Here is a 110,958-nt window from a genome sequence, read left to right on the forward strand (position 1 = left end):
CGAGATGACGAGCGCCACACCGGTGACGATGCGGACGACCCGTACGCACCCGAACCGAGTTCAGCGCCGGTCGAATCCGGCGATCCGTCCCTCGAACACATCATCTTCGTCGCGCTCGGTGCGGTGGCGACGATTCTCGTTCTCGCTCGCGTCGTGTTGGTTACGTTCTAGCGCCCGCCGTCCGGACTCTGGGCCCCTATACTTCCGTGCGTTCCTGCACTCGTTCGAGACCCGTCGTCGCCTCCGCTTTCGTCGTTTCGAGCGGCTCAACGACCTCGTCCGGCAGATTCATTCGATCCGCGAGTGCGAGCAGCGTCTCTAGCTTCGTGATCTCGAGTCGCTCGATCGACCGCCCGAGTTCAGCGTCGACGAGGTCGCCGAGGACCGGGTCCTGAACGTCTCCGACCAGGTCGTCGCGCTCGCTCCGGAGCGTATCAAGCATCTCGCTCTCGATGACGCCCGGATCGGCCTCGATCGCGTCGAAGATCGGTTCGATGCGGCCGAGTTGCTCCGTTGTCGTCTCGCTGTGGGCCATGTAGAACTCCTCGAGTTCTTCGTCGGTGGCGGCGTCGGCCAGTTCCGACTGGAGGTCCTCGAGTTCGCGTTCGATGTGATAGAACTCGCGCAGCGTCCGGATGAACAGATCGTGTTCGTTCTCGATCATACCAAAGACGGCAGTGCCGACTCGCAAAGGGATTGGGCCGTCGTGTGAAACCCGGCGCTTGCGGTCACGCCGTGACGCCGGTCATCTCAGTTAGTCTACCGAACGCCTATGTGATCGCAGCGTGACCGTCGAGGTGACGACACCAATACGTCGCCTCGCCACCGCCCTCCTCGTCGCGCTGCTCGTGACGGCTGCGGGCTGTAGCGCGTTCGAATCGTCGCCGGACGCCGAGGAACGGGAGCCACTCACCGTCGACGACGAACTCGCTCCCGGCCTTAGCGAGAGCGGGATCACCGACACTGTTGCGCTTTCGACCGCTCACCGCAGTGAACTCGAGAACGCCACCTTCGAACGGACACAGACGACGTATCGGTACGACGAACACGAAACCCTCAGCAACGTCGCGAACACGACACAGACCGTCACCGACGACGCAGCGTACTCCGTCCGAGAGAACGATCCCGAGTATATCGAAGCGAACGAAACACAGCACCCCATCCGCCGCCAAGAGTGGCGCTCAGCCGACGACGACCTCGGTCGCGTCACCGACGCGACTGGGGAGACGCACGTACTCTCTCAGACGGCCGGACCCGACTCGCCGAGTCTTCCAGTATCGATCCACAGATTCGACGAAGTCGAGCACTCGGTTGCCGTCGAACAGACCGCCGGAGGGGCCGAGCGCTACCGACTCACAGGAGCCGGAAATCTATCCGATGGGACGTTCATGGCGTTTAATACAACCATTACACCATCCGGAGTTATCGAAACCTACGAGATCAGCCTCCGATGGACGGTCGACGGTAACCAGCAGACACGAACAACCGTCGGCGAGTTCACCCGCGGCGACGACATCGAACTCGAAGAACCGGCGTGGGTCGACGACGCGCGGGCCGCACTCGAAGCCGAAACACAGTCGTTCGAGAGCGAAAGAGAGGGCGAGAGAGAGGGCGAGAGAGAAAGCGAAATGACCGACAGCGACCCATGACCTACTACGACCTTAGCCACTCGATTCGGTCCGGTATGCCCGTCTTCCCCGGCGATCCGCCGGTCGACATCACGCCGGCGGCAACGGTCGAAGATGACGGCTATCACGTTGCCGCACTCCACTGTGGCAGCCACACCGGGACACACATCGACGCGCCGAGCCACGTCTTCCGCGACGGATCTGCACTCGACTCGATTGCCGTCGACGAGTTCGTCTTCGACGCCCGACTCGTCGACTGTACCGGGAAATCGCCACGGGAATCGATCGAGGCGGCCGACTTACCCGCCCCGGACGGCACCGCGGATCTCCTGCTCTGTCACACCGGCTGGGACGAGTACTGGGGCACGGATCGGTACTTCGATCACCCGTACCTGACGCCGGGGGCCGCCGAACACTGTCGTGAGGCAGGCTGGAGCGTCGGTCTGGACACGCTTAATCCGGACCCGACGCCGACCGAGAACGCGACGGATTCGGAGCCGGCAGGCTTTCAAGCCCATCACACGCTGCTCGGGGACGGATCGTACGTCATCGAGAACCTGACCGGCCTCGAATCGCTGCCAGCGGAGGAGTCGATTGTCACGCTCGTCGCCTTTCCCCTCCCAATTACGGAGGCCGATGGGGCACCGATTCGAGCCGTCGCGATCGACTCGGACGACCAATTGGACGACGGTCCGTTCTGACGACGACTCGGTGCAGATTACGCGAGTTCAGCGTTCAGTATCCGTATCGTTCCACGCGTCCCGTCCCAGTCGGTCTCGTACTCGAGGTCGATCCGCCGATCCATATGCGGCCCGTCGACGACCAGCGTCTCGAACTCGCCGCCCTCGCCGAGAACGTGGACGCCGTACTCCTCGTTGAGCGTCTCGAGTTCGACGATGGCTTCGCGGTCGAGCGTACGCCCGAGCCACGACTCGTCGAGTCCGTAGGCCGCGGTTTGAATGATCTTGATCTCGAAGCCAGCGTCGAGCATCGCCTCGGCGAGCGCTCGCGGGTCTTCCTGCCACAGCGGTGCGAACAGCTCACAGTCGAGTCGATCGCACATCGCTTCGATGCGGTTCGTCTGGAACTCGCTCTCGACCGCACCAGCCGTGACGCCTGCGATGCCCCCGTCGAGATCCGCGTCCAGTTCCTCGAGGGCCGCTTCGAGCGGTTCGAGTTCGGCGTCGCCCTGGGCGCTCGAGTCGCGGGCGGTGTCGGCTTCGAGATCCGCGGGGTCGACATCGACGAGGTCGATGCCGATGCTCTCGGCCGCCAGCGCGGTGAGGTCGGTCGCGGGGACGTGGTACATATAGGAGTCCTCGGAGGGATGGACCGTGACGAGTCGGTCCACGTCGAGGCCGTTTTCGAGGGCTCGATACAGCGCCCACGACGAGTCCTTGCCACCGGAAAAGAGGCTCACCCACGCGCCGTCTGCGTCGCTGTCGCTCATAGCAGAGGGTGGGAGCGGGGGAGTAAATGCGTGACGAGTCGCGGGTGATTAGCGGTCTTCGGCATCGGGTTCGGACGCGTCCGTCTGGGTGTGCTCGCGGCCATCGTCAGATTCGTCCCCGCCCTCGGACTCGAGTTCCGGGTCGGCGTTCGAACCGGTGCGGGTATCTGCACTGCCAGCCCTAGCGTGCTGTCCAGTTTCGGTTTCAGTTTCGGTTTCACCGTCGCTGAACTCGGTGCTGTCGGCGTCGGTTACAACCTCGACGTCGGCTGACGGCGGTGTCGTCGACGCGGGTTGGTTTGATCCCGGTCCGCCGTCCGTGAGTTCTGATTGAGGACGGGTTCTCGGGTTCCCGTCACCGGTTCCTGAACCTGGTCCTGATCCTGACCCTGGGGACGAGCCGTCGTCCGAACTGCTCACTGCGGTTGCGATCCAGGCTCCGATCAGGCTCACCAGAATCGCGCTGATGACGAAGACGGCGAGCCGTTCGCCCGGCGCAAGCGAGAATCCCTCGACGGTCAGCGGCCCGAGTTCGGTCTCCACGATCGTAATCGAGGAGAGTAACTGCTGTTGTTCGAGGAAGTACGCGGAGAAGCCGCGGATGACGAGACCGACGGCGACGGCGATAAACGGGAGGTTGAGGTAGGATCGCCGAACCGGGTCTTCGCCGATGATCTCGTCTAACAGTCGCCCGGCGCTCGCGGTAAGGCCGGCCATCGTCAACCAGGGAACGCTGTCGAACGCGAACTGTACCGCAGGAATGCCGATTCCGGTGGAACCATCGAGATTCGAAACGCCGAGTGCGCCGACGAAGAAGCCAACGAGCGTGAGCCCCGCTGCAACGACGTAGGTGACGACCGAGACCTGTCCGGAGTAAAGCGACTCGCGCACCTGGTGTGCGAACCCGGTTATGATTTCGTCGATGCTGAACCCCTTGTAGAGCAAGAACAGGCCGATAACGGTCGTAATCGCGGCGGCCCCCTCTGCTGGGGCGACGACCATCGCAAGAATCGGGAAGACGAGCAACGTCAGTCCGAGTGGAACCAGAATCGTCTGTCGGAGTTCTTCGTCGGCGAGAAATTGCTTGAGCAGGTAGTACGTCGACTCGATATCCCGGGCCTGCCGAACGACGACCCGATCGACCGAGTCGACCTGAACGCGACTTTCGACGATCGGAACCAGCCGTTCGTCCTCGCCGCTGTCGATGACGACGACCGCCGAATCGGGGTCGTGCTGTGCAATGAGGTCGTCGAGCTGGCGGGCGACCGCCCTGTCCGCCGAGACCATCGACTCTCGGTCACCGGAGACGACCGCGACGATCGCCTCCTCGTTCTCGTCGCGGAGGTTCTGGCCGACCCGCAGCGTCTCGAGAAGCGTATTGACTCCCGAGTCCTCCGGGTCGGCAAGTCCGATATCGGTAACGAGAGCCCGAACAGCCTCCCAGCCGACGATCGGCGACTGAAGCCCGGTCTTCCGACCGACGTCGTCGGTCCGGTCGAGACAGACGACCAGCGTTGTCACGGTTATCCGTGCATTCCGTACGACGATAAAACCATTTATCGCAACGTGCCTGCGGGCTGCTCGCGGGCATACCCCCGTCCGCCGCAGTACTATGCATCACGCAAGTACCACGCGGTGGGCACCACTCCGAGTGGCGAGCAGCAAGCACCGACTCAGTTTCGCAACCGAAGCCGGAACTCGTGGTCGTCTGCGATCCCGGCAACCCCGGCCCCAAACGCGTATGCAACCCGCTGTGCTCCCGCTCCGAGGCGTGTCATCAACGGCCGTTCCGGCTCGAACTCTTCGACCGTCACCTCGTCCGTCCGAAGTCGCTCCGCCAACTCGTCTTCGAGTTCGCGTCGCGTCCCGAGCGTATCGACGAGCCCCAGTTCGTGGGCCTGCTCGCCGAGGTAGATCCGGGCTTCCGTCTCGCGGACGAACTCGGGTTCCAGATCGCGGCCGTCGCTGACCCGGTCGACGAACGTCTCGTAGTAATCGTCGATCAGTCCCTGGAGGTAGGCGCGTTCGTCCTCGTCGAGTTCTTTCAGCGGCGTGCCGGCGTCCTTGAACTCGCCGGCGGCAAAGCGCTCGTAGGAGAGGCCGACTTTTTCGGCGAACTCGCTGGCGTTGACCCGCGAGCCGATGACGCCGATCGAGCCGACGATCGAGCCGTCGCGCGCCCAGAGTTCGTCGCAGCCACTTGCGATCCAGTAGCCGCCGCTTGCACAGACGTCAGTCGTGTAGGCGATGGTCGGGCCGTCGAAGCGCTCGGCTGCGAGGCGAATGTCCTCGCTCGGAACGACCTCGCCGCCGGGCGTGTTCAGCTTCAGGAGGAGCGCGTCGACGTGGTCGTCCTCGTCGGCCCGGTCGATCTGATCGACGATGTCATCGGCCGGCGTCGACTGCGGGCGTGACGGGAGCGGTCCGCCACCGCCGTCGCGGGTGATCGGCCCGTCGATCGCAACCTCGGCGACGTCGTAGTCGGGAAACAGCGATGCTGCGATCGTCCCCGCAAACCGGATCCCGACGAGGATCACGCCGAGCGCGATCACGACGCCGAAGAGTTCGGCGAGCGTGGTGGGATAGACGAGGAATAGCCACAGACTGGCGATTACAACGACGACGGTCCCCGCGACGATGACGGCGAGTCGATTAGCTCGTTGCGCCTCGACCAACGGCTCCACCTCGGTTCATACTGCTCTGTCTGTGTGCTGTCCTGTTAATCGTTGCCGTCCACAGGCGACGCTCGTGCCGTGTCTAGGGTGCTCTAGGTAACTGCACGCAAGCGACGCTCGCAGCCGAGACCACGGTCGAACGCAGAACGCGAAACGTGGACGCGGGACGTGAAACGCGAAATACGAAACGCAAAACATGCCATACTCGACCGTGAGACGAATCGAGCGAGCGCAGACGACCTTAGAGCAGCCCCGTCTTCTGGAGCTTCATCAGGTCCTCGGTATCGAGGGTTTCGCCTTCCTTGAACTTCTGATAGATTTCCTCGGCTTCTTCTTTGGCTTCCTCTTTCTTCTTGTCGCGTTCGGACTTGCGCTCTTCTTCTTCCTGCTTGTCGAGTTCGCGCAGGCGCTTTTGGACGCGAACGAAGTCCTCGTGGTGCTGGTCGGCCGCTTCCTGGGCCTCGACGAACTTCTCGTGCATCTCGTCGGCTTCGTCACGGATGTCGTCGGCCTCGCGGTAGGCCTCGATCATCTGGTTGTGATGTTCCTGGGCCTTGTCCGCAAGCTCCGTGACCTTCTGGTGGTGCTGGGAGGCTTCAGAGCGAACTTCCTCGGCTTCCTCGACGAGTTCTTCGAGATCCTCGTTCTGCTCGAGTTTCCCCTTGCGCTCTTCGTACTCCTCGCGCTTGTTCTCGATCTTCTCGATGAGTTCCTGCTCTTCCTCGCTCGAGAGGACTTCGGTCTGCTGTTTGAACTCGAGTTTCTCGATTTCTTCTTCGAGTTCTTCGAGGTCCTTGCCCTCGTCGAGTTCCATGTCCGACTTGAGCTTCTCGACCTTGTCGAAGAGTTCGTTGGCCTCGGCGTTGAGTTCGTTGCGGCTCTCCTTGTGTTCCTGAACCTTCTCGTTCAGTTCGTCGCGTTTTTCGCGGTGTTCCTGGGCTTCGTCGACCTTTTCGCGCGTCTTGGCGTTTAGGTCGTCGCGGCTGGAAGCCCGTTCGGAGGCCATCTGGTTCAGATCGTTTCGCCGGTCTCGAAGCTGGCCGGCCATCTTGATGAGCTGTCCTTTGGAGTTGTTTTCGAGGTCGTCGTCTGTCAGTTCGATGTTTTTCGATTCGTCTACCATGTGTTAGTCAAACCTCTGTGCCATACCCGCACCGGAGTAGCGACGGTCGAAGCGAGGTGACAGTGTGTCGCCACGCCTCCGATCGTAGTCCTGTATACAGCGATCGCTCACAATCTGCGAAATCCCGGTGAATAAGATTTCCTGTCATCGATCGTCGAGCGATACGCGCCCCGGTGGCGTTCTGGTAACGGTGTCTACTGGTGCTTGCAATTTAAATGTACCGGTCGTAGACCCCGTGAAAACCGTTATCAGGGGTCGTATTCCGCCCGCGCTCGTTCGTGTTTCGCGATCGGCGCGGCCTATAAATGGCCGCCGAGTCCGCAGGGTGGCGGCGGAGTTAAAAGAGGTTCTCGAGCCGATCGTCGGTGAACTGCTCGACGTGGTCGGTTTCCTCGCGTTCCTGTTCGCGCTTTGCCTCGCGTGCGCGCTCCATGAACTCCCGAATGCGAGCGGAGCGTTCGGCCCCGCCGAGGAGGACGAGCGCGCCGAGACGATCGCTTTCGAGCGGGAAGTCCCCGCCTCGAACCTGCATACTGCCGGTTTCGTCCTCGAGCCAGCGCCGTGACTTCTCGACGCCTTTCCGCGGGATCTTCTCGGGATCGCCGGCGATGACGAGCAGGGCGGAGTCGGCCGTCGTCGCGTCCGGCAGACTCGTTCCGGTCAACAGCGCCTGGCGTGAGACCGTCATCGCCGTTCTGATGTTCTCGGCGCTATCGTCGCTCGCGATTTCGCTCGCGTAGCCGAGCGTTGCGATGCCGCCGCTTCGGAGCGTGTTGATGACTTCGCTCGAGTCCACGACGCTTTCACCGACGCCTTCGACGGCCTCGCCGGAGGCGAACAGCAGGCCGACTCGGCGGGCGATCTTCTCGTTGATCGTCTCGAAGGCACCCTCGACGCTTTCGCCCTGCTCGTGCCAGGCGTCGTTGTCGATCAGGAGCGTCGCGTCGGCTTCGCGCACGATGGTCTTTAACGAGCGGCCGGCGTTGGCCTGGTAGAGCGCGCCTTCGTTGCGCCCCGGCAGGACGCCGAGGGCGTATACCGGGACGTCGTAGACTCGCTGGAGGTGATGGACCAGGACCGGCGCTCCGCCGCTACCGGTTCCGCCACCGAGCCCGGCGACGACGAAGATACCCTCGGCGCTCGAGGTCACGCGGCCGTCCAAGGACCCGAGTACCTGCTGGATGTCCGACTGCATGATCTCGGTTCCGAGTTCGTTATCGCCGCCGACGCCGTGGCCGTTGACGCGGTCTGCACCGATCAGTTGCGTGTCGACGACCTGGAGGGACTGGAGGTCGGGTTTCGCGGAGTTGACTGCCAGTGCACCACGGACGGCACCAAAGCCCATGTCCGCATCGAATCGAGCGAGCCGTTCCGTGACCTTCCCACCGGCCTGACCGACTCCGATCAGGGCAACTTTCATACAGATATCGTATAAGTGCACCGTGTTGAACGTTCCGGTGTACGCACCTGTTTACGGGCCCAGTGCCGTTCAGCGCCGCCGCTCACGACGGTCGCCGCAGAACGCTCGAATGGCAATCCACTTGTGCCAGCCCACAGTCACACCCGGTATGTTCCACGAACAGCGGATGACGGCCCCCGACACGCCCGCCGATCTGCGCGCCGAGTACGCCGCCGATCTCGCCTCGATCGTCGACCGACACGGCGCGGACGAACTCGCCGACGAGACGGATCTCGACCGCGAGACGCTCGCGAATCTCGGTCACGAGACGGTCGGCTCCCTCTCACTCGAGGACGCCGCCGAGATCCAGGCCCGCGCCGAATCCGCTCCCGATGCCGACACCGTCGTCACGATGGCCTGCGAACACCTGCTGCTCGGCATGTCCACCGCCGTCCTCGACGTGGACGCCGTCGAGAGCGAACTCGAACTCGAGTTAGATGCAAAGGAGATCCAACAGAAACTCGAACGGCGTGCGCCAATGTCGTTCGAGGAGTACGTTCACCTTCAGTTCGTGATCGTGGACGCTGCCCCCTGATACGAACTTCTAACAGTCAGTGCCGGCACAGCCGTGACGCCGCAGAACGGTCGCAGCTGTGCCGGAAACTCGGGACAGCAGACCGGGTGAGTCCCGCTCCCGCGGTGACTCGCATCGAGTGCAGTCACGCTCACGGCCACGATTACAGACACAACCTCAGTTACAGTCCCAATCACGATCACAAACACAGCCCCAGTCACAGTCATTATATCTCCGCACCCGCGAGTTCATCGCATGACCGCAATGCGCGTTGGGCTGCTTGGCTGTGGCTACGTCGGGCTCGAACTCGGCCGACAACTCGCGGCCGGCGGCCACGACGTGATCGGCGTGCGACGCTCCGACGCGAGACTCGACGCCATCGAGGCCGCCGGCTTCGAGGCCGTCCAGGCGGACGTGACCGACCGCGCTGAACTCGAGGCGGTCCCGGACGTTGATGCGATCGTCTTCGCGGCGAGCAGCGGCGGCAGGGGGGCTGACGCGGCGCGCGAAATCTACGTCGACGGGCTTCGGACGGCGATCGAAGCCTTCGGGGAGCGCGAGACGCCGCCGGACCGGCTCGTCTACACCTCCTCGACGGGCGTTCACGGCGATCACGACGGGGACTGGGTCGGCTCGGACACGCCGATCGAGCCGACGACGCCGAAAACCGAAGTGCTCGCCGAGGCGGAGCAGATTGCACTCGAGTATCCCGCCGAGTTCGGTATCGACGGGACGGTCGTTCGCTATGCGGGGCTGTACGGGCCCGACCGGTACCGCCTCGAGCGGTACCTCGAAGGGCCGGTTACGGCGGGGTACCTGAACATGGTTCATCGGGACGATGCCGCTGGTGCGGTTCGCGTTCTCCTCGATGCGGATCTCGCTCGCGGCGAGGTCGTCCAGGTCGTCGACGACGAACCCGTCGACAAGTGGACGTTCGCCGACTGGCTGGCCGACGCCTGCGACCAGGAGTATCCGCCGAAACGGACGAAGGCGGAGCGACTCGAGGCGGGCGACCTCTCGGAACCGGCGCGTCGTCGGATTCTGACGAGCAAGCGTTGCGGAAACGACCGGCTCCGAGAGTTGGGGTACGAGTTCAGCTATCCGACGTTCCGGGAGGGGTATCGGGAGGCGGTCGAGGCGGTTCGGTAGGCAACGTGCTGGCAAGGGCGATCAACCGGCAGCGTGTTCGAGTAGTGGAGCTGTTGACCGGTCGATAGCGATCCGAGCGACGATACCCGGATCAAAAACCGTCACGAATGGGGGAAATTTCTTGGTTGTTGAATTTGAGTGTCCGGTATGGACTTCCAGGACGCCTCGGCGGACGTGGCGTTCGTCGAGGCGGAGCCGCTGGTCGCGGCCGTCGAGCGCGCCATCGACTCGGCACAGGCGCTCGACCCCCTCGTTCTCTCGCTCGTCGTCCTCGTAGCCGTCGGACTCGTCCTCGGTGGCTGGTGGTTCGTCCGCTGGGTTCGCCGTCCACCGGGCGCTCGATTCCAGTCCGTTCTTGCGGAGTACGACGACGTAACCGTCCTGATGCATCCGAACCCCGATCCGGACGCGATGGCGTGTGCGATGGCCGTCGATGCCATCGCCGACGCGGTCGACACGGACACGACGTTGCAGTTCCCCGGGGAGATCCGCCATCAGGAAAACCGCGCGTTCCGAACCGTTCTCGGCCTCGATCTCGATCAGATCGCCTCGAGTTCAGCGCTCGCGAGCGAGGCGGTCGTTCTCGTCGATCACAACACGGCGCGTGGCTTTACGGGTGCACAAACGGTCGAACCGGTCGCTGTCGTCGATCACCACCCCGGCAACGGGACCGGGACGAATTTTACCGACGTTCGAACGGACTACGGTGCCGCTGCGACCCTGCTGGTCGAGTATCTCGACGATCTCGGCGCTGGCACGGACGACGACACCGATCCCGACTTCTCGGCCGAACTCGCAACCGGACTCCTCTACGGCATCCAGTCCGATACGAACCACCTGACGAACGGCTGCTCGCGCGCCGAGTTCGAGGCCTGTGGAACCTTGTTCGGCGAACTCGACGAGGATCTGCTCGAACGGATCGCAAACCCGCAGGTGAGCGATGACGTGTTACAGATCAAGGCGACGGCAATCACCGAAAAGCGCGTCGAGGGTTCGTTTGCGGTCTGCGATGTCGGAGCGGTCTCGAACACCGACGCGATCCCGCAGGCGGCGGACGAACTCATGCAACTCGAAGGGGTTACTGCCGTCGTCGTCTACGGCGAGAACGACGGGACGATCCATCTCTCCGGGCGCTCGCGGGACGACCGCGTGCACATGGGTGAGACGTTACGCTACGCGGTCAGCGACATTCCGATGGCCAACGCGGGCGGCCACGCGCGGATGGGCGGCGGCCAGCTCTCGGTCGAGCACATGCGCGGGCTTGGCCCGGCTGACGGCATCGACAAAACCGAATTTGAGGAACAGCTCTTTTCGGCGCTGTCCGGCGAGCGGTAGCTCGTCCTTGCGGACGCAGCCGCGGTCAGTTACTGTCTCTCGCGATCCGCGAGAAACGCGCGGAGCGCACCCGGCGTCGCCGTTTCTGCAGTCGCCACGAAGTGTGCAGCGCAGGCGTTGGCGAGTGCAAGCGCGAGTTCAGTCGACCAGCCGCGCGCCAGCGCACAGGCCAATGCGCCGGAGAAGCGGTCGCCCGCACCGGTCGTCCGTTTCGTCGTCACCGTCTCGAGCATGTCGACGGAGACGACGCCGTCCGGCGTCGCCGCACGGGCTGCCTCGGGACCGTGGACGACGATGGTGTGAACGCCGAGTGCAGTTCGCGCCGCGGCGAGTCGATCGAGGTGTGACCGGTCGTCGTCGATATCGAGAACCGCAGCGACGCGGTCGAACTCCGCCGGATTGACGCTGCAAACGATATCGAGCGGGTCGACCGCGTCCGTCTCCGAGAGCGTTCGAAAGAACGCTGCAACGGCCGCCTCGTCGTGGACGCCGATCGCGCCGGGATCGACGACGATCGGGAAGGAGTCGGTCGCGGGCGGGGTCGACGCGAGTCGGTCGAAGACATCGGTGAGACCGCGGACTGAGACCCAGTTGACACAACAGAACGCGTCTGCGCGAATCAGGTCGGGCCAGTCGACGACGGCGTCGAGAGCGGCTATCGTCCAGTCGTCTGCCGGACCCGGCTCCGGAAGCAACACGTCGCCATCGCTGAACTCGAGAACGTTGATCGTCGCCGGCGTTCCCATCGAGTACGTTTCGAATCCGAGGTCGTCGAAGACGGGATGATCGAGGTGGCCGACGAGCGTCGCCCGCTCGCCGAGTTCGTGGATTTGCATCGCTGCGTTGGTCGCCTGGCCGCCGGGTCGGGTATCGGTCGGCGTGAGCGGGAACGTCGTCTCGCCGTCGGTGAGCCGCCGACCGAACGCGGCGGGCGTGTCGAGTCGTCTTCCCTGCGAGTCCTCGACGCTGTAGAAGTAGTCGACGCTGCCATCGGGGAGCGAAACGACGTGGACGCCGCTTTCGTCGCTCCCTCCACCATCGTCCTCGCTGTCGAAGGCGACCGAGAGTCGCTCGGAGAGTGCATCGTAGCTCACGCTACACCGTACCCCCGTTGACGACGAACGGCCCTAAAAGCAGTTTCCCGGCAGTCGCTCGCGCGCGATCACCGCTAGCGACGGCGAACGGAACCCGCCGGAAGTCGAGAGAGTCGTGGTCGAAATCGGACTCCACAGCGACACCGAACTGATCCGGGAACGGGAACGGGACTGGGACCGGAACCGAAATCAACTCCACCGAGACTGCACCGAACATCCCGAACTGCGACAGAACCGACCCAGTAGCTACCGGATTTCTTTCCACTCCGTATCACAATCTGGACAGATTCGAACCGTCTTGATCTGATCCGGATCGTTCTCGGTCTTCAACGGTTTCTCGCAATCGGCACAGACGAGCCGATCGTACGTGTCTTTGTCGAGTTTACCCTCGCGCAGCGCCTTCCGGACAGATTTCATGTTCACTACGTAGGAAGGTCTAGAAGAAAAAGACCAGGGCTTTGCGGGACCGTATCGAACGCCGTGAGTGGGGTAGTGGCCCGAGCTTCTGTAAACTCGAAAACATGATTGCTGAGAGCAGGTCTCAGCGAGAGTCGTGGACGTTTTATCGATTCGGCCGAACACCCTACCGATGGAGTACGTCCAGGAGCGGATCGCGACGCTCCACGATTTCCGCACCCAACCCACCCAGCGGCCCCAGCGCACCCGTCGGGGACAGCGTGCGGAGACAGCGCGCGAGTCTGGGGAGACCGCTCCCGCTGGTGAGCGCGAGTACGAGCGCGAACACGACCGGCAACCCGAGTTCCCCACGGACGACCGCCTGCGCGAGACCGCCATCGTCGTCCCCATGGCCGGGCGCGAACACGACAGCCCCGCCGCCGCCCGCGTCCTGGCCGAACTCGAGCGTCTCGACCCCGCGCCCGCCGCCGTCTTCGTGCCCGTCCGTGCCGACCCCGATCGGATCGAGCCGTTTCGCGAGTGGCTCGCCTCGTTTTCGCTGCCGATTCGGGTTCTCTGGTGTAACGCCCCCGCCGTCGAAGCCGTGCTCGCCGACGCCGGCCTCCCGAACGGCGAGGGAACGGGCAAGGGCCGCGACGTGTGGCTCGCACTCGGACCCGCAACCGAATCCGCGGAGTTCATCGTCGTCCACGACGCTGATGCCCGGAGCTACGAGGCGACCCACGTCCGCCGGCTGATCGCGCCGCTGGCGATGGACCAGGAGTTCGAGTTCACCAAGGGCTACTACGCGCGCATCGAGCAGAACCGCCTCTACGGGCGGCTGTTTCGACTGTTTTATCGCCCGTTGCTTCGCGCAGTGCGCGACGAACACGACGCGGATGTGCTCTCGTACCTCGACTCGTTCCGGTACGCGCTGGCCGGCGAGTTCGCGATGACTGCCGACCTTGCGCGTCGTCTCCGCGCGCCGCAGGCCTGGGGACTCGAAGTCGGTATTCTCGGTGACGCGTTCGAACACGCCGGCTTCGAGGGGAGCGCACAGGTCGACCTCGGGCGACACGTCCACGATCACCGTGCCGTCGCGGGTGATACCGGACTCGAGGGGATGAGCCGCGAGGTCGCGGCGACGCTCTGTCGCGTCCTCGAGGAGGGTGGCGTCGAACTGAACTACGAGACGCTTCCCGAGCGCTACCTGGCCGCCGGCCGGCGACTGATCGACCAGTACCGCGCCGACGCCGCGTTCAATGAACTCGCGTACGATCCGGCGGCCGAACGGGACCAACTCGAGCGTTACGCCGACTCGATCAGACCGCCCGGCCTCGACAAGCGACTGCCGGAGTGGACGGATGCACCGGTCGAACCGGCATCCGTTCTCGCCGCGTCCCGGCCCTGGCTCGACGACGCGACGCGGCTCGAGACGAGCGCGGACGATTAGGGCGATCAATCACAATCGATCACGAGCGACTCAGACGCCGCGCTGTGAGCGACTGGCGGCTATCAATCTTTATCAGCGAACCGCCCGTTACACCGCGTATGGATGCGACCGCCGACGAACTGGCCGGCGTCGTCGACCTCTTCGGCGGGTTGACGAGGACAGAACTCGACCGCGCCCTCTCGGAGGCCGCCTTCCGTGCGGACGGCCAGTCCGTCAACGAGACGGCACTCGAGGAGACGATCGACGGTGCACTCGCGTCGTTCGCACTCGTTCGCTCCCCGCCGACCGCCGTCACCGCTCCCTCGGAACCGACGGCACCCCTCCTGGTTGCCGGCCCGACGGCGTTTCCAACCGTTCCGGACCACGCCGAGGACGTTCCCCACATCCTCGACGTCGAGCGACGAGAACTCGACCGAACTGCACTCGGCGAGAGCGCCCGCGAACGGTTCGACGATGCAGTCGCGGAAGCCACCGAATCGGCCGACGAGGAGCGACTGTCACACCTGCTCGACGTGAGCTACGATCTCGAAGCCTGGGCACCGCTCGATTTAGCGCCCGCGCGCCGGACCATTTCGGAGGCGCTCGAGTGAGATGAGCCGGCGGCTCACCCTCGAACCGGTCGCCGCTCACGAACCCGTCGGGATCGACGACCAGCAGTTCAACGCCGCGGTACTCGCGCCGATTATCGACCGCAACGACGAGGACCACCTCCTGTTCACCCGCCGCGCCGACCACCTCGGCGACCACCCCGGGCAGATGAGCTTTCCCGGCGGCGGGGCCGAGCCGATCGACGACTCCATTCTCGATACCGCACTCCGCGAAGCCAACGAAGAGATCGGCCTCGACCCCACCGAAGCCGAACTCGTCGGCCAACTCGACGACATCCGCACGGTCAGCGAGTACGCGGTCACGCCGTTCGTCGCCCGCGTTCCGGACAGAGAGTACGAACGCGACGACAACGAAGTCGCCGAAATCGTGCTCCTGTCGCTGTCCGACCTGCTCGATCCGGATAACTACGAGTTCGAGCGACGCGATCACCCCTACTACGGCGATATCGTGGTCCACTACTTCCGCGTCGACGGCTACACCGTCTGGGGGGCCACGGGTCGGATTCTCGTCCAGTTACTCGAGTTGGCGACGCCGTTCGACGGGGCGTCGGACACCTGAGCGGCCCGCCGGTTCTCGAAAAATCCGCATCGAGCGTCAGGTTTTTGCACGCGCCGGACCCAGAACTCCTATGGTCGCACAGACGATGGGTCGAGTTCCGCACGGGCGATAACGACACCGGTTCCACGGGCAGTCGTCATCGCCGCCGTCGCCTGGCCCGATTTCGATCCGATCGCGTTCAGTTGTACTGTTCTTGCCGTTTCCGAGACGAAGTACCCACTACCAACTCCATGCGAGGTGTCCGTCGATGCTAACAACGAGTACAGTTGCCCGCGCCGGCCTGGACGCGGTCGCGCTCAAACCGGCCGAGTGTGACGTCGAGCAAGCGGCGTCGCTGCCGGTCGAGACGATCGCGATCGATTACGAGGGGCACGATCACGTCCCGGACCGGCGGACGATAGAAGCGCTTTCGGCCGACGCGACGGTTCGGCTGACGACCCCCGTTCGTGCCGACGGATTCGACCCGCTCGGTGACGATTCGCTCGCCGCCGAACTCCCGTCGGGCGTCGAGCGCATCCTCGTCGCCGGCCACCCCGCTTACCTCACCGACGACGAGCAGGACCGCGCCGTCGCGCCCCGGTTGGGTGCGGCACTCGAAACGGCCCCCGACTCCTGGGTCGGCACCGAGAGCGTCGAACGAATCGCGATGGCAACGGGCGCAACACAGTACGACCTGCTCTCGCGAACGACGATGCGCGAGTTGCGGGCGCTTCGTGCTGCGACCTTCGACGGCGACATCGCAGTCTACGCACCGACAGTGCTCACGGCCGACGAAGACGCGATCCTCGACGCCGTCGGGGACTACGTCGCTCGCCGGCGACCGGTCGCCGCGGCGCTCCCGGACGACGGGGACGAAGACGGAGACAGAACCGTCACCGATTCGCGCGCGACGGGCCGAACTCGTGAAATCCTGCTCGCCGCCGCCGAGGACTACGCGCTCGTCGGCACCGAAGCCGCGGTCCGCGAACGGACCGACGCGCTCCGCGAGGCCGGCGCGACGACCGTCGTCGGCTACCCCGCTCGCGAACTCGAGGCCTTCCTCGAGTAGGACCACCATTTCTTCGAAACGAACGGCAGACGATATAAGTCACTCCGGCAACCAGAGGGTGGCATGACACTGCTCGCCGAACGCACGACGACCGACGCTGCCGACGAACTCGGGCCAGCCGAGGTCGCCGTGCTACCGACTGGGAGCACCGAACAGCACGGGCCGGCGTTACCGCTCGGGATGGACTTCATGGCCGCCGAGGCGTTCGCCCGTTCCGCAACCGATCGCGAGGATACCGTGGTCCTCCCGACGATTCCGGTCGGCGTCAGCGGCCACCACCGACAGTTCGACGGCACGCTGTCCGTCTCCGCACCGACGTTCGAACGCTACGTCGAGGAAACGATCGCGAGCCTCGCCGACCACGGCGTTCACAAAGCCGTCGTGGTCAATGGCCACGGTGGCAACACGGACGCGCTCCGACGGGTCGCACGGACCCTGCGCAACGAGGAAACCGCGTTCGCACCCCCCTGGAACTGGTGGGACAGCGTCGACGACCTCGCGGCCGACCTGTTCGACGAGGACGGCGGTCACGCCGACGCGATGGAGTCGAGTCTGCTCTGGCACCTCCGCGAGGACCTCGTTCGGCCGGACGAGTTCGCGGCCGCCGAAGCGGGGGCGAGCGACTCCTGGGGCGAGTTCAGCCACGGCGCGCCGGTCGGCTTCGATACGATCGACTTCTCGGAGAGCGGGGCGGTCGGCCGGCCGACCCAGGCCGACCCCGAGAAGGGTGCGGCGTTGTTCGAGGCCGGGCGCGATCACCTCGACGCGCTGCTCGACTGGCTCGCGGCGCGACCGCTCGCGGACTGCTGGCCGCGTGATCACAAATGAGCGACGAAACCGAACTCGCCGTCGGTGCCGATGCCTTCACCGACCGGGGTGCAGGGCGCTCCGTCGCCGTCGTCGGTGCGGGAGCCGTCGGTGCGACCGCAGCCTACGATCTGGCGCGCGAGGGCGCGGACGTAACGCTGTACGACCGCGGCGGCGTCGCACACGGCTCGAGCGGCCGCGCGGCCGGCATCTGTTATGACGCCTTCGCGGACTCGCTCGACGCCGAAATCGCGAGCGATGCGATCGAACGCTTCCGGGCGCTCTCGGGCGACGACACGTTTCCCTTCGTCGAGTGTCCCTACGTCTGGCTCGCTCGGGAGGGAGACGACCGGCGTGCCGACGCCATCCGCGACCAGGTCGAACGGATGCAAGCACAGGGCGTCGTCGCCGTCGAAATGGACGGCGCTGAACTCGCGGACCGGTTCCCGACCGTGCGGGCCGACGACGTGGCCGTCGCGGGCGTCGCCGGCGGCGCGGGGTACACGGATCCCGGCCAGTACACCGCCTGTCTCGCCGCCGCAGCAACTGGGGCGGGCGCGACGCTCGAGACCGACACGCCCGTCAGCGTCCGAACTGACCCGTCCCAAATCGTCCGCGAAGACGGGACCGTCGACGAGTTCGACGCGGTCCTCGTGACCGCCGGCGCGCACACGAAGCGACTCCTCGCGGATGCCGGCATCTCGATCGCCGTGAAACCCTACCGCGTCCAGGCGCTCGTCGCGAACTGTGACCACCCGGAACCGACGTGTTACGACGCTAGCGACGGGTTCTACCTCCGCCCGCACCCGGAGGGGCTGCTCGCGGGCGACGGCACCGAGGAGTGGGAGGCCGACCCGGACGACTACGATCGGGACGCAAACCCCGAGTTCGCGACGGACCTGCTCGAACGCGTGCGCCATCGGTTGCCCAATGCCGACGTTGAACTCGAGCGGGCCTGGGCCGGACTCTGTACGGCGACGCCGGACCGCGATCCGCTGGTCGGGCAACTAACGGACGGACTGTACGTCGCAACCGGCTTCCAGGGTCACGGCTTTATGCGCGCGCCGGCGATCGGCCAGCGACTCGCCCGACAGGTGCTCGGCGACGACGGTGGCGACGGCATCGACGCCTTCGATCCGACTCGATTCGACGGCGACGAAGCGTTCGACGTGGTCGAGGGGATGACCGTCCCGGACGAGTTCGACTGACGCCCGTGCCGTCCGGTGAGGCAAAGGCTTTAGTCGTGCGGGAGTGTACCACACCGGCGAACGATGGTCCACGCGTTTATCATGGTCAAGACGGCGGCCGGCAAGTCGGAGGGGCTGCTCTCACAGGTGACCGCGCTCGAGTCGGTCGCGAACGCCCACATCGTCGCGGGCAACTACGACATTATCGTCGAGATCGATGCCCCGGAAGTCTACGACGTTCTCAAGGCCGTCTCCTCGGATATTCAGGGTCTCGAGGGCGTGACCGACACGAAGACCTACATCGCGATGGACCGGAACGACGGGTAACGCTGCCCTGGTACTGCTCTGATACTACCCTGACCCTGCACTCGGCTACCGATCGGCGCGCTTCTGTTTCCGAACTCGACGCCGGCTGTCCGAGCGGTTGTGAATCGGCCGGGTGTACTGTGAGTTCAGGGTTTAGTACTCAGTGTTCGCGTTCAGCGCTCAGCGTTCAGCGGTCAACGGTCAACGGTGGCCGCGAGTACGTCCCGCACGTCTTCGAGAACCGCGGCTGGTGATTGGGCGGCGTCGATGCGGACGAACCGGTCGTCGTATCGCTCGCACAGCCGTTCGTAGTTCTCCCGGACCGCGGTGAGGTAGTCGACGCGTTCGAACTTGTTCGTCGAGCCGGCGCGTCGGGCGGCCGTCTCGGGATCGAGGTCGAGATAGAGTGTCAGGTCGGGTTCGACCGAGAACGCGTCGTGGATGTCGATAACGTACTCGAGGGGGTTCTCGACGCGCTCGGTCTCCGCGAGCGTCGCTCCCTGGTAGGCGAATCGGGAGTCGGCGTAGCGATCGGAGACGACGAGTTCGTCGCGCTCGAGGGCCGGTTCGATCTTTCGGGAGAGGTGGTCGGCGTGATCGGCGGTGTAGAGGAAGAGTTCGGCGAGCGAGTCGGCGTCGTCGTCTTCGATCGATCGGTAGACGGCGTCGCCGTACCAGGAGTCGTTGGTGGGTTCGCGGGTGAAGACGGCGTCGGGGTGGGATTTCTGCAGGGCCTCCCAGACCGTCGTTTTGCCGCTCCCGTCGAGTCCCTCGAGCGTGACGAGCATGCTCGCACGTCGTCGGGTGAGGTATTACAATCTGTCGAGTGGCCGTTGTCGACCGCGCGAGCGGTGACGCCGTTCGTGTTTACTATCACGAGTGAATGGGGCCACGTACCTGCTGTCACGAGTAGCTAGCTTTCTCGTACCGACGGCCACGGTGACTCTCCGCGGCAACTACTTATTTGGGGAATCGAGTGCATGTCTCACCTATGCAGGTCCTCGTCGCCGGCGGCACCGGCTTCATCGGCACGCACCTCTGTACCGAACTCGCCGAACGCGGCCACGAGGTCACTGCGCTGTCTCGAAACCCGACGGCCGAAGACGCCGACGAATTCCCCGACGAGGTCGACCTGTCGACGGGCGACGTGAGCGCCTACGATTCGATCGTCGACGCCGTCGCGGACCACGACGCCATCGTCAATCTCGTCGCCCTCTCCCCGCTCTACCAGCCCCCCGGCGGGACCGACCACGAGACGGTCCACCTCGGCGGCACGGAAAACCTGGTTCGAGCGGCCGAGGAACACGGCGTCGATCGATTCCTCCAACTCAGTGCCCTCGGCGCCGATCCCGACGGGCCGACGGCGTATATTCGCACCAAGGGCCGCGCCGAGTCGATCGTCCGCGAAGCGGCACTGAGTTGGACGATCGTCCGTCCCGCAGTCGTCTTCGGCGACGGCGGCGAGTTCCTCTCCTTCGCAAAACGACTCACGACGCCGTACCTGACCGGCCTGCCCGGCGGCGGGAAGACGCGCTTTCAGCCGATCTGGGTCGGCGACTTCGTCCCGATCCTCGCCGACGCGCTCGAGGACTCCCACGTCGGCCGAACGTACGAGATCGGCGGCCCCCAAGTCGTCACCCTGGCCGACGCAACCGAACTCGTCTACGAGGCGGACGGTCGACCGGTGACGATCCTCCCGATACCGATGGCGCTCACGAAGTTCGGACTCATCGCCGTCGATCCGCTGCCGTTCGTCCCGTTCGGAACAGACCAGGCGCGCTCGCTCGAGTTCGATAACACCGTCGCGGAGAACGACGTGCAGGCGTTCGGCGTCGAACCAGCTGATCTGTTGACGCTCGGTGCGTATCTTGGCGTGCGAGATGGGACGCCGCGCGAGAGGAGTCGACCGCTCGCCTAATCGGCCGCCGTCTATATCTCAAGTTACCGACTTATATCTATTGGCTGTTGAGTAGATGTTTCTTCAAACCCGCCTCAGTCTATCGATTTATGGCGATATAGAATTACGCAAGAAATTCACTTCATAGAAAGACTTATAGTCCTAATCGCTCTGGTCCAAATCAACGGAGCCCCCTGACAAAGTATGAAGCTGGCGATGATCGGATTTGGACAGGCCGGTGGCAAAATCGTCGATCGATTCCTCGATTACGACGATCGGACTAACAGCGGTATCGTCCGTGCGGCGATCGCTGTAAACTCCGCGAAGGCGGATCTGATGGGTCTCGAACGGATTCCACAGGACAATCGCGTTCTCATCGGTCAGGCCCGTGTCAAGGGCCACGGCGTTGGAGCGGACAACGAACTCGGCGCGGAAATCGCCGAAGAAGACATCGACGAAGTGCAAAACGCGATCGACTCGATTCCGACCCACGAGGTCGACGCGTTCCTGATCGTCTCCGGCATGGGTGGTGGGACCGGCTCTGGCGGTGCGCCAGTTCTTGCGAAGCATCTCCAGCGGATCTATACGATTCCCGTCTACGGTCTCGGCGTTCTCCCCGGCACGGACGAGGGCGGCATCTACACGCTCAACGCGGCGCGCTCGTTCCAGACCTTCGTTCGCGAGGTCGACAACCTGCTCGTCTTCGACAACGACTCCTGGCGACAGACCGGCGAGTCCGTCGAAGGCGGCTACGAACAGATCAACGAGGAGATCGTCCGCCGGTTCGGGCTGCTCTTCGGTGCCGGCGAAGTCGCCGGCGATCAGGAAGTCGCAGAGAGCGTCGTCGACTCCTCCGAGATCATCAACACGCTCTCGGGCGGGGGCGTCTCTACCGTCGGCTTCGCGAGCGAGGAGGTCGAACTCAACACCAGCGGCGGACTGCTCTCCCGGTTCACCGGCGACGGAGCCAGCGACGAGGGACTCGACGCCGCAAACACGACCAACCGGATCACCAGTCTCGTTCGCAAGGCCGCCCTCGGTCGACTCACACTCCCCTGTGAGATCGAGGGCACCGAACGCGCGCTACTCGTCCTCGGCGGCCCCTCGGAGTACTTAAACCGAAAAGGCATCGAGCGCGGGCGCAAGTGGCTCGAAGAAGAAACCGGCAGCATGGAAGTCCGCGGTGGCGACTACCCGCGCGAAAAACCGGAAGTCGCCGCAGCGATCCTGCTCTCGGGCGTCACGAACGTCCCCCGGATCAAGCGTCTCCAGCAGGTCGCAATCGAGGCCCAGGACAACATGGACGACATCCAGGCCGAAAGCGAAGAGAACCTCGAAGAACTCGTCGAGGACGACGAGGACGAACTCGAGCCGTTGTTCTGACGGACCGAGTTCACCGACGCGCTACCGAACTGAACTCGCGAGGACCGGTTCGGAACCGCAGCTGGTTCGACTACTCGCAACGAATGCACGTGCTGTAGCGCCTCTCTCGTGTCGTTTCCGGGTGTTCGTGACGGGGGCCACGAACGAAACGGACGAACGAGTCCCCAAGTGGCATGGGGTATGATCCCAACCCGGGAGTTCGACGTGTTTTTGGATGCCTGTTTCTAACCACTGATAAATGCAGGTCGTCGTCCCGTTCGCTGCCGAGACGCCGAAGACGCGTCTCGGTACGGTACTCGCTCCCGCCGAGCGACGCAGTGTGGCCAGAGCCATGCTCGCGGACGTTCTCGATGCACTCGTCGAGGCCGATCCGGAACTCGAGCCGCTGATCCTGTCGACGGCACCGATCGAACTCGACGAGTGCGACGAGTTCACCGACCGTGCACCACGCCCTGCCGTCGCGGTCGACGACCGGCCGTTAACCGAGGCAGTGAACGCCCACCTCGCGGCGACGGCGGAGCCCCTCGCGATCGTTATGGCGGATCTGGCGCTTGCAACCCCCGAAGCGATTACGGACGTCGTCGAGACGCCGGGAGATGTCGTCATCGCGCCCGGGCGGGGCGGCGGAACGAACGCGCTCGTGGTTCGCCACCCCGCGTTCAGAGTGGACTATCACGGAGCCTCGTATCGCGACCACCGAGCGCGCGCCCGGGAAGTCGGCGCGACGATCGAGACGGTCGACTCGTTTCGGCTGGGAACGGATATCGACGAACCGGCGGATCTGGCCGAGGTATTGCTCCACGGTCGCGGACGGACAGCGACGGCGCTCCGGGAGTGGGGATTCGAACTCGAGACGAGCGACGGGCGGGTCGGCGTCGACCGCTCGGCTGCCGGTTCGGCGTCCGATTCCTGCGAAAACTGACCGCGGATCGACCGCAACCGACTGCGGATTGCCCGAGGCGGATCGACGAGGATACCGCTCGAAGTGAAACGCTTTAGGGCGGCGCAACGACACACCGAGGTAATGATTCCCGGGGCGGCGGAGTACGATATCGAACTCACGATCGACGAGGCGGCGATCACCGACCTGCTGGCTGTCGAACCCGATCACGTCGGACCGCCGTCGGAGCTGAGTTTCTCGCGGAACGTCTTCGTCCCGCTGACGACGGCGTGTCGGTACACCTGCACCTATTGTACGTACTTCGATCCGCCGGGACAGGCCTCCCTGCTCTCGCTCGAGGAGGTTCGGGACATCTGCAAACGGGGAGCCGACGCCGGCTGTACCGAGGCGCTGTTCACCTTCGGCGACGATCCCGACGACCGCTACACCGAGATCCACGACCAGCTCGATGCATGGGGCTACGACTCGATTCACACCTACCTGCGAGCGGCCTGCGAGGTCGCCCTGGAGGAGGGACTGCTCCCGCACGCGAATCCCGGCGACCAGACCCGCGAGCAGCTGGCGACGGTCGCCGACGTCAACGCCAGTATGGGCGTGATGCTCGAAACGACCGCCGACGTCGACGCCCACGGCGGCCCCCGACAGAAGGAACCGGGTCAACGCCTGCGGACGATCGCGAACGCAGGCGAACTCGACGTGGCGTTTACAACCGGCATCCTCGTCGGCATCGGCGAGGACTGGCGCGACCGCGCCGAGAGCCTGCTCGCCATCCGCGAGCTTCACGAGCGGTACGATCACATTCAAGAGGTCATCGTCCAACCCGTCGTGAGCAACGAGCGCTGGCGCGACGGCTCCCCCGACCTCGAAACGATGCGCCGCGTCACGGCGATGGCGCGGGTCGCCCTCCCCGAGGAGATCTCCGTGCAGGTCCCGCCGAACCTCACGGCCGCCCGCGAACTCGTCGACTGCGGCGTCGACGACCTCGGCGGCGTCTCTCCCGTCACCGACGACCACATCAACCCCGACTACACCTGGCCGGCGCTCCGAGAACTCGAGGACATCGCCGCCGACGCCGGCCTTCCACTTTGCGAACGGCTCCCGGTATACGAGCGATTCCTGCCGTCCGACCTGCGCACCGACGAGTTCAGCGGCGTGCCAGCAGCGGGAACCGGCGGGGATGGGGCCGGCACCGAAGCGGAGACGCGCGAGTGGCTTTCACCGCAGATTCGGGCGGCGCTGACGGCGGACGATGCCGGCGGACGACGGTATCGGTCGGTGCTTCGGGGTGAGGCGACGATTTCGACGGCGACGGACGACTGATTCTACCGGAAGAACCCGTTACACACAGATCGAACTCGAGCGGCCGTCGTCACGAGCGATGATCTGTGAGACGCGACCGAGAAGTCAGTGACTGCTGTCCGGCAAGATGAGTGTCTGTGACTAAAAACGCGAAGGGGAGTGACGTATTCAGGGCGTGATCATCGTGCCGTCAGTCTGTCCCGTTCCGGTCTGCCCGCCGGCCGCTCCCTGTCCGCCGGTTGCGCCGTCGGGGACGCTCGGCTCGCCCGGCGTCTTCTCGCCGCCGACGAGGAATTCCAGAAGGTTTCCGATGAAGACTTCGTTATCCGCGATGGTGGCAGTCTCCGAGGACATGAAACCCGTGTCGCCGACCGCGACCGCGTTATCGCTTCGGACGGCGACGCCGAACTCGCCCGAGTGGCGGCTCTCCTCGTGTTCGGCCGTTTCGCTCGTTGTCAAGAGCGTCTCTCCATCGGAGACGACCGCCGTCGGGCTATCGAGAACGACCCGGTCGACGCCGTCCGTCAGGGCCGTCTCCGACGCCGGCGTCACATCGATCGTCCGATAGTTCGAGCCGACGGACTCCATATCGTAGAGGGAGCTGGTATCGTAGGCGATCCCGAGCGGCGACGTGACCGCGGCGAACTCGCCCTGGCCGGCTTCGGCACCACTGGCATCGCCGAGCAGGTCGCCGACGGCAGTGCTCGCGTCACCGCCGCTCGGTCCGGCAGCGAACATGACGCGGCCGCCGGCGTCGGCGAATTCCGTGACGGCGTCGGCCTCTCCTGCCGTGTATCGCTGGGTCGGTTCCGCGACGATGAACGCGTCCGCATCCTGTAAGTCACTCCTGAGCGCAGCATCCGGGCTGTCGGCGAACTGACCGGCACCCTCGTGGTACGTGACGGTGTGGCCGGCCGCAGTCAGCGCCGAGACGACCGGCTGCAAATCCGCTTCCGAGACGCCGTTTCCGTGAGCTACGTCGATCAGCACCGTCTTCGACCCGGTCGAACTGAACTCGATCTCGCCGCTCTGGTCGAGTTCATCGACGGCGGTCGCGTTCGGCTGGAAATGGGGCTGGTCGACGGTCGGTTTCGCCGTCTGTCCCTGGTCGGTCACGACGCCGGCGGCGGTGACGGCGGCGACGGTGAGGAGGACGACGGTGACGAACAGCGCGAGTCGCGAGCGGAGCGGGCCTGCACTCATGGCGAGGCACCTCCCTGTGGGGCCTCCAGTGATGGTGTCGGTCCTGCCGCGTCGGATGCGGTGCGTTCGCCACCGGTCTCGGCGATGACGGTCTCGCCGTCGACGCTCCCCCAGAGCGCGAGGAACGCGGGTGTGGACACGTCGCCGTACTGGCCGAACGTCTGCGGGTGGTGGTGCGGCCCGGTTGCGGCGGTTTCGCCGCCGCTGTCGTCGCCCTCGAGGAGGATCCCGGTGCCGAGAGACGAACTCCGTTCCATCTCGACGACCTCGTAGTCGCCGAGTCCGGCACGATCCGCGGCCTCGCCCACCGCGACTTCGGTATCGCCGATTTCGTCTGCGAGCCCGTTGTCGACGGCCTCGGTACCGGTGTAGACCTTCGCGTAGGAGAGTTCGGTTTCGGAAAGCGAGAGGTCGTCGCCGCGGTGTTCGAGGACCGAGCCGAGGAACGTCTGTTTCATCAGTTCGGTCTGTTCTTTGACCTGCGTCTCGCTCATTGTACCCTTGTCGGGACCGGTCCTGATCTCGTTCGTGGCTGAGCTATCGGTGTAGGTTGCGCGGACGCCGATGCTGCCGACGGTCGAACTCGGGGAGACGTAGATGTCGTCCGTCGGGGCGCTCATGTAGTACGCGCCGGAGGCACCCATCGATTGGATGCTGGCGATGACGGGCATCTCCGCAGCGGTGCGCTCGACGGCGAGATAGAGGCGTTCACTCGCGGTGACGCCGCCACCGGGACTATCGATTTCGAGAACGACCGCATCGATGGAACTGTTCTCGCGGGCCGTCTCGAGATCGGCTGCGATTTCGTCGGCGGATGCCTCGGTAATCGACTGGTCGACTTCGATGACCGCAACGGAGCCATCCGGGCCGCTCGTGGCCCCCCAGGCGATCGGCGCGACCGCAGCACCGACGAGGAGGGCAGCGACGACGACGGTCACGTACGACCGTGCGATCGTCCCGAGTAGCTCTCGGACGGCAGTGAGCTTTCCTGTCATTTCAGTGTGAGTGACTCTCGTTACTGGATATATAAAAATTCCTTGATTTATCTACAGTATTTTATAGACAGAGGCGCTGCTATCGGCGAGAGTGACCGTCCGACGGCCACCACACCGGTTCCGTCACGACTGCCGATCCGACTCCCCCAGTCGTCGCTGGCAGCTAGTCCGTCGAACGATAGTATAAAAGACCCCGCCGAGCGTTTTCCGCCCCTGAAACTCCACCGTTCGACCGTCCGCCAGAAACCTACCACTCAATCGGCTGCCAGAAACCCGCCGCTCAGCCGTCCGTTAGAAATCCACCGCTCAATCGTCCGCCGAAACCGGTCGCTCTCCGCCGGCAAGCAACGGCGTTCCGTCGGCCTTCGGCCCGAGTTCAGGACCGAACGACGAGGCGGCCGGATCAACCACTCGCCGCGTCTCGTAGTCCGTCGACCGCTCGACCGGCACCCGTCCGATCGAAGAGATCAACTCGACGTAGTCGGCGACCGATCTGAACTCGCCGAACTCGCCGCCGGCCCGCTTCGTGATCTCCTCGGAGAGGATCGTCCCCATGAAGTCGTCCGCGCCGCAGTGAAGCATCTTGAGTCCGGCCTCGTCCCCGTACTTGACCCACGAGGACTGGATGTGGTCGATGTTATCGAGGAAGAGCCGCGAGACGGCGATCATGAGTTCGTCTTCGGCCTGGGAGGCACCACTGTCGACCACGTCGTGTTCGAACAGCGGCGTGTTCTGGTGGATAAACGAGAGCGGGACGAACTCCGTGATCGCGCCGTCGACGCGCTCCTGGAGTTCGCGAACTCGCTTGAGGTGCATCGCACGGTGGGCCTCGTTCTCGACGTGGCCGTACATGATCGTCGCCGTGAGGCCGAGGCCGACGTTCGCCGCGGCCTCCATCGCTTCGAGCCAGCCGTCGGTGGTGATCTTTCCCGGGCAGATCACGTCGCGCACTTCGTCGACGAGGATTTCGGCGGCGGTCCCGGGCACGGTGTCGAGGCCGGCCTCGGCGAGTCGGCCGTACACGTCCTCGTAGGACCAGTCCGTTCCGCGCTTGGCGTGGTATCCCTCTTCCGGCGTCATCGAGTGGACGTGGACGCCGTCGACGCTCATCGCCTCGAGTTGCGCCGCGTAGGTTCCGGGATCGGTGTCGTAGCGCTCGGGCGGCTTGTAGTTGATTTCCTTGGGATTCGGATGGGCGTCGAGAATCTCGCGGTGTTCCTCGTCGAGCGCGAACGCCGGGTGAAGCCCGGAGACGGACGTGACCTCGTAGATCCCGCGCGAAACGGCGTCTGCGACGATCTCCCGCGATTCTTCGGGCGTCTTCGTAAAGCCCGCCGTCTGGACCGCCGTCTCGCGTTCGAACGTGTGTGCGGCGTCCTTGAAGTTACAGAACAGACAGCCCACGTTACAGGCCGTCGTGACGTTGTTGTTCAGATTCGCGACGAAGGTTACTTCCTCGCCGACGACGTCCGCTCGACGGTGATCTGCCGCCTCGAGCACCCGTTCCTTGCGCGCGTCGTCGATACCGTCGGTATCCGTCCCTGTCGTGAGCAACTCGATCGCGTCGTCGACCGTCAGTCGCTCACCTGTCCGTGCCTTCTCGAGTGCGTTCTCGAACGCCTGGTCGGTCTCGGGAACGTGCTCGAACGTGAGATCAGCCTCGGTCACCGGGCGCTCCATCGAGGTAACGATACGCACACAGCGAGAAAAACGTGGTGGAACCGGTCAACCCGCCGCCGAACTGATCGCCTTCCTCCGTCATTCGACGCCTCTCGCCGCTTTTCGCCTCGGACGGCTGGCAAGCGATATTGAAACCTTCTTGACCCACCGTCCCGGCAACTGAGGTATGGACGACGGTGACCGGCTCCATGCCCGTACGAGGTGGCGAGCGTGACGAGCGTTAAAGAGTTCCAGATCGACGACGCGGCAACCGATACCGAACTCGGCCGCGGGTCGTTCGTCTTCACCGACGACTACTCCGTCTTCGACTGGGGGAAGATGCCCGATCAAATCCCCGAAAAGGGCGCGAGTCTCTGTACGATGGGCGCGTTTAACTTCGAGCTGCTCGAATCCGAGGGCGTCCCGACGCACTACCGCGGTGTTGTCGAGAACGGCGAGGTCGTCTCGCTCGAGGACGCCTCTCGCCCGCCCTGGCAGATGGCCATCGACCTCACCCAGGTTCCCGACCTCCCGAACGACGGTCGCAAATACGACTACGACCACTACCACGACGCCGCCGGCACGAACTACCTCATCCCGCTCGAAATCGTCTTCCGCAACGAGGTCCCGGTCGGCTCCAGCCTTCGCAGCCGTACCGAGCCATCCGATCACGGCCTCGCGTTCGACACCTGGCCCGACGACCCCGTCGACCTCGACGACCCGATCGTCGAGTTCTCCACGAAGTACGAGGAGAGCGACCGCTACCTCGACCGCGCGGAAGCCGACGCCATCGCCGGCCGCGCCGACATCGACGCGCTCGCCGAACTCGCACGCGAGGTCAACCGGATCATCACCGACCAGGCTGACTCGGCCGGACTCGACCACCAGGACGGCAAGATCGAGTGTCTCTACTACGACGGAGAGATTCGCGTCGCAGACGTCGTCGGCACGTTCGACGAGAACCGGTTCAGCTACGAGGGTACGCAACTTTCGAAGGAAGTGCTCCGCCAGTACCACAAGCGCACCCAGCCGGAGTGGGTGCAGGCCGTCGAGACTGCAAAGGCCGAGGCAAAACGGGACGGCGTCGCCGACTGGAAGGCACTGTGCACTCGTGAGCCGGAATCGCTCGACGACGATGTTCTCGAAACTGCCCGGGACATGTACTGTGCAGGCGCAAACACCTACACTGGACTGGAACTCTTCGATGTCCCGCCGCTCTCGTCGGCAATCGGTGCCGTCCGCCGGCTGTAACTTGCTGCGATCAACATCCCGGTACAGAAAGTAACGCTCATATTCGACGGGTCCCGAGTGTAGCACGACCTCACATGACGGTTCCCACGAGTATCGTTTCGAGTATCGTCCCGTTTGACCCTGTTATCGGGTTCACTATCGTCGCTGGCGTTATGCTGACCGTCTTCGTCGCGACCATGGTCGTCCTCGCGTTGGCTCCGGTCGTCTCCAATTCGTGGACGGATCGAGTCGTCTCGTCCGCACAGGGCGGACCCTCCATCGAGCCGACGGACGCAGATTGAGCCTCTCGGAGTCCGGGCGTCTCGGTAGTTGTTTTTCGTTAGCGGTGTCGCAGTCGCAGTCGCTGTCGTCGATAGTGTCGTAGTTATAAGTAAAATCGTTTCACAGCCGCTGTCTGTGATCTCGAGTTCAGTCAGCAAACGCCGGACCCGGCAACGTCAGAGCGAGTGTCGGTCGTCGTTCAAATGACCCTATCGCCACGCCTCGAGCGGTTCGGCGTCGGGTTCAGCGATCGAGAGCCAGGCTTCATCCCGCGAAATATCGGCGATGATGTAGTGTGGCTCGCCGTCGAACTCGTCGATTGCGGCGACGACATCGCAATCGAGAGCCCGTTGCCGGCCGACCGGCTCCGTTCCGGGAGACATAGTATCAAATCCGTCCGTCGAGTAGATGAACGTTTCGGAAAGTAGGTGAGCGGACTCGAATTCGGAAACTAGAATTCAAAATTACCGAACGATCCGCTACTGCGTGTCGATCAGGATTCGTGGGTACCGGAGCGGTCGTCTGCGACTGCGCTGCCGATGCCGTCGACGGGGCGGTCGGGGGTGACATCGTCGATTTTCGATGGCAGGCCCAGCTGGTACCCGGTTCCGTTCTCGCGGACCGTCGTTCGGCCGCGGTGGACGGAGACGTCGCCGTTGAGGTGGAGTTTGACCGCTTCGAGGAGGGCGTCGGCTTCGAGCGGCTGGCCGCGCCGTTTCATCTCCTCGATGTCGGCGTCGTCGGGCACGTCGAAGGCGCGCTGGGTGATGATCGGTCCCTGATCGAGGTCCGTCGTGACGTAGTGGGCGGTCACACCGGCGACGCGGACGCCCTCTTCGACGGCCTGACGGTAGGCCTCTGCACCGGGGAACGCGGGCAGCAACGAGGGGTGGACGTTGATGATCCGGTCCTCGTAGCGGAAGACGACGTTCGGACTCAGGATGCGCATGTAGCGCGCCAGAACGATGAGGTCGGCGTCGTACTCCGCGAGGAGGTCGATGAGTTGCTCCTCGTTTTGCTGGCCCTTCTCGTCGCCGATGTCGTGGAACGGGACCCCGTAGTGCTCGGCGAGCGGCTGGAGATCGTCGTGATTGCCGATGACGACCCCGATGTCGGCACCGAGTTCGTCGTTGGCCCAGGCTTCGAACAGGGCCTCGAGACAGTGGCTCTCCTTCGTCCCGAGGACGGCGATCTCCTGGGTCTCGCGGTCCGCGGGGAAGCGTACCTGCACGTCGAGGCCGAGGTCGTCGCCGAGGTCGTGAAGATCATCCCGAAGCGTCGCCTCCGTACAGACCATCTCGCTCGTATCGACGGCGAGGGACATCCGGAAGACGCCGTCTCGAACCGCCTGATCGAGGTCCTCGATGTTGATCCCGCGCTCGAACAGAAGGCTCGTCACCCGGGCGACGAGCCCGGTGTCGTCGTCTCCGATCACCGTAATTTCGGTCACGTCGGTCGTCATCGTGGCCACCTCCGCTCGAGCGTACGTCGGGACATCAGTATCAGTACGCATCTCAGTCCACGGGCGGCTAAAAGTCCTGCTTTCCGTGCCTGTCTCTGCGAGAGATTCGATACCACCATTGCGGTCTCACGAGGGAGGGACCGATAGCGGCGTCACTCGATCGACCGGTCGGGGTCACGGTCGCCAGTAGCGTCGATCCCGTCCTCCCGGGCGGTGCCACCATCGCGTTCGGCCGCAGAATCGAACGGGAGGTTGCCGCGATCGCCTTGCCGGGACTGATCAGCGAGGTACCGAGCGGCATCGGTCTCGGTCTCCGTCTCGACGAGAGTCTCGAGTTTCCGCTCGAACTCGGCGTCCGAGAGGTCGCCGCTTGCGTACCGCGCTCGCAGCGTTTCGAGGGAATCGGCAGCCGTGTCGTTCGGTTTCGCCCCGTCGGCTGAACTCGTCACTTCGTCGGCCAGTGCCGTCGTGATCTGTCCGAGCAGGTTGCCGCCGAAAATGAACGCAAAGATAATGACGACGATCGCGAGGCCGACATCGATCACGGCCAGTGTAAGCAAGCCCAGGGAAAGCACCAGTGAGGCGAGGGTGAACGCAAGCGTGGAAACGTGGATCACCGGCCGATCCGAGGTCATACGTTTGTCTTCCCCCTTCCAAACAAAAAAGATAGGCGTTTCAACACGATAGCGATTTCTCGTTCCTCTCCCAGAAGCCAGACTCGCTGTGACTGCTCGGCACCTTCGCTACAATACCTATCCACAAACGTGGATTACGTAGCAAAGCCGAAAGCGTTTTTGAGCACGGTTACGGGGTTTCAGGTGATGACCGCCTACACCGCCACGGTGACGGTTCGACTCAAACACGGCGTCCTCGATCCCGAGGCCGAAACCACCAAACAGGCCCTCGAACGGCTCGGTTTCGAACTCGAAGCGCTGCGCTCGGCCGATCGCTTCGAAGTCGATCTCGAAGCCGACTCAACCGCGGCCGCCCGCGAACGCGCGGAGGACATGGCGGAACGACTGCTCGCGAACCCGACCATCCACGATTACGACGTGGAGGTCGACGAACGGTAGATGTCCGTCCCAATCACGCTGATCGAATCCGTCGATCGCACCACCTCGGGGTGGCGACTGTGACGGTTTCGATCATCCGCTTTGGCGGTTCGAACTGCGATCGCGACGCCGAGCGCGCGCTCACGCACCTCGGTATCGACGCCGAAATCGTCTGGCACGAGGACGGCCTCCCTGCGGACACGTCGGGTATCGTCCTCCCCGGCGGCTTCTCCTACGGCGACTACCTCCGCGCCGGCGCGATGGCCGCCCGCTCCCCGATCGTGTCCGCGGTCCGCGAGGCCGCCGCCGACGGCACGCCCGTCCTCGGCGTCTGCAACGGCGCGCAGATCGGCTGCGAGACCGGACTCACCGACGGCGCGTTCACGACCAACGAGAGCGCCCGCTTCCAGTGTGAACACGTCCACCTCCGCGTCGAACGCGACGACACCCCCTGGACCGCCGCCTACGACGAGGGCGACGTCATCGAGATCCCCATCGCCCACGGCGAAGGCCGCTACGAGATCAGCGAGCAGCGACTGACTGAACTCGAGAACGACGGCCGCGTGCTCTTTCGGTACTGCGACGAAAACGGCGAGTCGAGCGCCGACGCGAATCCGAACGGGTCGAAGCACAACATCGCGGGCATCCTCGGCGAGCGCGAAACGGTCGCCGTCTTGATGCCACATCCGGAGCGCGCGACGTTGCCCGATGTCGGCCCGACGGACGGACAGGGTGTGCTGCGCGGCTTCGAGACTGCATAGAAAGGGAACGATCAGACGTAATTTCAGTACGTAGCACTTAGCGCGTTAGCGGCTGGTTGAAACTCCGCTCGCGTTCCATCACGACTTCCCAGGTCCGCTCACACTCACAGGAGACCTGCTCGAAGACGGCGGGGTCCTGTCGTAGATCGAAGTCCTTGATCGCTTTCTGTACGAGGTCATCACACTCCTGGCAGTTGTGTGGCCCGCGATCGGAGCCGTGACCGACCGGATCCGAGACGACGATGGCGTCGACATCGGCGGTTTCCTCGAGCACGTGTGCGACCGACCAGAGCCACGGCGGCCGGTAGCCGTCGTCGAAGTAGAGTTCGTCGACCATCGTGTAGCGCTGGACGTTACAAGGGTTCATCGAGACGGTGTGACAGCCCTCGACGGCGGCGCAGCGTTCGATGGAGGAAATCATATCCGCGGCGGCTTCGGATTCGGTGAGAAACGGCGGCTTCATCAGGAGATAGGCTTTGATGCCGGCGTCTGCCTTGCCGTCTGCGTCCTCATCGGCGAGGGCGGCTTCTGCACAGGCGTCCTCGAAGTCCGCGAAGTCGAAGTACTTGTTCACGCAGTCGTGGCGCACGCGATCGGTCGCCGTCTCGAGTCCGATCGCAACGTCGGTGTCGATGCCGTGCTGGGTGAACTCGCCGATCTTCTCGCGGTCGACGAAGTCCGGGAGCGATTCGACGACGATCCGTTCACGGTCGGCGAAGGTGTCGGCGATGGCGCGGCGCGTCTTTGCACCCACCTCGCGCTCGTCGAGGAAGGATCCGGAGGTGTAGATCTTGATGAGTTGGGCCGGTTCGTCCCCGTTTTCTTGCTCGTGCTCGAGACAGACGTCGATCTGGTTCATCAGCGCCTCGTGGCTGACGCTGCCGCCGTCGACGCTCTCGGCGACGTAGCCGCACATGGTACAGCCGCCGGCGCGCGCCCAGCGACAGCCGCCGGTGTTGAGAATGATGGTCAGGCTCTGTTTGACGCCGTCGGGCGTGTTGTCCTCGTCGAGCCAGACGCGGGTCGGTTCGTGGGGGTCGTAGCTCGCCTCCTTGCGCGAGCGGATCTCCCGCATTACCTGGTTGTGGGCGTCCATGCCCTTTCCCTGCTCGTAGACCTCGGGCGTGGGTTGACTCATTGGGCGGACAAAGCGGGCCAGCGCCTAAAGCGCCTTCGTCTGGGCCATCCAGTCTGCGTGTCCCATCTCAACACTTCCGTTATAAACGGACCTCGTTCGCTCTAGCTAAGCCGCATTTCCCGCGTTTCAACGGCCTTACAGGCCGGACAGACGAATTGATACTGCACGCGATCACCAGATGAACTGACCCGCCACCCACCACTTTCGTCGTGGTATCCACAGTGGCGACACGTGAGTTCAGTTTCGTCGAACTTCGCCCGCAGCCGGTCGAACGGGGAACGATAGGTAGACATATGTTACCATATAACTTGTCCACACTTAATCGTTTGGGAAGAGACACCGAGGGACAGTATGTCGGACGAGTTCACCGGAACCCGGGATAGGTCGCCGTGACCGGCCCGTGAACGGGTATCGAGGACAGTGCGCGATGATCGATAGCGCGTAGGGTGTGACCACGAAACGGGAAGGAGTCCTTACTGTGCTGTAGCCTGTCGTTAGCGGGGCAAACAGTGAGAGACAGTCGGTGGCGTTTATGTGAGATGCAGGCGGAGGCGGACTATGTTCGAGTTCACACCGCCGCTCCAGCTCGCCGGTGATGGCTTTCTGTACTGGGCGATCGTCTTTTTCGTCCTCGCGATCGTCGCGGCTGCAGTCGGTGCTCGGGGTGTCGCCGGCATCTCGATGGAGATCGCACGGATTTTCGTGCTAGTCTTCATCGTGCTGGCGATCGTTGCACTCCTGTTGTGACTGGCTGCGACGTTCGAGGACCCACTGAATCGCGCTCACTCTGAACTCGATCGTGCAGGCGGGCAGTTCGAGACACTGGTATCACTGGCCGTAACCGAAACCCGTTACCCGAGGGTGTGAACAACTAACACTCTGGCGGCCTTAATAAACGATGAGGGATTACCATGACTGAACTCGGTGGTTTCCAGGACCGGCTCGCTCGTATCGATCTGTCGGAGGGAACGATCGACTACGAGTCGATCGACGAGGAGGATGCGCAGAAGTATATCGGTGCACGCGGGCTCGGAGTAAAGCACGTCTTCGACCAGGGGCCGGACGTCGATCCGCTCGGACCGGACAACCTGCTCGCGTTCATGAACGGGCCGCTGTCGGGCACGCAGGTAACGATGAGCGGGCGGATCGCCGTCTGTACGAAATCGCCGCTGACCGGCACGGTCACCGACAGCCACCACGGCGGCTGGTCCGGCGCTCGCCTGAAGTGGGCCGGCTTCGACGGCCTGCTCGTTGAAGGACAAGCGGATGACCCCGTCTACGCCTACGTCGAGGACGGCGAGGTCGAACTCCGCGACGCCTCCCACCTCTGGGGGGACGGCGTCCACGAAACCCGCGACCGACTCGAGGAGGAAGTCGACGGCTCCTACGGGAAGAACCTCTCGTTGATGGCGATCGGCCCCGGCGGCGAAAACGAGGTCAAGTACGCCTGCATCGTGAACGAGGACGACCGGGCCTCGGGCCGCGGCGGAACCGGCTGTGTGATGGGGTCGAAAAACCTCAAAGCGATCGTCATCAAATCGAGCACGAAGATGCCCCAGCCGGCGGACCAGGAGACGTTCCGCGAGGGTCACCAGCAGGCCATGCAGGCGATCACGGAATCCGAGGTTACCGCGCCGAACGAGGGCGGTCTCTCGCAGTACGGGACGAACGTCCTGATGAACATCGGCGAGGAGATGGACGGCCTCCCCACCAAGAACGGGCGCTACACCTCGACCGAGAGCATGCGCGAGTCCGAGGGCGTCGATATCGACGCCGAGCGCGTCTCCGGCGAGAACGTCCGCGAGAACATTCTCGTCGACGAACCGACCTGCCACTCCTGTCCGGTCGCCTGCAAGAAGGAAGTCGAAGTGCAAGCGATGCACAAGGGCGAGGAGATGAACGTCCGAATGGAGTCCTACGAGTACGAATCCGCCTACTCGCTCGGACCGAACTCGGGACACACCGACCGCGACGCCATCGCGCTCATGATCGACCGCTGTAACGACATGGGCGTCGACACCATCGACACGGGGAACATGATGGCGATGGCCATGGAGATGACCGAAGAAGGCAAACTCGAGGACGAGGGCGGACTCGACTGGGGCGACCACGAGACCATGGTCGACATGATCGAGCGCATCGCCCGCCGCGAGGACGACCTCGCGGACCTGCTGGCCGAGGGCCCGCGCCGCGTCGCGGACCGCAAGGAGGCCCACGACAACTCGCTTGCGGTGAAGGGACAGACGATCGCCGCCTACGACCCACGCTGCCTGAAAGGCATGGGGATCGGCTACGCCACTTCGAACCGCGGGGCGTGCCACCTGCGCGGCTACACGCCGGCCGCCGAAATCCTGGGCATCCCAGAGAAGGTCGACCCCTACGAATACGAAGGCAAGGGCGAACTCACCGCCCAGTTCCAGGATCTCCACGCCATCAGCGACTCCTTCGACATCTGCAAGTTCAACGCCTTCGCGGAAGGCATCGAGGAGTACGTCCTCCAGTACAACGGCATGACCGGCCGCGACGTCACCGAGGACGAACTACTGCAAGCCGGCGAACGCGTCTACAACCTGGAGCGCTACTACAACAACCTCCTCGGCTTCGACGGCGACGACGACTCGCTCCCCGAGCGCTTCCTCGAAGACGGCATCCGCGGTCAGGGCGCAAGCGAGGGCGAGTTCTGCGAACTCGACGAAATGAAAGACGAGTACTACGACTACCGCGGCTGGGTCGACGGCGTCGTCCCCGATGAGAAACTCGACGAACTCGAAATCGATGTCGGGCCTGGAACGGGCGTCTCGGCCGACGATTCGGCGGCTCCGGCCGACGACTGATCCGCGGTCCCAACCCTCGCTGTCCGCTTCCGATCCGATCCGTTTTGCCTCGTATTCAGTAGTTCCCGGCTAGAAACCCTTCGTGACCGCCGCTGCATCCCGGGAGAACGGGCCAAAATCCACCCTCATCCCACTCACGCTGGATCTGACTCGCACTCGGATTCCACTCCGATACACACCGCCTCCCGAATCTCGAACGCCGTCTCGAACTCATCCTCACGATCCATCCGTCGGCCAGCACGGAGTACCTGCTCTTCGTGTGCCCGGCGAACCGCCGCGATCTCTCGCTCGCTCATCCCGAGTTCAGCGCCGAGGTCCTCCCAGTGACCCCACTCGACGAGAAACGCCTCGGTGAACTCGTCGGCGTAGAGACGTTCGAACTCGTGTCGGTAGTGCGCAAGGCGTTGGGAAAGGAGTGCCTGTGCGTCGTCGACGAGTTCAGGGAGGCGCGACGGTGGCACGCTCGCTTTGGCTGCGGTGAGCAGGAGGACCTGCCCGTCGATGGGGTCGGTGCTCACGCTCGTTCAGCCTCCGGCACGCATGGCCTTTTGGGCGAAGGTGTCGACGAGTTCGTCGAGCGGTGTGCTCCCGTCGGCGTCGTCGGTCGCATCACGTTCGAAAACGATCGTCAACTCGGTAAGTGTCAGCGTCGGTCCGACGTCGACCGATTCCGAGGTGATCGTCGCCGTCCAGTCGTCGGCTTCGACCACCGTTTCGTCGCCGTCCTCGACTCGTTCGCCGCCGAGGTTTGAGAGGTACCGAACCGCGAGCCGCTCGGAAATACCGCGAAAGGACCGCTCGATACGCCGTTCCATGACGAGTGTTCGTCGCCCGAACGGATAAATTCGCGTGCCGGGAGTATCTGTCGGGCCGCACTGGCCCGCGTCTGGCCGACAGCGGGTGTGTCACTACATGAATATCTTTTTGTCGTTCTAGTGTGCTGATTATGTCAATGGAACTATCTCTTGAGTCCGTCGGCAAGCGCTACGGAGAGGAACTCTGGGGCGTTCGTGATATCACCCTCGAATTAGAAACGGGGATCCACGGCCTGCTGGGTCCGAACGGAGCGGGGAAGTCGACGCTGATGCGCATCATCACGACGGTTGTGGAGCCGACGACGGGAACTGTCTCCTGGAACGGCACCGACATCACCGACTCGCCCGGCGAGATCCGGGACGTGTTGGGTTATCTTCCCCAGGATTTCGGCGTCTATCCCAATCTGACTGCCGCGGAGTTTCTCGAGTACATGGCCGCGTTACGCGGGATCGACCGAGAGACGGCCGACGCTCGTATCGACGAACTACTCGCGCTGACCGGTATCGAGCGGGTGCGGGATCGGAAACTCCGCACCTTTTCCGGCGGGATGCGTCAGAGCGTCGGCATCGCACAGGCGCTGCTCAACGATCCCGACCTGCTGGTCGTCGACGAACCTACCGTCGGCCTCGATCCCGAAAAGCGGGTCCAGGTTCGCAACCTGCTCTCGTCGGTCGCGAGCGATCGGGTCGTCCTCCTCTCGACGCACATCGTCCCCGATGTCGAGGCGACGGCAAAACGGGTCGCCCTCCTGAACGACGGCGAACTACTGGCTCACGGCGACCCCGAGTCGTTCGTCGCGGCCACCGACGGCAAGGTCTACGAGTTCGTCGCCCCGCGCGAGGACCTCGCACAACTGCGCGAGCGGTACCGGGTTTCGAGCACCGTCCAACAGGCCGACGGCGTCCGAGTGCGGCTCATCGCCGACGAGCGTCCGGCGTCCGACGCCGAATCGGTGATGCCGACGCTCGAGGATGCGTATCTCGACCACATCGGGCCGCGAGAGGTGGCGTAGATGGTCGGCGGAACGGTTTCGACCGCGGTTCGAGTTGCGCGCGCCGATTACCTCCAACGGACCCGTTCGCGCCGGTTTCTGGTCGTGTTAGCGATCATCGCGTACATCGGCTACCAGTTGAACGTCGGAACGTTCGAGTTGCTGTATCAGGATACCGTGGACGGGACCACCGTCGATTATCGAGGGGAGCCGACCGCGCCGTACATCGGACTGACAACCGGGCTCACTGGAGGGTTATTCCTGCTGTTTTTTGGCTACTACATTCTTGCGAGTTCACTTAGACGCGATCGGGCAACGGGATTCGATGAACTCCTCGCGAGTATGCCCGTGAGCGACCGCGCGTACCTCCTAGGCAAGTGGCTCAGCCACGTCGGCGTCGTTACGGTGATGCTGACCACGCTGGCCGCTGCTGCACTCGTCAATCACGCCGTCCACGGCGTCGGTCCAACCGACCCAATCTGGATCGTCGGTGCAGTCTTTCTGATCGGCGTTCCGATGGGGTGTTTCGTCGCCGGTGTGACGCTCGTCTTCCAGTCGACCGATCGGCTTCGCGGCACGCTCGGGAACGTGACGTACTTCTTCGGGGCGGTCACGCTATTGTCCCTCGTAGCAGCCGCCTTCGCGGGGGACGATGGGGGAGCGGGATCGATTTCGCTCTGGATTCGGGCCGTCGACTCGATCGGTCTTGTCGCAGCCGGAGAGATGACGTTCGATGCGCTGCTTGAAGTCGCTCCCGGATACGACGGCCCGCCAGTAGCAAATTACGGGACCGGCACGATCGGCGGCGCGATGGCCACGTTCGAGTGGAACGGCGGCTCCTGGCCCACGTGGTTCTACGCGAATCGCCTCGGGTTCGCGCTGGCGGGCGTCGGACTGGCACTCGTCGCGACCCTGCCATACGATCGATACGCGCCTCGCGAAGAATCGGCAGGTACTGCCGTCGTCGACCGACTCGGTCGGTTCGTCACGTCCGTATTCTCCCGCGATGATACCACTGCCGCTGGATCCGAGACGGGCGAACCCGCGAACATCTCATTGACGCCAGTCACGGACCGTTCGGCCGGCGGGTTCGGCCGACTGTTTATTCAGGAACTCAAGCTCCTGGTCCGAGGGCACGCTCGGTGGTGGTACGCTGGGGTGGCATTCATCGCCGTCGTCGGACTCGTCGGTTCCGCGCCGCCGAACGCGATCGTCTCGATTGCGGTGATTTGGCCGCTGTTCGTCTGGTCGGGGATGGGTTACCGGACGGATCACTACCGGATCACGCCCGTTGTCATCTCCTCGAACCAGCCGTACCGGCAACTACTCGCGGAGTGGGCCGCCGGCGCGGTCGTGACGGCAGGCTTTCTCGGCGTCGCGCTTTGGCCGAACGTCCTCGATGCCGGGCCCGAAGGAGTAGTCGTGTTCGTCGGAGCAGTGCTGTTCGTTCCCTCGGTCGCCCAGGCGCTCGGACTGTGGAGCCAAACACGACGAGTGTTCGAACTCGGCTATCTCGTCCTCTGGTACGCGGGTCCCCTGAACGGTATCGTCCCTCTGGACTTCGCCGGGGCAACGACCAAAACCGTCGGCACCGCGACGCCGATGCTGTTCGGCGCTGTCGGGCTGATCGCCCTCGGTGCTGCGCTGGCACGTCGGGCGCTCCAGGCGTAGCCGTCCTCTCACGTCGAATCTCAGAAGATCGCCCGAAACGCCACGACGGCGATGACGCCGGTACACAGCGCGAGCAGGATACTCTCGGTCCGCCACATGACGAGCAAGACAGCACCCGCAGCAGCCCACTCCGCCGGGCCACCGGCTGCGAGTTCAGGTCCGATCACGGCGACGACGATCGCGCCGGGGAGTACGGTGAGGCCCGCTTCGAGACGGTCGCTCAGTTCGAATCGGCGGACGAGCCAGATGCCGCCGACCTTCGTGAGGAACGTGATGAGTGCCATCGCGAGGACGACGGCGACGACGAGCGGGTCGAGGGAGAGGGTGAGAGCGTCACTCGCCACGGCGGATCACCTCGACGGTGGCGGCGGCGAGGCCGCCGAGGAGGATGTACCAGCGGCCGGGAACGAGTTCAGCGGTGATGAGCGCGGTGGCAAGTGAGACGGTCCAGGGGAGGAGTGAGGACTGACCCTCCCAGAGTTCGGCGGCGAGGGAGAGGAAGACGGCGGTGAGGATGAAGTCGAAGCCGTACGTCGTCGGGTCGCCGATGACGCCGCCAGCGACGCTGCCGACGATCGTTGCGCCGACCCAGGCGAGCCAGACGGCGATGCCGCTGCCGAGGAGGAACGCGCCGTAGCCGGTGTTTGATTTCAGCGAGCGCATGGTTAGCGCCCAGTTCTCGTCGGCCATGACGAAGAGGCTGCCGTAGACCTTGGTGGCGGAGAGGCGCTTGAACCACGGCTGGAGGGCGGCACCCATCAGGGAGTACCGAAGGTTGATGGCGAACGTGGTGACGAGTACGGCGGCGATCGGAATCGGGTCGGCCCAGAGTTCGACGGCGACGATCTGGGATGCGCCGGCGACGACGGTTGCGCTCATGAGTGCAGCCTCGGCGACGCTCAGACCGGCCTGGTCGGCCAGGATACCGAACGCGATGCCGTAGCCGCCGATGCCGAGGGCTACCGGGATCGTTTTGAGAAAGCCGGCTCGAAGACCGTCTCGGTCGAACGTGACGGCGGTGTCCGTTTCGGTTGCGCCGGCTGCGATCTCAGTAGCGGTTGCCTCGTTCTCGGCGGCGGGTGTGGCTGTGGTCGATGCCGTGTTCGGTTCGGCTGTGGCCGGCGTCACGTCGGCCGCCGCGTCCTCACGACCGTCTGTCCGCCGGCTCGTGCGTTCGGATCGTCGTGCATCGGCCTCGCTGTCGGCGTCCTCGTCAGTTTCCGGGTCGAACTCCATTCGATCACTCCTCGCAGTAGTTCGATGGGCCGACGCGTAAAGCGTTCTCGAAACATAGCTTCAAAGAGAACTCGGTTCCCGAACGGTGTCCGCTACCGGAAGCCGATTTCGCGGTTCAGTTCATCGACGGTGGTCGACGCAGCCGCCGGCGACCGGCGGGAAGACCGAGATGACATCGCCGTCTTCGAGTTCAGTATCCGGGCCGGCCATGTGGGTGATATCACGGCCGTTCTTGAGGACGCTCAGTTGCTGGCGAACGGCGGTACCGTCCTCGGAGAGGAGGTGGCCATCGAGGCCGTCGTAGGTCGTTTCGAGTTCGGAGAGGACGTCGCCGACGGTGGCGTCGGCGTCGACGGTGTGTATCCGTTCCTTCTCGCCGACGGCGTCCCGGAACGTGGCGAAGAAGCGCAGCGTGAGTTCCATACGGGCTAGTTGACCGGCGATGGTATAAATGTCGACACCGAGTGCGTGACGATCCATGCAGATGTCGGCTCAGCGTTTATTCGTTTCACTGGCAGAGAGTCGGTATGACTCGTTCGACTGGTCCATCTCGGCGGCGATTGCTCGGGCTGACAGGAACGGCGGTTGCAACGGTACTCGTTGCGGGCTGTGGCGGTCCTGGGGAAGACGACGGGACACCTGAGTCTGAAGAAGAGACCGGCAACGGGCAGGATATCGAAGAAGAAGAAGGTGATGAAGAAGCCGGTACTGACGTGACTAACGACTCCGAGACAGAGAGCGGGAACGAGAGTGACGACGGAAACGGAAACGAGAACGACACTGGCACCGACAACGAGAGCGGAACCGAAACCGGTTCCGACGCTGAAACGGAATCTACTGCCGAGACTGGCTAACAGTTCAACTGCACCGATCCAGGCGGGGTCCGTTCGAGACAGTGGGTGGTTTGGATGGGATGACGGTTCAGATAGGACGGTTCTGATGGAGGATGGTTCGGATAGAAGAGGGCGGTTCAGATTGCGGTGACAGTGGAGAAAAGGATCAAATTGCGGTAGCAGTGGAGAAAAACACCTGAGACGGTTCGAGCAGTCGCTCGCCAGCAGTGATCAGACGTCGACGTACTGATTAACCCACTCCTGACGACGCTGTAACACTCGTCGTCCCTTCGGTGTCAGTGCGTAGTAGTTCGTCCGGCGGTCGAGTTGTCCTTTCTCGATGAGTTCTTTCTCGACGAGGGTGTCGAGATTCGGATACAGCCGTCCGTGGGTGACCGGCTGGTCGATATAGTGGTTGATATCATCGAGAATCGTCTGGCCGGACGGGCGATCCTTGCCTGCGATCACGTACAGCAAATCACGCTGGAATCCAGTTAGCTGATCCATGGATCATCCTCTGAATCCCAACCTTCATCGATTCGTGGCTTTGTTATAGAGCGAGTACACGCCACCCATCGCGGAGAACGGACCCCATAGCGTCGATACAGGGCACCACTGACCACGTCGATTCACCGCTTCGATCACCGGCCCGGATGACGTGGCTCTTTTGATACACAGCGTCGTATCGAGCGATATGCCAGCAGATCCCCTCGCCTGGGAGACCGTCGACCGGCAGGTAGCCTACACCTGTCCCGGCTTCGATATCGTTAACGAGTCCGTTCGCCTCCCCGACGGCACCGACACCGAGTTCGACTACCTCTCCGAACCCGCAAGCGTCTGTCTCCTCCCGTTCACGCCGGACGGCGACGTCGTCTGCATCGCCGAGTGGCGACAGGCCGTCTCTCGCGTCAACTACGGCCTCCCCGTCGGCGGCACCGAACCCGAAGACGACGACCTCGAAACCGCTGCCCGCCGCGAACTCGCCGAAGAAACCGGCTACGAAGCCGACCGTCTCGACTCGCTCGTCACCGTCGAACCGGCAAACGGCATCGCCGACTCCGTCATGCACTTCTTCGTCGCCCGCGACTGCCGCCCGACCGCCGAACAAGAACTCGACTACAACGAGAACATCCGCGTCGAACCGACGCCGCTCGACGAACTCGTGGATGCGATCGCTTCGGGTGAGGTCCGCGATGGACGAGCGGTTCTGGCCGTATCGTACTACGAGTTGTTCGGGGCGGGCGAGTCGGCGTAATTGGGCTGTGGCCGTCTCAGCCGAGGGACGACCACCGGCCGAGTCGAAAACGAAGACCGGTGTGTCTGCACCGCCGGTTAGCGAAGGGCACCCATCGGAACGCCGCGGAACGGAACGTTTACCGGTCCCCTCGCCAACACACGGTCGATGCGCGAGTGCTTCGAAATTCGAGCGACCGACGCCGGCGGCCGCCTCGGCGAACTGACCGTTCCGCGGGCCGACGCCACCGTCGAAACGCCCGCCCTCCTTCCCGTAATCAACCCGAACCTGGACACGATCAGCCCCCGACGGCTCGCCGACGAGTTCGGTGCCGAGATTCTCATCACGAACTCCTACATCATCCACGGCACCGAGGACGTTCGCGAGGAGGCCCTCGAATACGGCCTTCACGAAGTGCTCGATTTCCCCGGCGCGATCATGACCGACTCAGGCTCGTTCCAGCTCGCCGAGTACGGCGAGATAGACGTGACAACCGAGGAAATCCTCGAGTTCCAGCACGCGATCGGCTCCGACATCGGCACGCCCGTCGACATTCCGACCCCGCCGGACGTGTCCCGTGAGCGCGCCGAAGCCGAACTCGAAACGACCCAGGAGCGACTCGAAGCCGCCGAGGCCGTCGACACGGGCGAGATGCTCGTCAGCGCGCCGGTCCAGGGCTCGACCTACCCCGACCTGCGCGAGCGGGCCGGCCGCCACGCCGACGCGACCGACCTCGACGTCTTCCCCGTCGGCGCGGTCGTCCCGCTGATGAACGACTACCGCTACGACGACGTTGTCGACGCCGTCGCCGCCGCGAAACGCGGGCTGGGAGCCGACGCACCGGTCCACCTCTTCGGTGCCGGCCACCCCATGATGTTCGCCCTCGCCGCCGCGATGGGCTGTGACCTCTTCGACTCCGCCGCCTACGCCCTCTACGCCCGCGACGACCGCTACCTCACCGTTCGCGGCACTCGAAACCTGGACGATCTCGCGTACTTCCCCTGTTCGTGTCCCGTCTGTGCCGCCCACTCGCCCGCCGAGATCCGCGACCTGCCGGACCGAAAGCGAGAGCAAGAACTCGCCGCCCACAACCTCCACGTCACCTTCGCCGAAATCCGCCGGATCAAACAGGCCATCCGCGCCGGCACCCTGCTCGAACTCGTCGAACAGCGCGCTCGCTCTCACCCCACGATGCTCGACGGCTACCGGACGCTGCTCGATCACGCCGCCGAACTCGAGCGGACGGACCCCGTCTCGAAAGGCGCGTTCTTCTATACGTCCCACGAGAGCGCGCGCCGACCCGAAGTGCGCCGCCACCACCGACGACTCGACCGGCTCTCGGTCCCCGACTCGCTGCTCCTGACGGAGGGCGACGCCCCCCGCGGCGACGAGTTCGACGCCTCCTGGCGCGTCGAGCCGCCGTTCGGCCCCTTCCCGCGGGCGCTCTCGAAGAGCTACCCGCTCACGGCCGAGGTACCGGACCGAACCGACCGCGCGGCCGTCGCGGCCGCCGCGGACGGCGTAACCCGACTCGTCGAGTCGAATCCAGACACCGAGTTCACCCTGGCACACCGGGGCTGGCCCGCGCCGATTCGAGACCGGCTGCCGGCCCGCGTTGAACTCGTGGATCTGACCGGCGAGTGAAAAGTCGAATCAGAACAGCAAAGGTGCGAGCACGATCCAGTATCCGATATGCTCGGTGTAGCGTCGCTGGTGCTCGGTCTGCTCGTAATCGTCCTGTTCGCGTCGTGGGTCGTGCGGCGGGTTCGTGGCCCGGGCGGCTCGGCCGCTCAACGGAACTCGTGGGAAAGCCATAGGGAAGCCCAACAGCGCGAGCCGCCGGTCGAGATCGGCGACGAACGCGAGGTCGCGATTCAGGAGTTTTCCGAACACCACACGGGCGAGCGCCAGGCGGTCTGCAAGATCGAGGGCTTCGTCGTCTTCGTCGAGGACGTGCCCGCCCGCTGCGAGCCGACGGACGTGATCCGGATTTCGATTCTCTCGTTCAACCGGGGGCACACGTCGGCGACGGCGCAGTACGTCGGTGGCGCATAACACGACACACAGCCGGCGACCGACACCGACAGCCTCTTTCACGCTCCCCCGCCCAGTTCTGGTATGACCGAGTACTTCGAAGTCCACGAGCGCGACGGGGCCGCGCGCGTGGGTGAACTCCGCCTCGATTTCGAGGCTGCCGGTTCGGACCCCGACCGCAAGCCACCCCGAACGACCCCCGCGCTCGTCGACGACGTACTCGAGGACGCGGGTTCGCTCTGGTCTGCCGACCGCGAACTTCCCGCCGGCGACGACTCGCAACTCACCGTCCTCCCCCACCGGGCGTTTCCCGGCGGCACCGCCGAGGAGGTTCAGGAGTCGTTCGCCGTCGACTACCCGGACGTGGACTACCCGAGCGTCGCAGTGGTCTCGAGCGAGAGTTCCGCGGACCACGGCACCGATGCCTACGCGGTCTCGGACGTGCAATCGTTCACCGGCCACGGTGCCGGACTCGTCGAGGCCGTCGTCGACGTTCGAAGCGAGATTCCGACCGACACCGCACTGTTCTTCTCCGGCGCGGCCACGCCGCGAAACGTCGCCCTGCTCGCCTACGCCGGCGTCGACCTCTTCGATCGCACCGCCGCCGTCGTGAAGGGCACCGAAGGCCGGTACCTGACGACCGACGACGCCTACTTCCTCGAAGACCTCGAGGAACTGCCTTGTTCCTGTCCCGCCTGCCAGCAGCCCCGCGACGAGTTCACCCGCGAGGACTGCGTCGAGCACAACGTCAACGCGCTCGAAGCGGAGCTGGGAATCGTCCGCCGGCGGATTCGCGACGGCCGCCTGCGCGACTACGTCGAGGGGCAGGCCCGCCAGGACCAGTGGCTCACCGCCGCGATGCGCGAACTCGATTCGCAGTGGGGCTACCTGGAGGAGCGGACGCCGATCCTCCGAGACGCGCAAATCGATGCGGCGACCGAGGACACCCTCCGTCGGGTCGAGATCCAGCGCTACGCCGACCGCGTCACGACGCGGTACCGCAACCGCTTCGACAACCCGCTCGTGTTGGTGCCCTGTTCCGCGGCGAAACCCTACAGCGAGTCCCAGAGCCACCGCCAGTTCCACGACGCCATCCAGTGGCGCGCCCACCTCGTCTCGATGACCAGCCCCATCGGCGTCGTGCCGCAAGAACTCGAGACGACCTATCCGGCCCAGCACTACGACACCGTCGTCACCGGGCGCTGGTCCGAGGACGAAAAGCAGTTCGTCAGCGCGGTGCTCCGGCGCTATCTCGAGCGCAACGACTACCCGCGGATCATCGCTCACGTTCCCGACGAAGGGTATCGGGACATCGTCGGCCGCGTCGAGGACGAACTCGACCTCGACGTGACCTACACCGTCGCGGAACACCCCACGGACGACGAGTCACTCGCGAACCTCAGCGAGGCACTCGCGGGCGAACTCAAGTACTCGAAGCGCGAGCGCGAGCACAACACCGTCCGCGCCATCGCCGACTACCTGCTCGGCGACGGAGCCGGCGACGAACTCTTCGCCGACATCCAGACCACCAGCCGCTACCCGAAGATCCAGGTCCGCGACCGCGAGGATACCCAGCTCGCGACGATGGTGCCCCAGTACGGGACCCTCTCCTTTACCCTCGCGGGTGCCCGCCGGTGGGTCGACAGCGATGCGCCGGTCAAGCGCGTCGAAATCGACGGCTTCGTTCCTCACGGCAGCGTGCTCGCGCCGGGTATCGTCGACGCCGACGAAGATATTCGCGTCGGCGACGAGGTCGTCGTCGAGGGACCGAAGGCGTTCGGCGTCGGCCGCGCCGAGATGTTCGGCCGCGAGATGGCCGAGAGTTCACGCGGCGTCGCCTGCGAGATTCGCCACGTCGAAGAGAAGTGAGTAGGGTCCTTCATCTGTTGGCCTTTGAGGGCTCAGCCACGAAGTCCGCTCGGAAGAAATTAGAGAGCAGTTCGGAGTTCCTTCACAGTTTGACTGAGCAGGGGATTCGCGGCTCAGTAGCGAAAGGGACAAACGGGCTGTCGCGCTGCGTCTACACGTGACCGAGATGGGAGAAATAGCAGATCGGAAGTGGTCGGTTCATCCGAGAGACCGCCTGATGGCTGTCACAATTGGGTGCTGGTCACCCGCTTCTCCGTGGCGTTATCCGCCGACCGAGGCGGATCACTCGCGTAAGGCGACGATGTGATTGTCGGCCGTCGACGCGTACAGCGTCGAGTCCGCAGCGGCGAATCGGGCGGTTCCGATCGTGTCTCGCTCCCAGAGACGTTCGCCGGATTCGGCGTCCATCGCGGTCAGCGGATACCCGGCGTACACCGTTCCGTCGGCGACGATCGCGCCGGCAGCCCCGCTCACGCCGGCGGTCCATCGTCGACTCCCGTCGGGCCGCATCGCGAGGAGTTCCCTGTTACTCGTCGCGATCGGCGCGACGATCGGTCCGTTCTCGGCAACGGTGATCGCGAACGACCCGTAATCGAGTTCAACTCTGTGTTGTGTCTCTCCGTCGGCGTCGTAGACAACCACGTCTCCGCCGTCGGCGGGAGGCTGGTACTGTGAAACGTAGATCAGTTCCTCTGCGATCGTTGGATGACGCGATTCGGTGGGGTTCTGACTCTGGACGCGCCAGCGTTCCGCGAGCGTTCGGCCCTCTCCCTCGTAGCTGGCGAGGATCCCGGAAAAGGCTGCGTACAGCATGCCGTTGGCAGCCGCCATGTTTCGGACCCACGTCTCGCGCTCGCGGACGATTTGACCTGTGTCTGCGTGGAGCGTCCAGTACCGATCCCGACCCGCGACGAACACGTAGCCGTTCTGCTCGTGAATACCCGTGATTTGGCTCGGTACGGTGGCTCGCCACTGCTCGTCTCCTGTGGGTGAACGCGCGACGAGCTCCGATTCTTGGAGCCCCCAGTGTAGGTGGTACAGGCGTCCATCGACGTACTTCAGCCCGGAAGCGCCGTCGGTATCGTGCTCCCACTGGTGCGTTCCGTCGGCGGCGTCGAGCGCCACCAGACGGTACCGTGTCGAGACGTACACTGTCCCGTTGGCGACGACGAGCGACCCGTCACCGAGCCGGTTGTCGAGGTCGTACCGCCAGTCGATCTCGGGTTCGGTTCGTGGTGGTGTTGCGTGCGGATTGTACCGGCGCTTCGCAGGGCCGTAGTCGTCTTCGGCCCACGTTCCTGGCCCGGGACGCCAGTCGGGGTCAACGCGGCGCTCCGGGGTACTGCGGCGCACATCTCCGAGGCGTTCCCGAGCCGTAGTACAGCCAGCGAGACCGACGGTCGCGGAGGATGCGGCCACGAGGACCTGGCGACGACGCATGGAAGGCACGGTAGATGCTCACTCCGCCACACTAAATATTTGGTGACTGTGTTGCTAATCGTACCCACCACCCCCATCCCATTCCTCCTTTGTGTCCGCGACTGACCGCGACGACTGACGAACCGCCCCCGTCTCCGCACGATAACGAGGGCACCCATCCGCCCACTTTCTTCACAGAAATTCCAGTAGTTATATTACTCTCCTTGCGAAACTGTCAGAATGGAAGTCACCTCCAAACGAATACGCGGGGGCATGCGTACGAAATGCCCCGGGTGCTACAACACCCGAGACGTGGCTTCCACTGCGGCTCGCAATGGTTGCCATGTTTCCATTACTGCTACCGAGACAAAAAGCTCTCGCACGACGGACAGGGATAGCTATCGCTCACGACCAGCGCACGGAGCCGTCTGGCTCCACGTACGGACCTGCACCGGATTGTATCCTCGCTCCCCAGCGGAGGCGGCGTCGATGACCGCAGAGTTCGACGGCCCGGCCGACGGGTCGATATCCTGCGATTCGCACACCCAGGATCCGACCGACCTCGACGCACAGAACGAGACGGTCTGCTACCGCTGTGACCGCCCCATCGACGCCGACCGCTGGATCCGCCTCACCGCGCGTCCGGGACCCGGCGTGACAGGCACTTACGAAGCCACCAGCCGGCCCTGCTGTCCCGACTGCGCGGCGGCCCTCGGACTGCTCGAGTTCACCGTCGATCCACGGTGACCAACACGAACTAACCGGTCCGACGGGTTCCGATGCCGTCGGCCGGACCGAACGGCTCGACCGCAAGCGGACCGCGAACTGGTCGCGAGTTCATCGCGCCGTCTCCCCGCCGCCGCGTCGACCGGCAGTACAGTCACCGGCGACCGCGAGCGATCAGCGACCGGGGCATTCTTTGAGCAGATGCTCGCGATAGATCGCGACCCGAACTCGGTCCCCACAGAGATCACAGCGACAGGAAGAATCGCGTTCGTCCGTGTCCGCATCCTGTTCGACCATTACGAGTTGGTTTGCGGGCCACGGATGTAATCGACCGGGCTCTCGACAAGTTCTGAAACCGACACGAAGTGTCGATACCCGCGACCTAACCTGTGATCTCTCGGTCCCAATCTGTCGGTGTCTCCAGTTTTCGGACCGGTCCATTCTCGGGAATTACTGTCAAAATATAAAAGCGTTTTATCTCCCTACACGCCCTACTTCCTATCGGAGACAGCAATGTCCTCGAACACAGTAACTACAGACGACGAACCGCACAGCTACTCTCTCAAGCGCGGCTGGCGAACGCTCGCCATCGCCGGGGCCGTCGTCGGCCTCCTCGGTCTCTTCGCGATCGCGTTCCCGCTCGTGACGGGGATCTCGGCGACGATCGCACTGGGCGCGCTGCTCGTGCTTAGCGGCATCGTCCACGGCGCACACGCCGTTACCGCACGCGGGTGGAGCGGCTCGCTCTGGCAACTCGCGCTCGGAATCGTCGCCGTCGTCGCCGGCGTCCTGCTGCTCGCAAACCCCGTTATCGGCCTCCTGACGCTCACGATCCTGGCTATCGCGTACCTGCTGGCCGACGGCATCGCCGAACTCTGGATGTCGATGCGGATGGCGGACCAGCCCGGACGCATGTCCGTCGCCGCAAGCGGCGTGCTCTCGCTCGCCCTGGCGGTCCTGCTCTGGGCCGGCTTCCCGGCGGATGCGACCTGGGCGATCGGCCTGCTCGTCGGCGTGAGCCTCTTCATGACCGGCCTCTCGATGGGTATCGTCGCCATCGGCGGCCGGAACATGGACGAGACGAGCGCCGCCGCGAGCGAACCACGGAGTGCATGAGACGCCGGCCGGCCGATCGAACCGGTCCCGGATCATTTTGACCTGCGTTTGCTGCTCGCTACTTCGCTTACCAGTGTCACGCCCCGTGTCACCTCCCCACAGTCGTATAGAAGCGAGCAGTTATTCGGCCTTCACCCCGAATCATCGGTGTGAACCTCTCGATTGTCGATCTTGCACCCGTCCCCGACGGAGCGAGTGCAACCGAGGCCTACGAGAATACCGTCGAACTCGCACAACTGGCCGAGGAACTCGGGTACTCGCGATTCTGGGTCGCCGAACACCACAGCATGGCCGACTCGATCGCGAGCACGACGCCCGAAGTCCTGATCGCCCATCTCGCGGCCAAAACCGACGCGATCCGCGTCGGCTCCGGAACGGTGTTACTCAACCACTACAGCCCGTTCAAGGTCGCCGAAACGTTCAGTTCGCTCGACGCGCTCGCACCCGGCCGCATCGATCTCGGACTCGGACGCGCCACCGGCAAACCCGCCGCCGACCGCGCGCTTCGGACCGAGCGACGCAAGCGAAACCCCGACGAGGACCACGCCGAGAAGATCGAAGAAACCGCCAACCACCTCTACGACGAGTTCGGTTCGGACCATCCGTACGCCGACCTCCAACTGGCTCGTTCGGCCGAGGACGTCCCGGAAATCTGGGTGCTCGGCTCCAGTCCCTCCAGCGCGAAAATCGCGGGTGAACTCGGGCTCCGCTACTGCTTTGCAGCGTTTATAAGGCCGACCCTCGCCGTGCGCGCCTTCGAGACCTACCGGGAGCACTTCGATCCTGCCGCGTCGGACGCCGGGGTCGACGAACCGAAGGGGATGCTCGCGGTGAACGTCGCCTGTGCCGACACAGACGAGGAGGCCGCACGCCTTCGGGCGAGCGCCGAGGCGTCCTACAAGCGCATGCAACGCGGTGTTACCGGATCGACGCCGACGGTCGAGGAAGCGATCGACGAACTCGGTGGCGTCCCCGACCCGACACCGCAGTCGCTGCCGCCCGGCGAGTGGCCCCGCGCGATGTCCGGCAGTCCGGAGACGGTGGGAACGCTGCTCGACGAACTGACCGACCAGGTCGGCGTCGACGACGTGATCGTCCAGAACCTCATCGCGGATCACGACGACGTGCTCCGCTCGCACGAACTGCTCGCCGAGGCTGTCGGATTGAACGCTCAGTAGGCGATCGCGCCGCGCCTCACCCACTCACAACAGCAAGCCGGGGCTACTCCCCGAGAGCCGAATCGAAAAACTTCCGCTCTGCGGTTCGGAGATGCTGATTGAACGTCGCCGGCGCGATGCCGAGGCGGTCCGCGATCTCCTCGCCCGTACTCTCGCGCGGCCAGTCGAAGTACCCCGCAAAGTACGCCGTCTCGAGGGCCGCTCGCTGTTTCTCCGTGAGATCGTCCTCGAGCACACCCATCATTCTCCGCCCGGCTCCCGATCCACCCGACCCCGAATCGTCCCGCTCGCTCCGCTCCGTCGTTCGCTGTGCGAGATAGGTCGCATCGTCCCGGTGGTCTTTGATCAGTTCGATCATCTGGCGCGTATCCCGGCCGCGCGGGAGTTCGACGACGAATCTGAACTCGGAATCCGCGATCGTCGCCGACTCGACCCGGCCACCGTGGGTCGCAATCGCCTCGAACAGCGACGCCGCAGCCGGTATCACGAGTTCGAACTCGAACTCATCGCGCTTTACGGAAAGGAATCTGACAGCGGTGACGCCCTCGCTTCGCTCGATGGCCTCCTCGAAGGCTTCCTGTGAGATGTCTTGAGCCGTCCCGTATGCGAGCAGCGCCTCGTCACCCCGGATCAGTTGCTTGATCGAAATCGTCCACGACTCGGTATCCGTCAACGCGACCAGTTCCGGAACCATCTCTTCGAGTCTGAACTCGAGTTCGATGACGGCGTCGCTGACCAGCGCGTCGCGGCGTTCGATCGCGGTGATCGCGTGGGCGATCGTGTCGCCGATGCGGGCGAGAATCTGCGTCTCCGGCGCGGTGAACGCACGCGGGGACGAGGAGTACACGTTGAGGACGCCGTAGATGAGGTCCTCGTGGATGATCGGAATCGATGCGGATGACCGGTAGCCGCGCGATTCGGCTTCCTCGCGCCAGGGCTCGAACTCGGGGTCGCTGTCGACGTTGTTTGCGACCTGAACCGTCCCGGTTCGAATTGCGGTTCCCGCCGGCCCCTGACCGGTCGGTTCCCCCTCGTCGGCGCTGATTTCGACCGCTTCGAGATAGCCGTTCTCGACGCCGGCCGCCGCCTTGGGGACGATGTCGTCGCTCCCGGGATTGACCTCGCCGATCCAGGCGAAGCGGTAGCCGTCCGATGCCGTAAGCCGGTCACAGACCCGTTGTTCGAGTTCAGCGCGCGTCTCGGTGGTAATCACCGCGTGGATGATGTCGTGACCGATGTCGTTGAGGCGGTTGATCGCCTCGAGTTGTTCGCGCTGGCGACGTCGTTCGTGCTCCTGGCGGGCGCGTTCGATCGCGTGGTGAATCGTTCGAACCAGCAACTCGCTCGTCACTTCGTCTTTGACGAGGAAGTCCTGTGCTCCTTGCTGGATCGCCTGAATACCGACTTGCTGGTCCCGCAGACCAGTCAACACGACGATTGGCGTCGTGTCGCTCGCTTCGGAGACGGTTTCGAGCGTCTCGAGTCCCTGGCTGTCCGGCAAATTCAGATCGAGCAGGACGACATCGACGGCACTCTGCTCGAACGTCTCGAGGCCGTCTGCCAGCCGACTTTCACGGATTATCTCCGGTGTTTGCTCGGCGGACTCGGACGAACTGACCCGCTGTGCGAGTTCTTCCGTATCCCGGAGCATTTCCTCGATCAACCGCGCATCGCCGGGATTGTCCTCGATGAGTAACGCTCGAAGCGTCTCGGATTGCTCCGGTATCGCGGTCGTGGTATCGAGTTTGTCCCGTCCGCCCGATCCGGTCGTCGTTTCGCTTTCTGACTGGTTCCGGCGCTCGTTCTCAGGGTTACTCTCTGTCATTACTGATCACGCTCTGACGGCAACCGAACCACCGAAAACCAGAACTTTTCGAAGGTTCGTACCGTCTCGATGAACTCGTCAGGATCGACCGGCTTCGTCAGATACGCGTTTGCATGCAACTCGTAGGACGTTGCAATATCCTCCTCCGCTCGCGAACTCGTCAGAACGATCACCGGAATCGAATGGAGTTCAGCGTCGTTCTTGAGTTCTTCGAGCACTTCCGTCCCGTCTGTCCGCGGTAGATTGAGATCGAGCAGGATCAGATCCGGACGCGGTGCGTCCGCATACTCACTGCGCTGATAGAGGTACTCGAGCGCTTCGGCCCCGTCGGAAACGACGTGCAGTTCGTTCTCGATTCGTCCCTGCTTGAACGCTTCCTCGGTGAGCCGAACGTCCCCCGGATTATCCTCTACTAACAGGATCTGTACCGGCATCGATTTGGCCGCTCGACCGTCAGTCATCGGCCCATCCGTGTCGCCGTCGCTTCTGAACTCGCAGTGAACGAGTCATGGGCGGGCGGGTTGTCCCTGTCGCCCCTGTCGCGGCGTTTGCTGACGCGATACCCAGTCTGGCACCTAACTCAGATTTCCGGTATCCACCCATGTAAACCACCCTGAACGCGTTTCTCTGCCGGTTTGTACTGCAGCTTCTAGTACTGCAAAATCGACTGGCAGGGATAAATGTAGTGTTCACTCTCCACAGGATGGGACTCTCCGTCTACGCGGACAGTCGGAACGGATTGGAATAGTGGCAATCCCTGTTACGGTCCGTGCTCACCTCCGCCGCCGTCACCGCTTCTCCGCTGTCCCTTTCGTGTTCGTCGCCTCACTTCTTGGTCGGAGGATCCGATTCCTCGCCCTCGTCCCCGTCTGCGACGGGCCGATACCGTCTTCCGCGGTGCTCGCCAACTGACTCGATCAGGTCGTAGTGCACCATCTTCGTCAGGTAATTTCGTAGCGTCCGCGCCGTCTTTGGCTCTGCGACCCGTCGTTCGTACGCCTCGTAGAGTTCACCGGGCTCGATCTCGCCCGCATCGGTGATGATGTCATAGAGCACGTGCTGGTGGTCTGGAAGCCCCTCGACGGTCTTGCGCCGAATCGCCGTTCGAGCGTCGGGGATCGCCGCCTCGATCGTGGTCTCAGTGACGTACTCGCGCCCGTTTCGTTCCGCTCGGCGTGCTGCCGACCGGAGGATTCCGATCCCGACGCGCGCATCGCCGGAGGCCGCATCGGCGATCGTCTGTAACTGGTCGGTCGTCACCGCGTCCGGTTCGAGTCCCTGCGTCGCTCGCTCGCGAAGGATCGAGCGGAGTTCGGCCGTTCCGTACCGGTCGAACTGCACTCGGGTACCGGCGTGCAGTCGCGACCGAACGCGGTCGTCGAAGCTGGCGAAGAGTTCTTCCTCGCGGTTGGCGATCAGCACCAGCGAGACGTGAGGTAACCGGTGTAGGTCGTAGAGTGCGGCGGTTTCCTCGAGCTGGTCGACTTCGTCGAGAATGGCGACGATCGGTCGGGTATCCCCTTCGGCGAGTCGGTCGAAGAGTTCGTCTTTCGCCGTCGATCGGTGGATATCCGTCGTTCGACCGGTTGCTTCAAGAAGACTGTACAGTACGCGAAATCGCGTGTATTCCTGCCAGCAGTTGACGTAAGCGACCCGGACATCCGGGTCCTGCTCGTGCAACTGGGCGAGCGTGTAGCGGGCGATGCAGGTTTTGCCGACGCCCGTCGGGCCGAACAGGAACGCTGGATCGGGCCGGCGGTCGGAGAGCAGCGGCTCCAGGGCCTCCGAAAGGAGGTTCACCTCGTCGTGGCGATGGACGACCTCGCTCGGGACGAAGTCCTCGCGGAGCACTCGACCGTCGACGATCACACTATCACTGTTGCTGACCGATCACAATAAGTGATGGCCCCATAGAGACAGAGACGGAGACCGACGGTGTCGGTGCCGGAGAGCACGGTGAACTCGGAGCGTCCACCGGAGCGACGAGAGCCGTGCCTTCCTCGGATGGTTCCACGTTCGTTTTGGCTCCGCTGGAGCCCGCTACCGACGTCAGCATCAGTTGCGCGTGTTAGTGGTGTAGCCCCACGCTGCGATACTGAACAGCACGCCGCCCCCGATCCACCAGGGGTCCCAGAACAGGAGATGCCACCAGACTGCCGTCATCGAACCGATTGCGTCGGGGACGCTGTACATTCCGATCACCATAAGTGCGTGCTGAAGGAGGTTTCCGCTACCGTACAAAGCCAACCCGATACCTCCCGCCCAGGCACAACCGAGTAAGAGCGGACGCGGAACGCGGTGACCCCAGGGCCGAACGAGCGCAAGTGCAACGAGTCCGCCGCCGATCTTCATGGCCCCGGTCACCCACAGCAGTGCGACGAACGTCGGATCTCGTGACTGCGCAAACGTACCGATCGTCTTCAGTCCGAGAGTTCCCCCGAGCGCCCAGTAGAAACTCATCGCGGCGAACACCGCTGCCCACAGACAGGCCGCGTAGCCGGCCCAGATCGGCACCCGCGTCCGACCGACTGGTTGCGCCCGCCGAGATCCGCCCATACTCTCCGCTCGCGTTCCGTGACGAAAGAGATGGTGCTCCGTTTCCGATACTGGTACCTAAACGGACCTGCTGTTCTCGGGGACAGACGTAACTCGTGTCTCGTGGTAGTCCGACCGATGCAACACATCGTCATCGACGCTGTCGACGTTCCGCCGACGAACAGCCCTGCAGACGTCGTCCGACCGATCTCGGAGGCACTCGGGACAAGCGGAGTTGCGATAAACTATTTCGAACTTGCGCCCGGTGAGAGCTTCGGCTTCGCCTATCATCGCCACCACGATCAGGAAGAAGTGTTCTTCGTTCTGACGGGAACGGCAACGTTCCGAACGGAAATGGGCGAGGTACGGGTTGGTGCCGGTGAGGTCATCAGATTCGAGCCGGGAGAGTTCCAGCGTGGAACGAATCACTCGTCGAACCGGGTCACAGCGCTCGCACTCGGTGCACCCCGCGATTCCGAAGACATCGAGTACCTGCTGGACTGTACGGAGTGCAGTGAGGAAACCATCCACACGTCCGCAGTAGCCGACGATCGGGCGGCGGTCATCATCCGTTGTACGGCCTGTGAAACCGAAACTCGGCAACCGATCACCGAGTAGTGAGCACGTTCCCGACTGGGTTTTTCACTCCGGCGTTTCGCTAACGCAGTGTAACTGAAACCGTTCGTCAATTCAGCAAAACGGCTCCGAGATGAGGTGGGTGTGCGAATTCGAACTTCCTCGCAGTCTCTCAAAAGCGGATACCGCGACTGTCTGCAGCGCAACGGCAAGCAGCAGTCCACTCGCGTTGAGAGTTGTAACGATCTAAACGCCCACTCTGTAGACCACGACTTCGGAAGCTGATTTTGATGCGCGGCTTTCTTCCACGCCAAATTGGATTGAACCCTCTATTCAGTCGATGTGCGAATTTTTCGCGATGATTTCGTCAGTCTTGCATCTCGTTTCGGAGCGTTTCGAGTGATCGGATGCACTCATCGATCTGCTGAGCCGCCTTCTCGGGCGATTCCAACTTAGAAACATCCTCGTACTTGTGCCGAATCCCATACAAGAATGCCTCCACTCTTTCCTCAAAGGTGTACTCTTGGTGCCCCGACATAGTGTCAAGCACCATCCACCACCCGACCGGGTGTTTTGACTCCTCTTCCGGATAGGTGTCAACTGGCGCTGGTGGGGTCTCGAATTCCTCGAAAGCGGCCTTAGTCGCCTGATTCGCAACGCGATGAAGTTGGAGTAGTAACTCTCCACCCTGCTCTCCTGCCATCTCGTACCAGTCCTCCGTCACCTCGGTCACGTCCCATTCCGACACGAACCCCTCTTCAACGAAATCGTCCCAATTGTCGGACTCGTGATCAACGAGAGTTTCCATATCGCCTGCAACCGTGATCCAGACGTTGCCGCCACCGACTGCGTCGTGCGTCAAGGGCATGAACGCCGCGTGATCGCAGAACTCCTGCTGCGGGAGTCTCTCGACTGCATCTAAGATGTATCGGTCGATGAGTTGCCGGTTTTCAGTCTTGCCGTGAGTCGTAAAGTGGACTTCACTAATTTGGTGCATGCGTTCATATCCTCTGCACCCAGAGGAAAAGGAGCTATCAATACTGCAAAAGGAACCCCAACAACCAAGGGGATTCAAGTTTGACTGTGGAATGTCCGAACAGAGAATTTCTGAAAGAGATCGATACATCCCTATTCCTCCTAGCAGTTTTCGTAGGTGCGCCGTCGGCACTGCAGTTTTGTTTCCCGCATCCAATTGAATATGGGAAAATGATTTTATAATACAACGATACCTGTGTCACCTGTATTGACCGCTGGTGGTCTTTATGTATTTCCTGTCAGTGATTTCAGCAGAGACAAATTCATCACAAATGCCATTCGTTTCTCTACCGGATAGAGACTACTTTACTTCACTGTTCGATCGACCACTTCTTCATGGCTCCAGTCGAGTCGGTCGATTAGATGGAGACGACGGGCTTCAATACGATCGACTGGCAGACTGACTTCCGTCCAGACACTGTCGAATCTAAACGTGAACTACCTGATTCCAAAGCGGACGATGCAGACCGAAGCGACCGTCCTCGAACAGATGGAAGCGGACAGCGAGGACGTGGCAGTCGAAACTGCCCAGGTAGACGTCGGGCACGGAAGTCACGAGATGCGGTTTTGCTACGTCCCAACCTCTTCAGAGGATAGTGATGGGGCTGCGGTGTTCGCGACCAACGTGGCGGTTTCTGCTACCGACGCAGAAGGGTTCTGCCGGCGGTACAGCGATCGCTGGCAAATCGAGAATGAGTACAAGGCGGTCAAGCACGATTTTCTCGCGACGACGAGTTCGAAGGATTACCGCGTTCGGTCGTTCTACTTCGTGTTTGCGGTACTCCTCTACAATCTGTGGCGGCTAACGGATCTCCTGCTCAAAGCACGTGTTTCCACAGAAATCGTGGACTTCTCACCGTATCTCACGGCTGGCGAGTTCGTCGACTACGTCGCAAAATACTTCCGGCCTGTCGACCGAAGATCTTCGCTGAAACTGATCGGTCTGCCAGGTCGTGAGCGATAGCTATGTCCAGAAAACCAACTGAGAAGAGCTACTGCAGTCTCAAACACTGAAAGCCGTCGATCGACGCCACTCTCTGGACTCGTTGACTCCTGGTTCTCACTGAGATACGCTCGTTTCTCACCAATTCTGGGTCATAGTGTACCAACCTCCGAAGTAGTGGTAGACCGATTCACTCAGTTCCATATCGTGAAATAGAGTTTATCGAGAATAGCAACAACTGCTGGCTAACTCATCGCTGTGGGGCAGCAATCGCCTCTCTGCGCACCTAATCGGTGTTAAGTGTAGTGTCTCCGTTCAGTTCGTGATGGGCGAACAAACGACCACAAGTCACTGACTGGAAGCGTTCACTGATGGGTACTCTCTCGGCAGTCAAAACGAAACTCGACAGTCGAACGCGACTGGGCATCGGCGAGCGAACTCGTGAGACGAACACCGATTACGAGGTGACGGTCCACGAAACGATCGATACCGTCGACCGCTCGCGGTGGAATCACGTCGTTTCCCACGCGAAACAGGCGAGCGTCTTCCATCGCTACGAGTGGCTCGAGGCGATCGAAACCGGGCTCGGCTACACGCCGAACCACGTCGTCGTGACCAAAGACGGCAATCCGATCGGACTCCTCCCGAACTTCGTCGTCGACCTCCCGAAAGTTCCGTTTCAACGGCTCTGGTCGACGTACCCCGGATTTGGCGGCCCTGCGATTACGACCGACACCGCCGAGACGCTCGATGCGATCCTCGAGACGATTCCGACGCTCTGTACCGGCCGGACGATCGTTCACGAAATTCGGGCCCACGATACGGAGTATCTCCAGTACAGCGACGTGCTCCGCTCGCACGGGTATCGACCGGCACGGTCGAAGGGGCGATTCGTCCTCTCCCTTACGGACGGGTACGACCAGGTCCGGTCGGGAATGAGCGACTCGAGACGCAAGGGAATCGAACGGGGCAAAGCCCACCCCTACGAAATCGTCGAGGAAGAACTCACGCGGGCGACGCTCGAACGATTTCACCGCGCGTACGAACGACACATGGAACAGATCGGCGGCGACGCCTACCCCCTCGCGTTCTTCGAGGACCTCTTAGCGATGGACTCGCGGTTGCTCCTCCTGACCCTCCGGCTCGACGGCGAGTACGCGGGCGGCTTCCTCGAACTGCTCGACGACGAACGGTCCGCCGTGCACGGCTTCTTCGCCGCCGTCCCGGAGGAATACTACGACGACCACGCCTCGGAACTGCTCTACGACGCCGTGATCCGATGGGCGATCGACAACGGGTACGATACCTACGATTTCGGCGGAGCAACCGGCGACTTCCGAAGCGGACTGTTCCGGTTCAAAGCGGGGTTCGGCGGCGAACTCGTCCCGAATCTCTACTGGGAACGCGGCGACGGACTCCGCTGGAAATTCGTGACCGCCGGCCGTGAACTCTACCTCCGGATGCGACGGTAATTGCGTCACCGAACGGCCACGAGTTCAGTGCAGATTGCCCGGTACTATGGAGAGTGATCGTCTCAAATTATGAGAACGTCTTTTCAGCTGATGAAAACGAGAGGTGGGCTGAAGTGGGTAGCAGGTGTGTGTTCCGACGGCGAAAGCGTGTCCGAGGTGGTCTAACGGTAAGATTCGCTCCGTGTGAGCGAGATACGCGGTTCGAGTCCCGTCCTCGGACTTCCGGTCGGTGTGCTGCTCCTGACGGTGAGTGCGAATTTGGTGTTGGTCTCGGTGAGTGGTCATCGAGAGCAGTGATATCACTAGTAGAGACAGCCCACCCGCTGACGGGTATCGATATAAGTGATAAACCATATAAAGCGATATAGAAATGGATCGAGTTCAGTCACGGGCTGGTCGGATGGTCACAGGTGGGACGTCTTTCGACGTGGCGAGACGCCGCGTCGGGACACAACAGGTTTCGTCTGCAACCCGCACACTCATACCCGTCCCCGATGGCGCACCCACTATGGCCATGCACACCGATGACGACCCGACGAGTTCGTTCGACGACGTTCAGCGGGCGGTCTACGAGTTCGTCGACCGGCACGGAACGGCAACGCGGGCGGAGTTGCTCCGGTCGGTGCGGGTCGATGCAGGGCCGGCGCACTCGAAGCCGGCTCGATCGGGCAACTATACGCAGCAGACGGCCCTCGAACCGTCGACGCTGGAGTCGTGTCTCGAGACGCTGCTCGCCGAGGGGTACCTGACCGAAACCGAGGGGGCGCTCCGAGTTTCGGTTCCCGGATCGCCAACTGAACTCGAGACCGAGTCGGGGGCGGTGACGATTCGGACCGCCCGAGAGCCGGACCGGGAGGGGATTCTCGAGGCGATGCGGACGGTGGCACAGGATGGGAGTTACGTCGTCGCGGCCGATCTCGCGACGCGGCTCGAACGAGCACCGGCGTTGGTTCGGGTTAACGGGACCGAGGACGGCTCACAGTCGCGGATGTGCTTTGCTGCGGTGCTCGATCCTCGCACCGACTCTGCGACGGCGGCTGACGCCGGGTCCGGTGCTGACTCCGATTCTGACTCTGACACTGACTCTACCCCGAAGACCGACCCCACTTCAACCTCCGCCGACGAACCCGACGACACTCGGATCGTCGGCTGGCTCCACCTCGACGTTCCGGCGCTCGACTCGCGGTCGCATACGGCCGAGTTGACGGTCGGTGTCGTTCCGTCACACCGTCGTGCAGGAATCGGACGGACGCTCCTCGAGCACGGCCTCGAGTGGGCTCGGGAGGCCGGCTACCGGAAGGTCGTCCAGGGCGTCCCGAGTTCGAGCGAGACGGCGATTTCCTTCCTGGAGGCCAACGGATGGGAGCGCGAGGGCGTCCGAGCGGATCACTATCGTCTCGACGACGAGTTCGTCGACGAGGTGCTGTTTGCGACCTGGCCTACAGATTCTTGAGGGCCGCCGATGGACACCATCATATGGACTCGATTTCACTCGGCGTTCCGGAACCGTTGCTCGAGCGATTGCCGACGGACGACGAGGTCGCCGAGGCCGACATGAAAGAAGCCGTGGCCGGTTGGGAACAGCGACTCAATCAGGCGCTCGAGGCCGCTGATGACGACCGCGAGGCAGCAGGTCAGGTCCTCGACGCGCTCGACCGGTTCGAGCAGCGATACGAGACCTACGACGACCTCGTGCCGGAGCTACGGGCGTGGGGGCAGTCGCCGATTTACGCGATCGCGTGGCGGACGCTCTACGCGGACGTAATTGCTCAGATCCACGACCACGATGAACTCGCCGAGTATATCGACCGCGAGCGAAACGCTCGGCTGGTCGAAGACGGGATTCGACTTCGAGATCTGTAACGTCGCGTCGCTCTGTCAGTAACTGAACTCGTTTTTTCGTGGCGGTATCCGTGGCTACCGACGGGGCGTCTCACGAACGTCCTGTCGGGTGTCAGCACGCTATTCGATAGCGACTCAGTGACATCCCGCGAGATACCGGAGAGTGGTCACTGTCCTGGAATATGGCCAGAACGTTGAAAGTCTCAACAGCAGACGGATAACTATGCGCCGTGACATGAGGCAGAGCGACTGCAATCAGGGGGAAGTAACGAACGGGTGTGAGAAACCGTGAGGCGACGGGAGTCTCTCGGGGTTATCGCCGGCGGTGCGGTTACAGCGACCGCTGGCTGTCTGGGCGACGGATTTCTCGGCGGGAACGCCGACGACGACCAACTGGCACTGGCCGACCGGACGCTTCAGTACGGCGGTGTGCTTCCGCTTTCGGGCGGGCTCGAAGCGTTCGGTGACCCGCTCCGAAACGGGGCGATGCTGCCGATCGTCGAACTCGAGGGATCCGAACTGGACGTCTCGGTCGATTTCGAAGTCGTCGATTCGGAGACGGCACCGACGGCTGCGGTCAACAACGTGGCGGAACTGATCGATGCGGGATACCCGGCGATCGTCGGGGCAGCGGCGTCGGACGTGACGCTACAGATGACCCAACAGGCGACGATTCCGGCCGAAGTAGTCACCTGTTCACCGGCAAGCACGTCGCCGACGATGGGCATCCTCAACGATCGCGGATTCTCGTTTCGGACGGCACCCGACGACTCGATGCAGGCGGTCATCGCCGCACAGATCGCGGTATCCGAGCACGATGCCGAGACGGCGGCGACGCTGTATACGGCCGGCGACTACGGCCGGCAGCTCTCCGGCGCGTTCTCGGCGTCGTTCGACGGAACGATTCAACACCAGGTCTCGTTCACGGAGGGGAGTAATTCCTATACCGAGCCGCTTCGCGAGGCACTGTCCGACGATCCGGACATCCTCTTTCTCGTCAGTTACGCCGAGAGCGGCGTCGACCTGCTGACCGAGTACTACGAGAACCACCAGGGAACGGAAACCGTCCTCGTCAGCGACGGGCTCCAGGACGAGGCGATTCCACGGGGCGTCGACGCATCGCTCTCGAACGTCTACGGAACCGCACCGGTGTCGTCCGGGCCCGGTCGAGACGGGTTCACCTCGCTGTACCAAGACGAACACGGCGGCGAACCGCCGCTGTTCACGGCAAACGCCTACGATGCGGCGGCGACGCTTTTGCTCTCGAACGCCGCGGCGGGCGCGAACGACGGGACGGCTATCCGATCGAAGATGATCGACGTAACGACCGGCGGGGGAACGGAAATCCTGCCGGGTGAACTCGCCGCTGGACTCGAACTCGCCGCGGACGGCGAGCCGGTTCAGTACCGCGGCGCTTCCGGTGAAGTTGCGTTCGACGAGAACGGTGATGGCGGATCGGTTACGTACGAGTACTTCACCTTCGAGGGCGAGGAAATCGTCTCGATCGAGGAGCGAACGCCGGAGGGGGTAGCACAATGACGGCGAACGAGCCGGAGCAGCCGGAAGAGACGACTTCGGGCGAGGATTCTGAGACGGGAGAGGCAGCTGGAAACGAGGGTTCCGAGAGACGCGACGGGCGCGCGGCGAAGACAATCGGAGATGAGTCGGGACTCGGATCCACGATGCGATCACTGGTCCCGTCAGTGATTCGTGGGAGCTATCGGTGGAAGTTCGTGATTTCGGTGCTGGCGATCCTCGTCGTACTCTCTGCCGTCGGGGCGATCGGGTACGTCAACGCCCAGAACACCGTCGAAACCGACGCCGAACAGCAACTGACGGCGACGGTGGACATGCACGCGGACTCCATCAACGAGTGGACGATCTCGATGGAATCACACACCCGGTCGCTCTCGTCCGCTCCCGCACTGTCGAAAACCGATGCGGAAACGGCCGAATCACACATCATCGAGGAACAGGCGAAGTTACCGGTCGACGTTCGGGCGATCCACATCGTCGACACGAACTACGATCGAGTGCTGACGAGTACGAACGGAGAAGTCAGCGGCCGGTCGCTGTCCAGTATCGACGAACCCTGGACGGGAATCGAGCCTGGCGTCGACCTGACGGCGGCGAACGATGTCTGGTACTCGCCGGCGGCATACCAGTCCGGCACCCTCGACGACCAAGTGATCGCGTTCGCGAGCCCCGTCGAGGGTGACGAGGCCCGAATCGCCGTCGTCGTCGGAACGATCGACTACCGCGTCGACGGACTGCGACAACTCCACGAGGACCAGGAGACGATGATCCTCAACACGGAGGGCGACACCGTCCTCGGGAGCAACGAACTCGGCGGCGACCCCGACGGGGAAATCGTCGAATCGCTCGGTACCGTCCGCGAAGGAACGGCGTTCGAACGCGACGGCAACCTCGTCATCGGCTACAGCGCGATGGCGGACAACGACTGGGTTGCGATCACGACCGTCCCGACGGACCAGGCGTTCGCCGCGAGTTCAGCCGTCGGGCACAGCCTGCTCTCGGTCATCGGAGCCGGGCTGCTCACGCTGGTGGTCGGCGGGGTCTTCCTCGCGCGCCAGACCGTGACGCCGCTTGAAACGCTCCGGGACCGGGCCAAACGGATGGAACAAGGAGACCTCGATATCGACCTCTCGACGAACCGGATCGACGAGGTCGGCCGGCTCTACGAGTCCTTCGACGAGATGAGCACGGCGCTCGAGACGCGGATCACCGAAGCGAAGGAGGCCCAAGCCGAGGCCGAGGCGGCCCAGGCCGAGGCGGAGGAAGCCAAAACGGAAGCCGAGACTGCACAGGCCGAAGCCGAGGCCGAACGCGAACGCATGGCCGAGGTGACCGCGGAACTGCAACGCGGCGCAGACCAGTACAGTCAGACGATGCGAGAGGCCGCAAACGGCGACCTCACCGTCCGCGCCGACGTCGACACCGACAACGAGCAGATGCAGGAGATCGGCACCGAGTTCAACGCGATGCTCGACGAACTCGAGTCGACGGTCGACGAGGTCAAGCAGTTCGCGACCGACGTGGCGGCCGCGAGCCAGCAGGTCAGCGCCTCGAGTAAGGAGGTCCAGAGCGCGAGCGAACAGGTCGCCGAATCGGTGCAGGAGATTTCGGACGCCTCCGAGCGCCAGAGCGAACAGCTTCAGACCGTCGACGCGGAGCTGTCGGACCTCTCGGCGTCGACCGAGGAGATCGCGTCGACGGCGAGCGAGGTCGAGACGGTCGCCGAACGGACCGTCGACTCCAGCCGCGAGGGCCGCGAGGCCGCGACCGTCGCGATCGAGGAGATGACCGAAGTCGAAACCGAGGCCGAACGCGCCGTCGAGACCATCCAGTCGCTCGAAACCGAGGTCGAACAGATCACCGAACTCGTCGACGCCATCTCCGACGTGGCGGACCAGACCAACCTGCTCGCGCTGAACGCGAGCATCGAAGCGACGCGGGCCGGCGAAGGCGGCGAGGCCGGCGGGTTCGACATGGTCGCCCAGGAGATCAAGGAACTCTCCGCGGACGCGAAAGACGCCGCCGCGGAGATCGAAGATCGGATCGACGACATCCGGGAAAAGACGGACGAGTCCGTCGACGTCGTCGAGCACACGAGCGAGAAGGTCGAGCAGGGCACCGAAGCCGTCCAGCCGGCCGTCGACGCACTCGCGGAGATCGCCGAACTCGCCGAGGACACGAACAACGGCGTCACGGAAATCTCCGCCGCGACCGACGCACAGGCGTCCTCGACCGAGGAAGTCGTCACCGCCGTCGACGAAGTCGCAAGCAGCAGCGAGGAATCCGCCGCCGAGGCCGGGAACGTCTCCGCCGCCGCCGAGGAACAGACGGCCTCGCTCTCGGAAGTCACCCGCAGCGTCGACAGCCTCGCGGACCAGGCGGCCGAACTCTCACAGACCCTCGACCGGTTCGAGACCGCCGTCTCGCAGGAGGGCGCTGACGGGCCAACCGAGGCCGATCAGTCGACCGTCCCACCCATGTAACGTTCAGGGGCCCAGCGCTGAACTCGTCCGGTTCGCGTTTCGACACGCCTCCGTTATACTCGTCGCCGTCGTAAACTACCCATGAGTCGCGAGAACGATTCACTCGATCCAGAACACGAGGAGGTCGCAGCGGCGGCAGCGACCGATTCCGATGATTTCCTCTCGCTCGTCCCGCACTACTATCGGGGCGAGGTTGCCCAAGCGACGAGCGCGCAGGATCGACTCGATCGGACGACCGACTGGGCGATCACGCTGATCGCGGCGTTGCTCTCGATCGTCTTCTCCAGCGAGGATATACCGGCGTATCTCCTGCTCGTCGGCCTGTTGCTCCTGGCGATGTTCCTCTTCTTCGAGGTGCGTCGCTATCGTTTCTACGACGTCTGGCGCGCCCGCGTTCGACTGCTGCAGGAGAACGTCTTCGCCAACGCGTTCGACCCGGCCGGCGCTGAACACCCCCGCTGGCGAGAGGAAGTCGGGGAAGACCTCAGACAGCCGACGTTCAAAGTGTCGTTCTTCGAGGCACTTTCTCGACGGGTGAGGCGAGTTTACGCGCTCCTCTTCGCCGTCGTCGGCGTCGCCTGGGTGAGCAAAGTCACGCTCTTTACCCCCGAAGCGCAGTGGACCGAAGCCGCCGAACTCCCGGGCATCCCGGGGATCGCCGTGGCGGCAGGGCTGGCCGTCTTCTACGCCGCCGTTATCGCGGTTGCAGCCTGGCCCGCCAGACGCCGTGCGAAGGGGGAAATCCACGGCGTCGAAAGCGGCGACTGGAAAGACACTGACGGCGGTCACGAGGACTGAAACGGTCTACTGGCCGATTCCTCCGCGCACCCGAACAGTCGTGGGTGTGCCGGAACGGGCTGCTAGCAGCCCGTACCCACCGCCGCGATGGATTCTCACTGCTCCCCCTTCTGGAACCGCGCTAACAGTTTCGCAAATAGAAACGCTAATTCAGTCAATATCGTCATTATACTGTCGGGGAATGGCAAACAGAGATGACGTTTCGAGAGAACTCGCCAAATGCACCGAGTGCGATTCCGTTTACGCGGCCCGACAGTGGCCGAACGGAGACATACAGCTGATCGGGAACGACGGCTGTCCCTGCGGTTCGACCGAGTTCGTTCTCGTCGATGGCGACGCCGAACCGACATCGGATGGAACGACTGCGGAGTAATAATTCCGCTTCGTATCGACGACGCGTTCACTCGATTTTCTGCTCATCGGCATCGATCCACGCGCTGCTGATCGGTTTTGGAACGCCACCGCAACGTCGTGCGGCGGTCTTTCAGGTAGCACCCGAGACCGACAACTCGTCCTCGAACGCCTCGTCACGACGCCGTCGACGCGTTCGACCTGTAACCGATTCGAAGCGGAAGCCGTCGACGAACGGTGTCCGAGTTCAGATTACAGGACCCGGACGAGGCGGTCAGGAACACACCTGCATCGACGATATCGGACAAGACGAGAGTAGCCGCTGAAAGTCAGTGCACACCTGGCCGCAGGACGGCTGTGCGATCAGCGTGTAAACCGTTTCAGTTGGTACTATAGAGGGAACCGGCCGTACAGTACAGCTCGCATCGCGCTCTGAAAGCGGGCGAAGACGGCATCCAGAAGCCACTGCGCTCGTCTCGCTTCGCTCACGAGAACGCGGGTACGGCCACTCGAAGACTGAAGACGCCGCTCAAGGAACGAAAGTGGGGAAAAGTGGGCCGGCGCGAATTCGAATCACGCCCAGAGGGTCCTGCTCGTTCGCTTCGCTCACTGCGCGGACTGCCTCTGGCCTACTTCGAATTCGCTTGGATGAACGACTTCCCGCACTCGGAACGCCTCGCTGTCGCTCGGCGTTCGTTGAGTGCGGGAAAGGTAGTGGGCCGGCGCGAATTCGAATCGCGGTTACGGCCACCCGAAGGCCGAAGGATACCAAGCTACCCCACCGGCCCGCAGATTAGATGTGGATGCCCGTTCGTTTAACGCTTCCGAAACCCCGCAAGCGGGACTGTGTCTTCCGTTCACATCTCCGTTGTACTGCAAGCACCCTCAGAATCGGTCGTACCCCGCCGTGTCCAGATAGTGATGCGCAACGGTGATCGCCTGATCCGTATGCAAGCGTTCCGGACCGAGTCGAAGCCGCTGCTCAACGTGCGCGTCGAGCAGCTCCGCCTCTGCCCCGGTGAAATCCCGGTGGTCCGAGAGGACGAACACCCCCGACTCGAGTTCGGCTGCATCGATGTCGACGACCGGCGCGCCGTCCTCGTGGAGTTGCACGACCGGCCCGTCATCGGCGAGTTCAGCGAGCGTGTCCGCGAGGCCGCGGCGGTAGAGTTCGATGCCGGGACTGGGTTCGGCCGGCAAGGCACCGATGGCTTCCTCGCGGTGCTCCAGCGCGTTACGGACGAGGGCGGCGGTGCTTCGTTCATCCGGATTGAATCGCCGGAGATCGCTCCCGGTGAAGGTGATCGTGAACTCGTCCTGGACGACGAGATGGGTGTTGACGTCCTCGCGGATGCCGTGGGAGGTGACGAACGAGGCGGTGATCGATCGACAGAGCGCGTCGAGTCGGCCGGCACCGCCGGCGAGATCGTCGAGCGAAAAGTCGGGTTCGAGCGGCACGTCGTGGGCGATGAGAACGAACTGGCGCATACGCGATGAACGGCGGGTGGCGGGATAGCCGCCACGGTTTCGAACGGGTGATGCGGGGAGTGGGCAGCACGAGGAGTGTGGAGTGAGGTGTGACGAGCGGAGGAGGTGGGCGGAGAAAAAAGACGGGGAGGTGGGCGGACAAGATGGGTGCTCAGTCAGGATCGAGTCGGTATGTACCGGCGAACCGACGCCCGAACGGTCGCCAACCCTGGCGCGCCGTCACGATACCAGACGAGAACCGCACCGACGAACAGGCCGAACTGGAGCCACTCGTAGGGACCCATCGTGTAGTAGTTGAGGAACGCATCCAGAATTCCGCCGATCGGGTCCTCGGGCGGCTGCTCGACCACCGGCCAGAGCAAGTACGCGGCACCCGCCGACTCGCCGGTGAGTACCGACGGCGGAATATCCGCGAGGAGGTGCGAGAGGTAGCCGATCGAAAAGGCAACGCCGGCGGCCCTGAATTCGAATCGATTCGCAGCCGCGTATATCGCCGGGAGAAACAGCGCGACGAACAGTAGCGAGTGACTGAGCGTCCGTCCGCCGGGGAGGACGCCGAACGTCCAGGCGAATGGTTTATCGATCAGATCGGGAAACTGCGAGCCGATCGCGAGTGCAACCAGTGGCACGAACCGCGGCGAGCGGTCGAATCGATGCGCAGTGTAGCCGGTATAGAGCAGATACGCGACGGCGAGGTGTCCCCAGGGCCACATCCCGTGGCCCTTCTCGGGATCGACGAATAGGTGCTTCGACTCGTCCCGCGCGGTGAGACGGGGCAGCGAACATTGCATAGACAGGGCCAATCGTTTCCAGTATCTCGGGCTGAAGTGTCTATATGGCGAAATCACAATCGTCACAGCAGAACGCGGCGCACGGACAGTTGCTGTCGCTCCTCGAGGGACGGCCCTGCCCGGCCTGTGCTGACGGTGAACTCGAACGTGACCGCTACAAGGGAAACCGGGCCGTCGTCTGTGACAGTTGTGGAACGCCGCAGGCGCAGGTCTGGTCCTCGTGACTCCTCCAGCACCGACTGAAACTGGTTACAACTGGTTACGCACTGATCGCACGACGGCTGTCCGATCGGTGTCCACTGACTTGCAGCGACGACGAGAGTGGGCAAGTTGCAGCTCCCCGATCGAACTGCGTCGCTATCGTGAGCGGGACCCGTCGAGTTGGTGCTCGTCGTACGACCGAGAGCCAGGATAGTCGTGGCCGATAACGAGGGCGACGATGTTGATCACGAGCACGCAGAGAAAGATCGAAAATCTGGTTGCCGACCCGATGCCCGCCACGAACAGCGGGAGATAGACGACAGGGAGCAGCGTCCCGACCCAGAACCCGATCGTCGTAACTGTACTCCCGAGGTGCATTGGACTAGCGTATCGATTCCAGATCGACGAACGATCCCTGGGTCGCCGCGATCCAGTTCGACATGAGTTCTTCTTCGGGAGCGTCCGCCGGGAAGATCGCACACTCATCGGGCGAGTCCCCGTTGTCGATTCTGACGTGATCGAGTTCAGGTCCGGTGTCGTGCGTCTGTCGCCGCGCGTCCGGATCTACGGGTGCGTTCGCGTCGTCCACCGTGCTCGACGTCGACTGTTCGTCACCGACCGTGGTATCCGACGACCAGCTGTCAGCATCGTGAGTCATTGAATGGCAGGCGTCGAGTGTTCGCGCCAACTCCGGGTTCAGCGGTTGAACCTATTGTTATCGGGAGGCTAAACGCCGCAAACGAGACCCTGATCCCCATTTCGAGCCGGTTCGAACCGTTCATTTCGCCGAAAAAGAACTCGACAGTGGCTGACCTGTACGAGACTGTTATCGGGATCAAAACGGCTGTATCGGTAGCGTAACGACGGAAACGAACCGGTCAATCAGTGATTTGCCACCCGTATTGCGGCGGATGACTATCGCTCGCCGAGGACCATTTCCGCGGTCGTCTCTCGACCGTCTCGCCAGAGCGTGAGCGAGAGCGTGTCGCCGGGACTGGTTTCGAGGGCGAGATACGTCGAGAACGCGTGTCGATCCGGAACCGGTTCGCCGTTCAGTTCGAGAATAACGTCTCCGCCAACGGGTATCGGTGCGCCGCCGCGCGTGGTCGTCCGTGTCGATTCGTGGAGCGTCCCCGCTGCTGGCTGGCCCGACCGAACGCTATCGACGATAACGCCGGTGGCTTCGGGAAGATCGTTCGCTTCGGCGACGAGGCGGTCGACGGTCATGAACGTAATTCCCATAAACGAGTGGTTGTACTCGCCGTCCGCGATCAGCGACGGGACGACACGCTGCATCAGCGCTGCAGAGATCGCAAAGCCGATGTTCTCGCCGCCGGCAGCGTTGACGATGCCGACGACGTTTCCGTTGAGGTCGACCAGCGGCCCGCCGCTGTTGCCGGGATTAACGCCGGCATCGGTCTGGACGACGTTCGGGAACGAGAACTCGCGTTCCGGTGCGTCGAGCGTTCGATCGACGCCGCTGACGATCCCTTCGGACATCGAGCCTTCGAGTCCGTAGGGATTGCCGATCGCGAGGACCTGCTGGCCGACAACCGGTCGCTGGTCGGCGAGCGTCAGCGGCGTTGCGCTATCGGGGACGTGATCCGTCTCGAGCACCGCCAGATCGCTGTGCGTATCCGTTCCGACGAGTTCAGTCGTCGTCCAGTCGCCGTTGATGTACTGGAGATCGGTTTCTTCGCCGCCGGCGACGACGTGTGCGTTCGTGACGACGTGGTTTTCGTCGACGAGAAACCCGGATCCCTGGCCGCGGCCAACGGAGTCGCTGTTCGGGTCCGAAACGCCGAAGACGCGAACTTGCGTGACTGAATCGATAACCGCCTCGTAGATATCGGTAAACGTCGAGCCATCTGCGAGGTTTCCGCGGTCGATCTCGTGCGAGGAACTACCTTCAATCGGCCCCGATGTCGAAGGTTCCGAACAGCCGGCGACGACGCCGGCGAGTCCGGCGCTGGCCGCCGCCAGAAACCGTCGTCGACCCGGTCGAAAATCGTCCATAGTCGATGGATGAAAGTCCACCTATTTTGCAGTACCGAGGACTGCCGAGGACGCGGCCGAGAGGAAGTCACGAGCGAAACCGAGTGCGAGCGATGACGCCGACGGTCTGTCGACGAGGCGAGCGAAGCGGAGAGACCGAAGAGAGCGTGGGAAAGCCACGCAGGAGCGAGTCGGGAAGGGAAAACGTGTTACCCACGGCCGCCCGACCCATGGGATATGACGACGCTCGAGGACGACGCCCGCGCGCTGCTCGCGACGGGGCCGCTCTGTGATTCCTGTCTCGGTCGCCCCTTTGCCGACCGGAGTTTCGGCCTGACGAACGCCGAGCGCGGCCGGGCACTTCGGACGACCATCGCACTGGCCGACGACGCGGACTACGATCCCGACGACCCCGACGCGTGCTGGGTCTGTGAAGGCTACTGCGGCACCTTCGATGCCATCGCCGACACCATCGTCGCTGAACTCGACGGCGTCGGCTTCGAGACCTACCAGGTCGGGACGAAGGTCCCGCCGCTGGTCGAAGAGAACGAGCGCCTCCTCCGGGAGGACGCGGCTCTCGAACCCGACAGCGGCGAATCGCTCAAACGCGAGATGAACCGCGAGGTGGGCCGCCGCGTCGGCGCGAAGACGGGTACCGAGGTCGACTTCGACCGACCGGACGTACTGGCGGTCATCGATCTCGAGGGATTCGATCCCCTCGACGTGCTCGAATCGGGCGCGGCAGCCGAAGTCACGAGCCACGCGGTCGACGTACAGATCAATCCGGCCTTCGTCTACGGGCGCTACCGCAAACTCGAGCGCGACATTCCCCAGACGGAGTGGCCCTGCCGGGAGTGTGGCGGCAGCGGCATCCAACTCGGCGACGACGGCGAGGAACCCTGTGACTACTGCGGCGGTTCGGGGTACATGTACGAGACGAGCGTCGAGCAGACGGTTCGACCCCACGTCGTCGACGCGATGGACGGCGACGAGGGAACCTTCCACGGCGCGGGCCGCGAGGACGTCGACGCCCGCATGCTCGAGGCGGGCCGCCCGTTCGTCCTCGAAGTGAAACGACCCCGGAACCGCGACCCCGATCCAGCGGCGCTCGAACGCGAGATCAACGAGGCCGCCGCGGGCTCCGTCGAAGTCGCGGGACTCCGGCTGGCGACCTACGAGATGGTCGAACGCGTCAAGGAACACGACGCGAGCAAACACTACCGCGCGGACGTCGAGTTCAGCGAGCCGATCGACGAGACGGCGTTCGAGGATGCGCTCGCCGAACTCCGGGGCACGACGGTCGAACAGGACACGCCCCAGCGCGTCGACCACCGACGGGCGGCGCTGACCCGCGAGCGGACGGTCTACGACATCGACGGCGACCTATCCGAACCGACCCGGGCCGAGGTTCGAATCCACGGTGAGGGTGGCCTCTACGTGAAAGAACTCGTCAGCAGCGACGACGGGCGAACGGAGCCGAGTCTGGCCGGCCTGCTCGGTACCGACGCCGAGGTGACGGCGCTCGACGTGACCGGCGTCGAGGGAGAGACCGAGCCGTTCGAACTCGAAGAGTACTTTCGGGACGAGCCGCGAGCCGACGAGGAGTAGCGCTTCCGTTCCTGCAAGGTAGCAGAGTTACGAATCGTCACGCTCGGTTTCATCGGCGAGTGCTTCGAGCCGACCGAGTTCGCCTTCTGCGTCCGATGATCGTCGATGCTGTGGAGACATGATCGGCTCTCCGGAGCCCTCGATGCGTTCGTCGGCATCCTCGACGGCGATCCGTTCGCGCAGCCACGCGAGAGCGCCACGAATCATGTTCGTTCGAGTACTATTCACGGCGACGACCAAAAGTGTACGCCACGTCTCGGGTTCGGTCCCCACCGACTCGCTCGTCGTTCTCGACGCGACCCGGCCGCTGCCACCCGTCGGTCACTCGGTGAAACGGACCGGAAGAACGCAACGGTTTACCGATCCGCTACCGACCCTCTGCGTATGCCATTCGGCGTCGACGAAGCCGGCAAGGGTCCGGCCCTGGGGTCGATGTTCGCCGCCGCCGTCCACGTCGAGACGGACGCGGCGCTCCCCGACGGCATCGCGGACTCGAAACGACTCGCACCCGCCCGCCGCGACGAACTCGCGGACACGCTGCGAGCCGACGACCGGATCGGTATCGGTCTCGCCGAAATAACGCCCGCGCAGATCGACGACCCCGAGACGGACATGAACTCGCTCACCGTGCGAGCGCACGCGCAGGCGATCGAATCCCTTTCGACGGCGAACGAAACCAAGGACGAGAACAAGAACAAAAACGAAAATGAAAACGAAAACGGAAACGGAAACGGAAACGAGTTCAGCGCCGATCCACTGGCGGGACTCTGCGACGCCTGCGATACCGACGCCGAACGCTTCGCGCGGCGAGTAACAGACGCCTGTACGCTCAACCTCGAACTCGACGCACGCCACGGCGCGGACGAGGACTCGCCGATCGTCGGGGCGGCGAGTATCGTCGCCAAGGTCGCACGCGATGCGCACGTCGAGACGATCGCCGACGAGTTCGGCTCGGTCGGTAGCGGGTATCCGAGCGATCCGACGACCCGGGAGTTCCTCGAACGCTACGTCGACGAGCACGGCGAGTTACCGCCGGTGGCGCGAACGTCGTGGGCGACGTGCGAAGACGTGCTTGCGGCGGCCGAACAGACGGGGCTCGGTCAGTTCTGAGACGGCTCGTTGCGAGCGGTCGATGACAGTCGTGTTGTTTTATGTGAGTTCTCTTCCCGAGTATACCTTATACGTGCTCGACATTCTGCTCCTGCTCGCGCTCGCGACGGTTGCCACCGGCGTCGTCTGGAAGGGCAGTTCCTGGCTGGAATCCGCTTCGAACAGCCTCGCGGCCGGCTACGGCGTGCCGCCGGTCGTCCAGGGCGCGCTCATCGCCGCCGCCGGTTCGAGTATGCCCGAACTGATGAGCGTGCTCCTGGCGACGCTCGTACACGAGGAGTCCGGACTCGGCGTCGGCGCGATCGTCGGCTCGGCCGTCTTTAACCTGCTCGTTATCCCCGGCCTCGCCGCGCTCGCCGGCCCCGGAGAGATGCAGACGAACCGCAAACTCGTCTACAAGGAGTCGCTCTTTTACATGCTCTCGGTCGCCGTGTTGCTGCTGACGTTCTCGCTCGCGGTGATCTACTATCCGATCGGCGAGAACGGCGTCCGGGGCACCGTCACGGGCCCGCTCGCGCTGTTCCCGCTCGCGCTGTACGGGCTGTACGTCTTCACGCAGTACCTCGACACCGCCGAGGACGAACTCGAGGTCGATACGAGCATCAATCTCGCCAGGAACTGGCTCTGGTTCGGGCTGGGGCTGGTCGTCATCATCGTCGGCGTCGAAGGGCTCGTCCGTGCGGCGGTCGGGCTCGGCGACGCCTTCGGAACGCCGTCGTTTTTGTGGGGGATGACCGTGGTCGCGGCGGGGTCGAGCGTTCCGGACGCGTTCGTCAGCGTCGTCGCGGCGCGGTCCGGCCGCTCGTCGGTTAGTCTCGGCAACGTGCTCGGCAGCAACATTTTCGACCTGCTCGTCGCGGTGCCGATCGGCGTTCTCGCCGCGAGAGGAATGGATATCCAGTTCGCCCACGTCGTTCCGATGATGGCCTTTCTCGTCCTCGCGACGGCGATCTTTTTCACGATCGCGCGGACCGATATGCTCCTCTCCGAACGGGAGGCCTGGTTCCTGATCGGCGTGTACGGCCTGTTCGTGCTCTGGCTCCTCCTCGAGAGCATCGGGTTGCTCTCTATTATACAGACGTCATAGGAGCGTTGCAACGGCAGGCGCGCGATTCTTCTCTCTCGCAGCGATCACTCGACGTGGCGATCGAGCGAAATCGGAGACAACGGAGGTCATAACTGATGCCGATCTGTACACAGTGTGAAACCCACGTCTCAATCGACTTCGTCCGTGCACACGGTGACGAAAAGGCAGGTACCGTCGACTGGTGTCCGCGTTGCCGTGAGAACTGATCGGGCGACCCCAGTCGCCGTATTCTGTAGTGAACGGCTCGTAGCGGCCGCGATAGCGTGCTTGTGGTCGGAACGGTCGCGGAAATCAGGATTCGGATTGTGGTTGGAACCAGATTCAGAGCCAAAACCAAACCGGCGCAGCGCAAAAGACGAGTTCGGCTGAACGGTCTCGCTCGTTACTTATCCGTGAGCAGCCGCTCGAGGATCCCCCCGTAGGCGGGCCGCGTGATGAGGACCCCGATCAGCACGCCGAGGATCGTGATGATGGCGAACCCGCGGAGGTCACCGAGGCTCAACACCGCGAGCGGCGACAGCGCGATAACCGTCGTTGCCGCGGCGGCTCCGATGACCCAGAAGGCCTTGCTAAAGCGAGACTCGAAGACCCGATGTGAACTCACGTCGCCGTCGCTCATCACCTCGTCGGCGATGATGATGAGGTCGTCCACCCCCGTCCCGACGACGGCGATGAATCCGGCCACGTGCGAGAGGTCGATCGGCATTCGTATCAGCGCGGCGAAGCCGAGCAGGATGACGACTTCCGAAAGCGCCGTCACGATCATCGGTGCCGCGACGCGCGGGTCGCGATACCGGAGGAAGACGACCCCGCTGACGGTGATCACCGAGAGGACCCCGATCAGGAGCGAGAACGTCTTGAACTGATCGGCCAGCGCCGGTTCGGTGGAGTAGGTCTGTTCCTGGCTGAAATCGAGCGGCGCGGTCAGCGCCCCCGACTGCAGGTTCACGGAGAGGTACTGAGCGTCCTGCTGGGTGGGGACGATCATTCGGAACCCGGGATCGTTCGCCCAGGTGCCGGATTCCATATCACCGCCGAGTCCGCTCCCCATACTGTGGGCGTCGATTATCTCGTCGTCGACGACCGTGAGCATACACCACTGTTGCTGGTCCTGATCGAAGTTGAACTCGCCGGCGTCACGGTCGTGGACCGAACACTGGCCGATCCCCTCCGAGGTAAAGCCGTACTCGTTCATCGCGCTTTGGAACTCGGAGGCCGCGCTGTTACCGTCGGAGCCTTCCGTGTTATCGACCGTCACCGGCACGTAGTGCGTGCCCTCTTGCTCGTCGAATGCAGGTGGGCTGATATCACTGAAGTCGTCGTCGTTGAGAACAGTGTCGTTGGTCTGATTCCCGTTCCCGTCGGGATGGTACGCGACGATCTGGACGTCGCCGCGGTCGCTGAGCAGGCCCCGAAGTTCCTCCGGACTCATCCCGGGAACCTCGGTGACGATGTAGTAGCCGCCGTCGACGGTCGCCTCCTGGTAGACGTTTCCGCCGGAGAGGCCCGCTTCGTTAACCCGCAACTCGATCGTATTGATCATCTCGTCGCGCGTCTCCTGCGTGACGCCGTTTTCGACGTCGTCTTCGGTCACGTCGAGGCCGGCGCTCTGGAGTGCGCTTGCGAACTCCGCCGCGGTGACGTTCTCGGTGAAGACCTCGGCGGTGTATCGGTCGTCGTTCTCGTGGTAGCGCACGGTCGCATCCGAACGCTCGATGTCGAGTTCAGTGTAGAGCGTCGACTCGATATCGCGTTGCTCGTTGTCGTCGATGTCGAGTTCGTCGACCGTCATACCGGTTGCGGGTGCGCTCACTCGCGTCCCGCCGTCAAGACCGATCCCGTACTCGAGGTTCGTAAAGCCCTCGTCGCCGGACTGGTTGGCAGCGGTTTCGTTGTCGCCGAGATTGTCGGCGAGGGAGTCGTCCGCCATGATGCCGCCCGGGATGAACAGGGCGACCAGGGCGAACGCGAGGAAGGCGACGAGCAGGATAACCCGCCAGTATTCCTTGACGAAGGCGATCGGATTCGTGCTCATGATCGCACCCCCTCGAACTTGTACCAGCGAAGCAGACTCAGGTTCAACAGGTAGGTGTTCATCAGGTCAGCGGCGAGGCCGACGAAGAGAATGGTCCCGATCGACGCCAGGAGTTCGATGCCGAAGAGCGAGGCGACGATTCCCATGACGAGCATCGCGGCCATGGAGGTGACGGTCATCGTCACGCCGGTCGTCATGGCTCGCGAGGTGCTCTCGTAGAAGTCGCCGCTTCGGCGGAGCACGTGGTTGTTCAGCAGGATGTCCGAGTCCACCGAGTACCCGATCAACATCAGGAGTGCGGCGACGGTCCCGAGCGAGAGCGAGATGCCCGCGATCGACATGAACGCGAGCGGGATCACGAGGTCCGAAAACGCCGAGAGGACGATCGCGATGGAGGGGACGAACGTCCGAAAGAGCAAGAACGTGAGCGCGCTCATGCCGACGAACGCGACGGCGATCCCGAGCAGCGCGGTCTGTTGGGTCTGGGCCGCGAAGCTCGCTGACGCCGTCGATTCCTGCTGAACGATTTCGGCGTTTCCATCTTGCTCGAGTTCAGCAGCGGCTTGCTCACTTAACGTTTGAATCGCCTCGTCGTCTTCGATGCCAGCGAACTGGACGGTATACTGATTGTCGACGCCGGGAGCCTGGATGCGTTGGATGGAATCCGGTTCGACGCTGAACGCCGTCTGGATCTGGGCTTCCGAGGACGTCGTCTGGATCGTCAGCTCTGCACCGCCCGTAAAGTCCATGCCGAGTGGCACTGGCGCGCCGGTGAGCAGAAACGAGCCGCTCAACACGAGCAGTGCAACGGCGAGGAGTCCGAGCGGTACCGCCGCGAGCTGGCGGTTAGTGTACCGGGGATACTGTATGTCCGGTACGTCGAAATACCCCATATATCGGACCACTGGGTGTCACCCGAGGTAAGCCTTCTCAATTTTAGTCGTCTGTTCCAGAACGAATTGGCGTGAAACGACTCCCGATCAAGCCTCACGCTCAAGCCGTCCGAGCCCCTATCAGTGACTATGACAGCTGACTCACGCGCCCAGTCCGACCGGCAGCAGCGAACTGACTCGCGAGGCGAGACAGCGGCCCGAGTCGTCGTTTCGTACCCCGCCGACCTCTCGGAATGGGGTCGGTTCCAGATCGAAAAGCCGTCGTTCCGCGCCTTCCTTCGCAAGACACGCGACCACGCACGCGAAGGTGATCGGTGGGAGGAGTTCGTCGGCGTCGGGTGCTGCGGGAACTCGCTCGACGTCCCGCTTCGCGTCGAGGCGGTTGAAGGCGGCGCACTGATCGACGCGGACACGGAGATCAGCTACGAGATCCGCGAGGCCTGCGGTATCGAGGGCAGTTGGCGCGTGCAGAGCGAGGACGGGCCGAGTCGAGCCTAACGGGGACGGGTTCTCGTTTTGTGGTGGTGGCGTACTGTCGGATAGCGTACTGCCGCAATGGGACGTGTGACTCAGTCGGGCAGGTAGCGAACGCTCAGCACGCCGGTGTCGTCCTGGGACTCGGACGACGCCTCGGTCGCGGCCCGACGAACCTCCACCCGAACCGCACCGAGGCGGGCCGCCCGCGCGATCGTCTCCTCGTCTTCGAGCACGTCCCGAGCCGCCGCCTCGAGTTCATCGCTCGGCACGCAGAAGACGTGAATCTCGCCGGTGCCGGCGCGTTCCTCCTGGATGAACTCGCCGGGGTCGGCGTCGGCGGCGAGCTCGGTGGCGTGCTGGGTGGGGTCGAGGTCGCTGTCGACGAGGTCGACGGAGCGTCGCTCGGTCACGTCGATCACTTGCCAGGTGACCTCGAGCGGGGGGTCGGGGGCGACGGTGGCTTCGAGCACGTCGTTCGGTTCGAGGCCGGGATTCGACGCGAGCGTGTGGACCTGCGTCGTCTCGACGTCGCGGACGACGGCGGAGTCGTCCTCGGCGTGGGTGACGACGAAGGTGCCGGTTTTCTCGGTCATGTGCCGGCGTAGGCATCCGTGCGGTTTCGGGGTTTCGGGTCGCTCCGAGGGATCGACCGCCGGATGACGGAACGTCTTTATCGCAGGCGGTTGCCCTCTCGCACATGAACGTCGACATCGGAAACGCGCTTTCGGCGGTTGCCGCTCCAGGTATCTCGCGGGCGGCGCTCGAGCGCCTCGACGAGCAGGTCGCGACTGCACACGAGCGCATCGAGGCCGGAATGGAGGCCGGCGAGCACGGTTACGCCGCGTTGAACCTACCGAACCGGACGGACACCGACGAGATACGGGTTGCCGTCGACCGGGTAACCGGCCCCGACACGAGCGCCGTCCTCACCGTCGGTATCGGCGGCAGCGCACTCGGTGCGGCGACGATCACCGACGCGCTGAACGACGCGGACGATCCCGAGGCGATCTACCTCGACAACGTCGACCCCGACTGGCTCTCGGCGACGCTCGATCGGCTCGACCTCGAGACCACCGTGCTCAACGTCGTCTCGCGCTCGGGCACGACCGCCGAAACGCTCGCGAACTTCCTCGTCGTCCGCGAGACCTTCGAAGAAGCCGGCGTCGACTGGACCGAACGAACCATCGTCACGACCGGCGACGGCGGGCCGCTCCGTGAACTCGCGGAGCGCCACAATCTTCCCTCGCTCGCGGTCCCCGACGGCGTTCCGGGTCGATTCTCCGCGCTCTCCGCGGTCGGGCTGGTCGCCGCCGCCGTCTGCGGCCACGATCTCGATGCCCTGCTCCGCGGGGCGGCCGCCGAAGCCGAGACGCTCACCGGCTCGTTGTTCGAGTGTCCCGCCTACGCCTACGGCGCGACCACCTACGCGCTCGACGCACGCGGGGCGCGCACGAACGCGATGATGCCCTACGCGGAGTCGCTGGAAACCTACGCCGAATGGTTCGCCCAACTCTGGGCCGAAAGCCTCGGCAAAGACGACCTCGGCCAGACGCCGGTCCGCGCACTCGGCGTAACCGACCAACACTCTCAGTTGCAACTCTATCGGGCCGGCCCGCGGGATAAACTCGTCACCTTCGTCACGGTGCAGGAAACCGCGGCCCGGCCGATCCCCGACACCGACGTCGACGACCTCTCCTATCTCGGTGACGCCTCGCTCGGCGACCTGCTCGACGCCGAGTTCGAAGCGACCGAAGCGAGCCTCGCCGCCGCCGGCCGCCCCAACGTCCGCATCGAGATCGACCGCGTCGACGAGTTCGAACTCGGCGGACTGCTCTACGGTATGGAAGCCGCCTGCGTGCTCGCCGGTGAACTCTACGGGGTGAATACGTTCGAGCAGCCGGCCGTGGAGTGGGCGAAGAAGGCGACTCGCGGCCTGTTGGGCGGCGGCGAGTTCGCGGAGGCCGAGGCGGTCGCCGAGAAGACGGAGTTGCGGGTCGAGCGGTAACGGGACGGTTCGCGCCGAGAGTCGAGCGGATCGGCTTGCGGGGGTGTCGTTTCCGGAGGAGTATCCGGAGTGTGGGGCCGGTTGCGGAGCCCATATGTGGACGCGTACGAAACGTGACGTATGAACCAAGCCACAGGGGCCGATGAGGCTGCTGCTGTGACATCTTCTGCCGTTCCCGGTCTCGGAGCGGTCTTTGCTGCCGTGATGCTCGTGGCGACGTTGCTTCCCGTTACGCGCGGGATCGAGAGTCCCGCAATCTGGGTGGCGGCCGCGTTCGCGGTCGTGACCGCTGTCGCCTTTCTCGCCAGTCGTCGCGGGAGCCTCGACCGGCAACTGGCTGCGGTCGTCGCGGGCGCGTCGAGTATTGCCGTTGTCTTGCTCTCGGGATACGCGCTGAATCAGGGGATACCCGTCTCGATCGAGGTTCCCGGCGTCCGCTCGTCGTTTTCGCTGGTCTTTGCGGCCTTCGTAACGGGCGGGCTTGCCGTGAGTGTGGCCGTTGCGGATTACTTCGGGATCGGGCTGGCCGGACTCAAGGAGCGAACGCAACGGACGACGATACTGTCTGCGCTCGGTTTTGGCGGATTGCTCGCCCCGCAGGTGGGTGCGCTCGTGATTGCACTGCCCGTGATGGCGGCGGTCGGCGAACTATCGCGGATCCAGTCAGTCGTCGTGAGCCAACTCGGGATGGCGCTTGGAACGGGAGTCTTGGTCTGGTGGTACCTCTCGGTGACCGGACGAGACCTGTCGTACATCGATCTGCGACGGCCGACGGGGCGAGATCTCCTGCTGATCGCGGGGGGCATCTTCGTCATCTTCGGGACGCTCGGAGCGATCTCACTGCTCTTTCAGGCGACCGGCGTCGAGAGTTCGGATCACGGGACGACCCAGCAGGCGGCGGAGAACCCCGAAATCCTGCTGGTTCTGGTACCGGCCTCGATCCTCGTCATCGGTCCCTTCGAAGAGTTGCTTTATCGAAATATCGTCCAGAAATCGCTGTACGAGTCGTTCTCCCGAGTCGGTGCCATCCTGATTGGCGGCGTCATCTTCGCGATTATTCACACCCAAGCCTACTGGACCGCCGGCCCGGGGAAGGTCGTCGCGAGCCTCGCTGTTATCTTCGGTCTGGCACTCGTGCTGGGGACGCTGTACGAACGAACGGAGAATCTACTCGTGCCGGCGCTCGTTCACGGCGTCTACAACGCCGTCCTCTTTGCAAACCTCTATTTCTCGTATAGCGTGTAACCCGGCACGCGCCGTCGAGAGCCTGCTGCTGTTATGACGGGTTCTTCCGCGCGAGTTCGGAGCCGCAGATCGGACACCGTTCTTTTTCCTCGTCGAACTCGCGGCCACAGCCCTGACACTGGTAGTGCCAGTGGCGCTGTTCCTCGATGCCGTCGCGGGCGATCACGTCGACGGCGACGTTTAATTTCTCGGAGACGTTTTGCATCGCGTAGTCGTCGGTGACGAGCGTGGCGTCGAGTTCGAAGCTCGCGGCGACGAGGCGGATGTCGGTATCGGAGAGGACGCTCAGGTCGCCGGACTCTTTGGCGGCGCGGCGGACCTTCTCGGTGGTGTCCTCGTTCGGGATGTGGATGTGCATGCCCGAGCCCTCCATCGCGTCGAAGCGATAGGCGCTCTCGTCTTCGAGTTCCTCGCGGACGAGGGGGATGGTTGCAGTCTGTTCTGTTGTGTGAAAATCGTGGATAAAAGCCGAGGAGTCGAGAACGTACATACCCTTAGCGCTGGACGACGATGTAGTCTTTGACCGCCTGGACGCGGCTAACGGAGACGAGGAATCGACCGGCGTCGTCGACGCTGAAGTCGACGGCCCGCTCCGGAAGTTCCTCGTCCGGCTCGATAACGAGGTTGTGTAGTTGACCCGATTTCAGGTCCATGGTGATGTTGTACAGCAGCCCCAGTTCGGTGCCGTCCGACCCCATGACGGACTTGCCCGAGAGGTTTTCAGCGAGTATCTCACTCATGCATACTCGTATTTACTAATCGGTATTAAAAACCTCGGGCTCAACACTGTTTGCGACGGCAGGTGAAGTCGCCGCGTCGCGCCAGGTGGGAACTCCGCTCCCGCGTGCGGGTTCCCGACAAGAGCGTTCGGAAACCCTGCTGGCCGTCGTGAGCCCCCACACGTCTGCACTCGGCTGCGGGGCGTGACGATGGGTTTAACTACCGCCCTCCGGATTCTCTAGTCAAGAGCTTCTCTGGTGGTTCATCATGTCGGATACCGATACGGACACGGACACAGACGCGGGCGCACGCAACTCCACATCTCTCAGAACGCCGATCGTCGCTGTCCTCGGACACGTCGATCACGGGAAGACGAGTCTCCTCGATAAGATCCGCGGCTCGGCGGTCATCGAAGGTGAAGCAGGGGCGATCACCCAGCACATCGGCGCGACGGCCGTTCCGCTCGACGTGATCTCTTCGATTGCGGGCGACCTCGTCGACCCCGATGACTTCGATCTCCCCGGCCTTCTGTTCATCGACACGCCGGGACACCACTCCTTTACGACGCTCCGTTCTCGCGGCGGCGCGCTGGCTGACATCGCCATCCTCGTCGTCGACGTCAACGACGGCTTCCAGCCCCAGACGCTCGAAGCCCTCGACATTCTCAAGCGCTCGGAGACACCGTTTATCGTCGCGGCGAACAAGATCGACACCGTTCCCGGCTGGAACGCAACCGAGGACTCGCCGATCAACGCGACCTACGAGGCCCAGACCGACCGCGTCAGTTCGCGCCTCGACGAAAGCCTCTACGAGATCATCGGCAACCTCTCGGACGAGGGCTTCTCCGCGGACCTCTACTGGCGAGTGCAGAACTTCCAGCGCAACGTCGGCGTCGTCCCCGTCTCGGCGATGACCGGCGAGGGCGTTCCCGACCTGCTCACCGTCATGATGGGACTCTCACAGCGCTATATGAAAGAAGAGATGGAGATCGACGTCACCGGCCCCGGCGTCGGTACCGTTCTCGAAGTCAAAGAGGAGAAAGGCTTCGGGACGACCATCGACACCGTCCTCTACGACGGCACGATCAGGGCCGACGATCAACTCGTCGTCGGCGGCATGAACGAACCCATCGTCACCGACGTGCGCGCGCTGCTCCAACCGCGCCCGCTCGCCGAAATCCGCACCGAGAGCCGGTTCGAAAAAGTCGACGAAATCTCGGCCGCCTCCGGTATCAAAATCGCCGCCCCCGAACTCGAGGACGCGATGGCCGGCGCACCCGTCCGCGTCGTCCGCAACCGCGACCTCGACGAGGTTATTCAAGAGGTCGAGGCCGAACTCGCAGACATCGCCGTCGACACCGCCGAAGAGGGCGTCGTCGTCAAAGCCGACACCCTCGGCAGTCTCGAGGCGATGGCCGACGCACTGGACGAGGCCGAAGTACCGATCGTTCGCGCCGAAGTCGGCGACGTTGCCCCCCGAGACGTGTCGGTCGCTTCGACCGCCGACGACCCGAAACAGCAGGCCATCCTCGGATTCAACGTCGAGACGCTCTCCGACGCCGACCAGCGCGCCGAAACCGAAGACGTGACGATCTTTACGGACGAGGTCATCTATCAACTCATCGATGAGTACGAGGAGCACGTCGACGAACTCGAACGCGCCCAGCAGGACACCATCCTCGACAACATCGTCCGCCCCGCCCGCTTTCGCATCCTTCCCGACCACACCTTCCGCCAGAACGACCCCGCCGTCGTCGGCGTCGAGGTGAACTCCGGAACCGTCCAAAACAACACTAACATCGTAAAATTCGACGGCTCCGAACCCGAGCGCGTCGGGCAAGTCAAAGGGATTCAAGAGCAAGGCGAGGACGTCGACGAAGCCCGCGCCGGCAACCGTGTCTCCGTCGCCATCGACGGTCCCACCGTCGGCCGCCAGATCGAGGAAGACGACGAACTCTGGGCAGAAATCCCCGAGAAACACGCCAAGATCTTAGAACAAGAACTCGCGAGCGAAATCCCCGGCGACGAACTCGAGGCGCTGAACATGTACCTCGACAAACAGCGCAGCCGAGATCCGTTCTGGGGCAAGTAAGCGACCGACGGCTAACGCGATAGTTCTCCGCGCCGAACGCCGGCTGTGTGGCGGTGCTGGCGGCGATCTGATCCTACCAAGACAACCCTTAAGCAGCGGTCACTCCGTCGTCTCGAGTTCAGCTGCCGCGTCGGTATCTGCCGTCGTTTCGGTCGCAGCCGAACGCTCGGGAACCGACGCGCCGCCTTCGTCGCACCGCCCGTCGCGGAGCCGGTACGTTTCGGGCTGTCGAACGCGATCGAGTGCATCCCGAAGCGACTCGGCATCGGACTCGATCGCCTCCCGGTCGCAGCGAACGTCGAGCCAGCGGGAGGAAAACCGGCCGAACCACTGCCGTTCGAGGACGAGTTCGTCGTCGGTCAGCCGAACGTCGGTGATGGCGTCCCAGGGGATGAGCTTCCGCGCGAACGGGCGTTTGTGGATGAGCCCTGCCTCGTGGGCCCGGAGTTCGGGTGGATTCCACCGGTCGCCGGGATCGAGTTCGTTCCAGCTACCCGGGCCGCGGTGGGAGGTGAGGAAGATCAGGACGCCGTAGAGCGCCCAGATCAGCCCCTCTCCGTTGCCCGCCGCCGCGGTGACCAGTCCGAAAACGACCACCAGACCCATGATTCCGACGAAGATGAACTCGCTGGGGCTGATGCCGGCCGGATGGTACTCCCAGTTCGCGGCCGGCTCCTCGGGCGTGAGCGCCGCGACGTAGCGATTGCGGCTCATTCGATCGAGGCCGTACGCCGAGATGGCGGTCAGCAGCGCGAAAACGCCCACGACGAGCTGGAATCGAGCGGCGAGGTCGACTGCGATGACGGCCGGAACGGCGACGAGCACTGCGAGCACGACTGCCGGAAGATAGCAGGCAAGTCGTCGCCACCGACTGCGACCGATCCGCTCGGGAAGGCCGTAGGCTCGTTTTGCGAGGATGTGTCCGAGAATCGCCACGCAGGTAACCAGACTGGGCAGGATACCGAGCAGCGTCGCCGTCGCTGCCCCGGCCGCGGTTCCCACGGCCGCCGCGATTCCCGTGACGACGACCCCGAGATAGAACCCGAAACCGGCCTGAAAGCTGATATCGGGGTCGCTAATCTCGAGGGGAGTCTGTTGTTCGTGATCTGTCACTGATAGGTACTTCACTCATCCCTATCGTCAAATACGCTTTGGATACTCTCTTGCTCCGATGTCTCTCTGATCCCGCCGATCCCAACGGGATCCGTCTCGGTTCGCGACGACCGCGTCTCCAGCGCGTGAACTCGATCCCGAAGCGAGGTGCTCGGTCGGGTTGCGAGTTCCACTAGAATCATTATATGGCCACTGTGAATAGTGTTATCTATGCTCGTCCACTGTCGCCAGTACAAACACGAGGAGGTTCAGTTCGATGACAATCGGACGACAGGCGAGTCCCAGACAGAGGATACGGTCAATCCGGATTCGGAGGACTATTTCGGGGCGGATATCGATGATTTTGATGTTGAAACCTGGGACACTGTCGAGTTCAGGTGCGATCCGATCCAGCGCCGCTCCGTCACGATCGACGGCGTCACCGCCGTCTCAGTGCCGGACGATCCGACTGAGAGGGATGACGGCGACCTTCCCGGGGGAACGGTCCAACTCCGCCTGGACAGCGGCATCGAAACGCTCGAACGGGCCGCGATCGTCGAAGTGCAAGACGAAAACCCCTAGTCGGGACGAAAGCGGACGAGCGTGCGGGCAGTCGATCAATCACGGGGAAGGTGAGCGGGCGATCATCGTCGAATCCGACCGGGACCCGTGTGCTCTCGGCGTATGGTAGCTACTGTCGTTTCCGATCCCCTCCGAAATCGTTTTCAACCGCTCACGCGGACACTCGGTATGCCGACGGAACCGGACACTCATTATGACCCCTCCCTGGGGAACAAGTTCATCTTCGTCACCGGCGGTGTGATGTCGGGACTCGGTAAGGGAATTACGGCCGCGAGCACCGGCCGGCTTCTCAAAAACGCCGGGTTCGACGTTACCGCCGTCAAGATCGACCCGTACCTGAACGTCGATGCCGGGACGATGAACCCCTACCAGCACGGAGAGGTGTACGTCTTGGAGGATGGCGGCGAGGTCGACCTCGACCTGGGGAACTACGAACGATTCCTCGACGTCGATATGACCTCGGACCACAACATCACAACCGGGAAGACCTACAAACACGTCATCGAGAAGGAACGCGCCGGCGACTACCTCGGGAAGACGGTCCAGATCATCCCGCACATCACCGACGACATCAAACGCCGCATTCGCGAGGCCGCCGAGGGATACGACGTCTGTATCGTCGAAGTCGGCGGGACGGTCGGAGACATCGAAGGGATGCCCTATCTCGAGGCCCTGCGCCAGTTCGCCCACGAGGAAGACGAGGAGGACATCCTCTTTACGCACGTCACCCTCGTCCCCTACTCGAAAAACGGCGAACAGAAGACCAAGCCGACCCAGCACTCGGTCAAAGAGGTCCGCTCGATCGGCCTCCAGCCCGACGTGATCGTCGGCCGCTGCGAGGACAAACTCGACCCCGAGACCAAAGAGAAGATCGCGCTGTTCTGCGATATTCCGACCGACGCCGTGTTCTCGAATCCCGACGTCGAGGACGTCTACCACGTCCCGCTGATGGTCGAAGACGAGGGACTCGACCAGTACGTCCTCGAGCGATTCGGCCTCGCCGACGAGGCGCTGCCGGAGGGCGAACGAGCTAACGAGTGGCGCGACATCGTCACGACGGAGAAATCGGGAACCGTCGACATCGCATTGGTCGGCAAGTACGACCTCGAAGACGCCTACATGTCGATCCACGAATCGCTGAAACACGCCGGCTTCGAACTCGGCGTCGACGTGAACGTCCACTGGGTCCACGCCGACGGAATGGCCGACGGCTACGACGACCAACTCGAGGACGTCGACGGCGTCATCGTCCCCGGCGGCTTCGGGATGCGCGGGACGGAAGGCAAGATCGAGGCGGTTCGATACGCCCGCGAGAACGACGTCCCCTTCCTCGGACTCTGTCTCGGCTTCCAGATGGCCGTCGTCGAGTACGCCCGCAACGTCTTGGGACTCGAGGACGCCCACTCCGCCGAGATGGCCGAGGACACACCCGACCCCGTCATCGACATCCTCCCCGAACAGTACGAAGTCGAGGACATGGGCGGGACGATGCGGCTGGGCGAGCACACGACCGTCATCGAACCCGAAACGCTCGCTTACGACCTCTACGGTGACACCTCCTGTTCCGAGCGCCACCGCCACCGCTACGAGGTCAACCCCGAATACTTCGAGCAGTTCGCCGACGAACCGCTGACCTTCTCCGGGACCGCGGGCAACCGGATGGAGATCCTCGAACTCGAGGACCATCCGTACTTCCTCGGAACGCAGTTCCACCCCGAGTACACGTCACGTCCGGGCCAGCCGAGTCCACCGTTCCTCGGATTGGTCGAGGCGGTCATCGACGGCAGTACGACCAGCGCCGCGGACACCGCCACCGAAACGGACGGCGAAACCGACACCGAAACAGAGGTAACCCACTGATGGTAGACACTGAAACGTTCGTTCCAGACGCGATCGACGAAATCCGGGCCGAAATCGGCGACGCAAACGCCGTCATCGCACTTTCCGGCGGCGTCGACTCCTCCGTCGCTGCGGCCCTGGCTTACGAGGCTATCGGCGACCAACTCACACCCGTCTACGTCGACACGGGCCTGATGCGCAAGGGCGAAACCGCCGGCATCCGCGACACGTTCGATTACATGGACTCCCTGCGGATCGTCGACGCGAAAGACCGCTTCCTCGACGCACTCGCCGGCGTGACGGACCCCGAAGCAAAGCGCGAAATCATCGGCGAGCAGTTCATTCGCGAGTTCGAACGCGAGGCGACGGAAGCCGACGCCGACTACCTCGTCCAGGGGACGATCTACCCCGACCGCATCGAAAGCGAGGGCGGCATCAAATCCCACCACAACGTCGGCGGGCTCCCCGACGTCGTCGACTTCGACGGCATCGTCGAACCCGTTCGCGATCTCTACAAAGACGAGGTCCGCGACGTTGCCCGTCACCTCGACTTAGAGGAGGTCGTCGCCGAACGGATGCCGTTCCCCGGGCCCGGCCTCGCAGTGCGGGTCATCGGCGAAGTCACCGACGAAAAACTCGAGGTCGCACGCCACGCCTGCCACGTCGTCGAAGACGAACTCGAGGAGTACGACCCGTGGCAAGCGCTGGCCGCCGTGATCGGCAAAGCCACGGGCGTCAAGGGCGACAACCGCGTTCACGGCTGGGTCGTCTCCGTCCGGTCGGTCGAATCCCGCGACGGAATGACCGCCCGCGCACAGGAAATCGACTGGGAGACGCTCCAGCGCATCCAGTCCCGGATCACCGGCCAGAACGACAACGTGGCACGCGTCGTCTACGACGTGACCCACAAGCCACCGGCAACGATCGAGTACGAATGAGTGACACAGACGCTGAGACAGATCCAGACAAAGGCCCGCACGCAATCGTCGCCGGCCCCGACGAGGACGGTCTCGCCGACGCGCTCGAAGCCGAAGGCGTCACCGTCACCAGACTCGGCGGCGTCATCTCGCGCCCGCAATTAGAGGAAGCCGGTATCGTCGAAACCGACCTCTACGTCCTGACCGACATCGACCAGGCGACGACGATTCCGATCGTCTGCGATCTCACCGACGACCTGCGGACCGTTACCTACGCCCGCCGGACCGTCCCCGAGTTCGTCAAGGGACAACTCGACCTCGCGATCGACCCCCGCCTCATGTCGCCCGACATCGTCGCGGATGAACTCGCCGAATAGGCGGGAGCATCCCGCGACCCTGCGACGGTTATTCCGGCAATTTCTGCCACCCACGAGCCCGCTACCGCCAACCTGACCAGCAAGACCGGATTCACACCTTTAAACGGTTCTAATGTTCATATTGAGCGATTAAATCCGGGTTAAACTCGGGAAAATCCGGCACAAGAGCAGTGGACCATCACCCCGGTTCAAGTAGGTCCCGCCAATAGAGATGGATGGAGGTCGACGGGTTACACCTCACCCGAGGCACCCACGACTCCCGTGACTTCCAGCAATCCCACCACAGCACCCTTCCCCCCACCATTGCCACACCGCAATCGCTGTCCCGTGGGAACTGCACCAGCCCGCGGGCAACTGCGGCTCTGGCACCTGTACTCGGGGCGTCTTTCGTCCCGAGTCCTTCAGGATTCATTCTCGGCTAGACTATCGACCAGTCCTCAGTAGGCCACGAGTGAACTCCGGTTTAGCTGCCCTTAGCGCTGTTCTGCCAACCGATCAAGGACCGGCATCGCTTCGCGTCGCTCGGCAGAGAGCAGGCTCCAATCGATACCGTCCGGCCTTTCAGCACGAGTTCCGTTTTCAGACTCGTTCTCGCCTTCCTGCCCCGCTGGCCGTCGCACTCGCTCCGGCGTGACGATCAGATCCATCGGCACGTCGTGCTCGTCGAAGCTGATCGCTGCAGCGTCGTCACCGGCGAGGAGTTGGCGCTCGTGAACCGTCGTCGCAACGGGCGTCTCCTCGTCGACGAGTTCGAGTTCGGTGAGGATTGCGAACTCGAGATCGCTGTAGCCCTCGCCCTTGCCGATCCGGCCGCCGTCTACGCTGCCGGAATCGTCGTCGGTGGAGACGGGCGTGGGGTCGATGCAGACGGCGACGCTCCCGGAGACGATCAGGTCGATTTCGTCGACGGCCGCCGGACCGACCTGTTGGCCGTGGTCGGCCGAGCCGGAGACGGTGGTGGCCGCGTCGTAGTCCTCGAGTTCATCGGGGTCGAGTTTCAGGAAGCACTTCTCGTCGCGAAGTCGGGGGACGGCCATGTAGACAGTTTTACCGTCCCGGAGGGCTTGTCGCCGGACCGGCAACTGCGGCGCGTCGGGGTTTGCCTTGATCGTCGTCGCCGCCCGCCACTCGGGTTGGTCGGCCAGGCGCGCGGCGGCCGCCGCCGCGTTTTCGAAGTTGGGAATGCGACCGTGCGGCGGAAACGGGAACCGAGCGACGCCGCTGTCTTCTAAGTCGTCCCAGACGCGCTCGCGGACGGCTTCTTTCGAGAGTGCCCCTTGCTCCCGGTCCGTCATTGAACGTCACCATCGATTTCCTGGATGCTCTCGTCCGTTCCCGGGTGCTTTCCGTTTGCCGTCCTCTCGTCTTCGCCTTCTCTTGTGTCCTCGCCTTCATTGTCACTCCCGTTCGCGCCCTCGGCGGCGGTCGAATCATCCGCCGACTCCGCCGGCCGAGCGAGTTCAGCGAGATGGCGACACTCGGGGATGATGAGTTCCGTAGCGGCAAGCCGCGCCGCATCGGCGTTTCCAGGCAGACAGAAGACCGGTCGGCCGTCGGTTACGCCGGCGGTCGTTCGGGCTGCGAGCGCGCGAGAACCGTTTGCCTCGTAGAGGATCGTCGTCAGCAGTTCACTGAACGTCTCCAGGCGCTTCTCGAGAAGCGGCGTTACCGCCTCGATCGTCCGATCGCTGGGTTCGACACTCGTTCCGCCGGCGGTCACCACGATATCGACATCGTCGCGGTCGATCACGCGCGAGACGATCGATTGGACCTTGTCGTGATCCGGACTTACGTGCTCTCGCATCGCAACCTCGTGACCTGCCTGGGTGAACTCGTCGTTGAGATCCTCGCCGGCGGGATCGGATTCGAGCGTTCGATCGTCGGCAATCGTGACGATTCCGACGCCGAGGGGAGTGGTGTGTTCTCGAGAACTCGATTCAGTGGCTGTTTCTGTGCTGCCGGCTGCTGTGTCCGGGTCCGACTCGGTCGACTCGTTCATGCGTCGACTTGACCGGCGGCGGGTAAAACGCTAGTTGCTCGTACTATCGTACTATCGGGGCCATCCACAGTTATCGGTAGTGGGAAATGCTGTCGTCACTGACTGGCTCGACAGCCTGCCGGCAGAACTCGAAGCAGTCGACGAGTCATGTCACTGTGTCCTCGCCGTGATACCGGGCCTACTGAACGTAGTCACAACTGTTATGCCGGTGTTTGGGTCAACCTGTGTGTATGCAGGCAGTCAAAATCACGGCACACGGCGGGACGGATGTCATCGAGTACGGCGAGTATCCCGACCCCGAAATCGGCCGCGACGAGGTGCTCGTCGACGTGAAAGCCGGCGCGCTCAACCACCTCGACGTGTGGGTTCGCCGCGGGCTGCCGACGCTCGACCTCGAACTACCCCACGTCCCCGGCAGTGACGCCGCAGGTGTCGTCGAAGCCACTGGGGAAGACGTTACTCGATTCGAACCGGGCGACCGCGTCGCGGTCACGGCGGGCGTCAGCTGCGGCGACTGCGAGTTCTGTCGCAGCGGCGATCCGACGTTGTGTGTCAACTTCCACCTGCTGGGCGAGCACGTCACCGGCGTTCACTCGGAGTACGCCGCGGTTCCCGCGGACAACCTGATCCCGGTCCCGGAACACGTCGACTGGATCACCGCCGGCGCGTCGTCGCTCGTCTTCCAGACCGCTTGGCGGCTACTGATCGACCGCGCAGACATCGAAGCCGGCGAGAAAGTGCTCGTCCTCGGAGCTAGCGGCGGCGTCGGTCACGCCGCCCTCCAGATCGCAGATTACGCGGGCGCGGAGGTGTACGCCACCGGCAGCACCGAAGACAAACTCGACTACGCCCGCGAACACGGCGCCGATCACGTGGTCAACTACGAGAAACGGAATTTCGCGGAGTGGGTCCGCAGCGAAACCAACAACCGCGGGGTCGATGTCGTCGTCGACTACATCGGGGCCGGAACCTGGCGCGATTCGATCAAGAGCCTCGCGAAGAACGGCCGCCTCGTCACCTGCGGGGGTACCGCCGGCGGCAACCCCGAAACCGACATTCCGCGCATCTTCTGGAACCAACTCCAGATCATCGGCTCGACGATGGGCACCCCCGGCCAGGTCGACGACGTGATGGAACTCGTCTGGGACGGCACCTTTACCCCCGCGGTTCGAGAAGTGCTGCCGATGAGCGAAACCGCCCGCGCACACGAGATCATCGAAGGCCGCGAAGGGTTCGGCAAAGTCGTCGTCCGACCGGATAGTGAACTCTGAGACGGTCTGCTGTACCGATTTCCCGGCGCAACCTCAGGACGGTTCGCGGTTGCGCCGGAACTGACCGACAGCAGTCCGTGTGAGCCGGTACCCGATACGGCGACGCGAACAGCATCGAGCAAACGATCCAGTGTGAACTCGAGACCGCAAAATCACGAACCGTGAGTGCTTTCATCACGGAGTCGAAACCGATACGTGTGACCTCGAGCGACGACGGCGGCTACGTTCACGACCCTGCGGCGTTCGACGGGCCGGACGGCCGTGGGGCAGAGACCGAAACTGCCGAGGGCGACTCCGACGGGGACTGGACCGACGCGCCCCGCCATCCGGCGACGGCCGAGCGCGAGTTCGACTGGCGCGGGTGGGTTCTCGTGGGGGCGATCGTGCTCGCGTTCGTCGTCGCGCCGCTGTCAATTTTGCTGTGGCCGCCGCATCTGAACTACTTCGTGGCGCTGTTGATCTTGCCGCTGCTGCCGGCGGCGTTGCTCGCGTTGACGGCGGTGTGGGCGACGACGCGCCCCTGACGTGTCCGACCGGGCTCGTTGGGTTGCAGATGTATCGATGAAAAACGGCGAGCAACAAGCAGCGACCGGCGTTATTCCTGTGTCTCGAGTACCCCGTCGAGTTCATCGATCGCCGAGCGGCCGAACTCGATATCCCGGGACGGCGTTTCCTCACGGTCGAGATAGTCGGTTAGGAGTGTACTGAGTCGTTGGAGCTGTGAATGGGTGAATCGACCGGTGTTGTCGTTCGATTCGACCAGTTCGACCAGTGTGAGGAGCTGCGATGGTGGTGACGTGTCCTCATCGAGGGCCTCGTCGACGCGTGCCACCAGTGAATGGTGGACGACCCATTCTTCCTCCCTGGAGAGCGTGACCTCGTGGCGTTCGGTTTCCGATGGTGGGGTACTCATTGCGATACTGGATCGATTTCGTCGATCCTTGTCCGACACTACGATGGATGCGCTCATAAAGTTTGTCATGTGGTATCATATATCAGCTAGTGTAGCCCAGCGGTACCGACAGTGACAGAGCGGTCGGGTACCGAAACCACCCCAGTGAAACGGCACGACGAGTTCCCGAGCGCAGCGTGCGGGCAGAACGACCGCTCCAGTGAGACTTCTTGAAGGTTAGTGGATCCTGACACCGGAGTCCGGATCGAACAACTGCGTCGCCGATTCGTCGAGAACTAGCCCATAGTCGGTATCGCCGTCACCGTCGAAATCCGCGTGCGTGACGACGGTCACGTCGCCGAATTCGGTCTCGAAGATGCTGTGCGTTTCGTCGCCCAGGGGCTCGTCGAGAACGTGCTCGGCCTCGATTCCCGCGGCTGGATCACCGATTCCGATCTGCTGGGGCCGAACGCCGACGCGAACCGGACTGTCGACGTACCCCTCGAGTTCGGCGGCGGTCGCGGGGAGTGAGACGGTGTGGTTGCCCATGGAAACGGCCGCAGTGCCGTTTGCCGATTCGACGCGGGCGTCGAAGAACTCCATCGCCGGCTGGCCGATGAACTCGCCGACGAAGTCGTTGGTGGGTTCGGAGTAGACTTCCTTGGGCGAGCCGGCCTGTTGGAGTTCGCCGTCGTCCATGATGGCGATTCGGTCGGACATCGTCATCGCTTCCTCCTGGTCGTGGGTGACATAGAGGACGGGACAGCCGATTTCGTCGGTGATCCGCTGGACGACCGGTCGGAGTTCGCGTTTGAGTTTGGCGTCCAGATCGCTCATGGGCTCGTCGAAGAGGAACACGGAGGGATCTCGAACGAGCGACCGGCCGAGTGCGACCCGCTGTTGCTGGCCGCCAGAGAGCGAGGCGGGCATCTTGTCGAGTTGGTCGCCGATCTGGAGGAGGGCCGCGGCCTCCGCGACGTGTTCGCGGCGTTCGTCTTCGGGAACGCCGGCGATTTTGAGGCCGTATTCCATGTTCTCGCGGACGCTCATGTGCGGGTAGAGCGCGATGTCCTGGAAGAGCAGGGCGACATCGCGTTGCTGTGGTGGGAGTTCGGTTACGTCGCGGTCGTCGACGCGGATGGTGCCGGCGGTCGGCGTGTCGAGGCCGGCGACGCAACGAAGCGTCGTGGTCTTGCCACAGCCGGAGGGGCCGACGAGCGTGAGGAACTCGCCGTCCTCGATGGTCAGCGAGAGTTCGTCGACGGCGACGATGCGATCGGCGTTCGGGGAGTCGAACACCCGGGTCATGTTGTCGATGTGGACGGTCATTGTCTGGGTAGTGGATGGTATGGTTGTGTGTATGGTGCGCGTGTGTGAGTCGTGAGTCGTGTATCGTGAGTTTGTGTCGTCTGTCGTGTGAATTCGGTGCTCGAACGGGCTACGGTCGCTATCGCGTGCGAACTTCGAAGCCCTTCAGCAGGTACTCCTGCAGGAAGTACGCGAACAGCAGCGGCGGGACGGTCATCAGGAGTGACACGGCCATGATGTCGCCCCAGGAGGTGTACCCGCCCTGATCGATGAGTCGCATGATGCCCGGCGCGAACGTGGTCGACTCCTGGCTCGGCAGCAGGATCTGGGCGAACGTGAAGTCGTTCCACGCGATCGCGAACGCGAACAGCGCGCAGGCGACGATCGCGGGTTTCGTCTGCGGGACGACCACGTCCCAGAACGTTCGCCAGCGCGAGGCCCCGGCGATCCAGGCGCTTTCCTCCATCGACTCCGGAATGGTCTGGATGTACTTCCACATGAGCCAGACCGCGAAGGGCATCGAGATGGACGAGAGCGCGATAACGAGGCCGATCTGGGCGTTCAACAGCCCGATCTCGGACCAGATGAGGTACAGCGGCAGGCCGAGCACGATCGGACTGAACATGTAGCCGAGCAACAGGAACTGGGCGAAGGACTGCTTGTACCGGAATCGGAACCGCGCCATGCCGTAGCCGGCGACGAGCGAAACGGCGACGACCACGACGATCGTTCCCGCGGTGACGACGATCGTGTTGATGACGTACCTCGGCACCGCACCGGCGGCTAGTACGCTAAAGTTATCGAGCGTCACCGTCTCGGGCGAGGGCAGCCAGCTGAACTCGGTGATGACGGTCTGACTGTCGGTGAAGGCGTTCTGGACCATCCAGTAGATCGGAAACAGGATGACGGCCGAGAACAAGGCGGCGCTGCCGTACAGCGCGAGGTTGTAGAGCCTGTCGCGCGTCTCGTAGGAGAGTCGCGTCCCGCCTTCTGTCTCTGTTTCTGACGGTGTCTCCGTCGGGGTGCTCATGTGTCCACCTCCGCGGTCGGGTCGAACGCCCGGAAGTAGCAGTAGGCCCCGAGCGCGAGGAAGACGAACATGACCACCGCCATGGCGTTCGCGACGCCGTAGTCGTTGTGCAGGAAGGCGGTTCGGTAGGCGAGAATCGGCAGCGTCGTCGTCGCGCCGGCCGGGCCGCCCTCCGTCAGCATCCAGATGATGTCGAACTTGTTGAACATGAAGACCGCGCGCAAGAGCACGGCGATCAGGAGGACGCCGGTGATCCGCGGAAGCGTGATGTCGCGGAACATCTCCCAGCGGGACGCGCCACAGATCTTGGCGGCCTCGTAGAATCGATCGGGAATCGCGCGCAACTGCGCGAGCGTGAAGATCGTGACGAAGATCGAAAACTTCCACGAACCGACGAGGACGACCAGCGGCATCGCCCACGTCTGGTCACCGAGCGCGAAGGTGCGTTCGCCCCACAGCCCGAGGGTCGAGCCGGCGATGTGGAGCACGCCGACCTCGACGTCGAACATGAACAGCGCGACGAGGACGACGATCACAGTTGGAACGAGATACGCGGTGAACGCGACGGCGGTCAGAAACCGCTGGCCGCGATCGAGCTGGTTCAGGACGAGCGCGATCCAGAGTCCGACGAGCAACTGGACGACGGTACTGCCGACCATAAACAGCGCGCCGAGCCACAGTGACGACCAGAACGAGTTCATCGTCAGCACCTCGACGTAGTTCGAGAGCCCCGTGAACGTCCAGTTGGGGTTCAAGAGCGGGACCTCGAACAGCGACGCGTAGATCGCGAACGCGATCGGCGTGACGGCCACGAACAGGTACAACAGAATCACCGGGGCAACCGTCGCCCAGCCCCGGAGTGCTTCCCCATCGAGGCCAAGCCGCCCCCGCACGGATCGGCGGTCGGCGGTGGCTGTCGATTCGACCGTTTCACTTGCCATATGTTACCACCCATCTCCTCATCTGCTATTAAACGCTTCGACCGGGTGCTCACCGTTCACTAGTTTTTTCCGATGACTGGAAGTGAATAGTGCTAAAAAAGAAACCGCTGGTAACGGTTATACATACAGAAAAAATACTGGTAAAACCAGACAGCTCACCCCTGCTGGGGTACTGCGTTCGATCCGAATTATCTGCTCTACCATCGGTTTCCATTCTCGTATATATTCTAAACGTCGTTCCAACAAAACCCGATAAATAACTAGAACGTTAGTGATCTGGCGAGATATTCATTACTCTGCTAACCCAAAGAGTAATATATTGAAACTTGGTATCATACCACGTGAGCAGAGAACACCGACACTCGCGACGACGGATACTGGGTGCGACAGGCGCCAGCGCCGCAGCAGCACTCGCTGGGTGTCTCGGGGGGAGCGGCAATGACGACGAGATTCACTTCTACACCGACTACAGCACGGAAACCTGGCAAGACCGGTGGGAGAACGATCTCATCCCGCAGTTCGAAGACGAGACGGATCACTCCGTGAATCCGGAATACGCCGGGTTTCAGGGCGATAGCGAAGAGCGCCTGATGAATCTGATCCAGGCCAACGACCCGCCCGATATCCACGTCGAAACGTTCTACACCGCCGCCGACATCTGGGCCCAGGGAATGCTCCAGCCCATGACTGACACCCTCGAAGCCGTCGAGGACGTCAACGGTGACATCAACGTCGAGACCTTCGAGGACGAGGAAGGCGTCGTCAGCCAGGGCGACACCTTCCACGTCTCCCACGGCGGCTACACCAACGTCCTCGTCTACCGCGAGGACATCTACGAGGCGCTCGGACTCGAGGTCCCCGAAACCTGGGACGAACTCGTCGACAACGCCGAAGCCATCGACGACTCCGACGAGTTCGATACTGCCCGCGGTTTCGCGACGCAAGCGGGGGTCGTCGGCCAGAGTCGCGAACTGTTCTGGATGTTTCTCTACCAGAACGGCGTCGACACCCACCGAATGGCGGACGGCGGCGTCGAGGTCTGGGTCCCCGAAGACGAAGCTATCGAAGCGCTCGAGTATCTCACTGAACTCGCACAGTACTCGCCGGACCCGTCGGGCCTGAACTGGGGAACCTCCCTCGAACAGTGGGTGCAGGGCCGGGTCGGGCAGATGTACCACGTCAACGGCTGGGCGGCGGGCGTCGCCGCGGCCGAGGGCGTCGATCACATCGCGGAGAATACGGCGGTTGCGCCGCTGCCCCGAAACGACATTCCGCTGGAGGAGTCGTACATGACGTTGCCGACGGGGAACGGCTACATGGTGTTCGAGGGCGGCACCAATCCCGCTGGCGCGAACGAGTTCATCGAGTGGCTGTACGCGGACTCGGTCGAGCGGACGGCGTCGCTGTTCGAGCAGGAACCGATGCGACTGCTGCCGGCCTACGACGACGTAGTCACGTCGGACGCCTACGCGAACCTCGAGTACTTTCAGGCGTGGCCGGAGCACCTCGAACTCAACCGGCAGATCCAGGAGGAGATCGTCCCGATGTACGGCCAGAACACGGAGGAGAGTCCGACGACGGGGGCGGAGCAGTACGGCCTCAGCGGCTACCACTACGCGGACATGATGAACCAGATTATCGTCGGGGATGCGGCCATCGAGGACGCGCTCGCGGAAGCGAAAGGCCAGGCCGAAGAGCGACTCGCGGAGGGCAAGGAATTGACGGGTGGCTGGTGATCCCGTGACCGGCGAGTGTCAGTCCCGGGCTGGGTAAGCGATGCGGGTGCCGGAAATCTGGCCGAGTTCACGGCCGCCGCGGGCGAACCCGGAAACTGCGGGGCGACAGCTCCTGGCGGATCGAGCGCTGGCGGCGGGTATCGATCTCGGGCTCTGTTACGTATTGCTCGTCGCGCCGATCAGCTACGTCGTCCTCTCGGGGGTACCCGTGCTGGATCCGCACGGACCGATCGCGGTCGCACTTTCGCTCGGGGTTCTCGTCCCGGTTAACCTCACCTATGCGTTCGTCTTCGAGTGGCGGTACAGTCGCACGCCCGGCAAGGTCGCCCGCTCGCTGATGGTCACCACGGCCGAGGGGGAGCCGTGTACGCTCAGGGCCAGTGCGGTGCGGAACCTCCTGCGGTACGTCGACGGTCTCGGGGTTCCGCCCCTGCTGTACGCCGTTGGTGTCCTTGCAGCAGCCGTCTCGCCGTCCGGCCAGCGCGTCGGGGATCGGGTGGCCGACACCGTCGTCGTCCGTTCGGGTCGGCTCAACCGGCCGGTAGCGGATGATACCGGTGGGACGGCTCGCGACGAAGCCGATCCAGTTGGTGAAAACGACAGCGGCGCAGAAAGGCGGGAGCGACACAGTGGTGGCTAGTGAACTCGGGTGTCTCAGCGCACGTCCCGACGCATCGCGATTTCGAACCACGGACAGAGCCGGAGTTGGCGGTACCACTCTGGGTTCGCGTGTAGCCGTTCGTAGGGGACCCACAGCAGGCCGGCGACTTCCTCCTCGTTCGGCTCGAGTTCGCGATTGGAGAGGGTGAGTTTGAGGACGGCACAGACCTCGTGTTCGACGCCGGCGGTTTCGAAGTAGCGTTTGTACTCGAAGCGATCGGTCAGGCGCAGGTCGTCGTACTGGTCGGGGGTGATGCCGAGTTCTTCTTCGAGTCGCTGGCGAGTGGCCTCGACCTGGCTCTGGCCGTCGACGGGGTGGGAGGCGACGGTGCCGTCCCAGTAGGTGCCCCAGAGGCGTTTGTCGGGGGCGCGCTGGGCCAGCAGGACGTTGCCTTCGTCGTCGAAGACGAGGGCGGTAAACGCCCGGTGGCGAATGCCGTCGCCGGTGTGGGCCTCGAGTCGATTGACGAGTTCGAGTTCGGTGTCGTCGGCGTCGACGGCGATGACGTCTTGGCCGGCGTTTTCGTGCTGCAAGTCGTCGTCCCGCGGCGTAGTCATGTCTGCATCATTGCAGAGGGTCGTGAAACCAGTATCGGCTTTTGGTCGCCTAGGAGCGACAGTAACGAACTTGAGTCGGAATTACACCGTCGGGATACGATCGGTGGCTCGTAGCGCGGAGAATCCTCGACTGGTTTCGGGAGACGCTAGTGACAGCGAACGATAGAGCAGGCCGAGTGAGGAGCGACCGATTCAGGAGAATCGCGTGCTGTACGGCGTGTGTACGCACAAAAGAGCAGCGTCTGCGCGGGCCGGATGTCGGCGGTTCACTCGACGAGTTCAGCCAGGTTCCGTACGGACGATTGGTTCCCGGCTTCGTTGTCTTCGAGGCGAATACCTTTCGGGATGTTCTCACAGCGGTACGTGACTGTCGTTCTCCCGTCCGTCTCTTCTACTGACTAAGATGATTTTTAGAAGCTAAGGAATTCCGGACACCACTTCTTAGCGAAGCTGATGCGTTGAGTTATTTGATCGAACGTGTCTTTAACGAGTTCCTTGAACTCGTCTTCATTCTCGACTATGCTCGGTGCCATCGTCCACTCTAGGTAGTCCCAGACTTTCCCAATTGGATTGAGATGAGGTGAGCTTGGTGGGAGAAAAACTAGGTCGATCCTGAGTTGGTGAGTACGACGAGTTCACCGTTGGAGTCGGTGTCGCGGGTACGGGCCGAGTTGGGCGGTGGTGGTGTGGTTCCGATGGTGGTGGTAGTGGTGGACGGACCGCGGTGATCCGCTCGCACACCTCCGCCAACTCGGCTGGCCGCCGCGACCCGAGTGCAGGTGAACTGAACTCGGCGTGCGGTGGCTCAGTCGTCGGAGTCCGATTGTGAGCGCGTGCCGACGCGGGGGGCGACGCGACAGCCGCAGGGACCGGCGATGGCTTCGCCCGGCCCGATCATGGTCCGCTGGACGATGGGCGTGTTACAGCGGGGACAGCGCGGAAACGGGGTTTCTGAACCGTCCGTCGTGTCGCCGGGGTCCGCATTGTCGGGATCCGTCATGGACACCTCCGACCCGAGGGATTCCGCGTCGTCCGTCTCGCCGGTATCAGTGCTAGCCGTGCTCGTCTCGTCCGTTCCGCCGGTGCCGTCGCTAGTCGCGTTGCGTGCGGCGTCACCGTCGTCGGTCACGCAGTCGAACACCTCGGCGCATTCCCGAGACCACCTGTAAGAGCCGCTGCTCGCTTGGGATACCGATCCGTCAGTCGTGCGGGATGTTTATATCCCGTGAGAATGTACGCAATCATGGCTTTGACCCTTGCGGGGTGGAAGCCACGTCTCGGATGCTCTAACATCCGGGACACTTTCATGTCCGATGTGGCTTCCGTCCTAATTGTTAACTGGTAGTGACTTATATCTACCGCTGAACGACGGGAAGGAGCGCCTGCTACTGGCCCCGTGGGACCCGGACCACAGAACTCGACCGTCTGAACTGAACTCGGTGCTCGCCTACTGCGTCGGTTCGAGCGGCCACCCTTCGTCGGCGTCGGGGTTCTCTTGATAGCTCTCTCCGACGGCGACTTCGAGCGGCTGCGAGTTCACTTTGAGCCGTAGCGTCTCCGTTTCGAGCATTTCGCCGTCGAGACTGTATTCGATGGAGTCTTCGAGGCTTTCGACGGTGAGCGACGGCGTTCGTCGGCGGATGATGTGTGCGCTCTCGCGGTCGAACAGTCCTTCGAGGGCGGCGTCGCCGACCAATCGACCCGGCGAGGCGTCTTCGACGATCGTGACCTCGAAGAGTTCGTCTTCGACGTGTGCCTGTGCGGTGCGCGTGCCGGTGAATCGGCGGCAGTTGCCGATGAGGACGAACATCGCGTCGCCGGTCCAGGACTGGGCAGCCTCGCCGTTCGGTCCCTCGGCCGTTTCGACCCGCAGCGAGAGCGAGTCGAAGTCCGCGACCGTCGCGACGGTGTTTTTGACGTACGCGAGGACGCCGAGCGCCCGTTTGCCGTCCGGCGTCGTCTCGCTGCTGGCTTCGGCGGTCACACCGCCGACGCAGGAGTTGACGAACGCGCGGTCGTTCGCGACGCCGAGGTCGATCCGTCGTCGTCGGCCGGTTTCGAGCACCTCGAAACTGTGTTCGAGGTCAGTGATGCCGATGTTCGTCGCGAAGTTGTTGCCGGTGCCGGCGGGAACGACGGCGAGCGTCGTCGTCTCGAGTTCGTCCGCGGCCGCGATCCCGTTGACGACTTCGTTGACGGTTCCGTCGCCGCCGGCGGCGGCGATCAGGTTCGCCTCGGGTGCGGCGTCGCGGGCGAACCGCATCGCATCCCCGGCTTCCTCGGTCTGTCGGACCGTCAACCCGTAGTCGGCCGCCAGTTCGACGATATCGTCGACGTGATCCTGGCTGCCGCTGACGGGATTGAGAACGAGGACGCGGCGGGGATCGCTGTCGCTGTCTCGGCCCTCCGAGTGCATACCCCACCGTATGCCGGCCGAGCGCAAAAGGGTCTGGCCGGCGTTTGCCTTCGTGTGTATCTCGTCGATCTTCACGCGCACACGCGATTCTTTCACGGTCACCGGTCCCTCGGCGATCGATTCGATCCGCTTGGTGCACGAGTGCTCACCGAAATAGCAGCGAGGCGCGGCCTCGACGGGGTTGCGACGACGAATCACGACTACTACACCGACCTAAACCCCGCCGCGGACGTGGTCACCCTGCCCGGAATCGAGATCACGACCGATCGCGGTCACGTCCTCGTCGTCGGTCCCGATCCGCCGGCGGAGACGAAACCGGGGGCGCTGTCCCCGGCGGAGGCGGTCGCGCTGGCCCACGATCACGACTGCGCCGCGATCGTCGCACACCCGTTTCGAAACAGCACCGTCCGCGAACTCACGGACGTTCCCTTCGACGCGATCGAGGTCAACGGCAAACACCCGCGGTCGCGTCCGCTGGTCGAGAAGTTGGCGTCGGAACGCAACCTGCCGCTCGTCGGCGGTAGCGACGCCCACTATCCGTTCGAGGTCGGACGAGCGTACACGACCATCGAGAGTGAGCGGCTCACGCCCGAGGCGGTCGTCGAAGCGATTCGAGACGGTCGCGTCGAGGCCCAGGTCTCCCGGTCGACGCTGGATGAGGTGGTGCGACGCGGGTACCGGGCCATCCACCGCCGCAAGCGCGTCATCGACGCGATCGAGCGGCCGACGCCGGGAGTCGGAACGCCACCGGGTGAGGAGTCGACGGAGTAAGCCGTCTCCTTACCGCACTCGAAATCCGCTCGAACGGTGACCGGACGCCGATTGAACGCCAATCAAACGCCGATCAGCCGGGCTGTTCGTCGAGGATCAGCCGCGTCTTCGTGTTGACGACCTCCTCCTGATCGCGCGCTTTCGTAATGAGATCGTTCACGCCGCGCGTGTCCGCGGCGTCGACGACGAGGACGACGTCCTGCTCGCCCGAAACCATCCAGACGAAGTCGACCTCCTCCCACTCCGCCATGCGCTCCGAGACGCCTTTCGTATCCACGTCGACCGCGACGCTGATCTCGATCATCGCCTTGACGTTGCCCGTCCGGGTCGAGATCGTAAACCGTTCGATCACCTCGTCGTCCATCATCCGCTCGACGCGATTGCGAACCGTCCCCTCGCTCGTCCCGACCTCGTCCGCAATTTCCGTGTAGGGAGTTCGGGAGTCCCGTCGCAGCACGTCGAGGATCGCTCGATCGAGTTCGTCCATGGAGATCCGTGACTACGGACGAGTGGCACTTACCGATTACGAAATTCGTAACTGAGTTTCGAAGACAACACTTATGCCGGTGTATCCAATACGTAGTTCGTAATGACAGCAGCCTACGTTGCACTGGAGGGCGGACACGTACTCGAGGGACGTGGTCGCGCTTCGGGAACGGCTCGCGGCGAGCTGGTTTTCACAACGGCTTACACCGGCTACGAAGAGAGCCTGACCGATCCGTCCTACGAGGAACAGATTCTTACCTTTTCCTACCCGCTGATCGGCAACTACGGCGTCCGAACGGAACGGTTCGAGGACGATCGCGTCCACCCCCGCGCCGTGCTCGCAAAGGAACTCACCGACGACGTCGCCGACTGGCTCGAGAGCGAAGGCGTTCCCGCGGTCGACCACCTCGACACGCGAGACGTCGTCACCGACATCCGCGACGGCGGCGCGATGAAATGCGGCATCGCCGTCGGCGAGGACGCCACCGAGGAAGACGCCCTGGCTGAACTCGAGGCCTGCAAGGCCATGAGCGACCACACCGACATCGGCGCGCAGGTCAGCGTCGACGACCACACCGTCTACGGCGCGGATAACGACGGCGAAACCGTCGCCCTCGTCGACTGCGGCGCGAAGGGCTCGATCGTCGACTCGCTGCTCGACCGCAACGCGACGGTTCACGTCCTCCCCTACGATGTGAGTACAGCCGATGTCGAGGCCCTCGACCCCGATATCCTGTTCATCTCGAACGGCCCCGGCGACCCCGCCAACTACGAGCAGGCAATTGAACTCGTCGAGGCGTTCGTCGAGGATACGCCCGTTGCGGGTATCTGCCTCGGCCAGCAGATCGTCGCGGAGGCACTCGGCGGCACGACGGCCAAGATGAACTTCGGTCACCGCGGCGTTAACCAGCCCGTCCTCGACCTCGAATCGGGACAGGTCGTCATGACGACCCAGAACCACGGCTACACCGTCGACGAACCCGGCGACTACCTCGAAGTCACGCAGATCAACGTCAACGACGACACCCCGGAGGGACTCGACGGCGTCGAACACGACATCATCACCCGTCAGTACCACCCCGAGGCCAATCCCGGGCCGGAAGACACCCTCGAGTTCTTCGATAGCGTCCTCGGCATGGCCGAGAAAACGGATCAGCGAGCGGTTCCGGCGGACGACTGAGTCGAATTCGTTTTGCGTGGTCTCCGGAAGCGATCGTGACTCCAACGGGAACGGACAACCGACGCCGACCGAGGGCCGTTCACTCCGTCGTCTCCTCGTAGGTGCCCTCGTACGCGGTGAGCAGATTCTCGGTGCGGAGGGTGACCGTGAACCACTCCGTATCGATGGGATCGCCCGCATCGGGGTCCGCGTCGACACCCGCCCGTAGTCGGCCGTCCCGGACGGAGAGGGACAGCGTCTCCCCGGGTTCGAACGCCTCGTCCAGGCTCGCTCCGCGATAGTTCTCGCCGATCGCAGACAGCGAGACCGTCGACCCTTCGGGTATCGGATCGCCGGCTTCCATCGCGAGTTCGATGATTTCTCCGCCGTCAGTCGAAATCGACACCACGGGGGCTTTCTCGAATCCCTCGTCGACCCACTCCGGTCTCTCGAGTTCGGTCTCGCCGACGCTCGAGAACGATGTTTCCACCGCAATCGTTTCGGTAGCGCCGGCCGATGTCCCCTCCAACTCGTACGCGTAGCGCTCGATGCCGTCGTCGGAGACGGAGACCGTTGCGACGAACTCGTCGTACTCGTCCGCCGGATTCATCCGCTCGAGAGCGTCGCTCATCTCCGACCCTTCGTAGGTGACGACCGTCGTCCCGTCGGACTCCTCGACGTCGATCAAGTCGTACTCCGAAACTCGCAGTACGGCTTCCAATTCCCGCCGAATGCTCCGTTCGTTCGTCGAGGGAGCTGTCGGTCCGTTCGCGATCCGGTACCGGTCGCCTCCGTCGAAGGTCTGGCGGACGAGCGTTTCGTTCGCCGATTCCGTGAAGAGCCAGGTTTCCTCCGTCGACGATTCGTGTCGGAGCCTCGTTTTCTGTACCTTTCGCTCGCCGTCGACGGCGAGCGCGATCGACTCTTCGAACGTTCTGGCGTCGGTGCTGATCGTCTCGGACGTGTCGACCGTGTACGAACCGTCTTCGAGAATCGCCGCCTGTCGAGACGCGAGTTCGTCGGCATCGAATCCGGTTTCGCCGGTTCCGTCAGGGTAGTCGATGGTCCCGTCCGTTTCGTTTGCGGCCGTCTCTCCCTCTGCTGCCGCTCCGTCGGCGCCGTCGCCGGTGTCGGTGTCGGTGCTGCCGCCGTCGAGGACGCCCGCACACCCCGCGGTCGTTGCCAGTATCGCAACGGCGAGTACGATAACTAGTGACTTTTTCACGGCGTAATTATTCGATCCTCCGGTTATGACACTACCGGATAGAGGGCGACACGAGGACGATCACGCCGTACTCGGAACGGCACTCCGTATCAGAACTCGTCGGTCTCGATCTCCGCGGCCCGCTCGCGGATCACTTCGCCGTCGAGTGCGGCGGCGAGACGCTGATATCCAACGCGGATTCGCCCATTAGAACTCCCCGCGGACGATCGTCGCGACGCGCTCGCGGTCGAACAGCCGTTCGTCCTCGGGGATATCCGGGTACGGTGTCCCGGGCTCGTAGCCGGGCCAAGCACCGAACTCGTCGGGATAGAGCTGCTTGGCCGCCATCTCGAGTTGGAAGAGATTCATGAGCGGTCCCTGGTATCGCATGCCGCCGGCGACGACGCGGTCGTTTTGCACCGCCGTCAGGTCGCTTCCGACGGGATGGCTTTCGAGTTCGTCGCGGATGTTGTCGATGCTGTACTGGGAGGTGATTCCCCAGAGGTGTAAGATAACGTCGGGATCGACGTCGAGCATCGTCTCGTAGTCGACGGTACCCCAGTCGCCCGACCAGGAGCGGTCGGCGAGCGCGTCGTTGGCGGCGAGCGGACGCGTATCCGCCTGCCAGTAGCCGGGTGCGTTGAGGTGGTAGGTATAGAACTGGCCGTCGCCGAGCGTGACGCGGGCGGCGGTCGGGCGCTCGTCTTCCGGCGGAAGGTTCGACGCGATGTGATCGTGCAGTTCGTCGTACACTGCTTTGAGTTCCGCGTAGCGCTCGCGCTCTTGGAACACGTCCGCAACACGGTCGAACAGTTCCCAGAGCGTGTAGAACTCGTACTGGTCGGCGTAGGCGTCCGCGGGATCGCTGTGGACGCCGCTGTGGAAGTTGCCGATCCACGGCCCGACGGTCGAGGCGATGTCGTCGATGTCGTCCTCGGTCCAGTCGTCGTGTTTCAGGACGTAGGACGGGTCCAGAAAGTGAACGTCGCTGTCGAGTTCGTATAGCTGTTCCTTCCGGAGGCCGCCCTCGAGCGGGTTCGGGAGGCCCTCCCAGTCGAAGGAGACGCCGGGGAGGTGGTCGTAGAACTTGTTCATCGTCGTGCCGGACATCTCGGTGGAAAACAGCGTGGTGACGGCATCGCCGTGGCCGAGTGCGACGGCCATGTCGGCGTACTGCGGGAAGGCGACGAAGACTCGTTCGGGGACGGCGTCGAACGAAACGTCACCCACCGGTTGCAACGTTGCGGTGTGACCGTCGCCGTTCGAGTGGCCGTTCCCGGCCGGATCGTCTCCGCCGGAGATGCAACCGGCGAGCACCGCGCCGCCGAACGCCGTACTCGCGGCGACGAATCGGCGGCGGCTCCGGTCGACCCCCACCCGTCCAGTGACACTTCGGTCGTCCATACGGTTTAGGCCGGCCTAATCAGTCAAAAACGATTCGATTTAGGCCAGCCGAAATCTGTCGGCTGACGACGGCGTTCAGTTTTGGAAGCCGTACACGACCGTCGCACTCGCCGTCACGGTCACGGGATCGGCGTCGATCTCGGTCGGCGGCGCATTCCCGTCGTCCGCCGAGGTTGCGAACTCGACATCGTGTCGCACCGAGTTCACCCGGACATCGTTCGTCGTCACCGATTTCGTCCCGGCGAGTTCGACCTCCCGATTCGATGCGATGTGGGCCGCCTCCTCGTCTGCGGTCGCCAGCGCGTCGTCGATCGCATCCTTGCGAAGCGCCGCCCGCGTCTCTTCTTGTAGCGTGAAGTTCACCCGGCCGATGTCGTCGGCCCCGGCGGAGACGGCGGCGTCGATGACCTCGCCGACTCGATCGACATCGTCGATCGTCACCTGGTACGAGTGCGTTCCGGCGAACTCGTCGACGCCCTCCTCCCGTCTCGCCGCCGCCGACGGGCTGATCCGATAGCGGCCCTCTTCGACGTTCTCGTCCGGAATCCCGAGGTCGTCGATTGCGGTCCGCAGGTCTTCGGACTGCGTGGCCAACTCGTCGCTGACCGCCTCGGCGGACTCGTCGGTCGCCTCGACGCCGAGACTCACCGTCGCCGTATCCGGCTCGGCCTCGACCTCACCCTCGGCGCTAACGGTAATCTCGTTGTCCGTCGCGCTCGATCCCGTCTCGTCGCCCGACTGCGCCGGATCGTCGGTCGAGAGCGCACTGCCGACACAGCCTGCCATCGCCGCTACAACGCCGACGCTCGATACCGCAAGGAACTGTCGTCGATCCATACGCACCCGACACGTGCACGCCAAATAATGATTCGCCAGGGTCAAACCGCTCTTTCACCCTTCCGGGGCGTCGAGTTCAGGAACTCGAACGCGTAGTCCGGCCGGTTCGTGACGAACACGTCGGGTTCGATGGTCAGTGCGTCGCGGACGCTGCCTTTGGTGTCGACGAGTTTCCAGACGCCGGCGGTGAGTCCCGCTTCGCGCGCCGTCTCGAGGAATCTCGGGATGGCGCGTGGAACGTAGTGACTGAAGACGCTCCCAGCGCCGCAGTCGGTCGCCTCATCCGCCAGCCCCGATGTCGGCACCGAGCCGACCAGACCGGTCGGGACGTCAGATGTCTGTGCTTGCTCGAGCGGCGCAGCCTCGAACGAGATCACCGTGACCCGGTCGAGAACGTCGTACTCGCGTGCCATCTCGAGGATGGCATCGGTGTAGCCCGCTTCTTTCAGTTCGAGGTAGATCGACACGTCGGTGTCGGCGAGGAGTTCGAGCGCGCGGGCGAGCGAAATGAGCGGTTCGCCATCGATGCGAGCGCCCTGGATCTCCTCCCAGGTGGTGTTTCGAATCCACCCGTGACCCGTCGAATCCCAGTCCAAAACGGGGTCGTGAAACAGCATTAGCGTGCCGTCACGAGTTCGGCGAACGTCGAGTTCGACGCCGTCGACGCCGAGCTCGATGGCGCGTTGAATCGCGGCTGCCGTGTTCGGCGGCTCCAGTCCGGATGCGCCGCGGTGGCCGACGATACGCGGGCGCGTCGATGGCACTGACCCGCTCGTAATAAGCGGCGACAGCCCCCAGACGGCAAGTGCGGAGACTCCCGTCCCCACCCCCGCCAGGAGTCGGCGTCGGGAGGGACGACAACGTGACCAATCAGGCATGCGGAACACGTTGTTCTCGAAGACAGTAAGTTTTCTCAGTTGAGACGTTCGCCTCGTGCGCACCGTCTTCCAAAATGACTATAGTGTCAACCCGCCAATCCGACCACGTGTCCCGCCTCGAATCCCTCCTGGAGCGGGCGGCCGACCGGCCCGTCACGAGCCTCTTCGTCCTCCTCATCACCGGGCCGCTCGTCCTCGCCGGCCTCTCCTTTCGCCAGCCGATCGCGCTTCCGGACGCCCTGCTCACCGAACTCGAATGGGTGTTCTGGCTGCTCGTCTACGTGCCGGTCAGCACGACCAGGAGGCTGTTGTTCGACCCGCTCGGTCTCGAACGGCTGTTTGCGGTTCCCGTTCTCGGACAGGGGCTCATCGTTCTCACGCTGGGTGGGCTCTACTACCTCGTGAGCTACCTCTTGGTCTACGCCGGTAGGACCCTGCTCGAAACGGCCGAGGCCGACGCCGACGGAGACGGTCGGTAGTCCTGTCCTGTCGTTAGTCGTGGCGAAAACTACGGGAGCCCGTAAACGCCATGGCCATCCCGTGCTCGTCCGCGGCTTCGATCACGTCGTCGTCGTTGACGGACCCGCCGGGTTGGACGACGGCCTCGATACCCGCCTCGGCGGCCTCCTCGATGCCGTCCGGGAACGGGAAGAACGCGTCCGAGGCCATCACGGCCCCCTCGGCGTCCTTGCCCTCGGCGTGTTCGTCCGCCTTCATCGCCGCGAGTCGAACCGCGTCGACGCGGGAAACCTGGCCCATCCCGACGCCGACGGTCTCGGTCCCGTCCGCGAAGAGGATCCCGTTGGATTTGACGTGCTTGAGCGTCTGCCAGGCGAAAACCATCGACTCGAGTTCGGCGTCGGTCGGCTCACGCTCGGTGACGATTTCGAGGTCGTCGGTAGAAATCGACTGCAGATCGCGTTCCTGGACGAGTCGGCCGCCGACGAGTGGTTTTTCGGTAAAGCGTTCGGTTCGATCGCCCAACTCGCCGATATCGAGCACGCGTAGGTTGTCCTTCTCGAAGAGGACCTCGAGCGCGTCGTCGGTGTAGCCGGGTGCGACGACGACCTCCTTGAACGAGTCGATGATCTGCTCGGCGGTGTCGACGTCGCACTCGCGGTTCAGGGCAACGATGCCGCCGAAGGCGCTCATGGGATCCGTCGAGAGCGCCTTCTCGTACGCCTCGGCGAGCGAGCCAGCGGTTGCACAGCCGGCCGGGTTCGTGTGCTTGATGACCGCGGCCGCGGGCTCGTCGAACTCCTTGATGAGGTTGAGCGCGCCATCGGCGTCGTTGTAATTGTTGTACGACAGGGCCTTTGCACCCTCGTTTAGCTGTTCGGCGTGGACGACGCTCGCCTCGTCGCAGGTGGCGTCCGCGTACACGGCGGCGTCCTGGTGTGGATTCTCCCCGTACCGGAGCGTCTCGACGCGGTCGTTCGAGACGAATCG

119 protein-coding genes, 1 tRNA gene and 2 pseudogenes (2 of these 122 running past the window's edge) are annotated in these 110,958 nt (G+C 63.5%); 62 read left to right on the forward strand and 60 right to left on the reverse strand.

All coding sequences use genetic code 11. The features are described 5' to 3' along the window. A protein-coding gene (locus C480_RS05100) for a DUF7312 domain-containing protein (protein WP_006664553.1) crosses the window boundary here: on the forward strand, nt 1–171 show its final stretch. 255 nt of this gene lie to the left of the window's left edge; the window shows 171 of its 426 coding nt (coding positions 256–426); the start codon falls outside the window, past its left edge; it ends in the stop codon at nt 169–171. Between the two features lie 25 nt (nt 172–196). Here the strand turns inward: C480_RS05100 and C480_RS05105 are convergent, their stop codons facing one another. Continuing rightward, nucleotides 197–664, reverse strand: a complete 468-nt coding sequence (locus C480_RS05105; RefSeq protein ID WP_006664554.1) for a DUF892 family protein — start codon at nt 662–664, stop codon at nt 197–199. 133 nt (nt 665–797) lie between these two features. Here C480_RS05105 and C480_RS05110 point away from each other — a divergent pair, with 133 nt between their 5' ends. Next, nucleotides 798–1,649 carry a hypothetical protein gene (locus tag C480_RS05110; RefSeq protein WP_241433786.1) on the forward strand — a complete coding sequence of 284 codons (852 nt, stop codon included), beginning with the start codon at nt 798–800 and terminating at the stop codon, nt 1,647–1,649. Further along, nucleotides 1,646–2,329, forward strand: a complete 684-nt coding sequence (locus C480_RS05115; RefSeq protein WP_006664556.1) for a cyclase family protein — start codon at nt 1,646–1,648, stop codon at nt 2,327–2,329. Before C480_RS05110 ends, C480_RS05115 begins: the two co-directional genes overlap by 4 nt. Before the next feature lie 17 nt (nt 2,330–2,346). Here C480_RS05115 and C480_RS05120 read toward each other — a convergent pair whose 3' ends face one another. The 5 genes from C480_RS05120 to C480_RS05140 form a co-directional block, all read right to left on the reverse strand. Continuing rightward, the gene (locus tag C480_RS05120; RefSeq protein ID WP_006664557.1) at nt 2,347–3,078 is read right to left on the reverse strand and encodes a diphthine--ammonia ligase; all 732 of its coding nucleotides are present in this window, start codon (nt 3,076–3,078) and stop codon (nt 2,347–2,349) included. Nucleotides 3,079–3,126: 48 nt separating this feature from the next. After that, the gene (locus C480_RS05125; protein WP_006664558.1) at nt 3,127–4,599 is read right to left on the reverse strand and encodes a DUF373 family protein; all 1,473 of its coding nucleotides are present in this window, start codon (nt 4,597–4,599) and stop codon (nt 3,127–3,129) included. Between the two features lie 152 nt (nt 4,600–4,751). Continuing rightward, nucleotides 4,752–5,753: a signal peptide peptidase SppA gene (gene sppA / locus C480_RS05130; protein ID WP_049903333.1), complete on the reverse strand. Its 1,002-nt coding sequence runs from the start codon at nt 5,751–5,753 to the stop codon at nt 4,752–4,754. Between the two features lie 241 nt (nt 5,754–5,994). Beyond that, on the reverse strand, nt 5,995–6,876 hold the full coding sequence (locus C480_RS05135) for a coiled-coil protein (protein WP_006664560.1): 882 nt from the start codon (nt 6,874–6,876) through the stop codon (nt 5,995–5,997). A gap of 337 nt (nt 6,877–7,213) precedes the next feature. Further along, nucleotides 7,214–8,296: a tubulin/FtsZ family protein gene (locus C480_RS05140; protein WP_006664561.1), complete on the reverse strand. Its 1,083-nt coding sequence runs from the start codon at nt 8,294–8,296 to the stop codon at nt 7,214–7,216. A 148-nt stretch (nt 8,297–8,444) separates the two neighbouring features. On the opposite strand from C480_RS05140, the gene C480_RS05145 reads away from it, so the two are divergent. From C480_RS05145 to C480_RS05155, 3 genes are all read left to right on the forward strand, one after another. Continuing rightward, complete coding sequence (locus C480_RS05145; protein WP_006664562.1) at nt 8,445–8,870, forward strand: DUF5791 family protein; 426 nt, start codon at nt 8,445–8,447, stop codon at nt 8,868–8,870. A gap of 243 nt (nt 8,871–9,113) precedes the next feature. Beyond that, nucleotides 9,114–9,998: an SDR family oxidoreductase gene (locus C480_RS05150; protein ID WP_049903244.1), complete on the forward strand. Its 885-nt coding sequence runs from the start codon at nt 9,114–9,116 to the stop codon at nt 9,996–9,998. 147 nt (nt 9,999–10,145) lie between these two features. After that, nucleotides 10,146–11,333: a DHH family phosphoesterase gene (locus tag C480_RS05155; RefSeq protein ID WP_006664564.1), complete on the forward strand. Its 1,188-nt coding sequence runs from the start codon at nt 10,146–10,148 to the stop codon at nt 11,331–11,333. Between the two features lie 29 nt (nt 11,334–11,362). On the opposite strand, the gene C480_RS05160 is transcribed toward C480_RS05155, so the two are convergent. Next, nucleotides 11,363–12,427, reverse strand: coding sequence for a PfkB family carbohydrate kinase (locus C480_RS05160; protein ID WP_006664565.1), 1,065 nt, complete (start codon nt 12,425–12,427; stop codon nt 11,363–11,365). Between the two features lie 246 nt (nt 12,428–12,673). Continuing rightward, the gene (locus C480_RS23745; protein WP_006664567.1) at nt 12,674–12,844 is read right to left on the reverse strand and encodes an HVO_0758 family zinc finger protein; all 171 of its coding nucleotides are present in this window, start codon (nt 12,842–12,844) and stop codon (nt 12,674–12,676) included. 172 nt (nt 12,845–13,016) lie between these two features. Between C480_RS23745 and C480_RS05170 the strand changes: the two genes are divergently transcribed. The 7 genes from C480_RS05170 to C480_RS05200 all read left to right on the forward strand — a co-directional run bounded on the left by C480_RS05170 (nt 13,017) and on the right by C480_RS05200 (nt 18,812). Further along, the gene (locus C480_RS05170; protein WP_006664568.1) at nt 13,017–14,276 is read left to right on the forward strand and encodes a glycosyltransferase family protein; all 1,260 of its coding nucleotides are present in this window, start codon (nt 13,017–13,019) and stop codon (nt 14,274–14,276) included. A 98-nt stretch (nt 14,277–14,374) separates the two neighbouring features. After that, nucleotides 14,375–14,866: a DUF7109 family protein gene (locus C480_RS05175; protein ID WP_006664569.1), complete on the forward strand. Its 492-nt coding sequence runs from the start codon at nt 14,375–14,377 to the stop codon at nt 14,864–14,866. 1 nt (nt 14,867) lies between these two features. Then, complete coding sequence (locus C480_RS05180) at nt 14,868–15,443, forward strand: NUDIX hydrolase (RefSeq protein ID WP_006664570.1); 576 nt, start codon at nt 14,868–14,870, stop codon at nt 15,441–15,443. A 247-nt stretch (nt 15,444–15,690) separates the two neighbouring features. Next, entirely contained in the window at nt 15,691–16,491 is an 801-nt protein-coding gene (locus C480_RS05185; RefSeq protein ID WP_006664571.1) for a DUF7388 family protein, read from the forward strand. A 63-nt stretch (nt 16,492–16,554) separates the two neighbouring features. Next, on the forward strand, nt 16,555–17,319 hold the full coding sequence (locus C480_RS05190) for a creatininase family protein (protein ID WP_006664572.1): 765 nt from the start codon (nt 16,555–16,557) through the stop codon (nt 17,317–17,319). Next, nucleotides 17,316–18,506: an NAD(P)/FAD-dependent oxidoreductase gene (locus C480_RS05195; RefSeq protein WP_006664573.1), complete on the forward strand. Its 1,191-nt coding sequence runs from the start codon at nt 17,316–17,318 to the stop codon at nt 18,504–18,506. Before C480_RS05190 ends, C480_RS05195 begins: the two co-directional genes overlap by 4 nt. 63 nt (nt 18,507–18,569) lie before the next feature. Then, complete coding sequence (locus C480_RS05200) at nt 18,570–18,812, forward strand: Lrp/AsnC family transcriptional regulator (protein ID WP_006664574.1); 243 nt, start codon at nt 18,570–18,572, stop codon at nt 18,810–18,812. 173 nt (nt 18,813–18,985) lie between these two features. Here C480_RS05200 and tmk read toward each other — a convergent pair whose 3' ends face one another. After that, nucleotides 18,986–19,579 carry a dTMP kinase gene (tmk, locus tag C480_RS05205; RefSeq protein WP_006664575.1) on the reverse strand — a complete coding sequence of 198 codons (594 nt, stop codon included), beginning with the start codon at nt 19,577–19,579 and terminating at the stop codon, nt 18,986–18,988. Nucleotides 19,580–19,782: 203 nt separating this feature from the next. On the opposite strand from tmk, the gene C480_RS05210 reads away from it, so the two are divergent. The 4 genes from C480_RS05210 (at nt 19,783) to cofG (ending at nt 24,292) form a co-directional block, all read left to right on the forward strand. Further along, nucleotides 19,783–20,709, forward strand: coding sequence for a complex I NDUFA9 subunit family protein (locus C480_RS05210; protein ID WP_006664576.1), 927 nt, complete (start codon nt 19,783–19,785; stop codon nt 20,707–20,709). 183 nt (nt 20,710–20,892) lie between these two features. Beyond that, the gene (locus C480_RS05215) at nt 20,893–22,071 is read left to right on the forward strand and encodes a tubulin/FtsZ family protein (protein ID WP_006664577.1); all 1,179 of its coding nucleotides are present in this window, start codon (nt 20,893–20,895) and stop codon (nt 22,069–22,071) included. A gap of 238 nt (nt 22,072–22,309) precedes the next feature. After that, entirely contained in the window at nt 22,310–22,993 is a 684-nt protein-coding gene (gene cofC / locus C480_RS05220) for a 2-phospho-L-lactate guanylyltransferase (protein WP_006664578.1), read from the forward strand. A 102-nt stretch (nt 22,994–23,095) separates the two neighbouring features. After that, entirely contained in the window at nt 23,096–24,292 is a 1,197-nt protein-coding gene (cofG, locus tag C480_RS05225; RefSeq protein WP_006664579.1) for a 7,8-didemethyl-8-hydroxy-5-deazariboflavin synthase subunit CofG, read from the forward strand. A gap of 147 nt (nt 24,293–24,439) precedes the next feature. On the opposite strand, the gene C480_RS05230 is transcribed toward cofG, so the two are convergent. The 3 genes from C480_RS05230 to cofH all read right to left on the reverse strand — a co-directional run bounded on the left by C480_RS05230 (nt 24,440) and on the right by cofH (nt 28,149). Beyond that, a complete protein-coding gene (locus C480_RS05230; protein ID WP_006664580.1) occupies nt 24,440–25,474 on the reverse strand; it encodes a DUF4350 domain-containing protein in 1,035 nt (344 codons plus the stop codon). Next, nucleotides 25,471–26,469: a S49 family peptidase gene (locus tag C480_RS05235; protein WP_006664581.1), complete on the reverse strand. Its 999-nt coding sequence runs from the start codon at nt 26,467–26,469 to the stop codon at nt 25,471–25,473. Before C480_RS05235 ends, C480_RS05230 begins: the two co-directional genes overlap by 4 nt. Before the next feature lie 306 nt (nt 26,470–26,775). Next, a complete protein-coding gene (gene cofH, locus C480_RS05240) occupies nt 26,776–28,149 on the reverse strand; it encodes a 7,8-didemethyl-8-hydroxy-5-deazariboflavin synthase subunit CofH (RefSeq protein WP_006664582.1) in 1,374 nt (457 codons plus the stop codon). Between the two features lie 210 nt (nt 28,150–28,359). Here cofH and C480_RS05250 point away from each other — a divergent pair, with 210 nt between their 5' ends. Further along, complete coding sequence (locus C480_RS05250; RefSeq protein ID WP_006664584.1) at nt 28,360–29,379, forward strand: phosphoribosylaminoimidazolesuccinocarboxamide synthase; 1,020 nt, start codon at nt 28,360–28,362, stop codon at nt 29,377–29,379. Nucleotides 29,380–29,453: 74 nt separating this feature from the next. Continuing rightward, nucleotides 29,454–29,660 (forward strand): hypothetical protein, encoded by a 207-nt coding sequence (locus C480_RS05255; protein WP_006664585.1) that lies wholly within the window; start codon nt 29,454–29,456, stop codon nt 29,658–29,660. Between the two features lie 189 nt (nt 29,661–29,849). Here the strand turns inward: C480_RS05255 and C480_RS23750 are convergent, their stop codons facing one another. The 3 genes from C480_RS23750 to C480_RS05265 all read right to left on the reverse strand — a co-directional run bounded on the left by C480_RS23750 (nt 29,850) and on the right by C480_RS05265 (nt 31,737). Further along, nucleotides 29,850–30,023, reverse strand: coding sequence for a DUF7556 family protein (locus C480_RS23750; protein WP_006664586.1), 174 nt, complete (start codon nt 30,021–30,023; stop codon nt 29,850–29,852). A 110-nt stretch (nt 30,024–30,133) separates the two neighbouring features. Beyond that, nucleotides 30,134–31,102, reverse strand: coding sequence for a formyltetrahydrofolate deformylase (locus C480_RS05260; protein WP_006664587.1), 969 nt, complete (start codon nt 31,100–31,102; stop codon nt 30,134–30,136). Between the two features lie 152 nt (nt 31,103–31,254). Then, nucleotides 31,255–31,737 (reverse strand): SHOCT domain-containing protein, encoded by a 483-nt coding sequence (locus tag C480_RS05265; RefSeq protein ID WP_006664588.1) that lies wholly within the window; start codon nt 31,735–31,737, stop codon nt 31,255–31,257. 186 nt (nt 31,738–31,923) lie between these two features. Here C480_RS05265 and purS point away from each other — a divergent pair, with 186 nt between their 5' ends. After that, nucleotides 31,924–32,175 carry a phosphoribosylformylglycinamidine synthase subunit PurS gene (purS, locus tag C480_RS05270; RefSeq protein WP_006664589.1) on the forward strand — a complete coding sequence of 84 codons (252 nt, stop codon included), beginning with the start codon at nt 31,924–31,926 and terminating at the stop codon, nt 32,173–32,175. A 59-nt stretch (nt 32,176–32,234) separates the two neighbouring features. Then, nucleotides 32,235–32,915 carry a phosphoribosylformylglycinamidine synthase I gene (purQ, locus tag C480_RS05275; protein WP_006664590.1) on the forward strand — a complete coding sequence of 227 codons (681 nt, stop codon included), beginning with the start codon at nt 32,235–32,237 and terminating at the stop codon, nt 32,913–32,915. 37 nt (nt 32,916–32,952) lie between these two features. Here purQ and C480_RS05280 read toward each other — a convergent pair whose 3' ends face one another. After that, complete coding sequence (locus C480_RS05280) at nt 32,953–34,053, reverse strand: archaeosine biosynthesis radical SAM protein RaSEA (RefSeq protein WP_006664591.1); 1,101 nt, start codon at nt 34,051–34,053, stop codon at nt 32,953–32,955. A gap of 101 nt (nt 34,054–34,154) precedes the next feature. Beyond that, entirely contained in the window at nt 34,155–34,346 is a 192-nt protein-coding gene (locus C480_RS05285; protein ID WP_049903247.1) for an HVO_0649 family zinc finger protein, read from the reverse strand. A 265-nt stretch (nt 34,347–34,611) separates the two neighbouring features. On the opposite strand from C480_RS05285, the gene C480_RS05290 reads away from it, so the two are divergent. Both C480_RS05290 and C480_RS05295 read left to right on the forward strand, forming a co-directional pair. Continuing rightward, on the forward strand, nt 34,612–34,800 hold the full coding sequence (locus C480_RS05290) for a DUF1328 family protein (RefSeq protein ID WP_006110128.1): 189 nt from the start codon (nt 34,612–34,614) through the stop codon (nt 34,798–34,800). 164 nt (nt 34,801–34,964) lie between these two features. Beyond that, a complete protein-coding gene (locus C480_RS05295; protein WP_006664592.1) occupies nt 34,965–36,887 on the forward strand; it encodes an aldehyde ferredoxin oxidoreductase family protein in 1,923 nt (640 codons plus the stop codon). 134 nt (nt 36,888–37,021) lie between these two features. Here the strand turns inward: C480_RS05295 and C480_RS05300 are convergent, their stop codons facing one another. Both C480_RS05300 and C480_RS05305 read right to left on the reverse strand, forming a co-directional pair. Next, nucleotides 37,022–37,405, reverse strand: a complete 384-nt coding sequence (locus tag C480_RS05300) for a hypothetical protein (protein ID WP_006664593.1) — start codon at nt 37,403–37,405, stop codon at nt 37,022–37,024. A gap of 6 nt (nt 37,406–37,411) precedes the next feature. Then, on the reverse strand, nt 37,412–37,702 hold the full coding sequence (locus tag C480_RS05305; RefSeq protein WP_006664594.1) for a hypothetical protein: 291 nt from the start codon (nt 37,700–37,702) through the stop codon (nt 37,412–37,414). 137 nt (nt 37,703–37,839) lie between these two features. On the opposite strand from C480_RS05305, the gene C480_RS05310 reads away from it, so the two are divergent. Then, nucleotides 37,840–38,715: an ABC transporter ATP-binding protein gene (locus C480_RS05310; protein WP_006664595.1), complete on the forward strand. Its 876-nt coding sequence runs from the start codon at nt 37,840–37,842 to the stop codon at nt 38,713–38,715. After that, the gene (locus C480_RS05315) at nt 38,716–40,365 is read left to right on the forward strand and encodes an ABC-2 transporter permease (protein ID WP_006664596.1); all 1,650 of its coding nucleotides are present in this window, start codon (nt 38,716–38,718) and stop codon (nt 40,363–40,365) included. A 20-nt stretch (nt 40,366–40,385) separates the two neighbouring features. Here the strand turns inward: C480_RS05315 and C480_RS05320 are convergent, their stop codons facing one another. The 3 genes from C480_RS05320 to C480_RS05330 all read right to left on the reverse strand — a co-directional run bounded on the left by C480_RS05320 (nt 40,386) and on the right by C480_RS05330 (nt 42,024). Further along, nucleotides 40,386–40,709, reverse strand: coding sequence for an AzlD family protein (locus C480_RS05320; protein ID WP_006664597.1), 324 nt, complete (start codon nt 40,707–40,709; stop codon nt 40,386–40,388). Further along, the gene (locus C480_RS05325) at nt 40,699–41,601 is read right to left on the reverse strand and encodes an AzlC family ABC transporter permease (protein WP_006664598.1); all 903 of its coding nucleotides are present in this window, start codon (nt 41,599–41,601) and stop codon (nt 40,699–40,701) included. Before C480_RS05325 ends, C480_RS05320 begins: the two co-directional genes overlap by 11 nt. Before the next feature lie 120 nt (nt 41,602–41,721). After that, complete coding sequence (locus C480_RS05330) at nt 41,722–42,024, reverse strand: ubiquitin-like small modifier protein 1 (protein WP_049903336.1); 303 nt, start codon at nt 42,022–42,024, stop codon at nt 41,722–41,724. Nucleotides 42,025–42,128: 104 nt separating this feature from the next. Between C480_RS05330 and C480_RS05335 the strand changes: the two genes are divergently transcribed. Next, nucleotides 42,129–42,455: a hypothetical protein gene (locus C480_RS05335; protein WP_049903251.1), complete on the forward strand. Its 327-nt coding sequence runs from the start codon at nt 42,129–42,131 to the stop codon at nt 42,453–42,455. Nucleotides 42,456–42,665: 210 nt separating this feature from the next. On the opposite strand, the gene C480_RS05340 is transcribed toward C480_RS05335, so the two are convergent. Next, nucleotides 42,666–42,941, reverse strand: a complete 276-nt coding sequence (locus C480_RS05340) for a PadR family transcriptional regulator (protein WP_006110138.1) — start codon at nt 42,939–42,941, stop codon at nt 42,666–42,668. Between the two features lie 187 nt (nt 42,942–43,128). Between C480_RS05340 and C480_RS05345 the strand changes: the two genes are divergently transcribed. The 4 genes from C480_RS05345 to arcS all read left to right on the forward strand — a co-directional run bounded on the left by C480_RS05345 (nt 43,129) and on the right by arcS (nt 47,571). Continuing rightward, complete coding sequence (locus C480_RS05345) at nt 43,129–43,689, forward strand: NUDIX hydrolase (protein ID WP_006664601.1); 561 nt, start codon at nt 43,129–43,131, stop codon at nt 43,687–43,689. Nucleotides 43,690–43,836: 147 nt separating this feature from the next. Further along, nucleotides 43,837–45,312 (forward strand): tRNA guanosine(15) transglycosylase TgtA, encoded by a 1,476-nt coding sequence (gene tgtA / locus C480_RS05350; protein ID WP_006664602.1) that lies wholly within the window; start codon nt 43,837–43,839, stop codon nt 45,310–45,312. A gap of 48 nt (nt 45,313–45,360) precedes the next feature. Next, nucleotides 45,361–45,723, forward strand: a complete 363-nt coding sequence (locus tag C480_RS05355) for a TRAM domain-containing protein (protein ID WP_006664603.1) — start codon at nt 45,361–45,363, stop codon at nt 45,721–45,723. A gap of 63 nt (nt 45,724–45,786) precedes the next feature. Beyond that, entirely contained in the window at nt 45,787–47,571 is a 1,785-nt protein-coding gene (gene arcS, locus C480_RS05360; protein ID WP_006664604.1) for an archaeosine synthase subunit alpha, read from the forward strand. A 282-nt stretch (nt 47,572–47,853) separates the two neighbouring features. Here the strand turns inward: arcS and C480_RS05365 are convergent, their stop codons facing one another. Further along, nucleotides 47,854–48,924 (reverse strand): outer membrane protein assembly factor BamB family protein, encoded by a 1,071-nt coding sequence (locus tag C480_RS05365; protein WP_241433787.1) that lies wholly within the window; start codon nt 48,922–48,924, stop codon nt 47,854–47,856. A 555-nt stretch (nt 48,925–49,479) separates the two neighbouring features. On the opposite strand from C480_RS05365, the gene C480_RS05370 reads away from it, so the two are divergent. After that, nucleotides 49,480–49,737 (forward strand): hypothetical protein, encoded by a 258-nt coding sequence (locus C480_RS05370; RefSeq protein WP_006664606.1) that lies wholly within the window; start codon nt 49,480–49,482, stop codon nt 49,735–49,737. Nucleotides 49,738–49,890: 153 nt separating this feature from the next. Here the strand turns inward: C480_RS05370 and C480_RS24490 are convergent, their stop codons facing one another. Then, on the reverse strand, nt 49,891–50,013 hold the full coding sequence (locus C480_RS24490; protein WP_275040268.1) for a hypothetical protein: 123 nt from the start codon (nt 50,011–50,013) through the stop codon (nt 49,891–49,893). A gap of 216 nt (nt 50,014–50,229) precedes the next feature. Here C480_RS24490 and C480_RS05375 point away from each other — a divergent pair, with 216 nt between their 5' ends. Both C480_RS05375 and C480_RS05380 read left to right on the forward strand, forming a co-directional pair. Further along, complete coding sequence (locus C480_RS05375) at nt 50,230–50,832, forward strand: HdeD family acid-resistance protein (protein WP_006664607.1); 603 nt, start codon at nt 50,230–50,232, stop codon at nt 50,830–50,832. Nucleotides 50,833–50,981: 149 nt separating this feature from the next. Continuing rightward, nucleotides 50,982–52,010, forward strand: a complete 1,029-nt coding sequence (locus C480_RS05380) for an LLM class flavin-dependent oxidoreductase (protein WP_006664608.1) — start codon at nt 50,982–50,984, stop codon at nt 52,008–52,010. Between the two features lie 43 nt (nt 52,011–52,053). Here C480_RS05380 and C480_RS05385 read toward each other — a convergent pair whose 3' ends face one another. From C480_RS05385 to C480_RS05400, 4 genes are all read right to left on the reverse strand, one after another. Continuing rightward, complete coding sequence (locus C480_RS05385) at nt 52,054–53,835, reverse strand: bacterio-opsin activator domain-containing protein (RefSeq protein ID WP_006664609.1); 1,782 nt, start codon at nt 53,833–53,835, stop codon at nt 52,054–52,056. Continuing rightward, a complete protein-coding gene (locus C480_RS05390; RefSeq protein WP_006664610.1) occupies nt 53,835–54,296 on the reverse strand; it encodes a response regulator in 462 nt (153 codons plus the stop codon). The genes C480_RS05385 and C480_RS05390 overlap by 1 nt, the downstream gene beginning before the upstream one ends. 364 nt (nt 54,297–54,660) lie before the next feature. Then, a complete protein-coding gene (locus tag C480_RS05395; RefSeq protein WP_006664611.1) occupies nt 54,661–55,704 on the reverse strand; it encodes a Cdc6/Cdc18 family protein in 1,044 nt (347 codons plus the stop codon). 186 nt (nt 55,705–55,890) lie between these two features. Further along, entirely contained in the window at nt 55,891–56,391 is a 501-nt protein-coding gene (locus C480_RS05400) for a DUF3995 domain-containing protein (RefSeq protein ID WP_006664612.1), read from the reverse strand. Nucleotides 56,392–56,508: 117 nt separating this feature from the next. On the opposite strand from C480_RS05400, the gene C480_RS05405 reads away from it, so the two are divergent. Then, entirely contained in the window at nt 56,509–56,988 is a 480-nt protein-coding gene (locus C480_RS05405) for a cupin domain-containing protein (protein WP_006664613.1), read from the forward strand. A gap of 325 nt (nt 56,989–57,313) precedes the next feature. On the opposite strand, the gene C480_RS05410 is transcribed toward C480_RS05405, so the two are convergent. Next, a complete protein-coding gene (locus C480_RS05410) occupies nt 57,314–57,943 on the reverse strand; it encodes a hypothetical protein (RefSeq protein WP_006664614.1) in 630 nt (209 codons plus the stop codon). 450 nt (nt 57,944–58,393) lie between these two features. On the opposite strand from C480_RS05410, the pseudogene C480_RS05415 reads away from it, so the two are divergent. The 8 genes and pseudogenes from C480_RS05415 to C480_RS05450 form a co-directional block, all read left to right on the forward strand. Next, nucleotides 58,394–58,945 (forward strand): annotated as a pseudogene (locus tag C480_RS05415) (transposase); the annotation flags it as partial. A gap of 350 nt (nt 58,946–59,295) precedes the next feature. Continuing rightward, nucleotides 59,296–60,396, forward strand: a complete 1,101-nt coding sequence (locus C480_RS05420; protein ID WP_006664616.1) for a GNAT family N-acetyltransferase — start codon at nt 59,296–59,298, stop codon at nt 60,394–60,396. Nucleotides 60,397–60,904: 508 nt separating this feature from the next. Next, the gene (locus tag C480_RS05425; protein WP_049903253.1) at nt 60,905–61,849 is read left to right on the forward strand and encodes a GNAT family N-acetyltransferase; all 945 of its coding nucleotides are present in this window, start codon (nt 60,905–60,907) and stop codon (nt 61,847–61,849) included. Nucleotides 61,850–61,872: 23 nt separating this feature from the next. Then, a complete protein-coding gene (locus C480_RS05430) occupies nt 61,873–62,259 on the forward strand; it encodes a hypothetical protein (protein WP_006664618.1) in 387 nt (128 codons plus the stop codon). A gap of 267 nt (nt 62,260–62,526) precedes the next feature. Then, a complete protein-coding gene (locus C480_RS05435) occupies nt 62,527–63,777 on the forward strand; it encodes an ABC transporter substrate-binding protein (protein ID WP_006664619.1) in 1,251 nt (416 codons plus the stop codon). After that, nucleotides 63,774–66,257 carry a methyl-accepting chemotaxis protein gene (locus C480_RS05440; protein ID WP_006664620.1) on the forward strand — a complete coding sequence of 828 codons (2,484 nt, stop codon included), beginning with the start codon at nt 63,774–63,776 and terminating at the stop codon, nt 66,255–66,257. The genes C480_RS05435 and C480_RS05440 overlap by 4 nt, the downstream gene beginning before the upstream one ends. An 81-nt stretch (nt 66,258–66,338) precedes the next feature. After that, nucleotides 66,339–67,055, forward strand: a complete 717-nt coding sequence (locus tag C480_RS05445) for a DUF2270 domain-containing protein (RefSeq protein ID WP_006664621.1) — start codon at nt 66,339–66,341, stop codon at nt 67,053–67,055. A 181-nt stretch (nt 67,056–67,236) separates the two neighbouring features. Next, nucleotides 67,237–67,428 (forward strand): hypothetical protein, encoded by a 192-nt coding sequence (locus tag C480_RS05450; protein ID WP_006664622.1) that lies wholly within the window; start codon nt 67,237–67,239, stop codon nt 67,426–67,428. A 693-nt stretch (nt 67,429–68,121) separates the two neighbouring features. Here the strand turns inward: C480_RS05450 and C480_RS05455 are convergent. From C480_RS05455 to C480_RS05465, 3 genes are all read right to left on the reverse strand, one after another. Then, nucleotides 68,122–68,194 (reverse strand) — tRNA-Pro (locus C480_RS05455). A gap of 97 nt (nt 68,195–68,291) precedes the next feature. Continuing rightward, on the reverse strand, nt 68,292–68,894 hold the full coding sequence (gene trmY / locus C480_RS05460) for a tRNA (pseudouridine(54)-N(1))-methyltransferase TrmY (RefSeq protein WP_006664623.1): 603 nt from the start codon (nt 68,892–68,894) through the stop codon (nt 68,292–68,294). A gap of 155 nt (nt 68,895–69,049) precedes the next feature. Then, complete coding sequence (locus C480_RS05465; protein WP_049903339.1) at nt 69,050–69,607, reverse strand: metal-dependent hydrolase; 558 nt, start codon at nt 69,605–69,607, stop codon at nt 69,050–69,052. A gap of 122 nt (nt 69,608–69,729) precedes the next feature. Between C480_RS05465 and C480_RS05470 the strand changes: the two genes are divergently transcribed. Then, a complete protein-coding gene (locus C480_RS05470) occupies nt 69,730–69,909 on the forward strand; it encodes an HVO_A0556 family zinc finger protein (protein WP_006664625.1) in 180 nt (59 codons plus the stop codon). A 133-nt stretch (nt 69,910–70,042) separates the two neighbouring features. Here the strand turns inward: C480_RS05470 and C480_RS05475 are convergent, their stop codons facing one another. From C480_RS05475 to C480_RS05485, 3 genes are all read right to left on the reverse strand, one after another. Next, nucleotides 70,043–70,264 carry a hypothetical protein gene (locus C480_RS05475; RefSeq protein WP_006664626.1) on the reverse strand — a complete coding sequence of 74 codons (222 nt, stop codon included), beginning with the start codon at nt 70,262–70,264 and terminating at the stop codon, nt 70,043–70,045. Nucleotides 70,265–70,268: 4 nt separating this feature from the next. Further along, on the reverse strand, nt 70,269–70,544 hold the full coding sequence (locus C480_RS05480) for a DUF7511 domain-containing protein (RefSeq protein ID WP_006664627.1): 276 nt from the start codon (nt 70,542–70,544) through the stop codon (nt 70,269–70,271). A gap of 257 nt (nt 70,545–70,801) precedes the next feature. After that, complete coding sequence (locus C480_RS05485; protein WP_006664628.1) at nt 70,802–71,902, reverse strand: S1C family serine protease; 1,101 nt, start codon at nt 71,900–71,902, stop codon at nt 70,802–70,804. 216 nt (nt 71,903–72,118) lie between these two features. On the opposite strand from C480_RS05485, the gene C480_RS05490 reads away from it, so the two are divergent. Continuing rightward, the gene (locus tag C480_RS05490) at nt 72,119–73,489 is read left to right on the forward strand and encodes a tRNA pseudouridine(54/55) synthase Pus10 (RefSeq protein WP_006664629.1); all 1,371 of its coding nucleotides are present in this window, start codon (nt 72,119–72,121) and stop codon (nt 73,487–73,489) included. Nucleotides 73,490–73,516: 27 nt separating this feature from the next. On the opposite strand, the gene C480_RS05495 is transcribed toward C480_RS05490, so the two are convergent. After that, nucleotides 73,517–73,696 (reverse strand): hypothetical protein, encoded by a 180-nt coding sequence (locus C480_RS05495; RefSeq protein WP_049903341.1) that lies wholly within the window; start codon nt 73,694–73,696, stop codon nt 73,517–73,519. A 177-nt stretch (nt 73,697–73,873) separates the two neighbouring features. Here C480_RS05495 and rnhB point away from each other — a divergent pair, with 177 nt between their 5' ends. From rnhB to C480_RS24905, 3 genes are all read left to right on the forward strand, one after another. After that, nucleotides 73,874–74,599 carry a ribonuclease HII gene (rnhB, locus tag C480_RS05500; RefSeq protein WP_006664631.1) on the forward strand — a complete coding sequence of 242 codons (726 nt, stop codon included), beginning with the start codon at nt 73,874–73,876 and terminating at the stop codon, nt 74,597–74,599. Nucleotides 74,600–74,672: 73 nt separating this feature from the next. Then, nucleotides 74,673–75,686 (forward strand): sodium:calcium antiporter, encoded by a 1,014-nt coding sequence (locus C480_RS05505; RefSeq protein ID WP_006664632.1) that lies wholly within the window; start codon nt 74,673–74,675, stop codon nt 75,684–75,686. A gap of 95 nt (nt 75,687–75,781) precedes the next feature. After that, complete coding sequence (locus C480_RS24905) at nt 75,782–75,892, forward strand: DUF7563 family protein (protein WP_444993480.1); 111 nt, start codon at nt 75,782–75,784, stop codon at nt 75,890–75,892. 176 nt (nt 75,893–76,068) lie between these two features. Here the strand turns inward: C480_RS24905 and C480_RS05510 are convergent, their stop codons facing one another. Then, nucleotides 76,069–77,721, reverse strand: a complete 1,653-nt coding sequence (locus C480_RS05510) for a preprotein translocase subunit SecD (RefSeq protein ID WP_006664633.1) — start codon at nt 77,719–77,721, stop codon at nt 76,069–76,071. Next, complete coding sequence (secF, locus tag C480_RS05515; protein WP_006664634.1) at nt 77,718–78,614, reverse strand: protein translocase subunit SecF; 897 nt, start codon at nt 78,612–78,614, stop codon at nt 77,718–77,720. Before secF ends, C480_RS05510 begins: the two co-directional genes overlap by 4 nt. A 129-nt stretch (nt 78,615–78,743) precedes the next feature. On the opposite strand from secF, the gene C480_RS05520 reads away from it, so the two are divergent. Next, a complete protein-coding gene (locus tag C480_RS05520; RefSeq protein WP_006664635.1) occupies nt 78,744–79,112 on the forward strand; it encodes a hypothetical protein in 369 nt (122 codons plus the stop codon). A 71-nt stretch (nt 79,113–79,183) separates the two neighbouring features. On the opposite strand, the gene C480_RS05525 is transcribed toward C480_RS05520, so the two are convergent. Continuing rightward, nucleotides 79,184–79,684 (reverse strand): DUF5812 family protein, encoded by a 501-nt coding sequence (locus C480_RS05525; RefSeq protein WP_006664636.1) that lies wholly within the window; start codon nt 79,682–79,684, stop codon nt 79,184–79,186. Nucleotides 79,685–79,788: 104 nt separating this feature from the next. Between C480_RS05525 and C480_RS05530 the strand changes: the two genes are divergently transcribed. Both C480_RS05530 and C480_RS05535 read left to right on the forward strand, forming a co-directional pair. Beyond that, nucleotides 79,789–81,096: a hypothetical protein gene (locus C480_RS05530; protein ID WP_006664637.1), complete on the forward strand. Its 1,308-nt coding sequence runs from the start codon at nt 79,789–79,791 to the stop codon at nt 81,094–81,096. A 120-nt stretch (nt 81,097–81,216) separates the two neighbouring features. Beyond that, entirely contained in the window at nt 81,217–82,341 is a 1,125-nt protein-coding gene (locus C480_RS05535; RefSeq protein WP_049903257.1) for a CPBP family intramembrane glutamic endopeptidase, read from the forward strand. Nucleotides 82,342–82,372: 31 nt separating this feature from the next. Here C480_RS05535 and C480_RS05540 read toward each other — a convergent pair whose 3' ends face one another. Then, complete coding sequence (locus C480_RS05540) at nt 82,373–82,831, reverse strand: NOB1 family endonuclease (RefSeq protein WP_006110183.1); 459 nt, start codon at nt 82,829–82,831, stop codon at nt 82,373–82,375. 4 nt (nt 82,832–82,835) lie between these two features. After that, a complete protein-coding gene (locus C480_RS05545) occupies nt 82,836–83,081 on the reverse strand; it encodes a PRC-barrel domain-containing protein (protein WP_006110184.1) in 246 nt (81 codons plus the stop codon). Nucleotides 83,082–83,328: 247 nt separating this feature from the next. Here C480_RS05545 and infB point away from each other — a divergent pair, with 247 nt between their 5' ends. Continuing rightward, nucleotides 83,329–85,152, forward strand: a complete 1,824-nt coding sequence (infB, locus tag C480_RS05550) for a translation initiation factor IF-2 (RefSeq protein ID WP_006664639.1) — start codon at nt 83,329–83,331, stop codon at nt 85,150–85,152. Nucleotides 85,153–85,251: 99 nt separating this feature from the next. Here the strand turns inward: infB and C480_RS05555 are convergent, their stop codons facing one another. Together C480_RS05555 and C480_RS23420 are read right to left on the reverse strand one after the other, a co-directional pair. Further along, a complete protein-coding gene (locus tag C480_RS05555; RefSeq protein WP_006664640.1) occupies nt 85,252–86,265 on the reverse strand; it encodes a PH domain-containing protein in 1,014 nt (337 codons plus the stop codon). Nucleotides 86,266–86,276: 11 nt separating this feature from the next. Then, nucleotides 86,277–86,438, reverse strand: coding sequence for a hypothetical protein (locus C480_RS23420; RefSeq protein ID WP_161606995.1), 162 nt, complete (start codon nt 86,436–86,438; stop codon nt 86,277–86,279). A 37-nt stretch (nt 86,439–86,475) separates the two neighbouring features. Between C480_RS23420 and C480_RS05560 the strand changes: the two genes are divergently transcribed. From C480_RS05560 to C480_RS05575, 4 genes are all read left to right on the forward strand, one after another. Continuing rightward, nucleotides 86,476–86,826, forward strand: coding sequence for a hypothetical protein (locus tag C480_RS05560; protein WP_006664641.1), 351 nt, complete (start codon nt 86,476–86,478; stop codon nt 86,824–86,826). Nucleotides 86,827–86,994: 168 nt separating this feature from the next. Next, on the forward strand, nt 86,995–88,686 hold the full coding sequence (gene pyrG / locus C480_RS05565) for a glutamine hydrolyzing CTP synthase (protein WP_006664642.1): 1,692 nt from the start codon (nt 86,995–86,997) through the stop codon (nt 88,684–88,686). Further along, entirely contained in the window at nt 88,686–89,603 is a 918-nt protein-coding gene (guaA, locus tag C480_RS05570; protein ID WP_006664643.1) for a glutamine-hydrolyzing GMP synthase, read from the forward strand. Before pyrG ends, guaA begins: the two co-directional genes overlap by 1 nt. Further along, on the forward strand, nt 89,600–89,959 hold the full coding sequence (locus C480_RS05575; RefSeq protein ID WP_006664644.1) for a DUF7126 family protein: 360 nt from the start codon (nt 89,600–89,602) through the stop codon (nt 89,957–89,959). Before guaA ends, C480_RS05575 begins: the two co-directional genes overlap by 4 nt. 473 nt (nt 89,960–90,432) lie before the next feature. Here the strand turns inward: C480_RS05575 and C480_RS05580 are convergent, their stop codons facing one another. Both C480_RS05580 and C480_RS05585 read right to left on the reverse strand, forming a co-directional pair. Continuing rightward, nucleotides 90,433–91,254: a 5-formyltetrahydrofolate cyclo-ligase gene (locus C480_RS05580; RefSeq protein WP_006664645.1), complete on the reverse strand. Its 822-nt coding sequence runs from the start codon at nt 91,252–91,254 to the stop codon at nt 90,433–90,435. Beyond that, nucleotides 91,251–91,958 carry a MogA/MoaB family molybdenum cofactor biosynthesis protein gene (locus C480_RS05585; protein WP_006664646.1) on the reverse strand — a complete coding sequence of 236 codons (708 nt, stop codon included), beginning with the start codon at nt 91,956–91,958 and terminating at the stop codon, nt 91,251–91,253. The genes C480_RS05580 and C480_RS05585 overlap by 4 nt, the downstream gene beginning before the upstream one ends. Nucleotides 91,959–92,188: 230 nt before the next feature. On the opposite strand from C480_RS05585, the gene C480_RS05590 reads away from it, so the two are divergent. Both C480_RS05590 and C480_RS05595 read left to right on the forward strand, forming a co-directional pair. Beyond that, nucleotides 92,189–93,229: a zinc-binding dehydrogenase gene (locus C480_RS05590; protein ID WP_006664647.1), complete on the forward strand. Its 1,041-nt coding sequence runs from the start codon at nt 92,189–92,191 to the stop codon at nt 93,227–93,229. Between the two features lie 197 nt (nt 93,230–93,426). Next, nucleotides 93,427–93,753 (forward strand): hypothetical protein, encoded by a 327-nt coding sequence (locus tag C480_RS05595; protein ID WP_006664648.1) that lies wholly within the window; start codon nt 93,427–93,429, stop codon nt 93,751–93,753. Between the two features lie 71 nt (nt 93,754–93,824). On the opposite strand, the gene C480_RS05600 is transcribed toward C480_RS05595, so the two are convergent. The 4 genes from C480_RS05600 to C480_RS05615 form a co-directional block, all read right to left on the reverse strand. Further along, entirely contained in the window at nt 93,825–94,142 is a 318-nt protein-coding gene (locus C480_RS05600; protein ID WP_006664649.1) for a DUF7853 family protein, read from the reverse strand. A 216-nt stretch (nt 94,143–94,358) separates the two neighbouring features. Beyond that, nucleotides 94,359–95,450, reverse strand: a complete 1,092-nt coding sequence (locus C480_RS05605; protein WP_006664650.1) for an ABC transporter ATP-binding protein — start codon at nt 95,448–95,450, stop codon at nt 94,359–94,361. A gap of 118 nt (nt 95,451–95,568) precedes the next feature. Next, entirely contained in the window at nt 95,569–96,459 is an 891-nt protein-coding gene (locus tag C480_RS05610) for a carbohydrate ABC transporter permease (RefSeq protein WP_006664651.1), read from the reverse strand. Beyond that, entirely contained in the window at nt 96,456–97,400 is a 945-nt protein-coding gene (locus C480_RS05615; protein WP_006664652.1) for a carbohydrate ABC transporter permease, read from the reverse strand. The genes C480_RS05610 and C480_RS05615 overlap by 4 nt, the downstream gene beginning before the upstream one ends. A 341-nt stretch (nt 97,401–97,741) precedes the next feature. On the opposite strand from C480_RS05615, the gene C480_RS05620 reads away from it, so the two are divergent. Together C480_RS05620 and C480_RS05625 are read left to right on the forward strand one after the other, a co-directional pair. After that, nucleotides 97,742–99,136: an ABC transporter substrate-binding protein gene (locus C480_RS05620; protein WP_006664653.1), complete on the forward strand. Its 1,395-nt coding sequence runs from the start codon at nt 97,742–97,744 to the stop codon at nt 99,134–99,136. 40 nt (nt 99,137–99,176) lie between these two features. Beyond that, nucleotides 99,177–99,776 carry an RDD family protein gene (locus tag C480_RS05625; protein WP_006664654.1) on the forward strand — a complete coding sequence of 200 codons (600 nt, stop codon included), beginning with the start codon at nt 99,177–99,179 and terminating at the stop codon, nt 99,774–99,776. Between the two features lie 14 nt (nt 99,777–99,790). On the opposite strand, the gene C480_RS05630 is transcribed toward C480_RS05625, so the two are convergent. The 4 genes and pseudogenes from C480_RS05630 to C480_RS05645 all read right to left on the reverse strand — a co-directional run bounded on the left by C480_RS05630 (nt 99,791) and on the right by C480_RS05645 (nt 102,770). Then, on the reverse strand, nt 99,791–100,354 hold the full coding sequence (locus C480_RS05630; protein ID WP_006664655.1) for an NUDIX hydrolase: 564 nt from the start codon (nt 100,352–100,354) through the stop codon (nt 99,791–99,793). 410 nt (nt 100,355–100,764) lie between these two features. Beyond that, nucleotides 100,765–100,986 (reverse strand): annotated as a pseudogene (locus tag C480_RS05635) (IS630 family transposase); the annotation flags it as partial. 173 nt (nt 100,987–101,159) lie between these two features. Further along, nucleotides 101,160–101,495 (reverse strand): hypothetical protein, encoded by a 336-nt coding sequence (locus C480_RS23970; protein ID WP_006664657.1) that lies wholly within the window; start codon nt 101,493–101,495, stop codon nt 101,160–101,162. A gap of 306 nt (nt 101,496–101,801) precedes the next feature. Continuing rightward, entirely contained in the window at nt 101,802–102,770 is a 969-nt protein-coding gene (locus C480_RS05645) for a diacylglycerol/lipid kinase family protein (protein WP_006664658.1), read from the reverse strand. Nucleotides 102,771–102,824: 54 nt separating this feature from the next. On the opposite strand from C480_RS05645, the gene C480_RS05650 reads away from it, so the two are divergent. Next, a complete protein-coding gene (locus C480_RS05650; RefSeq protein WP_006664659.1) occupies nt 102,825–103,541 on the forward strand; it encodes a PHP domain-containing protein in 717 nt (238 codons plus the stop codon). A gap of 73 nt (nt 103,542–103,614) precedes the next feature. On the opposite strand, the gene C480_RS05655 is transcribed toward C480_RS05650, so the two are convergent. Continuing rightward, nucleotides 103,615–104,028 (reverse strand): Lrp/AsnC family transcriptional regulator, encoded by a 414-nt coding sequence (locus C480_RS05655; RefSeq protein WP_006664660.1) that lies wholly within the window; start codon nt 104,026–104,028, stop codon nt 103,615–103,617. A gap of 102 nt (nt 104,029–104,130) precedes the next feature. On the opposite strand from C480_RS05655, the gene carA reads away from it, so the two are divergent. Continuing rightward, nucleotides 104,131–105,207 carry a glutamine-hydrolyzing carbamoyl-phosphate synthase small subunit gene (gene carA, locus C480_RS05660; RefSeq protein WP_006664661.1) on the forward strand — a complete coding sequence of 359 codons (1,077 nt, stop codon included), beginning with the start codon at nt 104,131–104,133 and terminating at the stop codon, nt 105,205–105,207. Nucleotides 105,208–105,286: 79 nt separating this feature from the next. On the opposite strand, the gene C480_RS05665 is transcribed toward carA, so the two are convergent. From C480_RS05665 to C480_RS05680, 4 genes are all read right to left on the reverse strand, one after another. Continuing rightward, nucleotides 105,287–106,411 (reverse strand): DUF7537 family lipoprotein, encoded by a 1,125-nt coding sequence (locus tag C480_RS05665; RefSeq protein WP_006664662.1) that lies wholly within the window; start codon nt 106,409–106,411, stop codon nt 105,287–105,289. A gap of 186 nt (nt 106,412–106,597) precedes the next feature. Beyond that, nucleotides 106,598–107,794, reverse strand: coding sequence for an ABC transporter substrate-binding protein (locus C480_RS05670; RefSeq protein WP_049903261.1), 1,197 nt, complete (start codon nt 107,792–107,794; stop codon nt 106,598–106,600). A gap of 75 nt (nt 107,795–107,869) precedes the next feature. Beyond that, nucleotides 107,870–108,631, reverse strand: a complete 762-nt coding sequence (locus tag C480_RS05675) for an SIMPL domain-containing protein (protein ID WP_006664664.1) — start codon at nt 108,629–108,631, stop codon at nt 107,870–107,872. 41 nt (nt 108,632–108,672) lie between these two features. After that, nucleotides 108,673–109,509: a glycerophosphodiester phosphodiesterase gene (locus C480_RS05680; protein WP_241433789.1), complete on the reverse strand. Its 837-nt coding sequence runs from the start codon at nt 109,507–109,509 to the stop codon at nt 108,673–108,675. 107 nt (nt 109,510–109,616) lie between these two features. Here C480_RS05680 and C480_RS05685 point away from each other — a divergent pair, with 107 nt between their 5' ends. Next, on the forward strand, nt 109,617–109,988 hold the full coding sequence (locus tag C480_RS05685) for a hypothetical protein (RefSeq protein WP_006664666.1): 372 nt from the start codon (nt 109,617–109,619) through the stop codon (nt 109,986–109,988). 13 nt (nt 109,989–110,001) lie between these two features. On the opposite strand, the gene purH is transcribed toward C480_RS05685, so the two are convergent. Then, nucleotides 110,002–110,958: the 3' portion of a bifunctional phosphoribosylaminoimidazolecarboxamide formyltransferase/IMP cyclohydrolase gene (gene purH, locus C480_RS05690; protein WP_006664667.1), read on the reverse strand. It continues 687 nt past the right edge of the window; 957 of the gene's 1,644 nt are visible here — the last part of the coding sequence; the start codon falls outside the window, past its right edge; the stop codon is at nt 110,002–110,004.

Origin of the sequence: Natrialba aegyptia DSM 13077, from assembly GCF_000337535.1 — an archaeon.
In the GTDB taxonomy this organism is placed as follows: Archaea; Halobacteriota; Halobacteria; order Halobacteriales; family Natrialbaceae; genus Natrialba; species Natrialba aegyptia.

What these genes read in the sequence shown, in the direction of transcription:
- C480_RS05105 (WP_006664554.1), bottom strand. Translation starts at nt 664, where the DNA reads ATGATCGAGAACGAACACGATCTGTTCATCCGGACGCTGCGCGAGTTC.
- C480_RS05115 (WP_006664556.1), top strand. Translation starts at nt 1,646, where the DNA reads ATGACCTACTACGACCTTAGCCACTCGATTCGGTCCGGTATGCCCGTC.
- C480_RS05120 (WP_006664557.1), bottom strand. Translation starts at nt 3,078, where the DNA reads ATGAGCGACAGCGACGCAGACGGCGCGTGGGTGAGCCTCTTTTCCGGT.
- C480_RS05135 (WP_006664560.1), bottom strand. Translation starts at nt 6,876, where the DNA reads ATGGTAGACGAATCGAAAAACATCGAACTGACAGACGACGACCTCGAA.
- C480_RS05140 (WP_006664561.1), bottom strand. Translation starts at nt 8,296, where the DNA reads ATGAAAGTTGCCCTGATCGGAGTCGGTCAGGCCGGTGGGAAGGTCACG.
- C480_RS05145 (WP_006664562.1), top strand. Translation starts at nt 8,445, where the DNA reads ATGTTCCACGAACAGCGGATGACGGCCCCCGACACGCCCGCCGATCTG.
- C480_RS05150 (WP_049903244.1), top strand. Translation starts at nt 9,114, where the DNA reads ATGCGCGTTGGGCTGCTTGGCTGTGGCTACGTCGGGCTCGAACTCGGC.
- C480_RS05155 (WP_006664564.1), top strand. Translation starts at nt 10,146, where the DNA reads ATGGACTTCCAGGACGCCTCGGCGGACGTGGCGTTCGTCGAGGCGGAG.
- C480_RS23745 (WP_006664567.1), bottom strand. Translation starts at nt 12,844, where the DNA reads ATGAAATCTGTCCGGAAGGCGCTGCGCGAGGGTAAACTCGACAAAGAC.
- C480_RS05170 (WP_006664568.1), top strand. Translation starts at nt 13,017, where the DNA reads ATGGAGTACGTCCAGGAGCGGATCGCGACGCTCCACGATTTCCGCACC.
- C480_RS05175 (WP_006664569.1), top strand. Translation starts at nt 14,375, where the DNA reads ATGGATGCGACCGCCGACGAACTGGCCGGCGTCGTCGACCTCTTCGGC.
- C480_RS05180 (WP_006664570.1), top strand. Translation starts at nt 14,868, where the DNA reads ATGAGCCGGCGGCTCACCCTCGAACCGGTCGCCGCTCACGAACCCGTC.
- C480_RS05185 (WP_006664571.1), top strand. Translation starts at nt 15,691, where the DNA reads ATGCTAACAACGAGTACAGTTGCCCGCGCCGGCCTGGACGCGGTCGCG.
- C480_RS05190 (WP_006664572.1), top strand. Translation starts at nt 16,555, where the DNA reads ATGACACTGCTCGCCGAACGCACGACGACCGACGCTGCCGACGAACTC.
- C480_RS05195 (WP_006664573.1), top strand. Translation starts at nt 17,316, where the DNA reads ATGAGCGACGAAACCGAACTCGCCGTCGGTGCCGATGCCTTCACCGAC.
- C480_RS05200 (WP_006664574.1), top strand. Translation starts at nt 18,570, where the DNA reads ATGGTCCACGCGTTTATCATGGTCAAGACGGCGGCCGGCAAGTCGGAG.
- tmk (WP_006664575.1), bottom strand. Translation starts at nt 19,579, where the DNA reads ATGCTCGTCACGCTCGAGGGACTCGACGGGAGCGGCAAAACGACGGTC.
- C480_RS05210 (WP_006664576.1), top strand. Translation starts at nt 19,783, where the DNA reads ATGCAGGTCCTCGTCGCCGGCGGCACCGGCTTCATCGGCACGCACCTC.
- C480_RS05215 (WP_006664577.1), top strand. Translation starts at nt 20,893, where the DNA reads ATGAAGCTGGCGATGATCGGATTTGGACAGGCCGGTGGCAAAATCGTC.
- cofC (WP_006664578.1), top strand. Translation starts at nt 22,310, where the DNA reads ATGCAGGTCGTCGTCCCGTTCGCTGCCGAGACGCCGAAGACGCGTCTC.
- cofG (WP_006664579.1), top strand. Translation starts at nt 23,096, where the DNA reads ATGATTCCCGGGGCGGCGGAGTACGATATCGAACTCACGATCGACGAG.
- C480_RS05230 (WP_006664580.1), bottom strand. Translation starts at nt 25,474, where the DNA reads ATGAGTGCAGGCCCGCTCCGCTCGCGACTCGCGCTGTTCGTCACCGTC.
- C480_RS05235 (WP_006664581.1), bottom strand. Translation starts at nt 26,469, where the DNA reads ATGACAGGAAAGCTCACTGCCGTCCGAGAGCTACTCGGGACGATCGCA.
- cofH (WP_006664582.1), bottom strand. Translation starts at nt 28,149, where the DNA reads ATGGAGCGCCCGGTGACCGAGGCTGATCTCACGTTCGAGCACGTTCCC.
- C480_RS05255 (WP_006664585.1), top strand. Translation starts at nt 29,454, where the DNA reads ATGACGGTTCCCACGAGTATCGTTTCGAGTATCGTCCCGTTTGACCCT.
- C480_RS23750 (WP_006664586.1), bottom strand. Translation starts at nt 30,023, where the DNA reads ATGTCTCCCGGAACGGAGCCGGTCGGCCGGCAACGGGCTCTCGATTGC.
- C480_RS05260 (WP_006664587.1), bottom strand. Translation starts at nt 31,102, where the DNA reads ATGACGACCGACGTGACCGAAATTACGGTGATCGGAGACGACGACACC.
- C480_RS05265 (WP_006664588.1), bottom strand. Translation starts at nt 31,737, where the DNA reads ATGACCTCGGATCGGCCGGTGATCCACGTTTCCACGCTTGCGTTCACC.
- purS (WP_006664589.1), top strand. Translation starts at nt 31,924, where the DNA reads ATGACCGCCTACACCGCCACGGTGACGGTTCGACTCAAACACGGCGTC.
- C480_RS05280 (WP_006664591.1), bottom strand. Translation starts at nt 34,053, where the DNA reads ATGAGTCAACCCACGCCCGAGGTCTACGAGCAGGGAAAGGGCATGGAC.
- C480_RS05285 (WP_049903247.1), bottom strand. Translation starts at nt 34,346, where the DNA reads ATGTCTACCTATCGTTCCCCGTTCGACCGGCTGCGGGCGAAGTTCGAC.
- C480_RS05290 (WP_006110128.1), top strand. Translation starts at nt 34,612, where the DNA reads ATGTTCGAGTTCACACCGCCGCTCCAGCTCGCCGGTGATGGCTTTCTG.
- C480_RS05295 (WP_006664592.1), top strand. Translation starts at nt 34,965, where the DNA reads ATGACTGAACTCGGTGGTTTCCAGGACCGGCTCGCTCGTATCGATCTG.
- C480_RS05305 (WP_006664594.1), bottom strand. Translation starts at nt 37,702, where the DNA reads ATGGAACGGCGTATCGAGCGGTCCTTTCGCGGTATTTCCGAGCGGCTC.
- C480_RS05310 (WP_006664595.1), top strand. Translation starts at nt 37,840, where the DNA reads ATGGAACTATCTCTTGAGTCCGTCGGCAAGCGCTACGGAGAGGAACTC.
- C480_RS05315 (WP_006664596.1), top strand. Translation starts at nt 38,716, where the DNA reads ATGGTCGGCGGAACGGTTTCGACCGCGGTTCGAGTTGCGCGCGCCGAT.
- C480_RS05325 (WP_006664598.1), bottom strand. Translation starts at nt 41,601, where the DNA reads ATGGAGTTCGACCCGGAAACTGACGAGGACGCCGACAGCGAGGCCGAT.
- C480_RS05330 (WP_049903336.1), bottom strand. Translation starts at nt 42,024, where the DNA reads ATGGAACTCACGCTGCGCTTCTTCGCCACGTTCCGGGACGCCGTCGGC.
- C480_RS05335 (WP_049903251.1), top strand. Translation starts at nt 42,129, where the DNA reads ATGACTCGTTCGACTGGTCCATCTCGGCGGCGATTGCTCGGGCTGACA.
- C480_RS05340 (WP_006110138.1), bottom strand. Translation starts at nt 42,941, where the DNA reads ATGGATCAGCTAACTGGATTCCAGCGTGATTTGCTGTACGTGATCGCA.
- C480_RS05345 (WP_006664601.1), top strand. Translation starts at nt 43,129, where the DNA reads ATGCCAGCAGATCCCCTCGCCTGGGAGACCGTCGACCGGCAGGTAGCC.
- tgtA (WP_006664602.1), top strand. Translation starts at nt 43,837, where the DNA reads ATGCGCGAGTGCTTCGAAATTCGAGCGACCGACGCCGGCGGCCGCCTC.
- C480_RS05355 (WP_006664603.1), top strand. Translation starts at nt 45,361, where the DNA reads ATGCTCGGTGTAGCGTCGCTGGTGCTCGGTCTGCTCGTAATCGTCCTG.
- arcS (WP_006664604.1), top strand. Translation starts at nt 45,787, where the DNA reads ATGACCGAGTACTTCGAAGTCCACGAGCGCGACGGGGCCGCGCGCGTG.
- C480_RS05370 (WP_006664606.1), top strand. Translation starts at nt 49,480, where the DNA reads ATGACCGCAGAGTTCGACGGCCCGGCCGACGGGTCGATATCCTGCGAT.
- C480_RS24490 (WP_275040268.1), bottom strand. Translation starts at nt 50,013, where the DNA reads ATGGTCGAACAGGATGCGGACACGGACGAACGCGATTCTTCCTGTCGC.
- C480_RS05375 (WP_006664607.1), top strand. Translation starts at nt 50,230, where the DNA reads ATGTCCTCGAACACAGTAACTACAGACGACGAACCGCACAGCTACTCT.
- C480_RS05385 (WP_006664609.1), bottom strand. Translation starts at nt 53,835, where the DNA reads ATGACAGAGAGTAACCCTGAGAACGAGCGCCGGAACCAGTCAGAAAGC.
- C480_RS05390 (WP_006664610.1), bottom strand. Translation starts at nt 54,296, where the DNA reads ATGACTGACGGTCGAGCGGCCAAATCGATGCCGGTACAGATCCTGTTA.
- C480_RS05400 (WP_006664612.1), bottom strand. Translation starts at nt 56,391, where the DNA reads ATGGGCGGATCTCGGCGGGCGCAACCAGTCGGTCGGACGCGGGTGCCG.
- C480_RS05405 (WP_006664613.1), top strand. Translation starts at nt 56,509, where the DNA reads ATGCAACACATCGTCATCGACGCTGTCGACGTTCCGCCGACGAACAGC.
- C480_RS05410 (WP_006664614.1), bottom strand. Translation starts at nt 57,943, where the DNA reads ATGCACCAAATTAGTGAAGTCCACTTTACGACTCACGGCAAGACTGAA.
- C480_RS05420 (WP_006664616.1), top strand. Translation starts at nt 59,296, where the DNA reads ATGGGTACTCTCTCGGCAGTCAAAACGAAACTCGACAGTCGAACGCGA.
- C480_RS05425 (WP_049903253.1), top strand. Translation starts at nt 60,905, where the DNA reads ATGGCCATGCACACCGATGACGACCCGACGAGTTCGTTCGACGACGTT.
- C480_RS05430 (WP_006664618.1), top strand. Translation starts at nt 61,873, where the DNA reads ATGGACTCGATTTCACTCGGCGTTCCGGAACCGTTGCTCGAGCGATTG.
- C480_RS05440 (WP_006664620.1), top strand. Translation starts at nt 63,774, where the DNA reads ATGACGGCGAACGAGCCGGAGCAGCCGGAAGAGACGACTTCGGGCGAG.
- C480_RS05445 (WP_006664621.1), top strand. Translation starts at nt 66,339, where the DNA reads ATGAGTCGCGAGAACGATTCACTCGATCCAGAACACGAGGAGGTCGCA.
- C480_RS05450 (WP_006664622.1), top strand. Translation starts at nt 67,237, where the DNA reads ATGGCAAACAGAGATGACGTTTCGAGAGAACTCGCCAAATGCACCGAG.
- trmY (WP_006664623.1), bottom strand. Translation starts at nt 68,894, where the DNA reads ATGCGCCAGTTCGTTCTCATCGCCCACGACGTGCCGCTCGAACCCGAC.
- C480_RS05465 (WP_049903339.1), bottom strand. Translation starts at nt 69,607, where the DNA reads ATGTGGCCCTGGGGACACCTCGCCGTCGCGTATCTGCTCTATACCGGC.
- C480_RS05470 (WP_006664625.1), top strand. Translation starts at nt 69,730, where the DNA reads ATGGCGAAATCACAATCGTCACAGCAGAACGCGGCGCACGGACAGTTG.
- C480_RS05475 (WP_006664626.1), bottom strand. Translation starts at nt 70,264, where the DNA reads ATGCACCTCGGGAGTACAGTTACGACGATCGGGTTCTGGGTCGGGACG.
- C480_RS05480 (WP_006664627.1), bottom strand. Translation starts at nt 70,544, where the DNA reads ATGACTCACGATGCTGACAGCTGGTCGTCGGATACCACGGTCGGTGAC.
- C480_RS05485 (WP_006664628.1), bottom strand. Translation starts at nt 71,902, where the DNA reads ATGGACGATTTTCGACCGGGTCGACGACGGTTTCTGGCGGCGGCCAGC.
- C480_RS05490 (WP_006664629.1), top strand. Translation starts at nt 72,119, where the DNA reads ATGACGACGCTCGAGGACGACGCCCGCGCGCTGCTCGCGACGGGGCCG.
- C480_RS05495 (WP_049903341.1), bottom strand. Translation starts at nt 73,696, where the DNA reads ATGATTCGTGGCGCTCTCGCGTGGCTGCGCGAACGGATCGCCGTCGAG.
- rnhB (WP_006664631.1), top strand. Translation starts at nt 73,874, where the DNA reads ATGCCATTCGGCGTCGACGAAGCCGGCAAGGGTCCGGCCCTGGGGTCG.
- C480_RS24905 (WP_444993480.1), top strand. Translation starts at nt 75,782, where the DNA reads ATGCCGATCTGTACACAGTGTGAAACCCACGTCTCAATCGACTTCGTC.
- C480_RS05510 (WP_006664633.1), bottom strand. Translation starts at nt 77,721, where the DNA reads ATGAGCACGAATCCGATCGCCTTCGTCAAGGAATACTGGCGGGTTATC.
- secF (WP_006664634.1), bottom strand. Translation starts at nt 78,614, where the DNA reads ATGGGGTATTTCGACGTACCGGACATACAGTATCCCCGGTACACTAAC.
- C480_RS05520 (WP_006664635.1), top strand. Translation starts at nt 78,744, where the DNA reads ATGACAGCTGACTCACGCGCCCAGTCCGACCGGCAGCAGCGAACTGAC.
- C480_RS05525 (WP_006664636.1), bottom strand. Translation starts at nt 79,684, where the DNA reads ATGACCGAGAAAACCGGCACCTTCGTCGTCACCCACGCCGAGGACGAC.
- C480_RS05530 (WP_006664637.1), top strand. Translation starts at nt 79,789, where the DNA reads ATGAACGTCGACATCGGAAACGCGCTTTCGGCGGTTGCCGCTCCAGGT.
- C480_RS05535 (WP_049903257.1), top strand. Translation starts at nt 81,217, where the DNA reads ATGAACCAAGCCACAGGGGCCGATGAGGCTGCTGCTGTGACATCTTCT.
- C480_RS05540 (WP_006110183.1), bottom strand. Translation starts at nt 82,831, where the DNA reads ATGTACGTTCTCGACTCCTCGGCTTTTATCCACGATTTTCACACAACA.
- C480_RS05545 (WP_006110184.1), bottom strand. Translation starts at nt 83,081, where the DNA reads ATGAGTGAGATACTCGCTGAAAACCTCTCGGGCAAGTCCGTCATGGGG.
- infB (WP_006664639.1), top strand. Translation starts at nt 83,329, where the DNA reads ATGTCGGATACCGATACGGACACGGACACAGACGCGGGCGCACGCAAC.
- C480_RS05560 (WP_006664641.1), top strand. Translation starts at nt 86,476, where the DNA reads ATGCTCGTCCACTGTCGCCAGTACAAACACGAGGAGGTTCAGTTCGAT.
- pyrG (WP_006664642.1), top strand. Translation starts at nt 86,995, where the DNA reads ATGCCGACGGAACCGGACACTCATTATGACCCCTCCCTGGGGAACAAG.
- guaA (WP_006664643.1), top strand. Translation starts at nt 88,686, where the DNA reads ATGGTAGACACTGAAACGTTCGTTCCAGACGCGATCGACGAAATCCGG.
- C480_RS05575 (WP_006664644.1), top strand. Translation starts at nt 89,600, where the DNA reads ATGAGTGACACAGACGCTGAGACAGATCCAGACAAAGGCCCGCACGCA.
- C480_RS05580 (WP_006664645.1), bottom strand. Translation starts at nt 91,254, where the DNA reads ATGACGGACCGGGAGCAAGGGGCACTCTCGAAAGAAGCCGTCCGCGAG.
- C480_RS05585 (WP_006664646.1), bottom strand. Translation starts at nt 91,958, where the DNA reads ATGAACGAGTCGACCGAGTCGGACCCGGACACAGCAGCCGGCAGCACA.
- C480_RS05590 (WP_006664647.1), top strand. Translation starts at nt 92,189, where the DNA reads ATGCAGGCAGTCAAAATCACGGCACACGGCGGGACGGATGTCATCGAG.
- C480_RS05600 (WP_006664649.1), bottom strand. Translation starts at nt 94,142, where the DNA reads ATGAGTACCCCACCATCGGAAACCGAACGCCACGAGGTCACGCTCTCC.
- C480_RS05605 (WP_006664650.1), bottom strand. Translation starts at nt 95,450, where the DNA reads ATGACCGTCCACATCGACAACATGACCCGGGTGTTCGACTCCCCGAAC.
- C480_RS05610 (WP_006664651.1), bottom strand. Translation starts at nt 96,459, where the DNA reads ATGAGCACCCCGACGGAGACACCGTCAGAAACAGAGACAGAAGGCGGG.
- C480_RS05615 (WP_006664652.1), bottom strand. Translation starts at nt 97,400, where the DNA reads ATGGCAAGTGAAACGGTCGAATCGACAGCCACCGCCGACCGCCGATCC.
- C480_RS05625 (WP_006664654.1), top strand. Translation starts at nt 99,177, where the DNA reads ATGCGGGTGCCGGAAATCTGGCCGAGTTCACGGCCGCCGCGGGCGAAC.
- C480_RS05630 (WP_006664655.1), bottom strand. Translation starts at nt 100,354, where the DNA reads ATGACTACGCCGCGGGACGACGACTTGCAGCACGAAAACGCCGGCCAA.
- C480_RS05645 (WP_006664658.1), bottom strand. Translation starts at nt 102,770, where the DNA reads ATGCACTCGGAGGGCCGAGACAGCGACAGCGATCCCCGCCGCGTCCTC.
- C480_RS05655 (WP_006664660.1), bottom strand. Translation starts at nt 104,028, where the DNA reads ATGGACGAACTCGATCGAGCGATCCTCGACGTGCTGCGACGGGACTCC.
- carA (WP_006664661.1), top strand. Translation starts at nt 104,131, where the DNA reads ATGACAGCAGCCTACGTTGCACTGGAGGGCGGACACGTACTCGAGGGA.
- C480_RS05670 (WP_049903261.1), bottom strand. Translation starts at nt 107,794, where the DNA reads ATGGACGACCGAAGTGTCACTGGACGGGTGGGGGTCGACCGGAGCCGC.
- C480_RS05675 (WP_006664664.1), bottom strand. Translation starts at nt 108,631, where the DNA reads ATGGATCGACGACAGTTCCTTGCGGTATCGAGCGTCGGCGTTGTAGCG.
- C480_RS05680 (WP_241433789.1), bottom strand. Translation starts at nt 109,509, where the DNA reads ATGCCTGATTGGTCACGTTGTCGTCCCTCCCGACGCCGACTCCTGGCG.